The 115343-nt window shown below is 70.3% G+C and carries 103 protein-coding genes and 1 pseudogene (1 of these 104 cut by a window edge); 67 read left to right on the top strand and 37 right to left on the bottom strand.

The annotated features are described in order from the left end of the window. Positions 1-835, bottom strand: partial view of a tetratricopeptide repeat protein gene (locus tag AB0K21_RS04445; protein ID WP_343965318.1) — the start only. The gene continues 962 nt to the left of window position 1, outside the view; only the first 835 of its 1797 coding nucleotides appear in the window; its start codon is at positions 833-835; the stop codon falls past the left edge of the window. A 418-nt stretch (positions 836-1253) separates the two neighbouring features. Between AB0K21_RS04445 and AB0K21_RS04440 the strand changes: the two genes are divergently transcribed. The 4 genes from AB0K21_RS04440 (at position 1254) to AB0K21_RS04425 (ending at position 4356) form a co-directional block, all read left to right on the top strand. Further along, on the top strand, positions 1254-1949 hold the full coding sequence (locus AB0K21_RS04440) for a class I SAM-dependent methyltransferase (RefSeq protein WP_343965320.1): 696 nt from the start codon (positions 1254-1256) through the stop codon (positions 1947-1949). 12 nt (positions 1950-1961) lie between these two features. Next, positions 1962-2891 (top strand): Ppx/GppA phosphatase family protein, encoded by a 930-nt coding sequence (locus tag AB0K21_RS04435; protein WP_343965322.1) that lies wholly within the window; start codon positions 1962-1964, stop codon positions 2889-2891. A gap of 109 nt (positions 2892-3000) precedes the next feature. After that, complete coding sequence (locus AB0K21_RS04430) at positions 3001-3750, top strand: DUF1206 domain-containing protein (protein ID WP_343965325.1); 750 nt, start codon at positions 3001-3003, stop codon at positions 3748-3750. Positions 3751-3915: 165 nt separating this feature from the next. Further along, positions 3916-4356: an ATP-binding protein gene (locus tag AB0K21_RS04425; RefSeq protein WP_343965327.1), complete on the top strand. Its 441-nt coding sequence runs from the start codon at positions 3916-3918 to the stop codon at positions 4354-4356. A gap of 152 nt (positions 4357-4508) precedes the next feature. Here the strand turns inward: AB0K21_RS04425 and AB0K21_RS04420 are convergent, their stop codons facing one another. From AB0K21_RS04420 to AB0K21_RS04385, 8 genes are all read right to left on the bottom strand, one after another. Next, positions 4509-5699 (bottom strand): DegT/DnrJ/EryC1/StrS family aminotransferase, encoded by a 1191-nt coding sequence (locus AB0K21_RS04420; protein WP_343965329.1) that lies wholly within the window; start codon positions 5697-5699, stop codon positions 4509-4511. After that, positions 5696-6787, bottom strand: coding sequence for a GNAT family N-acetyltransferase (locus AB0K21_RS04415; protein WP_364147777.1), 1092 nt, complete (start codon positions 6785-6787; stop codon positions 5696-5698). The genes AB0K21_RS04420 and AB0K21_RS04415 overlap by 4 nt, the downstream gene beginning before the upstream one ends. 261 nt (positions 6788-7048) lie before the next feature. After that, a complete protein-coding gene (locus tag AB0K21_RS04410; protein WP_343965333.1) occupies positions 7049-8209 on the bottom strand; it encodes a DegT/DnrJ/EryC1/StrS family aminotransferase in 1161 nt (386 codons plus the stop codon). A 72-nt stretch (positions 8210-8281) separates the two neighbouring features. Then, on the bottom strand, positions 8282-9808 hold the full coding sequence (locus tag AB0K21_RS04405) for a hypothetical protein (protein ID WP_343965335.1): 1527 nt from the start codon (positions 9806-9808) through the stop codon (positions 8282-8284). Between the two features lie 263 nt (positions 9809-10071). Beyond that, entirely contained in the window at positions 10072-11373 is a 1302-nt protein-coding gene (locus AB0K21_RS04400) for a M20/M25/M40 family metallo-hydrolase (protein WP_343965338.1), read from the bottom strand. Positions 11374-11518: 145 nt separating this feature from the next. Then, positions 11519-11902, bottom strand: a complete 384-nt coding sequence (locus AB0K21_RS04395) for an Lsr2 family protein (protein ID WP_343965340.1) — start codon at positions 11900-11902, stop codon at positions 11519-11521. A gap of 1230 nt (positions 11903-13132) precedes the next feature. Next, entirely contained in the window at positions 13133-14239 is a 1107-nt protein-coding gene (locus AB0K21_RS04390; RefSeq protein WP_364147773.1) for a DUF5925 domain-containing protein, read from the bottom strand. Between the two features lie 60 nt (positions 14240-14299). Beyond that, entirely contained in the window at positions 14300-15184 is an 885-nt protein-coding gene (locus AB0K21_RS04385; protein WP_364147770.1) for a LysR family transcriptional regulator, read from the bottom strand. 69 nt (positions 15185-15253) lie between these two features. Between AB0K21_RS04385 and AB0K21_RS04380 the strand changes: the two genes are divergently transcribed. Together AB0K21_RS04380 and AB0K21_RS04375 are read left to right on the top strand one after the other, a co-directional pair. Next, a complete protein-coding gene (locus AB0K21_RS04380) occupies positions 15254-16201 on the top strand; it encodes a DMT family transporter (protein WP_364147768.1) in 948 nt (315 codons plus the stop codon). Positions 16202-16543: 342 nt separating this feature from the next. After that, positions 16544-18325 (top strand): peptidoglycan-binding protein, encoded by a 1782-nt coding sequence (locus tag AB0K21_RS04375; RefSeq protein ID WP_364147765.1) that lies wholly within the window; start codon positions 16544-16546, stop codon positions 18323-18325. On the opposite strand, the gene AB0K21_RS04370 is transcribed toward AB0K21_RS04375, so the two are convergent. Genes AB0K21_RS04370 through AB0K21_RS04355 form a run of 4 tightly spaced genes read right to left on the bottom strand, consistent with a single transcriptional unit; the run spans position 18318 to position 23799 of the window. Next, positions 18318-19319 (bottom strand): oligopeptide/dipeptide ABC transporter ATP-binding protein, encoded by a 1002-nt coding sequence (locus AB0K21_RS04370; protein ID WP_343965353.1) that lies wholly within the window; start codon positions 19317-19319, stop codon positions 18318-18320. The two genes, AB0K21_RS04375 and AB0K21_RS04370, sit on opposite strands and share 8 nt — an antisense overlap. Then, complete coding sequence (locus AB0K21_RS04365; RefSeq protein WP_364147762.1) at positions 19309-21231, bottom strand: dipeptide/oligopeptide/nickel ABC transporter permease/ATP-binding protein; 1923 nt, start codon at positions 21229-21231, stop codon at positions 19309-19311. Before AB0K21_RS04365 ends, AB0K21_RS04370 begins: the two co-directional genes overlap by 11 nt. Then, positions 21224-22159 carry an ABC transporter permease gene (locus AB0K21_RS04360; RefSeq protein WP_364147760.1) on the bottom strand — a complete coding sequence of 312 codons (936 nt, stop codon included), beginning with the start codon at positions 22157-22159 and terminating at the stop codon, positions 21224-21226. The genes AB0K21_RS04365 and AB0K21_RS04360 overlap by 8 nt, the downstream gene beginning before the upstream one ends. Further along, entirely contained in the window at positions 22156-23799 is a 1644-nt protein-coding gene (locus AB0K21_RS04355) for an ABC transporter substrate-binding protein (RefSeq protein ID WP_364147757.1), read from the bottom strand. Before AB0K21_RS04355 ends, AB0K21_RS04360 begins: the two co-directional genes overlap by 4 nt. Before the next feature lie 150 nt (positions 23800-23949). Between AB0K21_RS04355 and AB0K21_RS04350 the strand changes: the two genes are divergently transcribed. The 14 genes from AB0K21_RS04350 to AB0K21_RS04285 all read left to right on the top strand — a co-directional run bounded on the left by AB0K21_RS04350 (position 23950) and on the right by AB0K21_RS04285 (position 42864). Next, on the top strand, positions 23950-24675 hold the full coding sequence (locus tag AB0K21_RS04350) for a TetR family transcriptional regulator (RefSeq protein WP_364147754.1): 726 nt from the start codon (positions 23950-23952) through the stop codon (positions 24673-24675). A 10-nt stretch (positions 24676-24685) separates the two neighbouring features. Further along, a complete protein-coding gene (locus AB0K21_RS04345) occupies positions 24686-26425 on the top strand; it encodes a methylmalonyl-CoA mutase family protein (protein WP_343965364.1) in 1740 nt (579 codons plus the stop codon). Beyond that, positions 26422-28572, top strand: coding sequence for a methylmalonyl-CoA mutase (gene scpA / locus AB0K21_RS04340; RefSeq protein WP_343965367.1), 2151 nt, complete (start codon positions 26422-26424; stop codon positions 28570-28572). Before AB0K21_RS04345 ends, scpA begins: the two co-directional genes overlap by 4 nt. After that, positions 28556-29542 (top strand): methylmalonyl Co-A mutase-associated GTPase MeaB, encoded by a 987-nt coding sequence (gene meaB, locus AB0K21_RS04335; RefSeq protein ID WP_364147751.1) that lies wholly within the window; start codon positions 28556-28558, stop codon positions 29540-29542. The genes scpA and meaB overlap by 17 nt, the downstream gene beginning before the upstream one ends. 477 nt (positions 29543-30019) lie before the next feature. Continuing rightward, entirely contained in the window at positions 30020-31372 is a 1353-nt protein-coding gene (locus AB0K21_RS04330; protein WP_364147748.1) for a cytochrome P450, read from the top strand. Beyond that, positions 31369-32253, top strand: a complete 885-nt coding sequence (locus AB0K21_RS04325; protein WP_343965374.1) for a terpene synthase family protein — start codon at positions 31369-31371, stop codon at positions 32251-32253. Before AB0K21_RS04330 ends, AB0K21_RS04325 begins: the two co-directional genes overlap by 4 nt. Then, entirely contained in the window at positions 32250-33908 is a 1659-nt protein-coding gene (locus AB0K21_RS04320) for a prenyltransferase/squalene oxidase repeat-containing protein (RefSeq protein WP_364147744.1), read from the top strand. Before AB0K21_RS04325 ends, AB0K21_RS04320 begins: the two co-directional genes overlap by 4 nt. 207 nt (positions 33909-34115) lie before the next feature. Beyond that, complete coding sequence (locus tag AB0K21_RS04315; protein WP_364147741.1) at positions 34116-36668, top strand: nitrate- and nitrite sensing domain-containing protein; 2553 nt, start codon at positions 34116-34118, stop codon at positions 36666-36668. A 90-nt stretch (positions 36669-36758) separates the two neighbouring features. Next, a complete protein-coding gene (locus AB0K21_RS04310) occupies positions 36759-37190 on the top strand; it encodes a roadblock/LC7 domain-containing protein (protein ID WP_343965380.1) in 432 nt (143 codons plus the stop codon). Beyond that, on the top strand, positions 37187-37573 hold the full coding sequence (locus AB0K21_RS04305; protein WP_364147738.1) for a DUF742 domain-containing protein: 387 nt from the start codon (positions 37187-37189) through the stop codon (positions 37571-37573). The genes AB0K21_RS04310 and AB0K21_RS04305 overlap by 4 nt, the downstream gene beginning before the upstream one ends. Further along, entirely contained in the window at positions 37554-38195 is a 642-nt protein-coding gene (locus tag AB0K21_RS04300) for an ATP/GTP-binding protein (protein WP_343965386.1), read from the top strand. The genes AB0K21_RS04305 and AB0K21_RS04300 overlap by 20 nt, the downstream gene beginning before the upstream one ends. A gap of 219 nt (positions 38196-38414) precedes the next feature. Beyond that, positions 38415-40415: a CehA/McbA family metallohydrolase gene (locus AB0K21_RS04295; RefSeq protein WP_343965388.1), complete on the top strand. Its 2001-nt coding sequence runs from the start codon at positions 38415-38417 to the stop codon at positions 40413-40415. Between the two features lie 50 nt (positions 40416-40465). Beyond that, positions 40466-41266 carry a UDP-galactose-lipid carrier transferase gene (locus AB0K21_RS04290; protein WP_343965390.1) on the top strand — a complete coding sequence of 267 codons (801 nt, stop codon included), beginning with the start codon at positions 40466-40468 and terminating at the stop codon, positions 41264-41266. Between the two features lie 146 nt (positions 41267-41412). Continuing rightward, positions 41413-42864, top strand: coding sequence for a phosphatase PAP2 family protein (locus AB0K21_RS04285; protein ID WP_364147733.1), 1452 nt, complete (start codon positions 41413-41415; stop codon positions 42862-42864). A gap of 266 nt (positions 42865-43130) precedes the next feature. Here AB0K21_RS04285 and AB0K21_RS04280 read toward each other — a convergent pair whose 3' ends face one another. Further along, positions 43131-43562: a hypothetical protein gene (locus AB0K21_RS04280; protein ID WP_364147731.1), complete on the bottom strand. Its 432-nt coding sequence runs from the start codon at positions 43560-43562 to the stop codon at positions 43131-43133. Between the two features lie 631 nt (positions 43563-44193). On the opposite strand from AB0K21_RS04280, the gene AB0K21_RS04275 reads away from it, so the two are divergent. Beyond that, complete coding sequence (locus AB0K21_RS04275; RefSeq protein ID WP_343966688.1) at positions 44194-45171, top strand: hypothetical protein; 978 nt, start codon at positions 44194-44196, stop codon at positions 45169-45171. Positions 45172-45251: 80 nt separating this feature from the next. On the opposite strand, the gene AB0K21_RS04270 is transcribed toward AB0K21_RS04275, so the two are convergent. Then, entirely contained in the window at positions 45252-45545 is a 294-nt protein-coding gene (locus tag AB0K21_RS04270) for a zf-TFIIB domain-containing protein (protein ID WP_343966686.1), read from the bottom strand. Positions 45546-45590: 45 nt separating this feature from the next. Further along, complete coding sequence (locus tag AB0K21_RS04265) at positions 45591-46484, bottom strand: aminoglycoside phosphotransferase family protein (protein WP_364147726.1); 894 nt, start codon at positions 46482-46484, stop codon at positions 45591-45593. A 58-nt stretch (positions 46485-46542) separates the two neighbouring features. Here AB0K21_RS04265 and AB0K21_RS04260 point away from each other — a divergent pair, with 58 nt between their 5' ends. The 4 genes from AB0K21_RS04260 (at position 46543) to AB0K21_RS04245 (ending at position 49581) form a co-directional block, all read left to right on the top strand. Beyond that, positions 46543-47442 carry a TIGR03619 family F420-dependent LLM class oxidoreductase gene (locus tag AB0K21_RS04260; RefSeq protein WP_343966682.1) on the top strand — a complete coding sequence of 300 codons (900 nt, stop codon included), beginning with the start codon at positions 46543-46545 and terminating at the stop codon, positions 47440-47442. Between the two features lie 24 nt (positions 47443-47466). Next, complete coding sequence (locus AB0K21_RS04255; RefSeq protein WP_343966679.1) at positions 47467-47898, top strand: nuclear transport factor 2 family protein; 432 nt, start codon at positions 47467-47469, stop codon at positions 47896-47898. A gap of 188 nt (positions 47899-48086) precedes the next feature. Further along, a complete protein-coding gene (locus AB0K21_RS04250; protein ID WP_343966677.1) occupies positions 48087-48869 on the top strand; it encodes an HAD-IIA family hydrolase in 783 nt (260 codons plus the stop codon). Positions 48870-48948: 79 nt separating this feature from the next. After that, positions 48949-49581: a hypothetical protein gene (locus tag AB0K21_RS04245; protein WP_364147721.1), complete on the top strand. Its 633-nt coding sequence runs from the start codon at positions 48949-48951 to the stop codon at positions 49579-49581. Between the two features lie 94 nt (positions 49582-49675). Here the strand turns inward: AB0K21_RS04245 and AB0K21_RS04240 are convergent, their stop codons facing one another. Next, positions 49676-50119 (bottom strand): NUDIX domain-containing protein, encoded by a 444-nt coding sequence (locus AB0K21_RS04240; protein ID WP_343966673.1) that lies wholly within the window; start codon positions 50117-50119, stop codon positions 49676-49678. A 172-nt stretch (positions 50120-50291) separates the two neighbouring features. Between AB0K21_RS04240 and AB0K21_RS04235 the strand changes: the two genes are divergently transcribed. Further along, complete coding sequence (locus tag AB0K21_RS04235; RefSeq protein ID WP_364147718.1) at positions 50292-50786, top strand: NUDIX domain-containing protein; 495 nt, start codon at positions 50292-50294, stop codon at positions 50784-50786. Between the two features lie 89 nt (positions 50787-50875). Here AB0K21_RS04235 and arfB (AB0K21_RS04230) read toward each other — a convergent pair. From arfB (AB0K21_RS04230) to AB0K21_RS04220, 3 genes and pseudogenes are all read right to left on the bottom strand, one after another. Further along, positions 50876-51217 (bottom strand): annotated as a pseudogene (gene arfB / locus AB0K21_RS04230) (alternative ribosome rescue aminoacyl-tRNA hydrolase ArfB); the annotation flags it as partial. Positions 51218-51408: 191 nt separating this feature from the next. Then, entirely contained in the window at positions 51409-51801 is a 393-nt protein-coding gene (locus AB0K21_RS04225) for an ISAs1 family transposase (RefSeq protein ID WP_343966700.1), read from the bottom strand. Between the two features lie 213 nt (positions 51802-52014). Beyond that, complete coding sequence (locus tag AB0K21_RS04220) at positions 52015-53334, bottom strand: hypothetical protein (protein ID WP_343966671.1); 1320 nt, start codon at positions 53332-53334, stop codon at positions 52015-52017. Between the two features lie 313 nt (positions 53335-53647). Between AB0K21_RS04220 and AB0K21_RS04215 the strand changes: the two genes are divergently transcribed. The 9 genes from AB0K21_RS04215 (at position 53648) to AB0K21_RS04175 (ending at position 63926) form a co-directional block, all read left to right on the top strand. Next, entirely contained in the window at positions 53648-54733 is a 1086-nt protein-coding gene (locus AB0K21_RS04215) for a hypothetical protein (RefSeq protein WP_364147715.1), read from the top strand. Beyond that, positions 54730-55599 carry a hypothetical protein gene (locus AB0K21_RS04210; protein WP_343966662.1) on the top strand — a complete coding sequence of 290 codons (870 nt, stop codon included), beginning with the start codon at positions 54730-54732 and terminating at the stop codon, positions 55597-55599. The genes AB0K21_RS04215 and AB0K21_RS04210 overlap by 4 nt, the downstream gene beginning before the upstream one ends. Further along, positions 55596-56315, top strand: a complete 720-nt coding sequence (locus AB0K21_RS04205) for an HAD family hydrolase (protein WP_343966660.1) — start codon at positions 55596-55598, stop codon at positions 56313-56315. The genes AB0K21_RS04210 and AB0K21_RS04205 overlap by 4 nt, the downstream gene beginning before the upstream one ends. A gap of 193 nt (positions 56316-56508) precedes the next feature. Next, positions 56509-57216, top strand: a complete 708-nt coding sequence (locus tag AB0K21_RS04200) for a hypothetical protein (protein ID WP_364147711.1) — start codon at positions 56509-56511, stop codon at positions 57214-57216. Further along, positions 57213-58010, top strand: a complete 798-nt coding sequence (locus AB0K21_RS04195) for a hypothetical protein (protein WP_343966656.1) — start codon at positions 57213-57215, stop codon at positions 58008-58010. The genes AB0K21_RS04200 and AB0K21_RS04195 overlap by 4 nt, the downstream gene beginning before the upstream one ends. Positions 58011-58033: 23 nt before the next feature. After that, positions 58034-59209, top strand: coding sequence for a glycosyltransferase (locus AB0K21_RS04190; protein ID WP_364147708.1), 1176 nt, complete (start codon positions 58034-58036; stop codon positions 59207-59209). Then, on the top strand, positions 59194-60255 hold the full coding sequence (locus tag AB0K21_RS04185; protein WP_364147705.1) for a phosphotransferase: 1062 nt from the start codon (positions 59194-59196) through the stop codon (positions 60253-60255). Before AB0K21_RS04190 ends, AB0K21_RS04185 begins: the two co-directional genes overlap by 16 nt. Before the next feature lie 70 nt (positions 60256-60325). Then, positions 60326-63004: a Gfo/Idh/MocA family oxidoreductase gene (locus AB0K21_RS04180; protein ID WP_364148365.1), complete on the top strand. Its 2679-nt coding sequence runs from the start codon at positions 60326-60328 to the stop codon at positions 63002-63004. A gap of 187 nt (positions 63005-63191) precedes the next feature. Then, positions 63192-63926 carry a hypothetical protein gene (locus AB0K21_RS04175; protein WP_364147702.1) on the top strand — a complete coding sequence of 245 codons (735 nt, stop codon included), beginning with the start codon at positions 63192-63194 and terminating at the stop codon, positions 63924-63926. A gap of 135 nt (positions 63927-64061) precedes the next feature. Here AB0K21_RS04175 and arfB (AB0K21_RS04170) read toward each other — a convergent pair whose 3' ends face one another. Further along, positions 64062-64484: an alternative ribosome rescue aminoacyl-tRNA hydrolase ArfB gene (gene arfB / locus AB0K21_RS04170; RefSeq protein WP_343966645.1), complete on the bottom strand. Its 423-nt coding sequence runs from the start codon at positions 64482-64484 to the stop codon at positions 64062-64064. 294 nt (positions 64485-64778) lie between these two features. On the opposite strand from arfB (AB0K21_RS04170), the gene AB0K21_RS04165 reads away from it, so the two are divergent. The 6 genes from AB0K21_RS04165 to AB0K21_RS04140 all read left to right on the top strand — a co-directional run bounded on the left by AB0K21_RS04165 (position 64779) and on the right by AB0K21_RS04140 (position 71252). Next, positions 64779-66821, top strand: coding sequence for a cellulose binding domain-containing protein (locus AB0K21_RS04165; protein WP_364147699.1), 2043 nt, complete (start codon positions 64779-64781; stop codon positions 66819-66821). A 163-nt stretch (positions 66822-66984) separates the two neighbouring features. Then, positions 66985-67227, top strand: a complete 243-nt coding sequence (locus AB0K21_RS04160) for a hypothetical protein (protein WP_343966641.1) — start codon at positions 66985-66987, stop codon at positions 67225-67227. After that, positions 67224-67601: a hypothetical protein gene (locus AB0K21_RS04155; protein ID WP_343966639.1), complete on the top strand. Its 378-nt coding sequence runs from the start codon at positions 67224-67226 to the stop codon at positions 67599-67601. The genes AB0K21_RS04160 and AB0K21_RS04155 overlap by 4 nt, the downstream gene beginning before the upstream one ends. A 71-nt stretch (positions 67602-67672) precedes the next feature. Then, entirely contained in the window at positions 67673-68701 is a 1029-nt protein-coding gene (locus tag AB0K21_RS04150; RefSeq protein WP_343966637.1) for an ABC transporter ATP-binding protein, read from the top strand. Then, positions 68698-70443, top strand: coding sequence for an ABC transporter ATP-binding protein (locus AB0K21_RS04145; RefSeq protein WP_343966635.1), 1746 nt, complete (start codon positions 68698-68700; stop codon positions 70441-70443). The genes AB0K21_RS04150 and AB0K21_RS04145 overlap by 4 nt, the downstream gene beginning before the upstream one ends. 152 nt (positions 70444-70595) lie before the next feature. Further along, a complete protein-coding gene (locus AB0K21_RS04140; protein WP_343966633.1) occupies positions 70596-71252 on the top strand; it encodes a hypothetical protein in 657 nt (218 codons plus the stop codon). 99 nt (positions 71253-71351) lie between these two features. Here AB0K21_RS04140 and AB0K21_RS04135 read toward each other — a convergent pair whose 3' ends face one another. Beyond that, positions 71352-72350 carry a helix-turn-helix domain-containing protein gene (locus AB0K21_RS04135; RefSeq protein WP_343966631.1) on the bottom strand — a complete coding sequence of 333 codons (999 nt, stop codon included), beginning with the start codon at positions 72348-72350 and terminating at the stop codon, positions 71352-71354. 410 nt (positions 72351-72760) lie between these two features. Beyond that, positions 72761-75190 carry a carbohydrate-binding module family 20 domain-containing protein gene (locus AB0K21_RS04130; RefSeq protein ID WP_364147693.1) on the bottom strand — a complete coding sequence of 810 codons (2430 nt, stop codon included), beginning with the start codon at positions 75188-75190 and terminating at the stop codon, positions 72761-72763. 433 nt (positions 75191-75623) lie between these two features. Between AB0K21_RS04130 and AB0K21_RS04125 the strand changes: the two genes are divergently transcribed. From AB0K21_RS04125 to AB0K21_RS04115, 3 genes are all read left to right on the top strand, one after another. Continuing rightward, positions 75624-76457 carry a hypothetical protein gene (locus tag AB0K21_RS04125; protein WP_343966626.1) on the top strand — a complete coding sequence of 278 codons (834 nt, stop codon included), beginning with the start codon at positions 75624-75626 and terminating at the stop codon, positions 76455-76457. A gap of 154 nt (positions 76458-76611) precedes the next feature. Next, complete coding sequence (locus tag AB0K21_RS04120; RefSeq protein WP_343966623.1) at positions 76612-78168, top strand: alkaline phosphatase D family protein; 1557 nt, start codon at positions 76612-76614, stop codon at positions 78166-78168. Between the two features lie 43 nt (positions 78169-78211). Beyond that, entirely contained in the window at positions 78212-78730 is a 519-nt protein-coding gene (locus AB0K21_RS04115) for a hypothetical protein (protein WP_343966621.1), read from the top strand. 111 nt (positions 78731-78841) lie between these two features. Here AB0K21_RS04115 and AB0K21_RS04110 read toward each other — a convergent pair whose 3' ends face one another. Further along, positions 78842-80056 (bottom strand): ROK family transcriptional regulator, encoded by a 1215-nt coding sequence (locus AB0K21_RS04110; RefSeq protein ID WP_343966619.1) that lies wholly within the window; start codon positions 80054-80056, stop codon positions 78842-78844. 39 nt (positions 80057-80095) lie between these two features. Next, positions 80096-81517, bottom strand: a complete 1422-nt coding sequence (locus AB0K21_RS04105; protein ID WP_364147689.1) for an FG-GAP repeat protein — start codon at positions 81515-81517, stop codon at positions 80096-80098. 95 nt (positions 81518-81612) lie between these two features. On the opposite strand from AB0K21_RS04105, the gene AB0K21_RS04100 reads away from it, so the two are divergent. Continuing rightward, entirely contained in the window at positions 81613-82845 is a 1233-nt protein-coding gene (locus tag AB0K21_RS04100; RefSeq protein WP_364147687.1) for a cytochrome P450, read from the top strand. Between the two features lie 6 nt (positions 82846-82851). On the opposite strand, the gene AB0K21_RS04095 is transcribed toward AB0K21_RS04100, so the two are convergent. Continuing rightward, positions 82852-84279: an MFS transporter gene (locus tag AB0K21_RS04095; RefSeq protein ID WP_364147684.1), complete on the bottom strand. Its 1428-nt coding sequence runs from the start codon at positions 84277-84279 to the stop codon at positions 82852-82854. 115 nt (positions 84280-84394) lie between these two features. On the opposite strand from AB0K21_RS04095, the gene AB0K21_RS04090 reads away from it, so the two are divergent. The 5 genes from AB0K21_RS04090 to AB0K21_RS04070 are packed head-to-tail and all read left to right on the top strand — an operon-like array spanning position 84395 to position 89610. Next, positions 84395-85345, top strand: a complete 951-nt coding sequence (locus tag AB0K21_RS04090) for an STM4015 family protein (protein ID WP_343966615.1) — start codon at positions 84395-84397, stop codon at positions 85343-85345. Next, on the top strand, positions 85342-86457 hold the full coding sequence (locus tag AB0K21_RS04085; RefSeq protein WP_343966613.1) for an STM4014 family protein: 1116 nt from the start codon (positions 85342-85344) through the stop codon (positions 86455-86457). Before AB0K21_RS04090 ends, AB0K21_RS04085 begins: the two co-directional genes overlap by 4 nt. A gap of 32 nt (positions 86458-86489) precedes the next feature. Then, complete coding sequence (locus AB0K21_RS04080) at positions 86490-87296, top strand: STM4013/SEN3800 family hydrolase (protein ID WP_364148363.1); 807 nt, start codon at positions 86490-86492, stop codon at positions 87294-87296. 29 nt (positions 87297-87325) lie between these two features. After that, the gene (locus AB0K21_RS04075) at positions 87326-88699 is read left to right on the top strand and encodes an STM4012 family radical SAM protein (RefSeq protein ID WP_364148360.1); all 1374 of its coding nucleotides are present in this window, start codon (positions 87326-87328) and stop codon (positions 88697-88699) included. Positions 88700-88737: 38 nt separating this feature from the next. Continuing rightward, positions 88738-89610: an STM4011 family radical SAM protein gene (locus tag AB0K21_RS04070; RefSeq protein ID WP_343966692.1), complete on the top strand. Its 873-nt coding sequence runs from the start codon at positions 88738-88740 to the stop codon at positions 89608-89610. A 34-nt stretch (positions 89611-89644) separates the two neighbouring features. On the opposite strand, the gene AB0K21_RS04065 is transcribed toward AB0K21_RS04070, so the two are convergent. The 6 genes from AB0K21_RS04065 to AB0K21_RS04040 form a co-directional block, all read right to left on the bottom strand. After that, on the bottom strand, positions 89645-90826 hold the full coding sequence (locus AB0K21_RS04065; protein WP_343966611.1) for an acyltransferase: 1182 nt from the start codon (positions 90824-90826) through the stop codon (positions 89645-89647). Beyond that, entirely contained in the window at positions 90819-91559 is a 741-nt protein-coding gene (locus tag AB0K21_RS04060; RefSeq protein ID WP_364147679.1) for an alpha/beta hydrolase, read from the bottom strand. The genes AB0K21_RS04065 and AB0K21_RS04060 overlap by 8 nt, the downstream gene beginning before the upstream one ends. Positions 91560-91837: 278 nt before the next feature. Then, the gene (locus AB0K21_RS04055) at positions 91838-92494 is read right to left on the bottom strand and encodes a response regulator transcription factor (protein WP_364147677.1); all 657 of its coding nucleotides are present in this window, start codon (positions 92492-92494) and stop codon (positions 91838-91840) included. 49 nt (positions 92495-92543) lie between these two features. Next, the gene (locus AB0K21_RS04050) at positions 92544-93839 is read right to left on the bottom strand and encodes a histidine kinase (protein ID WP_364147674.1); all 1296 of its coding nucleotides are present in this window, start codon (positions 93837-93839) and stop codon (positions 92544-92546) included. A 107-nt stretch (positions 93840-93946) separates the two neighbouring features. Next, positions 93947-94543 carry a TetR/AcrR family transcriptional regulator gene (locus tag AB0K21_RS04045; RefSeq protein ID WP_343966601.1) on the bottom strand — a complete coding sequence of 199 codons (597 nt, stop codon included), beginning with the start codon at positions 94541-94543 and terminating at the stop codon, positions 93947-93949. Between the two features lie 61 nt (positions 94544-94604). Beyond that, positions 94605-95252 (bottom strand): helix-turn-helix domain-containing protein, encoded by a 648-nt coding sequence (locus tag AB0K21_RS04040; protein ID WP_343966600.1) that lies wholly within the window; start codon positions 95250-95252, stop codon positions 94605-94607. Positions 95253-95341: 89 nt separating this feature from the next. On the opposite strand from AB0K21_RS04040, the gene AB0K21_RS04035 reads away from it, so the two are divergent. After that, positions 95342-95716, top strand: coding sequence for a DoxX family protein (locus AB0K21_RS04035; protein WP_343966598.1), 375 nt, complete (start codon positions 95342-95344; stop codon positions 95714-95716). 110 nt (positions 95717-95826) lie between these two features. On the opposite strand, the gene AB0K21_RS04030 is transcribed toward AB0K21_RS04035, so the two are convergent. Further along, positions 95827-96480 carry a biliverdin-producing heme oxygenase gene (locus tag AB0K21_RS04030; RefSeq protein WP_343966596.1) on the bottom strand — a complete coding sequence of 218 codons (654 nt, stop codon included), beginning with the start codon at positions 96478-96480 and terminating at the stop codon, positions 95827-95829. A 501-nt stretch (positions 96481-96981) separates the two neighbouring features. On the opposite strand from AB0K21_RS04030, the gene lon reads away from it, so the two are divergent. The 9 genes from lon to AB0K21_RS03985 all read left to right on the top strand — a co-directional run bounded on the left by lon (position 96982) and on the right by AB0K21_RS03985 (position 106752). Then, the gene (gene lon / locus AB0K21_RS04025; RefSeq protein WP_343966594.1) at positions 96982-99351 is read left to right on the top strand and encodes an endopeptidase La; all 2370 of its coding nucleotides are present in this window, start codon (positions 96982-96984) and stop codon (positions 99349-99351) included. A gap of 178 nt (positions 99352-99529) precedes the next feature. Beyond that, entirely contained in the window at positions 99530-100672 is a 1143-nt protein-coding gene (locus tag AB0K21_RS04020) for a Fic family protein (protein WP_364147667.1), read from the top strand. 158 nt (positions 100673-100830) lie between these two features. Next, positions 100831-100998, top strand: a complete 168-nt coding sequence (locus AB0K21_RS04015; protein WP_343966589.1) for a DUF397 domain-containing protein — start codon at positions 100831-100833, stop codon at positions 100996-100998. A 409-nt stretch (positions 100999-101407) separates the two neighbouring features. After that, positions 101408-102370, top strand: coding sequence for an ATP-binding cassette domain-containing protein (locus tag AB0K21_RS04010; protein WP_343966587.1), 963 nt, complete (start codon positions 101408-101410; stop codon positions 102368-102370). Beyond that, positions 102367-103023 carry a methionine ABC transporter permease gene (locus tag AB0K21_RS04005; RefSeq protein WP_343966585.1) on the top strand — a complete coding sequence of 219 codons (657 nt, stop codon included), beginning with the start codon at positions 102367-102369 and terminating at the stop codon, positions 103021-103023. The genes AB0K21_RS04010 and AB0K21_RS04005 overlap by 4 nt, the downstream gene beginning before the upstream one ends. Before the next feature lie 171 nt (positions 103024-103194). Continuing rightward, positions 103195-104730, top strand: coding sequence for an acyl-CoA synthetase (locus AB0K21_RS04000; protein ID WP_364147662.1), 1536 nt, complete (start codon positions 103195-103197; stop codon positions 104728-104730). Between the two features lie 239 nt (positions 104731-104969). Beyond that, positions 104970-105311, top strand: a complete 342-nt coding sequence (locus AB0K21_RS03995) for a hypothetical protein (RefSeq protein WP_343966581.1) — start codon at positions 104970-104972, stop codon at positions 105309-105311. A 311-nt stretch (positions 105312-105622) separates the two neighbouring features. Next, positions 105623-105793 carry a hypothetical protein gene (locus tag AB0K21_RS03990; protein WP_343966579.1) on the top strand — a complete coding sequence of 57 codons (171 nt, stop codon included), beginning with the start codon at positions 105623-105625 and terminating at the stop codon, positions 105791-105793. Positions 105794-106350: 557 nt separating this feature from the next. Next, positions 106351-106752 carry a DUF732 domain-containing protein gene (locus tag AB0K21_RS03985; RefSeq protein WP_343966577.1) on the top strand — a complete coding sequence of 134 codons (402 nt, stop codon included), beginning with the start codon at positions 106351-106353 and terminating at the stop codon, positions 106750-106752. Here AB0K21_RS03985 and AB0K21_RS03980 read toward each other — a convergent pair. Beyond that, positions 106749-106925, bottom strand: coding sequence for a hypothetical protein (locus tag AB0K21_RS03980; protein WP_343966575.1), 177 nt, complete (start codon positions 106923-106925; stop codon positions 106749-106751). The genes AB0K21_RS03985 and AB0K21_RS03980 overlap by 4 nt on opposite strands. Positions 106926-106956: 31 nt before the next feature. Then, a complete protein-coding gene (locus AB0K21_RS03975) occupies positions 106957-107244 on the bottom strand; it encodes a hypothetical protein (RefSeq protein ID WP_343966573.1) in 288 nt (95 codons plus the stop codon). Positions 107245-107393: 149 nt separating this feature from the next. On the opposite strand from AB0K21_RS03975, the gene AB0K21_RS03970 reads away from it, so the two are divergent. The 6 genes from AB0K21_RS03970 (at position 107394) to AB0K21_RS03945 (ending at position 113427) form a co-directional block, all read left to right on the top strand. Continuing rightward, positions 107394-107564, top strand: a complete 171-nt coding sequence (locus AB0K21_RS03970) for a hypothetical protein (RefSeq protein ID WP_343966570.1) — start codon at positions 107394-107396, stop codon at positions 107562-107564. A gap of 350 nt (positions 107565-107914) precedes the next feature. Next, complete coding sequence (locus AB0K21_RS03965) at positions 107915-109264, top strand: trypsin-like peptidase domain-containing protein (RefSeq protein ID WP_364147656.1); 1350 nt, start codon at positions 107915-107917, stop codon at positions 109262-109264. A 216-nt stretch (positions 109265-109480) separates the two neighbouring features. Then, positions 109481-110059, top strand: a complete 579-nt coding sequence (locus tag AB0K21_RS03960; protein WP_343966565.1) for a hypothetical protein — start codon at positions 109481-109483, stop codon at positions 110057-110059. After that, positions 110026-110364 carry a prolyl oligopeptidase family serine peptidase gene (locus AB0K21_RS03955; protein ID WP_343966563.1) on the top strand — a complete coding sequence of 113 codons (339 nt, stop codon included), beginning with the start codon at positions 110026-110028 and terminating at the stop codon, positions 110362-110364. The genes AB0K21_RS03960 and AB0K21_RS03955 overlap by 34 nt, the downstream gene beginning before the upstream one ends. Then, entirely contained in the window at positions 110313-111638 is a 1326-nt protein-coding gene (locus AB0K21_RS03950; RefSeq protein ID WP_364147652.1) for a serine hydrolase domain-containing protein, read from the top strand. Before AB0K21_RS03955 ends, AB0K21_RS03950 begins: the two co-directional genes overlap by 52 nt. A gap of 205 nt (positions 111639-111843) precedes the next feature. Further along, entirely contained in the window at positions 111844-113427 is a 1584-nt protein-coding gene (locus AB0K21_RS03945; RefSeq protein WP_364147649.1) for a helix-turn-helix domain-containing protein, read from the top strand. A gap of 194 nt (positions 113428-113621) precedes the next feature. On the opposite strand, the gene AB0K21_RS03940 is transcribed toward AB0K21_RS03945, so the two are convergent. Next, entirely contained in the window at positions 113622-113822 is a 201-nt protein-coding gene (locus AB0K21_RS03940; protein ID WP_364147646.1) for a hypothetical protein, read from the bottom strand. Here AB0K21_RS03940 and AB0K21_RS03935 point away from each other — a divergent pair. Further along, entirely contained in the window at positions 113812-113994 is a 183-nt protein-coding gene (locus AB0K21_RS03935; protein WP_343966556.1) for a hypothetical protein, read from the top strand. The two genes, AB0K21_RS03940 and AB0K21_RS03935, sit on opposite strands and share 11 nt — an antisense overlap. A 44-nt stretch (positions 113995-114038) precedes the next feature. Here the strand turns inward: AB0K21_RS03935 and menC are convergent, their stop codons facing one another. Beyond that, positions 114039-115139, bottom strand: a complete 1101-nt coding sequence (menC, locus tag AB0K21_RS03930; RefSeq protein WP_364147643.1) for an o-succinylbenzoate synthase — start codon at positions 115137-115139, stop codon at positions 114039-114041. Positions 115140-115343 lie beyond the last annotated feature (204 nt).

Genomic DNA, 115343 nt, shown 5'->3' with positions numbered 1-115343 from the left:
GCCGGGCCTGGTCGTGGTGGCGTACCTTCAGCATTCCGGTGGCGTAGGCGACCGAGGCGTGCACGGCGGGGGAGACGCTCTCTCGCCTGGCCAGGTCGAACAGGTCCTCGGACTCGTCCTCCCTGCCCAGCGCGGCCAGCGCGGTCGCGGTGCTGTGCAGGAGCCGCCACCAGGTCCCGCTGTCGCCTTCGGGATCGGCGAGGCGCAGGGCGCGCCTGCCGAGATCCACCACGGCGTCATGGCAGCCCGTGTCCAGGCACCACTGCACCGCGAACAGGAACGCCTCCACCGCCTTCGACGTGTCGCCGCCGCGCTCGCGGTGGTAGGGGACCGCTCCAAGCCGCGCGCCGATCGTCCCCTCCCGCTCCAGCCTGTCGGCGAGGGCGCGGTGCTCCTCCTCACCGAGCGGATCCTCGACGGTGGTCCCCCGGCGGGTCACCACGGTCAGCGACTCCGCCGGGACACGGCGCCGCAGCACCGTCAGGAGTTCGAGGTCGGTGGGGTCGGCCCGGTCGACGTTCTCGACGACCAGCGTCCGCGGACCGGTTTCGGCCAGGTGCTCGCGGACGAACTCGGCCAGGCCGTTGGCCAGGCGCAGCGTGCGCCGCGGCGCGTGCACCAGGATCCGCTCCGCGCTGGGCAGGCTCGCGGCCACGGAGCGGCGCCGGTCGGGAACCAGGTCCTGCAGGTCGGGGGCCGCCGCGCGCAACTCGATGTCGTAGCGGGCGACAAGCTCGGGCCGGGCCGTGGGCACCAGGGCGGCGACGAGCGCGCCCCCCGCGGTGTAAGGACCGCGCAGGTGCCGGTCGGCGTCCACCACGAGCGGCGGCGACACGGGAAGAGACGGGTTTTCTGGCGGTTGGGCTCCCCGACTCACCGGACTCCTCTAAGTCGATTTAGATGATATTTGATGATATATGGCTATGGCGTGCTGGGGGCCGGCGCCCACTGCTGGACGCCGGTGCTGCGATTCCTCTCAGCCGACATGCTTGGCGCTTGCGGTACCACTGAGCGTGACGGTGCCAGGTTTGTGAACAATAACGTGCTTCATTACCGACCTCTCTCGCGAATAAGAGCAAATCGCAAGTATTCGCAATAATTGCCCATATTGACAAGATCTATTTCTTATAGTGGCCGCATCCGGACAGCCCTATGGACAGGTGGCGTGCGGTGGTGTCCGCGAACGCCGTCGCGGGCCCATGCCCGGCCCGGCCGCTGTGAGCGGCTCCTGCCGGGGATGGGACCCTGGTCCGATGGAACAGAGAAGCCGCTGGGCGGACATCGCGGGAGACGACGCCGGGGAGCGGTACGCGGCGAGGTTCGCCAGGCTGGCCGAGTCGGGGGCGGACACGCACGGCGAGGCACGGTTGTGCGCGGGGCTGCTGCCGCCGGGCGCGCGGGTGCTGGACGCCGGGTGCGGGACCGGGCGGGTGGCGATCCGGCTGGCGGAGCTGGGATACGACTGCGTGGGCGTCGACCTCGACGCGTCCATGCTGGAGGTCGCCCGGCGGGCCGCACCGGAGCTGCCCTGGATCCTGGCCGACCTCAGCGACCTCGGTGATCTCGCCGGCTCCGCGGAGTTCGCGGAGCCGGCGGAGCGGGCCGTGTCCGGCGAGCGGCGTGGGCGGGGCGAGCGCTTCGACATGGTTGTCGCCGCGGGCAACGTCATCCCCCTGCTGGCCCCCGGGACCGAGGCGCGGACCGTCGCCGGGCTCGCGGCACTGCTGCGGCCCGGCGGGTTGCTGGTGAGCGGGTTCGGGCTGGACGCAGCGCACCTTCCGCTCGCCTCCGCCACGGTCACCCTGGACGACTACGACGCCTGGTGCCGGGCCTCGGGGCTCGCCCCGCTGCGGCGCCTGGCGACTTGGGACGGCGCACCCTACGACGGTGGTGGATACGCGGTGAGCGTCCACGTACGAACCCCGGGCGAACGGGACTTCGAACGGTAGTAGCTTCATCCCATGCGACTGGGCGTTCTCGACATCGGTTCCAACACGGTTCATCTGCTGGTGATGGACGCACATCGGGGGGCCCGGCCGCTACCGGCGTACTCCCACAAGGAGGAACTGAGGCTCTCCGAGCACATGGACGAGGGCAACCGCCTGTCGGCGGAGGGCGCGACGCGGTTGCGGGAGTTCGTCGAGGAGGCGCTGCGGATCGCCGAGGACAAGGGGGTCGAGGACCTTATGGCCTTCGCGACCTCCGCGATCAGGGAGTCGGTGAACGGTGAGGAGGTCCTCGCCGGGATCAAGGCCGCCACGCAGGTCGACATCGAGGTGTTGTCCGGCCAGGACGAGGCGAGGTTGACGTTTCTGGCGGTGCGCCGCTGGTTCGGGTGGTCCTCCGGGCGGCTGCTCGTGCTGGACATCGGCGGCGGGTCGCTGGAGATCGCCTCGGGGATCGACGAGGAGCCCGACGTGGCGGTGTCGCTGCCGCTGGGGGCCGGCCGTCTCACCCGCGACCACTTCACCGCCGACCCGCCACCGACCGACGAGGTGCGGGCACTGCGCAGGCACGTGCGGGCCGAGATCGCCCGCGTGGTGGGCAAGGTGTCGCGGTACGGCCAGGCGGATCACGCGGTGGCGACGTCCAAGACGTTCAGGCAGCTCGCGAGGATCGCCGGCGCGGCACCCTCACACGAGGGGGTGAACGTACGCCGGGTGCTCGGGCACGCGGACCTGGTCGGCTGGACCGACCGGCTGGCCAGGATGAGCACGGGGGAGAGGGCCGAGCTGCCCGGGGTGTCGGAGGGGCGGGCGCCGCAACTGCCCGCCGGAGCCATCGTCGCCGACGCCACCATGGACCTGTTCGGAGTGGCCCAGCTGGAGGTGTGCCCGTGGGCGTTGCGCGAGGGCGTCATCCTGCGCAGGCTGGACGCAATGCCCGAGTAGTAAGGTTTATCCGGCCTTCCGCGGGTTAGTGCGCATAGCCATGAACAGCCCTCAGACTCAGGTGGCAGGTGCCGCTCACAGAGCGGCCAACAGTCAGACGCTGGACAGGTTGGCGCGGGTCGGTTTGGCCTGCAGGGGGGTCCTTTACGGGCTGATCGGTTTTCTCGCCCTGCAGATCGCCTTCGGCGGTGGCAGCGGTGGCAAGGAGGCCGACAAGACCGGGGCCATCGAGACGGTGGCGGAGCAGCCGTTCGGCATGGTGCTGCTCTGGCTCATGGTCGTCGGCTTCGCGGCCCTGGTCCTCTGGCAGCTGTCCGAGGCCGTCATCGGCCGGGGCCAGACCAAGGACCGGGTGGAGGCCGCGGCGCGCACGGTGGTCTACGGGTTGATCGTGGCCACGCTGCTCGGGGTCGTGCTGCGCGGAGACTCGGGAAGCTCGACGGACAGTCAGTCCAAGGACCTCACGGCCAAGCTGATGGAACTGCCCGGCGGGCAGTTCATCGTGGGCCTGGTCGGACTGGGCGTCATCGCCCTTGGGGCCTACTGGATCCACAAGGGCTGGAAGAAGAAGTTCCTCCAGGACCTGCGCACCGGCGAGATGCCGCCGAAGGCGCGTGACCTGGCCGAGAAACTCGGCATGGCCGGCTACCTCGCCCGCGGTGTGATCGCCGCGGTCGCCGGCGTCTTCGTCATCCAGGCCGCGATCACCTACGACCCCGACAAGGCCAAGGGCATCGACTCGACGCTGCGCTCGCTGGCCGACACCCCGGCCGGTCCGTGGCTGCTCGGGGTCGTCGCGATCGGCCTGCTGCTGTTCGCGGTCTACTGTTTCTTCGAGGCCCGCTGGCACCGGATGTGACGGGTGAAACCGCACGGTACGGCAGGTGCGGGCATGCAGCGGAAGGCCCGTCTGGCAAGCCCCACCTGTCTATCCGGTAAGTGATCGCATTCCTACTTTTCCGAGACATCTTCCCTTTCGAGCTCCGCGTCTTCCCAAAGGCAGGAACGGCATCGGAGGGGGCATATGGACTCGTCGGAGTACGACGGCAGCGAATGGGTTCTCCGCCTTGCGGGCTCCCCGGACCAGGTGGTCAGAGCCCGCCGCCTGGTCTCGATGACCCTGGGGCGAGACCATCCCCTCCATGACGACTGTGTCCTGCTGACCAGTGAGATCGCCACCAACGCGGTGATCCACTCCCGCTCCGGGGACGGCGGGGCGTTCACGGTCACCGTGGCCTACTCGGCGACCGGCGTGCGGGTCTGCGTCCAGGACGAGGGCTCCTCAGAGGCTCCCTGCCTCTGCCGCGCCTCGGCGGACGCGACGGGGGGCCGCGGCCTGCCCCTGCTGGAGGCGCTGGCCCACCGCTGGGGCCTGGTCAGGGAGGCGGGGGCCAACAAGGTCTGGTTCGAGCTGGTGCTCGAACTGGCCGGGATGCGCGCGGGCAGCCTGGCAGGCGCCAGGTGAGAGTTCGGGGCTCGGCCGGACGTCGAGGGGGCCGGTACCGGGCCGGGACGAGTCGGAGGCGCAGCCACCCTCGGCACCCTGCCGGCAGCCGTGCCGTGGAGACCCCAGGCGACATGGCGGGCCTCCTCCGAGAAAGGAGGCCCGCGACCTGCTCAGGCCGGCTGTTGCGAGGCCGTGAACGGGCGGGGGGCGGGGCGGACGTCGAGTTCGGTCAGCAGGCCGGCCATCCGGGCGGCGCGGAGCGGGTCGACGGGCAGGACATGGCCGGTCCACCAGCGGGCGATCTCCGAGGACGGCCCCTCGGGCACCAGTTCCAGGTAGTCGTCCAGCGGAGGGTCGTAGATGAAGCCGGGCACCACGCCCCGGCTCTCCAGCCGGGCGACCACCTCGTCGCGGTTCTCGACCAGCAGGGGCACCCGCAGCAGCGGCTGTGGCGCCGCGTCGCGGACGCCCTCGGCCGCCCAGGGCAGGGTACGCAGTAGTTCGACCCCGGCCACCCGCCGACCGCGCTCGCGGTCGATCACCCGGAAGCGGGAGCGCTGGTAGCGGCGGAGCAGCGGCCCCTGGCGCATCCGCCAGTCGTCGAGGTCGATCCGCAGCCAGTGGTCCAGGGCACGCAGGTCCACCGGATCGCCGGCGAGGGCCGCGCGCAGCTCCTTCTCGCGGGGCGGGCAGCGGTGCCCGGTCCACTGGACGAGGCCGAGCGCTTTGAGGGCGTGCCACATCGGCCGGACCAGCCCGGTGCGGTAGATCGTCTCGCGCAGCACGGGCCGCAGCGTGCCGAGCAACTGGGCGCGCGCCCCGCCGGGGAGCAGTGACTCGTCCCTGGCCCGGGCCAGCTCGGGCAGTGCGGCCGGGTCCCGCGCGGTGAGGAACCCGCCGGACATCGCCCGCCCGTGCTTGGCGAGGCTGAACACCCCGGCGGTGCCGAACGTGCCTGCGGCGCGGCCGCCCACCGTCGTCTGCATGGCGTGTGCCGCGTCGTCGAGGAGGATCACGCCGCGCCGGTCGCACTCGGCCCGCAGCTCGGTGACCCGGTCGGGCTGGCCGTACAGGTGCGTGGTGACGACACCGGCCAGGCCGTTCCAGTCGATGTTGGGGACGTCGATGTTGCCGTCACGCCAGGAGACCGGCGCCATCACCGGTTCCAGCCCGGCGGCCAGCACGACGAACAGCACGGTCTCGCAGTTCGTCGGTGAGATGAGCACCCTGTCGCCGCGTTCGAACCAGTGACGCAGCGCCAGGAGCAGACCGAACCTGGCGGAGGGCACGTGCAGGCACTCCTGGCCGATCCGGTCTCGCATGGCCGCCTCAAGCTCGCGGCTGCCGTTCTGACCGCTCACTGGGCCTTCCCTCGGGTGCGCAGCCGCCCGTACCGCTTCATGGCCCTGTCGGCGGCGCCGTACAGGGCCGGGCTGTCAAGGATGAAGCGCCGCACGCGGCGGACCGGTGCGGTGCGTAGCCAGTGCGCCGCCGCGCCGGCCGAACGGCGGCGCACGATGCCCTCGGTGACCGGGACGGTCCTGCTGCACAGTGCGTCCTTGTACTCCGAGCCGTTACTGATGCCGAGATCCAGCGAGCTGACACCGATCTTCGCGGCGGCCTCGACCATGTGCAGGTGCTGGATCAGGCCGGGGGAGTACTTGGCGTAGTCGGGGTCGTACGCGGGGAACCAGCCGATCATCATCGTGTCGGTGCGCAGCCCGAAGTGGCCCGCGACGGGTCTGCCGTCCGCGTACAGCATGGACAGCGGCCCGGCGAAGTCGGGGGTGTCGACGGCGTGCAGGCGCTCGGTCAGCTCCACGACCCATGACCTGGCGAAGCGGTCGGGGCGGCCCATCCGCTGGTACTGGGCCGATTTCCACTCCCGCAGCAGCCGGAACTGCTCCGTGTCGCGCACCGCGAACTCGGAGGTGATCTCGCCCACGTCGCGGCCCAGCTTCCGTTCCTTGTACAGGGTGCTCTTGACGAACTTCGGAGAGCGTTCGCGCAGTTCGTCGAGGAAGGCCGGGTAGCCGTCGGCGAAGTCGAGGACCACGGCATCCTGCCTGAGCGTCTCGAACGGCTGGAACCAGGGCTGCCGGTCGACCATGCAGCCGAACTCCCACACGCTCAGCCCGCACTCCTTGAGCAGGGTGTTGGAGTCGAATTCGGCACCGGGCACGTGGACCACGCCCTGGGAGAGCGAGACCCATCCGCCCAGGGCGGCGCCCACTCCGCCACCGTGCCGCTCGAAGGGGAAGAACCCGACGGGCCCGTCCGACTCGGTGATCACCGCCACCCGCGCCCCGGTGTTGACCTCACCCATCGCGATCGTGAAGTCCGGGCTGAGGAAGGGGTTGGCGAGGTGCGGGCTGGAGCGTTGCATCTCGCGCCAGGCCGCGACCTCGTCCGGGCCCAGCTCCGCGGGCCGGATGACGTTGACCCTCATGCGACCCCTCCCGTCGCGCCGGGGTGACCGGCGACCGTGCCTGCGGTGCGCGTCAACCTACCGTTCACGAGGAGGCGATCCTTTCTCGAAGCCCGGGTTGGGGAACCGAACGTCGTCCTCGGGGCGGAGCACGCGCGATCCGGCTGACCCGTGGACATGGGTGGCGTGCGTCACGGGGCGAGGGAACCGTCCCGGAACCGGGCGGCGCCCCCTGTTGCCGCCACCCGATGCAGTAAATCTACCTAAATATTACCTTACCTGCTAAGCGATATCGAAAATGGTCGGACTCGGCAGCACCGGGGAAACCTGGGGATGGGGCGGTGGGACGGCCGGGACGAGCCGTTCGACGACCGGCAGGGCGCGGTGGGCGTAGAGCGGATCGACCGGCAGCACGTGCCGGCCCCACCAGCGCGCGATCTCGGGCTCCGGCGAGGGGCTGGTGAACCCGGGCAGGTAGCTGTCGTACGGCGGGTCGTAGAGGTATCCGGTGGCGACCCCGTGTCGCTCCAGTTCGGCGATGGCCTCGTCCCGGCCCGAGACCAGCAGCGGGACCCGGAACAGCGGCTGATCCAGGTGCCGGTGGACGGCCGGCGCCACGGTGGGCAGCGCGGCCAGCGCCGAGACGCCGGCGATCCGCCGCGACCGCTGCCTGGGCAGCGTCCGCAGGCGCCTGGACTGGTACCAGCTTGAGAGGTGGCCGCGCCTGGCCCGGTAGTCGTGCAGGTCGGCCTGGACCCAGGAGTCGAACGCCGGTAGCTGCGGCGCGTACTCCAGCGCCCTGACCAGGTCCGCCGGACGCGGAGCGATCCGGTAGCCCTCGCGTTCCTCCTCCATGCCGAACGCGCGCATCGCCCTCAGCGCCGGGCGGACCATGTTCAGGCGCAGCGCGGTGTGCCGGCCCACCGAGGTCAGCACGCTGTGGACCTCCTTCCTGAAGGCACCCGGCTGCAGCAGCCGGTCACGGTCGCGCTCCAGGGTGCGCAGGTCCTCCAGGCGCTCGACCGCGATCACTCCACCGGAACCCGCTCCGGCGTGCTTGGACAGGCTGAACACGCCCGCCACCCCGAAGGTGCCCAGCGGCCTGCCGTGCACGCTCGTCTCCATCGCGTGCGCGACGTCCTCGATCAGGATCTTGCCCGTGAACGCCCTCACCCGGTCCGGCAGGCCGTACAGGTTGGTGGTCAGCACCGCGTCGACCGCGTCGAGGTCGACGGCGCCCGCGTCGATGTTGCCGTCGTCGGCGGAGAGCGGGGCGATGACCGGGCGCAGTCCGGCGGCGAGCACGAGAAAGAGGATCTCGTCGGCCGACAGCGGCGACATCAGCAACCGCTGGCCGGGGCTGCACCAGTGCCGCAGGGCCAGATACAGCCCCAGACGGTTGGAGGGCAGCGGAAGGCAGCGGCGGCCTGTCCGCTTCGCCACAATGTGCTCAGGAGTCACTGGAGACCGTCTATCACGTACGAGATCAAGACTGCAAACAGAGCCACGCCGTCCCTAACCTGCGACGACCTGGGACGCCCTGCCGTGGTTGATCACTCTGCGGATGTTCGGGAGGATCAGTAGCGCGACCAGGAGCTGGCTGCCGAGCATCGCGTAGCCCACCGCGGCGATCCCGAAGAGGGGGAACAGCAAGACGATCGAGGTGAGGACCAGCACCGCCATCCCGATCTGGACGAGTGCGAGCTTGCGGGCCTCGCTCTGCGCGCGCAGCATGCTGAGGCAGATCTCGATCACCGTCTGGGGGAGTACGGCGATCGCCATCAGGCGGAGCAGCGGTGTGCCCGCCTCGGCGAACCCGGGGCCGAACACGCTCAGGATCAGGGGCGCGCCGACCACGACCACCGCGATGACCGGTCCGACGATCAGGAAGGTGCGGCGCAGCGCGTTGCGCACGCTCTGCGCCAGCTGGGCGGCGTTGAAGGATCCCTCGACCGTCAGGGACACCGCCATGTTGGCCGCCAGCAGCCCGATCATGGAGCCCAGCGTGTGGGCTATCGAGAAGTAGCCGAACGTCGGCGCGTCGTCGAGCCAGCCCGCGATGATGACCGGGACCAGATAGAGGATCAGCAGGATGGAGAAAGCGCCGGGGAAGTCTCCGGCCAGGAAACGGCCCACCTCGCGCAGGCGCGGCGGGTTCGCGGCGCTCTCCTCGGTGTTCTTGACGTGCCTGGGGATGATGACGCCGAAGATGAACCAGCTGATCGGGATCAGCGCCATGGCCGTCGGCACGATCCACGAGACGAAGATCCCGCCGAAGAGGCCGCCCTCCGGCAGCGCGACCGCGAGCGCGGCGAGCATGCCCATCTTGACCAGGCCGAACGCCAGGCTGTTGACCGGCACCCAGACGGCCTTGCGCAGCCCGGCCAGGGTCACGTCCTGGAGAGTGAAGATCGTCCAGACGAGAACCGAGACGAGGAAGAACAGTCCGGGCCCGAACCCGGCGAGGTCGGCGTAGACCGCCCCCCACACCGGCAACGTCAGCAGGAACCCCAACGCCGCCACCAGGCCGGTGGCCCCGGCGATCGCGTAGCCGCGCAGGACGAACTCGGCGGTGCGGCGGCCGGCCACCGGGATGAACCTGGCCAGCGCGCCCGCGAAGGCGAGCCCGGTCAGAGAGGCGAACAGCCGCATCGCGCTGATCACGGCCTGGCCCTCACCGAACGCGGCGGCGGTGTACAGGTGCGTGGCGAGGAACCAGTAGCCGAGGCCCAGCACGGCGGTGATCCCGGTATTGATCATCAGTGCGTAGCCCTGTAGGAACAGGGGGTTTCTCAGATCCTTGCGCAGGCGGTCCATCAGCCCGGTCCTGCGCTCCTCGGTCACTGTCCGGCCCATCGCCTGGTCGCCTCCGTCGCGCGTCACCTCGTCATCATCGGGTGGAGCGCTTGCAGCGACCTTGCCGTCGGCTGCACGCAGGCCGGTGGCCGAGTCCGGTCGCGTCCCCGGCAGGTCCGGCAGGGCGCCCGGCGGGGGGGTGCCGCCCTCGTGCCAGGCGGGCAGCCCCGTGCCGTTCTCATTCACCGCGACGCTCCCGATCCGCACCACTCTCCGGAGCGGTGCAGGATGCCCGCCCGTCGCTCGCACGGGATGGTTCGGTGGCGTCCCCGAGGGGGGGCGGGATGGCGCCGCGCCAGCGTTCGCGTCCCGTCACCAGACCGGCCGGTCACCGAGGGGTATATGAGAATCGGCACGTGAGCCATGATGCCCCAGTTTCAGGCGGGCCGTGTCCGGCATGTATCCGGAAGTGCCCGGCAGGGCTCGATCGTGATGGGGAGCGCCCTGTTTTATCCGGGATCGGTGCTGTGGCCCGCTGAGGCGGCGGGAGAGGTGAGAAGACGATCGAGGACGCGGACGCCGAACTCCAGACCCTCGACGGGAACGCGCTCGTCCACGCCGTGGAACATGCCGAAGTAGTCGAGTTCCGGGGTGAGCATCAGCGGGGCGAAGCCGTAACCCCTGATACCGAGCCCCGCGAAGGACTTGGCGTCCGTGCCGCCGGACATCACGTACGGCACCGGCCGCGCCGCCGGGTCCTCGGCCACCAGGGCCGCGCCGAGCCGCTCGAAGAAGGGTGAGTCCATCGGGGCGGAGGGGGCGTCCTCCAGGTTGACGAACTCCCGCCTCACCCGGGGGCCGAGCAGGCGGTCGATCGTCTCCAGGAACTCCTCCCGGCCCCCCGGCAGGAACCGCCCGTCGACGTGGCCCACGGCGGTGCCGGGAACCACGTTGACCTTGTAGCCCGCCTGGAGCATCGTCGGGTTCGCCGAGTTCCGGATCTGCGCCCCGAACAGGGAGCCGACCCGGCCGAGCCGTTCGGCCTCCTCCTCCAGCCGGTCGAGGTCGATGCGCTCGCCGAGGATGTCCGACAGGCTCTCGATCAGCGTCGCCACCTCGGGCGTCAGCCGCACCGGCCAGCGGTGAGAGGCGATCCGGGACATGGCGTGGCAGAGTTCGGCCACCGCGTTGTCCGCCGGCGGGCGGGAGCCGTGGCCCGCGACGCCGGTCGCGGTGAGTCTCATCCAGGCGGTGCCGCGCTCGCCCACCGCGACCGGGTAGATCCGTGCTCCGGGAGCCTCGACGCTGTAACCGCCTGACTCGCTGATCGCCTCGGTGCAGCCGTCGAACAGTTCGCGGTGGTGTCGCACCGCGTATCGCGCGCCGTACTCGCCGGTGGCCTCCTCGTCGGCGAGGAACGCCAGCACCACGTCCCGCCCGGGCCGTACCCCGCGCCGCGCCCACTCGCGGACCAGGGTGAGCGTCATGGCCAGGGTGCCCTTCATGTCGACCGCGCCCCGGCCCCAGACGCAGCCGCCCAAGACCTCCCCGGAGAACGGATGAACCCGCCAGTCGGGGGCGTGGGCGGGGACCACGTCGAGATGACCGTGGATCAGCAGGGCGTCGGACGAGTCGCCGGGGATCCTGGCGACCACGCTGGTCCTGTGCCTGGCCGACTCGAACACCACAGGTTCGATGCCGGCCTCCGACAACAGGGTGGCGACGTGCTCGGCCGCCGGGCGTTCGCCGGAGCCGGGATTGGTGGTGTCGAATCTGATCAGGTCCGAGCAGATCTGTGTGACCTCACTCATCGAAGAACGCCCCCTGGAGATGATGGCCCGAATACAGGACCAAGAGTGCATACCCCTCCGGAGCATGAGGGGCACCTCGGGGTCGCTCCACGTACTCCCGGTCGGCTGTGACGCCGCTACCTCCAAGGGGCCGGGAGCCTGGCCACTACTGGCCGGACGTGGTCTGCGGGGTCTTCTTGGTCGCCGCCTTGGCCACACTGGGGTCGCCCGCCGCGAAGGCCTCGGCGACCTTTCCTCCGATGCGCCCGCGCTCACTCACCTCGATTCCGTGGGACTTCGCCCACGCCCGGATCTCGGCGCTCCGCTCGCGGTTGCCGCCGGAACCCTTCGCCCTGCCCTTGCGGCCCAGGGAGGTGCTCGCCTTGCGAGCGGCGGACTGGAAGGGCTTGAGGGCCTCGCGGAGTTTTGTGGCGTTCTTCGTGCTCAGGTCGATCTCGTAGGCGGTCCCGTCCAGGCCGAACGAGACGGTCTCGTCCGCCCGCTTCCCGGTGATGTCATCGGTGAACGTGACGACTTGCTGACGTGCCATTGTGTCACTCCTTAATCTTGGCGCCAGAGTGTGCGGCTGTGAACCCGGCCGACGATGGCTCCCGCGTCTCTTCCCCGGTAGTAAAACTCTAGCCCCTCCTTTCGCCGTCGCGCCGGGAAACCCTGTCCGCCGGAGATCCACTTGCTCGGGTTAATTACCCAAGGCCGAACTCCGGCGTCTCCACGTCATTGGGAAATGCTTCCCGCCGGCGAGGGATTAAAAACGGCGGCGGCGCCGGAAGCCCCTTGGTGTCCTGTATCCCGGGATCTGCCGGTTACCCCTGGCGGGTTTTCCGGATGGAGGTGTCCGAGCGCTTTGGAGTTTCGTGACCTCCGGGTGGGTTCCACCCCGGTCGCTGGGAAAAAATCGACTTCGGCCACTTGGGGGCGTTCCGGTCCATCGTTCCGCTGCCGTTCGTTTCGAGGGCTTCATCGTGTCGGCCGTGACGTCCTTCCGGGGTGCGGGCGCGCCCCCTGCCCCGTTTCCGCTGGTCGTGGCAGCTACTGGGATGAGACTCCGGCGGAGAGCGGCGAGCGGGCCGGGTCCGCCGGGAGGAGGACGGCGGCGGAGGAGTGCCGTGAGACCCGCTCCGGAGGTTCGTCGGACAATTCACACATGCCCGGTGTCTGTCACCGAACGTGTTGCGGGATTTCCGGAGGAAAAATGGCTTCCTCGCGCTCCGGAATGCGAGCCGCGTGTCCCCGGTTTTGTCGGCACGCCAGAGATCCGGGCGCGTTCGAAGGTGGTCACCGACACATGGTCGATCACATTGGGGTGTGGTCTCGACACTCTCGGGTGAGGCAAGGCGTGCTGTGCGGACCGTATGATTTCGGGCGTCTCGCATTGTGGGCGAGCGGGACCGCGGACCCCGTTTGCTCCTTGACCGCCATTGGCCCGTTCCGCCGTCCGGGCGGACCAACAAGCGGCGTTCCCCGAATTGTTCGGGTAACGGCCGGAGAGTGATACGGGCATTGCCCGCTCCCGCGGGCGTGTCGCCTGGCCTCGTCCCGTTCTGTTGCGCACGGAGGAAACCGCGCGCCGCCGAGCCTCGTACCGTCTCGCCCAGGACGGCGCCGTGCGCCGCCTGCCACGTCGTCCGGCTCCGGCTACCGGCCAGGGGCACGGTCTGACCCCAGGGCTCAACGGCCCGGAGATTCACAGTGCTCACCTGGCGGAGGCTCACCGAACCGAGTCCGCCTGACCAGGCGAACCACTCTCGGTTCACCCCCGTCAGAGATAGAGGCCGGTGTTCTCGGGAACGGCCGTGCGGCTGAACGCGCCGTCGCGGAGCGCGAAGAGCTCGGCGAGGGTCGCACCGGCGGGAGAGAGCCCCTCGGTGCCGCCGAGCCAGTGGGCGGCCTCGTCGTAGGGGAGAGAACCGATCTCGATCTGGGCGAGGCAGCGGCCCGGACGGGTGACGGCCGGGTGGAGACGGGCCAGATCCTCGTTGGTGGTGATGGCCACCAGGACGTCACGGCCCTGGCCGAGGAGCCCGTCGGTCAGGTTGAGCAGGCGTGACAGGCCCTGTCCCGTGGCCTCCTTGGCGCCGGACCTGATCAGTTCGTCGCAGTCCTCCAGCACCAGGAGCCGCCACCGCTTACCGTCGTCCTCGTCAAAGCCGACCGCGACCTCCATGAGGTAGCCGGGGGAGTGGAACAGCCGCTCCGGGTCGAGTACGCAGTCGACCTGGCACCACGACCGCCACTCGTGGGCGAGCGTGCGCAGCAGCGTGGTCTTGCCGGTGCCCGGCGGGCCGTGCAGCAGGACCAGCCTGCCGTGTGCGTCGGAGGCGGTGACGGACATCAGCCGCGACAGCCGCTCGCTGACCGACCTGGCGTAGTTGCCGGAGATCTCCGCCCAGGGGGAGGCGGTGATCGGCTTCTCCGAGCGGCGGCTGCCGTGGGGCCCCTGCCACCAGAAGCCCATCTCGACGTGGTCGCTCTCGGGGGCGGGCTCCTCGGCGTCCTTGATGATCTCGTCGATCACCGAGCGGGCCAGTTCCTCGTCGACCGCGGTCACGCTGACCGTGGCGGCGCTGTTGCGGTGGCGGACCACGCGCAGCGTCCAGCCCTCCCCGCGCAGCAGCCGCGAGTCACGGCCGTCCTTCTCCGTCGCCGCCCGGAGGAGCGTCCCGGAGGCGGGGGTGAGGGAGGCGTCGGGACGGACCCGCTCCAGGTTCGCGGTGCACGACCACGGCTGGACCCCGGTGGCGAACGGCGACAGCGCGAGGGCGTCGATCACGTCCACCGCGGAGTCGGCGTCGTCGAGCCAGATCTTCATCGGCAGCTCCACCGGACGGGGCTCCGGGGAGAAGTGGACCTCCTTGAGTACGGACATGGCGGTAATGATCCTCTTGGGGTGTCCGCCGGTCGACGGGTTTTCGCAAGGGGACCGGGCTCAGGGGGCCGCCGGCGGCGCGGGAGCCTCGGGGGCGGTGCGGAGCAGGGCGTCGACCAGGGGGCTCGGCGGGCGGGTCAGCGGACCGGTGAGGACGAGGGCGCGGGTCAGGGACGGCTTCAGCGGGATCATGACGAGCCCGGGGGTGAGGAGACCGCGGCCGAGGTCGGGAACCGTCGAGACGCCGATACCGGCGGCGATCATGCCGATGAGCGTGCCGAGTTCGCGCACATGCTGGGCCGGAGCGTAGGGGACGCCCGCCAGGGAACACAGGACGCGGGTCTGCGGCTCGCAGCCCCCCTTGGAGACGAGCAGCGGATCCTCCACCAACTCGGCCATCGTGATGTGTTCCTGGCCGGCCAGGGGGTGGTCGGCGCGGACCACCGCGTGGAAGGCGTCGCGGCCCACCACCACATGCGCGGGGGGAGGGGGCAGTGGATCGACGAGGATCGCGGCGTCGACGACTCCGGTCTCCAGCCAGGGGGACAGCTCGTCGTCGTCACCCTCGAAGACCTGCACCTCGACACCGGGGAGTTCCGCGCGCCACGTCCGCATGAGCCGGGGGAGCAGCCCGCAGCAGACCGTGGGCGGGGCGGCGACGCGGACAACCCCGGTGTGCTGCCCCAGGTGTGCGGAGACGGCCTCGTCGATGGCGGCCACCGAGGCGAGCGCCGCCTGGGCGTGCGGCAGGATCGTCGCCCCCAGGGCGGTGGGTCCCACGCCTCCGTGCCGCAGCACCAGCGGTGCGCCGAGAGCGCGCTCAAGTGCGGCGAGCGCGTGGGAGACCGCCGACTGGGACATGCCGAGCTCCTCGGCGGCCACGCCGAAGCCGCCGTTCGCGATCACGGCGGTGAAGACTCGGAGCTGCGCGACCGTGGCACTCATGAGGACATCTCATCACACTGGCGGGGAAACTCATTGGACACATGGTCCGGGCCTGATGAGACTGCTCCGGTGACCCGTGAAGGAACCTCCCCGGCATCTCCACAGGTGCGGACGGCCGCGAGCCGGTCCGTGCTCGCCCAATATCTCGCGCTGGCCCTGACCTGGGGGGCCAGCTTTCTGTTCATCAAGGTCGCTCTCACCGGCCTGTCCCCCGTCCAGACGGTGCTGGGCCGTCTCACGCTGGGAGCACTCACCCTCAATGCGATCATGCTGGTCACCCGCCGGAGATGGCCGAGGCAGGCGAGACTCTGGATGCACCTGGGAGTGGTCGCACTGCTGCTGTGCGTGGTGCCGTTCCTGCTGTTCGCCTGGGCCGGGCAGCACATCCCCTCGGGGCTCTCCAGTATCTACAACGCCACGACGCCGCTGATGACGATGTTCGTGACCCTGGCCGCGCTCCGCCAGGAGCGCCTGGGCGCGGCGGGGATGCTCGGCCTGCTGCTGGGCGCGGCCGGTGTCGTCGTCGTCCTGGCCCCGTGGAACCTGACCGGGGCCGCCGGCCCCGGGTGGGCGCAGGTGGCCTGCCTGGGGGCGACGTTCTGTTACGGCCTGGCCTTCGCCTACACGCGGCGCTTCGTGGTCTCCTACGGCTACGACGCCCCCACGGTCGCCGCCGCCCAGATCAGCGTGGCGGCCCTGGTCATGCTCGCGTTGAGCCCGCTGCTGGCAGGCGGTCCGGTGCGCCTGGACCCGCCCGTCGTGGCGAGCATGGCCGCCCTGGGCATTCTGGGTACCGGGCTCGCCTACATCTGGAACACCGCGGTCATCGCCCGATGGGGGGCGACGGCCGCCTCGACGGTGACGTACCTGACCCCGCTGGTGGGTGTCGTCCTCGGGGTGCTCGTCCTGGGCGAGGCGCTGACGTGGAATCAGCCGCTGGGCGCGGTGGTGGTCATCGTCGGCATCATGACCGGCCAGGGCGTGTTCAGCTCCTGGTCAGATCGCCGGTCTCGGTGACCAGGCCGCCGTCTTCCGGAAGGGCTGGGCTCTCCGTGCCCGTCTGATGCCGCAGCTCGCCGGTTTCTGACTGTCAATCCGTGGTTTCGACACCTCCGTGTGTGGAAGAGGTACGTCCGCACCGATGTCATGAGACGCGGTGTGACGGTCCAATGGCAGGTGGTATTTGGGTAAACCGCTCCGCGTGCCGGAAGGTAACCGATAGTGTCTGTTTGGCCATCCATCGAGTATTTCGCGTCGCCTCCCCCTCTGGAGACACCTGTGGCTGACATCGTGCCCCGTCGTGACTGGGGGGCTCGCCCTCCTCGTGGGTCGTACTCGCTTCTTTCCTCCACTAAGGGAGTGAAGGTCCACTACACCGGCGGGCACGTCGATCCGGCCATGATCGATGATCATAAAAAATGTGTGGCCTTGGTTAAGTCCATCCAAAACCATCACATGGATGGAAACGGGTGGATGGATATCGGCTATTGTGTCGATGAGCGGACGGAAATTCTCACTCGGGAGGGCTGGAAAACGTACCGGGAGCTCCGTGTGGGGGACATGGTGCTCACCTTGAATCATGAGACGGCGATGTCGGAATGGCAGCCGGCCCTTGAGGTGTGCGTATTCCCGGCGATGGAACGGGACATGGTGCGGATGGAGGGTTTTTCTCACTCCTCGTTAACGACGCCGCATCATCGCTGGCCTGTCGAGCGCTACCGGCGGCGTACCGGTACGGAACGTCAGAAAAGCAGTGATGGAAAATGGCTTCCCACCGGTAGGGCCCAACGGTCTATTACCGGCTACGAACGCCTGTGGGTGACTTCCGAAACCATCGGTTACTGGGACAGAATTCCGATTGCCGCCCCATGTGCCGATCTGCCGACCGAGGCGAAGTGGTCCGACGCGTTCGTCGAGGTGCTCGCCTGGTTCTGGACCGAGGGGCACATCAAACCGGGTCGTGGTGGTGCCAAGTCCACCAGTGTGGCCATCTATCAGTCGCTGAAGAATTCCGTGAATGTCGCGAGTATCAGATCGGCCCTCGGTGAGCTGTTCGGTCCTCCGGTCGACAAGTTCCCCCGCGGCGGGAGCGTCACTGACGGTGTCCCGCGTTGGCGTGAGGTCGTCAATCGGCATCTCGTAGAGTTTCATCTTTCGTCTGACGCCGGCGGTCACCTTCTGGAGATGGCGCCCGGTAGGGTTCCTGGGTTTGACTTCCTGCTCGCGTTGACCAAGGCCCAACTCGCTTTGTTCATCGAAACCTCTATGCTCGCTGACAACGCGGGAAAGGACAGGCTGGCGCAGAAGGACCGAGCAGCTGCGGAGGCATTTATGTTTGCGGTCCTGCTGTCAGGCAGGGCTGCGTCCTTTCGGCGTATACCACCGACCCGTAGCCGCAACACAGACATGTGGCTGGTCACCATTCGACAACAGCGAAACTTCGCTCCCCGAAGTGCGGCCACCAGGAAAACCGCCAGGTTCGAGATCGAGCGGCAGAAATACCATGGTGAGGTGTGGTGCCCGCGTACCGAGAACCAGAGTTGGCTTGCGCGTCGGGATGGTTCTGTCTACTTCACCGGGAACACCATGCTGGTCTGTCCGCACCGGAAGGTCTTCGAGGGCCGAGGCCCGAATCACGTGCCGGCCGCCAACGGCGCCGGTCTCAACAGCGGTCATTACGCGGTGCTCGGCCTGGTCGGCTCGTCGGGGCTCACCAAGCCGACCGACGGCATCCTGCACGGCATCCTCGACGCCATCGAATACCTCAGGGACAAGGGCGGGGCGGGCAAGGAGATCAAGGGCCATCGCGACGGCTACTCGACCAGCTGCCCCGGCGAGCCCCTGTACGCGTGGGTCAAGCGGGGTGCCCCCCGTCCCGGCGGAGGGACCACCAACCCGCCGGAACCGCACCCCTCCTTCCCCGGCCGCACCCTCAAGCAGCCGCCGATCATGAAGGGTGAGGACGTCCGCACCTGGCAGCGGCGGATGCGCGACCGAGGCTGGAACATCGACGTCGACGGTCTGTACGGCCCCGCCTCCAGTGATGTCTGCGCGAAGTTCCAGAAGGAGAAGGGGCTGCCCGTCACCGGCGCCGTCGACCGCGCCACCTGGGACGCGGCCTGGCAGGAACCCGTCAGCTGACCGGTGGCTCCTCCCGCCCGGGTGTCTGCGGATGGTGACAGGCCACCCACTGGTCGGGGCCGATCCGCCGCATGAGCGGTTCCTCCGCGGCGCACCTGGGCGCCGCCGCGGGGCAACGGGTCCGGAAGCGGCACCCGCTGGGCGGCGTCACCGGGGACGGGGGCTCCCCGCTGATCAGCCGGTCCGCCGGGGGCAGGGCCAGGCCGCTCCGGGGGACGGAGGCGAGCAGCGCCCGAGTGTAGGGGTGGGCGGGCCGCCTGACCAGGGTGTCGCCCGAGGCCAGCTCGCAGGTCTTGCCGAGGTACATCACCAGGACGCGGTCGCTGACGTTCTTGACCACCGCCAGGTCGTGGGCGATGAACACCAGCGTCAGCCCGTAGCGCTTCTTGAGCTCCTCCAGCAGGCTCAGGATCTGGGCCTGCACCGACACGTCCAGCGCGGAGACCGGCTCGTCGCAGATCACCACCTCCGGGTCTAGCACCAGCGCCCGCGCGATGGAGATCCGCTGGCACTGTCCCCCGGAGAACTCGTGCGGGCGCCGGTCCGAGGCGGTGGCCGGGTCCAGGCCCACCGCCTCCAGCATCTCGTCGACCCGCTCCTCCCCGGTCCCCCAGACGCGTGGCCCCTCCGCGACGATGTCGCGGACCCGCCGCCGGGGGTTGAGCGACGAGATCGGGTCCTGGAAGATCATTTGAAGTCGCCTGCGGGTCCTGCGCAGCGTCTCGCCGCGCAGGCCGGTGAGCTCCACGCCGTCCAGCCTGATCGAGCCGCCCAGCGGCGCGGGAAGCTGCATCAACGCCCGCGCGGCGGTGGACTTGCCGCAGCCCGACTCGCCCACGATGCCCAGCGTCTCCCCTCTGGCCACGTCGAAGCTCACTCCGGAGACCGCGTGCACGCGGCGGCCGTGGCCGGCAGGGAACTCCACGACCAGGTCCTCGACCCGGAGCAGCACCTCCTCGGGGGCACGGAGATGGGCGCTTCCGCTACCTGCCACGGGTGTCCACCCCTTCGATGTCGATTCCGCGGTCGAGCTCGCGCTCCCGGCCCACCAGCTCCGGATACCAGCAGGCGTACAGGTGGCCGGGGGTCTCCGCCTCGGCCAGTGGAGGTGCCTCGGTCCCGCACCGTTCCCGCGCGTACGGGCAGCGAGGGCTGAACGCGCAACCGGAGGGAGGGTTCGCCAGGTCCGGCGGGCGGCCGCCGAGGAGCCGGAGCGGCTGGTGGGCGGGGTCGGTGAGCCGCGGGACGGCCCGCAGCAGCGCCTCGGTGTACGGCATGCGGGTGCGCTCGAACAGCGCCTCCGCGGGCCCGCGCTCGACCACCCTGCCCGCGTACATGACGATGACCTCGTCGGCCCACTGCGCGACCACGGCCAGGTCGTGGCTGACCAGCACCGTGGCCATGTCGCGTTCCTGGCGCTGGCGGTGGATCAGCCGCAGCACCTGGTCCTGGATGGTGACGTCGAGCGCGGTGGTCGGCTCGTCGGCGAACAGCACGTCGGGGCCGCAGGACAGCGCCATCGCGATCGTCACCCGTTGCCGCATGCCGCCGGAGAGCTGGTGCGGGTAGCGGCGCAGTACCCGCGCGGGCTCGGGGATGCCGACCGAGGCGAGCAGTTCGGCGGCTGCGGCGCGCGCCTGCCTCCGCTTCATGCCCAGATGTACCCTGAGTGGTTCCATCACCTGGGTGCCCACGGTCCTGACCGGGTTGAGCGCCGTCATCGGGTCCTGGAAGACCGTCGCCAGCCGGGTGCCGAGCACCCCGCGCAACTCCTTCGGAGGCAGGGTGGTGAGGTCGCGTCCCTCCAGAAGGACCTCTCCGTCGCGCAGCACGCCCGCGCCGGGCAGCAGGCCGAGCACCGAGCGGATCAGCATGGTCTTGCCGGAGCCCGACTCGCCCACCACGGCGAGCGTGCGGCCACGTTCCAGGGTGAAGGAGACGCCGTCGACCGCCCTGACGACGCCGCGCCCGGTCACGAAGTGGGTGCGCAGGTCGCGGACCTGGAGCAGGGCGTCCCCTGCCCGGTCCTCCGCTGCGGTGGTGCGGCTCCCGGCGGCGGGCGCGAGAGCGGGGACGCGCCGCCCGGGTTCCAGACCGCTCTGCCGTACGTCGGTCAGTGCCCGGAGCCGGTCGCCGACGACGTTGAACGACAGTACGGTCAGGAACATGACGAAGGAGGGGGCGAGCACGACGAACGGGGCGTTGTCCATCACCGCGCGGCCCTCGTTGATCAGCCCTCCCCAGGTCGGGGTGGGGGCCTGGACCGACAGCCCGAGGAAGGCGAGGCTGCCCTCGGCCACCACGGCGATCGCCATGCCGATGAAGGCGTAGGAGGCGGCCGGTACGGCCACGTTGGGGGTGATCTCCCGCAGCAGGATCCGCCGATCCCGCGCGCCCAAGGCGCGGGCCGCGACCACGAACTCCCGGCCGGCGAACGACAGGGTGGCGCCGCGGATCAGCCGGGTCCAGGCGGGCACGCCCAGCACGCCCAGCACGATCAGCACGTTGGTCAGGCTCGCCCCGGCGAAGGCGACCACGGCCAGCGCGAACACCAGCGAGGGGAAGGCGAGCGCGATGTCGTTGAAGGCCATGATCACCGAGTCCGTCGCCCGCCCGCGGTAGCCGGCCAGGACGCCGAGCGGCGCGCCGACCAGCAGACCGAGCAGCACCGCCCCGACGCCGACGCCGAGCGAGACCCGCGCGCCGTGCACGACCCTGCTGAGCACGTCGCGGCCGAGGCCGTCGGTGCCGAACGGGTGCGCGAGGCTCGGTCCGGCCTGGGGCGGCCCCGCCAGGGTCTCGTCGTAGCGTGGCAGTGGCAGCAGGTCGGCGGCGAGGGCGGCGCCGAGCACCAGGGCGATCCAGGCGGCCGAGAGCCAGAACCCCCACCCCAGCCGCCTAGGCATGCCGGATCCTGGGGTCGACGGCCGCGTAGACCAGGTCGACGGCGAAGTTGACCAGCACGTAGCCGACCGAGATCAGCACGACGCCTCCCTGCACTGTCAGATAGTCGCGGGAGAAGATGGAGTCGACGATGAGCCGTCCGACGCCGGGCAGCCCGAAGAGCGTCTCGATGATCACTGTTCCGCCGATGAGCGCCCCGAGGTTGAGGCCGACGGCGGTGACCAGTGATATCGCGGACGGCCGCAGCGCGTGCCGCCACAGGATGCGCCGGGGCGACAGGCCCCGGGCGCGGGCCAGGGTGATGTAGTCCTCCTGGAGGGTGGCGATGAGATCGGTGCGCAGCAGCCGCGCGTAGACGGCCATCTGCCCGCAGCCGAGGGTGACGGCGGGCAGCAGCACCGAGGTCAGGTTCCAGCCCAGGTCGAGGGAGATCGGGGTCCAGCCGGTGGCGGGGAGTACCTGGAGCTTGACGGCGAAGACCAGGATCAGCACCACGCCCAGCACGAACACCGGTGTCGACAGCAGGCCGAAGCTCAGCGTGGTGAGCACCTGGTCCAGCGTCCGCCCCGCCCGGCGGGCCGCCGCGACCCCGACGGGCACGGCGAGGCCGAGCGCGATCAGCTGCGCGGCCACCAGCAGTTCCAGCGTGACGGGCAGCCGCTCGGCGAGAGCCTCGGCGACCGGGACGCTGGTGATGTAGGAGGTTCCCATGTCGCCGGTGAACAGGCCGCCGAGCCAGCCCAGATACCTGACCGTCAGCGGCTGGTCGAGGTCGAGTTCCGCGCGCAACTGCGCGCGGGCCTCCTCGCTCGCCGACAGGCCCAGGATCTGCGTGGTCGGATCGCCGGGGAGCAGGTTGAGCAGCACGTACGACAGGAAGGTGACGACGAGCAGCACGACCAGCAGGCGGACCAGCCGGAGCAGGATCACGGGTTGCCGATCCAGACCTGCGAGAACGGATGGGAGGGGATGGGCGCCCCGGTCAGCGGCACCCCCGCCTCGCCGTCGGGCAGGAGGTAGTCGCCGATGCCGCCGACCTTGGTCTTCGCGATCACCGCTCCGGTGTTGAGGTGGTCGACGAAGACGTACGGGACGAGTTCGCGCAGTCGCTGCTGGACCGTGGCGTAGGCGTCCTTGCGGACGTCGTCCTGGGGGTTGCTCCGGCCGCTGTCGAGGGCCTGGCTGAGCCTGGAGTCCTTGAGCCGGCTGAAGTTCAGCGAGATGCTCCCGACGGGCATGGCGTAGTTCTGGTGCATCCAGACGTACTCGCCGTCGGGGTCGGGAGCGGAGAACTGTGTCCACACGGTGGCCTGGAAGTCACCGGTCACGGCCCGGTTCACCAGGTCCGCCTGGTCGACCTGCTTGATCCGCGCCTCCACTCCCGCCTTGCGCCACATGTCCTGGGCCAGCTCGATGCCCTGCATGGTGTTGGGGTCGGGCGGTGTGATCACCTCGAAGGTGATCTCGCCCTTCTCCGCCTCGACCTCGCTGATCAGGGCCTTCGCCTTGGCCAGGTCGTAGGCGGGGTAGTCGCCGCCGGGGGCGTACCACCTGGAGTCCTTCGACCAGGGGCCGTCGGCCTCCTCGGTCAGCCCGCCGCGCAGCGTGGAGATGACCGCCTTGCGGTCGGTGGCGTAGGCCAGCGCCCGGCGCAGCCGGAGGTCGTCGAAGGGCGGCGCGGCGGTGTTCAGCATGAACATGTACTCGGGAACCGCCATACCGGTGGTCCGCCTGATCGTGTAGGCGTCCTTGAGCGCGCCGAACTTGGTGATGTCGTCGTCGCGGCTGGTGCCCATCGCGTCGATCCCGCCGGCCTCCAGCGTCTGCGCCCGGGTCTGGCTGTCGGGCAGGATGCGGAACTCGACCTCGTCGAGGTAGGGAAGCCCCTTGCGCCAGTAGCCGGGGTTCCTGGTCACGACCATGCGGCTGCCGGGCGTGTGCTCCTTGAAGAGGAAGGGCCCGGTTCCCACCGGCTTGCGGCTGGCCGCCTTGGGGTCGGCCAGCGCGGAGGGGGGAATCATCATGCCGATCTGGGTGGCGAGATGGTAGGGATAGGCCACCCACGGGCCCTTCAGCTTCACCTTCACGGTCATCGGGTCGATCAGCTCGAAGGAGTCGACCGGGGTGAGGGCCATGCTGGTCAGCGGGGACGCCTTCTGCGCGTCCAGGTTGGCCTTGACCGTCCGCCCGTCCAGCGGCTCCCCGGTGGAGAAGGTGATCCCCGGGCGTACCTTGATCGTCCACTCGTCGGCGTTGGTGTTGGGGGTCAGCGACCGGGCCAGGACGGGCTTCCAGTCGCCGTCGGCGTCCACGCCGACCAGGGTCTCGATGATCGTTCCGGCCATGCTGTAGCTCGTGGTCGCGAACTGGTCGGTCACCGGGTTGAAGCCCGCCGCGTCGGCGCTGAGGCCGTAGACCAGGCGCCCGCCCCGTACCGGAGAGGCGCCGGTCGCCGCCGGAGCCTTGTCCGAGGGCGCGGTGGGCCGCTCGCCGCTACAGGCGGCCAGCACCGGTGTCAGCGCCAGTGTCAGCGAGGCGAGCCACGCCGTGGAAAACGTCAGGCGTCTCACGTGTATCTCCTCCAGGTAGGCCCCCCGCGAGTGATTCACCGATAGTACTATCGGTGAAAAATCGCACAAGTCCCTGAGGGGAGTTGTTTGCACCGGGTACGAGCGGAAGTTCGCCGGTAGGCTTATCGGTGGACGGAAAGCGAGGCGGCAGTGACGAGCACACCCCTGAGCAGGAGCGAGGCCAAGGATCTGACCAGGCGCCGCCTCATCCGCGCCGCGTTCGCGATCCTCGACGAGGAGGGTGAGGTGGGGCTGACCACCGTCAAGGTCTCAAAAGCGGCGGGAATCGCCCAGTCCAGCTTCTACGTGCACTTCAAAGACAGACAGGAGTTGCTGCGGGCGCTCGGGGAGCAGGCGGGGGAGCGGCTGCGGGGGGCGATGCGCGAGGCGCGGCACCGGGCCCGCGAGGTCCCCGGCGACAGGGAGCGCCACCGCGAGGCCTTCCGGATACCGCTGGAGGCCATCTGCAGGCACCCCGCGCTCTTCCGCCTCGGCCTGCGCGCCCGGCACGACCCGTCGTCGCCGCTGCAGGAGTTCGCCGTCGAGACCGCCGCCGCCTACCGGGCACACCTGGTCGCGGACCTGGCCTCGTTCGGCTTCCCGACCGAGCGGGAGAGCGACAGGCGCCGCCTGGAGATGATCGCCGACGGGGTCGGCGCGCTGACCAACGCGATGGCGATCGGCCACATCGACGGGCGCTACCCCGACCTGGAGGAGGCGGTCGACGTGCTGGTCGCCTTCTCGTACGGCTATCTCAGACTGCTGCGTAAGGATTCTTCCGCATGGTCCGGGAATCCCCCTTCGGCTCCCTCCGACGCCCCTCCTGCTGAGGTTTGTCCAGAGCCCGGGGAGAGTTCGAAAAAAGGCAACCTTTAGTATCCGGTGCATGACGGTGTCGCCTGAGGAACCCCGACCGGCCGCCGAGTTCCCACCGACCACGCGTGAGCGATGGCGGGAGCTGGCGCTCGGGGTATTGCGCAAGTCCGGGGTCGAGACCGGCTCCCCGGAGGAGGCGTTGGCCTCCACCACCTACGACGGTGTGACGATCGCACCGCTCTACGACGCGTCCGATCTGCCCGGCGATCCCGGCCTTCCCGGATCCGCCCCCTACATCAGGGGCTCCGCCCCCGAGGGGGGCTGGGAGGTGCGCCAGCGCCACGAAGTGCCCGATTCCGCGGCGATCCTCACGGACCTGGAGAACGGCGTCACCTCACTGTGGCTCACCCTCGCCCCCGAGGACCTGCCGCGAGCCCTGGAGCGGGTCCACCTGGATCTGATCTCGGTCACGCTCGACGCGGGCAAGCGGACCCGCGAGGCGGCCGAGGTGCTCCTCGGACTGGCGGGCGAGAACGCCGGCACGCTGAAGGGGAACCTGGGAGCCGACGCGCTCGCCGACGCGGAGACCGCGATCGAGCTGGCCCGCCGCTGCGTTCGGGACCACCCCGGCCTCAGGGCCGTCACGGTGGACGCCACCGTTCATCACGACGCGGGAGGCGGTGACGCCGAGGAGCTCGGTTGCTCCCTCGCCGCCGGAGTCGCCGCGCTGCGTACCCTGACCGGTGCCGGCCTGACCGTGCCCGAGGCGTTCGGGCAACTGGAGTTCCGGTACGCGGCCACCGCCGACCAGTTCCTCACCATCGCCAAGCTCCGGGCCGCCCGCAGGCTCTGGGCGCGTGTCGCCGAGGTGTGCGGCGCCCCCGACGGGGGGCAGCGGCAGCACGCGGTGACCGGCTCGGCGATGATGACCGCCCGCGATCCGTGGGTGAACATGCTCCGCACCACGCTCGCCTGTTTCGCGGCCGGGACCGGCGGGGCCGACGCGGTGACCGTCCAGCCCTTCGACGCCCGCCTCGGCCTGCCGGACGCCTTCGCCCGCCGTATCGCGCGCAACACCCAGTCGCTGCTCGTCGAGGAGGCCGGTGTGGCCCGGGTGATCGACCCGGCCGGCGGCTCCTGGTACGTCGAGCGGCTCACCGAGGACCTGGCCGCGCGCGCCTGGGAGTGGTTCCAGGAGATCGAGCGCGCCGGGGGCGCCGGGACGGCCGAAGGCTCCGCGCTCGTCGCAGAACGGCTCGCCGCCACCTGGGAGCGGCGCTCGGCCGACATCGCCAGGCGCCTCGACCCGATCACCGGCGTCAGCGAGTTCCCCGACCTCGCCGAGCGGCCCCTGGTCAGGCAGGCCCGGCCCACCGGGAGTACCGGGGTGCACTACGCGCAGGAGTTCGAGTCGTTGCGCGACCTGGCCGACGCTCAGGCGAGCCGGCCGAAGGTCTTTCTGGCGACCATCGGCCCGGTGGCCGCGCACACCGCCAGGGCGTCGTTCGCGGCCAACCTGTTCCAGGCGGGCGGTATCGCCACCGTGGCCGGTGGCGCCGCGACGGACCCCGCGGAGATCGCCGCCGCGTTCTCCGCGGCCGGTACCGAGGTCGCGTGCCTGTGCTCCAGCGACCGGCTGTACGCCGAACACGCCGAGGCGGTGGCCGCCGCGCTGAGGGATGCGGGGGCGCGCAGGATCTGGCTGGCGGGAAAGGGCGGGTTCGAGGGCGTGGACGCCAATCTCTACACCGGATGTGACGCGCTCGGCGCGCTCCGGACGACCTTCGACGACCTGGGGGTGGCTCGATGATTCCCGACTTCTCCGAGATCGAACTCGGTGCGCGACCGGCGGTGCCCGGTCCCGCCGCGGGGGACGGATCTCGTGGCCCGGTCTGGGAGACGCCCGAGGGGATCGACGTCAAGCCGCTCTACACCGCCGCCGACACCGACGGTCTCGACTTCCTGGAGACCTATCCCGGCGCCGCGCCCTATCTGCGCGGTCCGTATCCGACCATGTACGTCAACCAGCCGTGGACCATCCGGCAGTACGCCGGCTTCTCCACCGCGGCCGAGTCCAACGCCTTCTACCGGCGTAACCTGGCGGCCGGGCAGAAGGGGCTGTCGGTCGCCTTCGACCTGGCGACCCACCGGGGCTACGACTCCGACCACCCGCGCGTCGCCGGGGACGTGGGCATGGCGGGCGTGGCCATCGACTCCATCTACGACATGCGGCAGCTGTTCGACGGGATCCCCCTCGACAGGATGAGCGTGTCGATGACCATGAACGGCGCGGTGCTTCCGGTGCTCGCGCTCTACGTCGTGGCCGCCGAGGAGCAGGGGGTGGCGCCCGAGCAGCTCGCCGGGACCATCCAGAACGACATCCTCAAGGAGTTCATGGTCCGCAACACCTACATCTACCCGCCGGGCCCCTCGATGCGGATCATCTCCGACATCTTCGCGTACACCAGCGAGAGGATGCCGAAGTTCAACTCGATCTCGATCTCCGGATACCACATCCAGGAGGCCGGGGCCACCTGTGACCTGGAGCTCGCCTACACTCTCGCCGACGGGGTGGAGTACCTGCGGGCGGGTGTCGAGGCGGGCATGGACATCGACAGGTTCGCGCCGCGCCTGTCGTTCTTCTGGTGCATCGGCATGAACTTCTTCATGGAGGTCGCCAAGCTGCGGGCCGCCCGGCTGCTCTGGTCGCGGCTGGTGTCCGGCTTCGGAGCCAAGAACCCCAAGTCGCTCTCGCTGCGGACCCACTCGCAGACCTCCGGCTGGTCGCTCACCGCCCAGGACGTCTACAACAACGTCGTCCGCACCTGTGTCGAGGCGATGGCCGCGACCCAGGGCCACACCCAGTCGCTGCACACCAACGCGCTGGACGAGGCACTGGCCCTGCCCAGCGACTTCTCCGCGCGGATCGCCCGCAACACCCAGCTGCTGCTCCAGCAGGAGTCGGGCACCTGCCGGGTGATCGACCCCTGGGGCGGTTCCTACTACGTCGAGCGGCTCACCCACGAGCTGGCGACCAGGGCATGGGCCCACATCGAGGAGGTGGAGGCCGCCGGGGGCATGGCGAAGGCCATCGACGCCGGGCTGCCCAAGCTCCGCATCGAGGAGGCCGCCGCCCGTACCCAGGCGCGCATCGACTCCGGGCGCCAGCCGGTCATCGGCGTCAACAAGTACCGGCCCGACGCCGACGAGCCCATCGAGGTGCTCAAGGTCGACAACACCTCCGTACGCGCCCAGCAGCTCGACAAGCTGCGCCGCCTGCGTGCCGAGCGAGACCCCGGGCGGGTGGAGGAGGCACTGACGGCACTCACCAAGGGGGCCGCGGGCGACGGGAACCTGCTCGCGCTGGCGATCGAGGCGGCCCGTGCCATGGCCACGGTCGGGGAGATCTCCGATGCCCTGGAGCGGGTGTTCGGGCGGCATGCGGCACAGATCCGTACGATCACCGGCGTGTATCGCGAGGAGGTGGGATCCGGCGTGGACGCGGTCCGCGAGGCGTGCGCCGAGTTCGAGCGGCTGGAGGGCCGCCGCCCCCGCATCCTGGTGGCGAAGATGGGCCAGGACGGTCACGACCGGGGCCAGAAGGTGATCGCCACGGCCTTCGCCGACCTCGGTTTCGACGTGGACGTCGGCCCGCTGTTCCAGACGCCCGAGGAGGTCGCCCGGCAGGCGGTCGAGGCGGACGTGCACGTGGTCGGCGTGAACTCGCTGGCCGCAGGCCACCTCACGCTCGTGCCCGCGCTCCGCGAGGCGCTGGCCGAGCTGGGCGCGGAGGACGTCATGATCGTGGTCGGCGGGGTCATCCCGCCGGGCGACTTCGACGAGCTGCGCGCCGCGGGCGCGAGCGCGATCTTCCCGCCCGGCACCGTCATCGCCGACGCGGCCAAGGGGCTGCTGGCGGACCTGCTCACCCGGCTGGGCCATGACGCGAACGCTTGACGACTACGTCCAGGGGGTGAAGGAGGGCTCCAGGGTGTGGATCGCGCGGGCGATCACACTGGTGGAGTCCTCCAGGGCCGACCACAGGGAACTGGCCCAGCGGCTGCTGGCCGAGCTGACCCCGCTGGCCGGCGCGGCGCGCAGGGTCGGCATCACCGGCGTGCCCGGTGTCGGCAAGTCCACGTTCGTCGACGCGCTCGGCACGCGGCTGACCGGGGAGGGCCACCGGGTGGCGGTGCTCGCCGTCGACCCGTCCTCGACCCGTACCGGCGGGAGCATCCTGGGTGACAAGACCAGGATGTCCCGCCTGGCGGTCGACCCGGCCGCCTTCATCCGCCCCTCGCCCACCTCGGGCACCCTGGGCGGGGTGGCCAGGGCGACCCGCGAGGCGATGGTCGTGGTGGAGGCGGCCGGGTACGACGTCGTCCTGGTGGAGACCGTCGGCGTCGGCCAGTCGGAGACCACCGTCGCCGACATGGTCGACACCTTCCTGCTGCTCACCCTGGCCAGGACGGGCGACCAGCTCCAGGGCATCAAGAAGGGCGTGCTGGAGCTGGCCGACGTGATCGCGATCAACAAGGCCGACGGCGCCGAGGGCAGCTCTCACGAACTGGACGCGCGCAAGGCCGCCAGGGAACTCGCCGGAGCGCTCCGCCTGCTGGGCGCGGAGCGGACGCCTCCGGTGCTCACCTGCAGCGGGATGACCGGTAACGGCCTGGAGGAGGTCTGGCACCAGGTCGTCAGGCACCGTGACGCGCTGGAGGCCTCGGGGGAGCTCGCCGAGCGCCGCCGTCGCCAGCAGGTCCGCTGGACCTGGGCGATGGTCACCGACCGGCTGCTCGCCCGGCTCCGCGAGCACCCCGAGGTCGTGGCGATCGTCACCGAGGTGGAACGCGAGGTCGCCGAGGGTGAGGTCACCCCCTCGCTGGCCGCCGACCGCATCCTCGCGGCCTTCGACAGGGGCGACTGACGACTCCGGGCACGGGCCTCAGATAACCCTGGGTGACCTCGGGCGATGGCGCCGACGAGAGACCGACCCGCCATTTAAGCGACCGCGTTAAGCGCAGGTTAACGGGGTCTGTGTCCGGAACTAGCAAGGTTTATATCGAATACGAGCTTGATCACTTCTGGTAGATCATGTGATACTTCGTGCGAAGATTTACCAATGCTGCGATGTGATGCACTTTAGTGCTTAAAGCAGGTAATGAGACAGGAGAGGAGACTCGGAGCGCCCCAGAACGATTGTCGGCTGGTCGATCCTGATTCGCCGGTTGACCAGTCGTTATGTGCGCGCCGAGTGAGAGTGGGACGAGTGGGATGTCCCGTTTCCGAACACCGCCGCGCTCACCCGCGCGGGCGGTTGTCTTATGCTGCGCGAATTCACATCACGGGAGGCGGGAGACGTTTGTCCATGGCCATCGACGTGCATGCCGGTCCCGGTCGCCGAGTGAGGTCCGTTTCGATACGCAGGGCTCTGCCGAAGCTGTACCGCGAACCGGCGGCCGCGCTCGCCGAGTTCGCCCGGGAGGCCGGAGGGGAGGTCGTCCGGCTGGAGCTGGGGCCGTTCCGCCCCTACCTGGTCACCCATCCCGACCACGTCCAGCAGGTGATGCGCGTCGAATGGACGAACTACCAGCGCCTGGGAATGTTCTGGCGCCCGCTGGAGCGGATCTTCGGGCACAGCATCATGAGCGACGGCGAGCACTGGCAGAACAGCCGGAAGGTCCTGCAGCCGCTGTTCACCACGCGGTACGTCGCCACGATCACCGAGGAGGTGGCCAGGCGCGTCGCCGGACGCGTCCGGGAGTGGGACGAGTACGCCGACTCCGGGCGTACCTTCGACGCGGCCACGGAGATGTCCAGGATCCTCAGCTACATCGTCAACCGGGTGCTGTTCGGGGACAAGCTGAACCGGGAGGACGGGGACCGCATCATCCCCGCCTTCGAACGGGCGTCCCACTCGCTCGTCTACCGGATTCTGATGCCGTTCATGCCGTACTACCTCCGGATACCCGGGGACCGGGTCTTCCTGAAGGCGGTCAAGAAGATCGACAATGTGGTCTTTCCCGTGGTCAGGAAGGCGATGGCCGCCCCCGACGACAATGTCGACATCATCTCCGTGCTCTGCCGGTCCGTCGACGAGAACGGCGACCGGCTCACCGAGAAGCAGATCCGTGACGCCCTGGTCAGCGTGTACGCGGCGTCGTCGGAGACCACCGCGATGGTCCTCACCTGGCTGTGGCTGCTGCTGGACGAGCACCCGGAGGTCAAGGCCAGGCTCCAGGCGGAGATCGACGAGGTGGTGGGCGAGGGACCGGCCCGCCCCGAGCACATCCCCCACCTCGTCTACACCCGCATGGTCCTCCAGGAGACCCTGCGCCTGTATCCGGCGGGCTGGATGCTCCCCCGCGTGGTCATGGAGGACGCGGAGGTCGGCGGCGTGCGGATCAAGGCCGGCTCGACGGTGCTGATCGCCCCGTACGCCACCCAGCGGCTTGCGGAGTTCTGGGAGCGCCCGGACGAGTTCGACCCCGAGCGGTTCGCGCCCGGCAGGTCCGAGAGCGAGGAGCGCAGGCACAAGTACGCCTACTTCCCCTTCGGCGGCGGACCGCACAAATGCCTGGGCGAGCCCCTGTTCTACATCGAGACGCCACTCGTGGTCGCGAGCATCCTCAGCCGGTTCCGGATGTCGGTGCGCACGCCTGTGCCGTTCGTCACGGGGTGGGCCGCCTCGCTGCGCCCCAAGTACAAGGTCGCGTTGGGCGTGTCCCGGCACGATCGGGCCGGGGACCCGCGATGACGGGGCGACCCGACCCCGGTGTCCGGCCGGAGGCGATGGAGGCCGGGGCGATCTGTGCCCGCGCCGGCCACTCCCAGCGGGAGATGCGCGAGTGGGCGGAGAGCTATCCCGGCCTGTTCTCCGCGAAGCCCTTCGACGCGGCCCTGTACAGCACCCTGTCGCTGGCCATGGCGTTCGGCGGGCCCTGGTTCACCCCCGAGCAGCTGCGGATGGCGAACAGGACCTCCCTGTGGGCGTTCGGCCTGGACTGGCTCGTCGACTACGTCGCCACCTCGCCGGCCGAGGTGGCGGACATCGCCCGGCGGTGCCTGGACGTGGCCGCCGGGGGGCCGCCGGTCCCCGGCGACGACCTCACCCGCATGCTCGCCGACATCCGCGACGAGCTCGCCTCCTCGCCCGCCTTCGGTGAGCTCGGGCCGATCTGGCGCGACGAGCTGGAACGCATGCTGGACGGGATGCTCGCGGAGTGGCGCTGGAAGAACGACAAGGTCACGCCGACCTTCGAGGAGTATCTCGACAACGCCGACAACCTCGGCTTCTCCTTCGTGTTCGCGGCCCACTGGATCCACGTCACGGACCAGGGCGCGGTCACGGACGTCGGTCCGCTGCGCGAGGCGGGCCGGGCCGTGCAACGGGTCATCCGCCTCCTCAACGACCTGGGCACCTACCAGCGGGACGTCGCCTGGGGAGACCTCAACGTCCTGCTGCTCGACGTCGGCCGCGCCGAGGTGGAGCGGCGGATCGCCGAGCTGGCGGCACGGAGCAGAAGGCTGGTCGCCCCGCTCCGGGAGGAACATCCGGAGCTGGCGGGCTACATGGAACGGCAGATGGACTTCTGTGCCGGTTTCTACCAGGTCGGCGACTACTGGGGGGCGTTGTGAGCGTCGACCGCCTGTTCGCCCCCGCGGTGCTCGGCGTCGCGTCGGCGATCGGCCGGGGAACCCTCGACGGGTACGACGCGGGGAGCGGCACGAAGAGCGGCACCGGGGTAGGCGACGGAATCGACACGGCCGCCGAGGCGCGCGAGCTGGTCGCCGGGCTGCTGGCCCGGCCCTGGGGGCAGGTGTCCGCCTCCCCGTACGAGACGGGGAGGCTGGTGAGCCTGGCCCCGTGGCTGGCCGGGCACACCGAGCGGATCGGGTTCCTGCTCGCCACCCAGCGGCCGGACGGCGGCTGGCAGTCGTCCGGCGACCACGCCCTGGTCCCCACCCTGAGCGCGGTCGAGGCACTGCTGGCCGAGATCGGGCGCGGCACCTCCGCCGATCCCGGCCCGCTCGTCAAGGCGGCCGGTCGAGGGCTGGAGGCCGTGCGGAACCACTCCCGCTCCGCCGCGTCCCCGCCGGACACCCCGGCGATCGAGCTCATCGTGTCCTCCCTGTTCTCCCTGATCGACGGCCACCTCGGCGGGGAGGGGCCGAAACCGCCCCCGGGCGTGAACGGTGCCAAGCTGGCCGCGGTCAGGGCGTGGCTGACGTCGGGCGCGGAGATCCCGCAGAAGCTGGTCCACGCCCTTGAGGTCGCGGGAGCGGAGACGACGGCGGCCTCCGGGATCCTGCCCACGCCGATGCCCGGCGGGATGGCGGCCGTCGGCGCCTCGCCCGCGGCGGGCGCCGCCTGGCTGGCCGCGTCGCCCGGGTCCAGGCCGGGCCAGGAAGCGGCGGTACGGCGCTATCTGGAGGCGGTGGTGGCCTCCACCGGCGGGCCGGTGCCCTGCGCCCTGCCCATCACCGTGTTCGAACGCGGCTGGACGCTGAGCTGGCTGCGGCGCGCGGGAATCCCGGTGGACGTGCCACCGGAGCTGGCCGCGAGCCTGCGGGACGGGCTCGGCCCCGAGGGGACCGCCACGGGGCCCGGCCTTCCCGAGGACGCCGACACCACCTCCGTCGCCCTGTACGCGCTGGCGTTGATCGGCGAGCCGCACGAGCCCGAGGGGTTGTGGCCGTTCGAGACGGAGACGCACTTCTGCACCTGGCGCGGGGAGGAGGGGATGTCCCCGACGACCAACGCGCACGTGCTCGACGCCTTCGGCGAGTACCTGCGCGGGTGCGGGGGAGAACCTCGCCACGAGGCCGTCGTGACCAAGGTGGCGGCGTGGTTGCGCGGCCGCCAGGGAGCGGACGGCAGCTGGACGGACCGCTGGCACGTCTCGCCGTACTACGCCACCGCCTGCTGCGCGATCGCGCTGCACGAGTTCGGCGGCGAGGAGTCGGCGGGCGCGGTGGGCGGGGCCGTGGAGTGGGTGTTCGGTACCCAGCGCGCCGACGGGTCGTGGGGCCGGTGGGAGGGCAGCGCGGAGGAGACCGCCTACGCGCTGCAGACCCTGCTGCTGACCGGCGCGGCGCGGGGGGAGGAGCGGTGGCGGGAGGCCGTGGAGCGCGGATACCGCCGCCTGGCGGCCATCCGGGACGGTGAGGCGCCGTCACTCTGGGTCGACAAGGATCTGTACCTGCCGGTGGCGATCGTCAGGGCGGCCGTTCTGGGCGCGCTTCACCTGGCACGGCGCGCACTCTCACTTCCTGGGGACGGCTCGTATTGAAAATTGACTGTGAATTCGAAACAGGACAGAAGGGTGCATCTACTCTGTCCCGCCTTGAGTGTGTTTAGTGACATTGCTAGGGTTCGGCGGGTGTGATGTGGGTTGTCCCGCTGATCCGTGCGATGTGGCGACCGTTTGAACTACTTGCGTCGACTGCCACAAGAAAATGCCGTCTATTTTTCTTTCTGCTTCCCGGGGTGTATAACCATGCGCTTGCGTAACGCGAGCTTGCGGACCAAGGTCACGGCACTTCTGGTGTCGCTCACCGCGCTCTGGGCGTTCACGGCATGGGTGACGGTGCGTGACGGACTGAACATGCTCGGCGTGGCGACCCTCAACACCGACGTGGCGGAGCCGGGCGAGCGGCTCATCGTCGAACTGCAGGCGGAACGACGGCTCACCGCGATCACGCTGGGCGCGGGCGGCATGGAACGTCGGCGGCGCGACGTGCTGGCCGCCCAGCGCGGGCGCACCGACGCCGCGGGCGCGAACTTCCGGGAACTCACCGCCAACAGCAGCGTGCAGCTGCTGGGAAGCTCGGCCCTGGGGCGTCGTATCGCCGAGACCCGCCGGCTGCTGGACGAGCTGGCCACCGTGCGCAAGGCGATCGACACGGGCCGGGGCGGCCGGACCTGGGCGGCCACGGAGTTCACCGACATCGTCGACTCCGTCTACCGCGTCTACGACTCGCTGGCCACGCTGGACGACGACGAACTCGCCAAGGACACCCGCACGCTCATCGGGATGAACCGGGCCCGGGACCTGCTGTCCCAGGGAGACGCCCTGGTGATGGGCGCCCTGACCGCGGGCCGGTTCGCCGACGGCGAGCAGGTCAGGTTCACGCAGATCGTCGGCACGCGGCGCTTCCTTCTCACCGAGGCGGTGGCCGAGCTGCCCGCGGCCGACCAGGAGGCCTATCGGCAGCTGGCCGCCGGTGAGCACTTCACCCGGCTGAGAGCCATGGAGGAGCAGCTGATCGGGGACGCGAGCGTGGTGTCGACCGGAGCGGTCGACATCACGCGGTGGAGCTCCGACGCCCAGGCCGCACAGACCAAGCTGACGGAGGCGGTGCTCACGGCCGGAAGCGGTGTGGTCGAGCGGTCGGGTCCGGTCGCCACCGGCGTCATAGTGCGGCTCGCACTGGCCGGCGGCCTGGGCCTCGTGGCCGTCATCGCCTCGGTCGTCCTGGCCATCACCACGGCCCGCGCGCTGGTCCAGCAACTGGAGAAGCTGCGGGCCGCCGCCTGGGAGCTCGCCAACGAGCGGCTGCCCTCCGTGGTCGAGCGGATCGGCCACGGGCAGGTGGTGGACGTCGCGGCCGAGGCGCCGCCCCTCAAGTTCGGCGACGACCAGATCGGCCAGGTCGGCCAGGCGTTCAACGCCGTGCAGCGGACCGCCATCAAGGTCGCCGCGGAGCAGGCCCAGCTCCGTCGCGACATCGCCGACATCCTGCGCAACCTCGCCCGCCGCACCCAGTCGCTCGTGCACCGCCAGCTGAGCGTGCTCGACGTGATGGAGCGGCGCGAGAACGACCCGCAGGAGCTGCGCGACCTGTTCCGGCTCGACCACCTGGCGACTCGGATGCGGCGCTACGCGGAGAACCTCCTCGTGCTCTCCGGCGCCGCGCCCGGCCGGGCCTGGCGCGACGCGGTCCCGATGATCGACGTGGTCCGCGGTTCGCTCGCCGAGATCGAGGACTACACCCGGGTCGACGTGATGCCCCTGGGAGAGGTGGCGCTGGACGGCCGGGCCGTGAGCGACGTGATCCATCTGATCGCCGAGCTCGTCGAGAACGCGGCGTCCTTCTCCCCGCCCTACACCACGGTCCAGGTCGGCGGCCAACTCGTGGCCCACGGCTACGCGCTGGAGATCGAGGACCGGGGGCTGGGCATGAGCGCCGCGGACATCGCGAGCGCCAACGAGCGGATCGCCAACCCCCCGGAGCTCAAGCTCTCCGGCAACGCCAGGCTGGGCCTGTACGTCGTCAGCCGCCTGGCCGAGCGGCACGACATCCGGGTGACCTTCAAGGCGTCCCCGTACGGCGGCACGACCGTCGTCGTCCTCATCCCGCAGGAGCTGATCAACGAGGAGGAGCCGGAACCCTCCGTCGGCGTCGGCGTGCCGCAGGCGCGCCCGGCGAGCAGCGGCGAGATGAACGGCACCACCTCCGCGGTCGCCGCGGTCCGCGGCCGGGCCGGCGATCCCCTGGGCATCGCGGGTGGCCCCGTGCGGACAGGCGCCGCCGAGGGAGAGCCCGTCGCCGAGCCCGTCTCGGGGGCCTGGCCCGAGACGTGGGAACCCGCCCCTCCCGGCCGCGTCGCCGACCCGGACCTTCCCGTGGATCTCGCCGATCCGGCGGCCCCCGGCCGCTTCGCCGATCCCGCGGCACCCAGGCGACTGCCCGACTCCGGAGCACCTGTGAGCCTGCCCGACCTCACGAACCCCGTTCCCCCCGCTCCCGGACGTTCGGGCGGCCCGGGGGCGGCACTGCCGCCCGTGCTGCCCCCGCCCGACAGCAGCCACACGCCGGGCGGCCTCCCGAGGCGTGTTCCCCAGACGCATCTCGCCGCCCCGCTGCAGGACGACGAGGTGGCCGCACCGGTGTCCCCGGACGACGACGGCGCCGACGAGCGCTCCCCGGAGATGATCCGCGCGGCCATGACGTCCTTTCAGCTGGGCACGCGCCGCGGCCGTGACGACGCGGCCCAGCTGACCAGGCAGGCAGGCGACCCCGTGGACGAGGGCGGGACCGCCGTGTGACCCCAGTATGTGAGCGCGTGCCGGGCCGGTGCCGACGAGGCGCCGAGAGCCGGCGACGGAACATCGGCAGGCAGAAGGAGAGGACAACGAGTGGTGCAGGGAACAGGATCTTTCACGGACCTGGCCTGGTTGCTGGACGACCTGGTCTCGCGGGTGGAGGAAGCTCAGCACGGAATCGTGTTCTCCACGGACGGCCTGCTGCTCGCCGCGTCGGCGGGATTCCCCCCCGCGGACGCCGAACATCTGGCCGCCGTCGGATCGGCGATCCAGAGCCTGGGCCGGGGGGTCAGCGACCGGGTCGGCGGGGGGCCGATGCGCCAGACCATCATCGAGATGCGGACGGCGTACCTGATCGTGACGGCCGCCGGGCAGGGAGCGTGCCTGGCGGTGCTCTGCGGCGCCGAGGCCGACGTCGGCCTGGTCGCCTACGAGATGGCCATGCTCGTCACCCGCGTCGGCCAGTACCTCACCTCGCCCACCCGGACTGTCGACTCCTCCTTCAGAGGCGACGGGACGCGATGAGTATCTTCGACGAGCAGCCCGAGGCCCAGTGGGTCGGCGACGAGGCGGGGCCGATCGTCAGGCCGTACGTCCTGACGCGGGGCAGGACCGAACCGACTCGCGGCAGGTTCGACCTCATCACCCTGGTGGTGACCATTCGGCAGGTCTCGTCGAGGGAGCCGGGCCTGGACCCGGAGTGCCTGGCCATCGTCCGGCTCTGCCGGCAGGCCCAGTCGGTCGCGGAGATCGCCGCCCACACGAACCTTCCGGCAGGCACGGTCCGTGTCCTGCTCAGTGACCTGCTCGACCAGGGATTCATCGCCATGCAAGAACCGCATTCGGAGACGGACATGCACGACGAGATGCTGTACAGGGCGGTGCTCGATGGACTCCGTGCGCTCTAACCGCGACGCCGGGCGCGTGAAGCTGCCCAAGGCGATCAAGATCCTGGTCGCCGGAGGGTTCGGCGCGGGCAAGACCACGCTGGTCGGCGCGGTCTCCGAGATCGAGCCGCTGCGCACCGAGGAGACCCTGAGCGACCGGGGTATCGGTGTCGACGACCTGTCGGGCGTGGAGACCAAGCAGACCACCACCGTCGCGATGGACTTCGGCCGCATCACCATCGGTGACGACTACCGCCTCTACCTGTTCGGCACGCCCGGGCAGGAGCGCTTCTGGTTCCTCTGGGACGAGCTGGCGCTGGGCGCGCTGGGCGCGGTGGTCCTCGCCGACACCCGCAGGCTGGCCGACTGCTTCCCCTCGCTCGACTACTTCGAGCGGCGCGAGACGCCCTTCATCGTCGCGGTCAACTGCTTCGATGGGGCTCGCCGCTACGAACTCGACGAGGTCAGGCTCGGGCTGACCCTCCACGAGGACATCCCGATCGTGCTGTGCGACGCCAGGCAGCGGGAGTCGGGCAAGGAGGTGCTCATCGCCCTCGTGGAACACGCGATGCGGATGCGGCTGGGCACGCCGGCCTCCTCGGGGAGCGCCGAACCCGCCGCGGAGCGGACCGGGACCCGCTGATTCCGGGGCGGACGGGATCCACCTGGACCGTCCGCCCCGTGGGCACGCCCGCCTCCGGGGCGGATCGTCACCGCCTCGGGAGCGCTTTTGTCCCTCCGGCAGGGATGAATTCCTCCCCCTGGAACGGGTGTACGCGATGCCCCGTGTCCGGCGTGTCACGATAGCGGCGATCACCGGGAGTCCTACCGCGCGGAGAGCCCTATGTGTGACGATCCGAACATGCCTCTCACCGTGGCGCGGGCGCTCGGAGAGTACCGGGCGCTGCTGGCCGAACACGGGGTCACCTGGGGCGAGGACCCCATCTACTACGTCAGATCGATGGCCACCGACGCCTACCTGATGGGCACGACGACCTTCTGGGAGGTCTGCTACGGCATGCTCGGCGCCCGTTACCCGGGGATGTCGTTCAAGGCGCTCAGGGAACGCTTCGACGAGCTGGACATGGACGAGGTGGTCCGCGGCGTCCTGGCGGGCAGGGTGCTCGAAAACCTCGCCGCGCTCCGTCTCGGCGAGGAGGGCGTCACGGTCGAGGCGCGGACGCGGGCCGTGCTGGACGGCATCCCGCTGCGCACGACGCTGCTGGTCGACTCCGCCAGGCCGGAGGCGGTCACCGTGCTGGTGGACGGGCGGGCACACGTGGTCGGCCCCGGCGGCGCCCGGCTCATCAAGATCACGAATCGGAGCGAGGTGGTCGCCGACGGCCTGCCGGTCGACCTGTCGTCACTGGCCCGCCGTGCCCCCGCGGCCCGCCTGCGGGTGCGCGCGGGCCTGGCGTGCAAGTGGAGCGTGTACGGCGAGCACGGGCAGGGCTGGTACCCCGAAGGTGCCCCCGAAAGACACGACTACCACGTGATGCCCTACTTCCACGGCGACGACCTGGTCCTGGACGTCCCGGCCGAGGCGCTGACGGTCCGGGTCACCAGAGGCATGGAGTACGGCTCCGCCGAGGTCACGCTCACCCCGGCGGCGGGGGAGGAGACCCTTGTCGAACTGACCCCCGAACGGCTCTACGACGCGGCGGCCCGCGGCTGGTACGGCGGGGACATGCACGTCCACCTCAACTGGGCGGGTGACATGGTCGGCACGCCCGAGCTCGCGGGGGCCATGCAGCACGGCGAGGACCTGCACGTCCTCAACCTGGTCGCGGGGAACGTCTCCTCCGAGCGGGTCTACGACTCAGAGGCGCTGGAGCACTGGGCGGGACGTGACCTGCCCTGGTCCGACGCCTCGCACCTGGCCAGGATCGGCGTGGAGTACCGCAACGACCTGCTCGGCCACCTCTACGCCTTCGGCGTCTCGGCTCCCCCCTCACGGTTCCACACGGGCTTCCTCGGCACCGCCGACTGGCCGCCCAACAGCGTCGCCTGCGAGGAGCTCCGCGGCCTCGGCGCGGTAACCGGCTACAGCCATCCCTTTCACACGCCGTTCGCCGACGCCGACGCACCGGACAAGGCACTGCTGTGGGGACGCAACTGCTCCTCCAGGGAGATCGTCGCCGACGCGGCCCTCGGCCTCGTCGACACCCTCGACGTGCTCAGCCAGACCTCGATCACCGCGACCGCCGTCGTCTACCGGCACCTGATCGGGGCGGGCAACCGCATCGCGGTCACCGCGGGCACCGATGCGATGGTCTCCTTCGCCCGGCGGGGAAACCAGTCCAACCCGCCCGGCTGGGCGCGCGTCTACGCCCGGGTGGACGGAGAGCTGACCGCCACGTCGTTCGCCGAGGCGATCAGGCGGGGACGCACCTTCGGCACCACCGGACCCTGGCTGGAGCTGTCGGCCGGCGGCCGCGGCCCCGGCGCCACTCTGGACCTGTCGCCGGGCGAGCGGATCACGATCACCGCCCGGTCGGTGGGTCCCGAGGTGGAGCGGCTGGAGATCCGCACAGCCGACGGCGTGCTGGCCGAGGGGCCGCCCGGCGAGCTGACCGCGGAACTGGTCGCCGGAGACCCCACCTACGTGGTCGCCCTCGCCACCGGCGGCCCGCACGAGCGGTCCTTCACCGACGAGGTGTACGCCCACACCAGCCCGGTCTACCTCGACGTGGACGGCCGGCACGTGGCCAGGGCCGAGGACGTCGCCTGGTGCCTGGAGTGGCTGGACGCCCTGGAGACACTCCTTCGCGAGGAGGGCGTCTTCGAGACGGCCGGGCAGCTCACCGACCATCTCGACCTGATCGGCCGGGCCAGGAAGGTCTACCGGGAACGCCTGACCTGACGGCGCGACCGGAGCCCGCGCGGGGGACGGGGCATGCGAGGCTTGTCAGCATGAATCGCCTGGCTGAGGTTGACCTGTCACGGAAGCTCACCAAGAACGAGGCCTCCGGGCGTCTCGACGCCGCTCTCGAACGCCTGCTCCACCTGCGGCTCACGCTCGGAGGTCAGATCGGCGAGCAGCGCATCGGTCCGCCGCTGTGCGTGGTCTTCGAGGGGTGGGACGCCTCGGGCAAGGGAGGCGCCATCAAGCGGCTGGTGCGCCCGCTGGACCCGCGCCACGTTCGCGTCGCGCAGTTCGCCGCGCCGACCTACGACGAGAAACGCCACCACTTCCTGTGGCGGTTCTGGCCGGTCCTGCCCGGCTGGGGCGGGATGACCGTGCTGGACCGCTCCTGGTACGGCCGGGTGCTGGTGGAGCGGGTCGAGGGCTTCGCCACCGAGGAGCAGTGGGACCGCGCGTACGGGGAGATCGTGGAGTTCGAGCGGACCCTCACGGCCGAGGGCATGATCCTGGTCAAGTTCTGGATGCACGTCTCCGAGGACGAGCAGCTACGGCGCTTTCAGGACCGGGCCGGTGACCCGCTGCGGGCATGGAAGCTCACGGACGAGGACTGGCGCAACCGCGAGAAGCGTCCGCTGTACGAGGCCGCGGTGGAGGACATGCTCGCTCGTACCGACCACCCGAAGGCGCCGTGGCACGTGGTCCCCGGCGACGACAAACGCCTGGCCCGCGTCACGGTGGTGGAGACCGTCTGCGCCGCGATCGAGGCCGAACTCGCCGCCCGGGGCTACGAACCGGTGATCCCCGCAGTGCCCGAAGCCGTGCCCGTGCCCGGGGCAGCGGGCGAGTAGCGGGACCGTGTCGTTAAAACCGTTCTGGCGAGAAGTATGGAAGCGGTGGGTGCGTGCCGAGCACCGCCTGTCGGGGTAGGCGGCAGAATCGAATGACTGTCCGTTCGTCTGTCGTCGTTCTTCGTCGTCGCGGGAGGGTGTGACGCATGCGGTTGAGCTCGCGGCTGAGCAGGCTGGACCGGAGGGTGTTCGCCATGGTGGCGAGCGCGAGGTTGCCCGGTCTTGAACGTGTCGTACCCGCGCTGTCACGCGCGGCGGACAACTCCCTGCTGTGGGCCGGGGTGGCCGGAGCGTTCGCGGTCAGCGGGCGCCGGCCGTTGCGCCGCGCCGCGACCAGAGGGCTGCTCGCGGTCAGCCTGGCCAGCCCGCTGGTCAACCTGGTCGGCAAGCAGGCCTTCCGCCGGAGCCGGCCGTCGGCGGAAGGACTCCCGCTCGCCCGGCTGATCAAGATGCCCACCTCGGCGTCGTTCCCCTCGGGCCACTCCGCCTCGGCCGCCGCCTTCGCCGCGGCCGTGGCCATGGAGGCGCCTCGCGCGGTCGCGGTCCCCGTCGCGCTTCTCGCGGCCGCCGTCTGCTTCTCCCGCGTCTACACCGGCGTGCACTATCCGGGCGACGTGCTCGCGGGAGCCGGGATCGGCGTGGCGGCGGGACTGGTCACCCGCCGCATCTGGCCCGACGCCGCAGAGGCGGGGCACGCCCGCGCCGCCCTCACGGCGCCCTCCGCGCTGCTCGACCCGGCAGGCGAGGGGACGGTCGCCGTGGTCGACGGCGCGGCCGACGCCGTGGCGGGAACGGCGGAGACGCTACGCGCGGCCCTGCCCCGGGCCGAGGTCGTCGAGGTGGCGCCGGGTGCCGACCTCGGGGCCGCCGTGCGGGAGGCGGCTTCGCGGGCCAAGGTGCTCGCGGTGGCCGGCGGGGACGCCGTGGTCAACCTCGCGGCACAGGAGGCGGCGGGTGCGGCGACCCCGCTGCTGGTCGTCCCCACGGGCGTCCGCGGCCGATTCGCCCGCGCACTCGGAGTCGAGACCGCGCAGGAGGCGGCCGAGGCGTACCGCAACGGTGACCTCGTGGCCGTCGACGTCGGTGAGGTCGCGGGCCGGACGTTCGTCAACTCCGTCAGTGTGGGCCTCTATCAGGCACTGGCGGAGAGCAGGGAGCGACGGCAGAGCCGGATCGGTACGTGGCCCGCGTTGTTCTGGGCCCTGGCCGAGGTACTCGGCCCCGGGGGCGCGCGGCCGGTGGATCTCATCGTGGACGGTGTGCCCAGACGTGTCTGGACGGTGTTCGTGGGCAACTGCCGTTACGAGGCACGCGGTGGTGCCCCCGCCAGGCGGCAGCGTCTGGAGGACGGTCTGCTGGACATCCGCGTGCTCGCCGCCGCCGACCGGCTGCCCCGGGTACGGGTGTTCCTCAGCCTGCTGGCCGCAAGGGTGAAGCTCTCACGCCACTACCAGCAGTGGCAGGCCGACACGCTGTGCCTTTCCGCCCCCTCGGGCCGGCTGTCGCTGGCGCGTGACGGTGAGACGTTCACGGTCACGGGCGAGGCGGAGTTCACCAAGCGCCCGCGTTCGCTCCTCGTGGTCCGGCCGTCCGGCTGAGATCCGGGTGACGTCTCGACCGTGATCGGGATCCCCGCCGTCGGCGGCGGGCGTCGGCGCCCAGGGCGGCCGGCGCGGAAGCCTCCGATCCGCCGACGCCCCCGCGGCCGGAACCGGCCCGGTCGTGGGGGCCGGTGTTTCCGCCCTCCCCCGCGGCTTGATCCGACGCGATGGAGGACTCCCCGGCCTTCGGGCCGGGGAGGTTCTCAGTGATTCATCGCTTGGCACGTACGGTGCCGGGTGCCTTTGGCGATGCTCTCCGTGGATCAGCCGCCACCGCCGCCGCCTCCGCCTCCGCCGCCTCCGCCACCACCACCGCCGCCTCCGCCGGTGTTGCCGCCGCCTCCGCCGCCGCCTCCGCCGCCACGGGGGCCGCCGCCTCCGCCGCCGCCTCCGCCTCCGCCGCCGATGACGTTGGTGTTGGTGTTGACGTTGCTGACATTGGCGCCGCCTCCGCCGCCTCCGCCGCCACCGCCACCGCCGCCACCGCCGCCACCGCCGCCACCGCCGCCTCCACCACCGCCGCCGCGCCTGGCGAAGCATCTCGCGGGATTGTTATGGAACCTGCAGGGTTTCTCAGCGGAGACGAGGGTGGTCGTGACGGCCTTCTGGGCCACGGTGCCCGCGCTGGCGGGCTGGGCCGACAGCGCTACGGGGGCGGCGAGGGTTGAGACGACCATCGCGCCAGCTGCGAGCATGTTCCTAAGGATGATCATGAGAGATCACTCCCTGCCGAATCGGTGGAACCCTGGGAGATACCCGGGTTGGTGAGACGCCTGACCGGTATCTGGGACGACACCCGTACGGCGTCTGGATCTGACTCACGCTAGGTGCGAAGTGCGAGAACGGTCATCTCAGGGAGGCAAAGGTAGCGGTTCAGTCTGATTGCTCTAGGGTTCCTGACAAGAATTAATCAAAGGCGTTTAATCACTCTGAGCTACGCCTCCGGTGACGAGGGTAGTTGTTTCCAAAGATCTCCTGATCCGGCGGCATGGTTTTCCGGGAACTCCTCACGGGGTGGGTGGCCTTCGGAGGTGAAAAACCTGGTTTAGGTAAGCACCCGGGCTTCCCGGAGTTTCTTCCGTGCATTCCGGCGGGAGCCGGGGCGAGGATGTTCACCCGTACTGGTCGGTATGAGGGGACATATCGACCTCCGGCTCTTCAGGTGGGGCGGGGGTAGATCATGTTGTCCCGTCCGTGGTGGCGGACATGACCTCGCGCCGCCATATCGGCCACCGCGAAGCACCCGAAACCGGTTCGGGATTCCATGACCTGCCGTTCCTTGGCGCGGTTTGACGGACAATGAGCGATACGGCAATAGTTTGGTGAGTGACTACCCCCCGTTTCCTCGCCTGTGCCGTGGCAACCCTGGTGGCCCTGACCGCCTGCACCGCCTCCTCGGATGAGAAGGTGTCCGGCCCGGCCACCGCGGGTGGTGTGGCAGGGGTGGGCCAGGGGGCCGGCGGCCAGGTCTCCGCGCCGCCCACCGGCTCACCCGCCCCCGTGACGCTGACGCCCGAGGAGTACCGGGCCGAGTTGGAGCAGGCGCGCGGCCCGGTGCGTGACGCGGTGAAGAAGCTGGCCGCGACCGGCGGGCTGAAGACCCTCGACAAGCGGCTGGAGCAGACCTCCGCCGCGGTGGACGGCGCGGTGACCCGACTGGCCGAGCTGGCCCCTCCTCCGGAGGTGAAGGTCCAGCACGACGACTACGTCGAGGCCCTGCGCACCCTGTCGACCGACTTCGGAGGCGCCCGCCAGGACGCCGAGGAACAGCGGTTCTGCACCGGACCCGCCGTGCTGACCGGCATGGACAGGGCGGGGAAGCTGTCCGACGTGGAGAAGGCGGCCGACGGGCTGAGCGGTTATCCGGCGAGCGTCATCTCGGTCAAGGCGCCCAAGCAGCGCACCCGCCGGCTGTCCAACGGCAGGTTCATCGCCTCCGAGGGCCGTCCGAGTCGCGCCTATCTCCAGCTGAGCAACGGCACCCGGCAGGACGCCGTCATCGTCCTGGTGCGCGGCAAGCGGAAGGCCGTCACCGTGTACGTCCGCAAGAAGTCGAATTTCAAGATCCAGGGGGTGCGGGACGGCAGCTACAAGGTCTACTACACCTTTGGCGAGGACTGGGACTCCAAGGCCCGTAGTTTCACCAGGTCGTGCCGGTTCGAGCAGTTCGGCAAGTCCGTACGGTTCCGCACCGTCTACACCGCGGCCCAGACCCGCTGGACCAACTGGAAGATCACCCTGCACTCCGTCACCGGAGGCAATGTGAAGCCGAAGCGGATCAAGCCGGGCGACTTCCCCAGCTGACACTCGCCCCGCCGGCCCCCACGGACGCGAAGACCGCGATCTCGTCGTGAGATCGCGGTCTCTGTGTTCCCCGGCTCAGATCAGGTCGAGAAGAGCATTCCCACCCAGCTGCGCTGGCGGTGGTGACCGTAGTGACCGTGGTGCGGTGCACCCCAGGCGGGAGCGCCGTAGCCGGGAGCGCCGTGCACGGGCGGCGGCGGCGGAGGAGGCGGCGGAGCAGCGTGGGACTGCTGTGACCACTGGCTCTCCATGCGGGTCAGCGTCTCGAGCTCGCCGTAGTCCAGGAAGATTCCGCGACAGCTCTCACACTGGTCGATGTGGACGCCGTTGCGCTCGTAGGTGCGCATGGCGCCCCGGCACTTGGGGCACTGCATCTGGCTGGTCTCCTTGTTCGGGCGTGATTACCGAGTAACCACAACCTACTGCGTGGGCACAGCATGGCAGGTGCTTCTGTGCCGGACAATTCTCAGGCACGCCTCGACGAGAATCTCCTCGACCTCGTCCAGCGGGCGCCCCGCCCGCCCGGCGGCGGACACCGCCGCCGCCGCGAGCTGTACGGTCATCGCCTGCGCCGGAATCTCCAGCCGCTCCCACGGGTCGCCGTCCGGCGAGACGGCGACCCCGCCCGCGGCGCGGTAGGCGTCCAGGAAACGGTGCCACACCTGCGGTTCCAGCAGCCCGGCCGCGAACCAGGCGGCGGGCCTGGACAGGTCCCACGCCTGGTCGCCGACGCCCAGGTCGTCGATGTCGATGAGGATCCACTCGTCCGGCGCGCGGACCATCTGGCCCATGTGCCAGTCGCCGTGGGTCAGGCCACCGGGGCCCGTGGAGGGGGAGGGCAGGCAGGTGAAGGCCCGGCGTACCGTCAGCTCGGCGGCGGAGCGGTCACCCAGGCGGGCGACGGTCGCGGCCACCCGGCCCGGCCCTCCCGCCTCCCTCAGCGGGGGCAGGGTCCGCGCGGGTACGGCGTGCAGCCGTGCCAGCAGCCGGGCGGCGGCCTCCCAGGGCGCCGCGTCGGGATCCTCGGGATCCACCGGAGTCCCGGCCGGCCAGACGGTGACCAGCCGATCCCCGGCGGTGATGACCTCCTCGGTCACCGGCTGGAGCATGATCTGGCGCAGCGCCGGGTGGGCGGCGGCCCGCATCCGCTCCACCAGCGGTTCCCGCTCCGCCCCCGGCGCGTGCGCCTTGACCACGACGGAGCCGGCCCGCATGATGATCACGTCTGGTCTGGTCGGCAGCACGGTGCCGGCCACACCGCCGTACTCGACGCCGATCCGGCGTAATGTGTCGATCAGGTCATCGCTGTCCACCGGGCAAGTGAACCACTCGATCCAGGATCTTGCCGGGCAGCCGCATAAAGTACGGGATATGAGGATCGGTTTTGCGGTGCCGGTGTCGGGATCATGGGCGACGCCGGGCAACATGACGCGGGTCGCCCGTAGGGCCGAGGAACTCGGTTACCACGAGGTGTGGACCTTTCAACGTCTGCTCTATCCGCAGGGCCACCAGATGGGCCCGATCTACCGCAGCGTGCACGACCCGGTGGTCACGCTCGCCTACCTGGCGGGGTTGACGAGCCGGATCAGGCTCGGGGTCGCGGTGCTCAACATCCCGTTCGCCTCGCCCGCGCTGCTGGCCAAGCAGCTGGCCAGCCTGCAGGCGGTCTCCGGCGGGCGGCTGGACGTGGGACTCGGGCTGGGCTGGCTGCCCGAGGAGTTCGCCGCCTCGGGGGCGTCGTTCGAGCGGCGCGGACGGCGCGGGGAGGAGTTCGTCCCGCTGCTGCGGCGCCTGTGGACCGAGGAGGTCGTGGAGCACAGCGGCGAGTTCTACCAGCTGCCGGCCGCGTACCAGGAGCCCAAGCCGCCCACCGTGCCGCCGATCCTGCTGGGCGGGTCGGCGGAGGTGGCGCTGAGGCGGGTCGGGCGGCTGGCGGACGGCTGGATCAGTTCGAGCCGCGAGGACCTCGACGAGATCGACAAGAAGATCTCCATCGTCAGGGAGGCGGCTCGTGACGCCGGGCGCGATCCGGAGGCGCTGCGCTTCGTCACCCGGGGCGTCACCCGCATCCGGCCCTCGGGGGCGGCCGGCCGAGAGCCGCTGACCGGCTCGTTCGAGGAGATCAGGCAGGACGTGGACAGGCTCGCGGCCAAGGGCGTCACCGACGTCTTCCACGACCTCAACTTCGATCCGGAGATCGGATCGCCCGACGCCGACCCCGAGGAGTCGATGCGCAGGGCGGAGTCGGCGCTGGAGGCACTCGCGCCCTGAGCAAGCGTTTGGTTCGATAGGGGCATGAGGGCACAGGAGATGGCGGACCGGCTGGAGATCGGCGAGTTGCTCGCCAGATACGCCTACGCGGTGGACACCGGGGACTGGGAACGGCTCGACCTGGTCTTCACCCCGGACGCGGTGATCGACTACACCTCGGCGGGCGGCATCAGGGGCAGCAGGGACGAGGCGCGGCGATGGCTCGCCGAGGTGCTGCCGACCTGGCCGGGACGCCAGCACCTGATCGGGGCGATGACCATCAGGTTCGACGGGGACGAGGCGGCGGTCACCGCCTCGTTCACCGACACGCTCGCGCCGTCCAGGGACATGATCGCCGCCGACGCCGCAGGGCTCGTCCGTGGCGGAGGCTGGTACCACCACCGCCTGGTCCGCACCATGTACGGCTGGCGGAGCAGAGAACTGATCGAGGAACAGACCTGGCGGACCGTGTGCTAGGCCACGGCCCCTGGGCCTTTCGCCCGCCGTTCCCCGCCACGGCAGACTCAGTGGACAGGGGCCGGAGCCGGAACGGGTAGGGGCCGTTCAACTGCGCGATGCTCCAATGTACGGGCCTGATGGCGCATTGTCGGCCTTGTCCTGCCATCCTGGTTCTCGTACATGTACGGCCGGAACAGGGGAGAACGGTGGACGAGCGCAAGCCGATCGAGTGCTGGCTGTCGGACATGGACGGGGTCCTCGTCCATGAAGGGCGTCCGGTCCCCGGTGCAGACGAGTTCATCCGCCGGCTGCGCGAGTCCGGCAAGCGGTTCCTGGTGTTGACCAACAACTCGATATACACCCCGCGCGATCTCGCCGTGCGGCTGCGCGCGGCCGGTCTGGAGGTCCCGCCGGAGTCGATCTGGACCTCCGCGCTGGCCACCGCCAGGTTCCTGGACGGCCAGCGTCCCGGGGGCTCGGCCTACGTGGTCGGGGAGGCGGGCCTGACCACGGCCCTGCACGAGATCGGCTACGTGCTGACCGACATCGCCCCCGACTACGTGGTCCTCGGCGAGACCCGCACCTACAGCTTCACCCAGATCACCCGGGCGATCCGGCTGATCGAGGGCGGCGCCCGGTTCATCGCCACCAACCCCGATCCGATCGGCCCGTCCAGCGAGGGATCGCTGCCCGCCTGCGGCGCGGTCGCCGCGATGATCACCAAGGCGACCGGGGTGGAGCCCTACTTCGTGGGCAAGCCCAACCCGATGATGATGCGCAGCGCGTTGCGGGCCATCGACGGCCACAGCGAGAGCACCGCCATGATCGGCGACCGGATGGACACCGACATCGTCTCCGGCATGGAGGCGGGGCTGCACACGATCCTGGTGCTCACCGGGGTCGTCAGCAGGAACCAGATCGACCGCTACCCGTTCCGCCCCTCCCGGGTGGTCGACTCGATCGCCGACCTGATCGAGCTGATCGACTAGAGCCTGTCCGCCGGGTGGGGCGTCCAGCGGCGCACATTCCTGCCGTGATCTGTCAGGTATGGATGCCATGCTGTCGCGCATGACACGTGTTTACCTGGAGATCGGCGCCAAGAAAGTCTTCGCCTGCTCGGCGGAGTGGCCGGGCTGGTGCCGGATCGGCAGATCCGAGGAGGAGGCGCTGGAGGCGCTGGTGACGTACGCGCCGCGCTACCGGGTCGTCGCGGAGCGGGCGGGGCTGCTCTTCGAACCGGCGGACCCGGTGGTGGTGGAGCGGGCCAGGGGCGGCACCACCACGGACTTCGGGGCCATCGAGGCGATCCCCTCGCTCGACGCCGAACCGGTCGGCGAGGCGGAGGCAGCCCGGGCCGTCGCGTTGGTCGAGGCGGCCTGGAAGCTCTTCGACGAGGCCGCCGCCGTCTCTCCGGAGGAGCTGCGCAAGGGGCCGCGCGGCGGTGGCAGGGACCGCGACAAGATGGTCTCCCACGTGGTCGAGGCCGAGCGCGCGTACGCCCGCAAGGTCGGCGTCCGCCACAAGCCACTGCGCGAGCCCGCGGACCTGGCGGCGATGCGCGCCGACCTCGCCGAGGTGCTGTCCCGGCCCTCCGACGGACGGCCACCGGTCCCCGGCGGCTGGCCGGTCCGCTACGCCGCCCGTCGCGTCGCCTGGCACGTCATCGACCACCTGTGGGAGATGGAGGACCGCCGGACCTGACCTTCGGCGGGCGCCGTCACCCGTTCCGGATTCCCCCCGAACGTTCGTGAGAAGCCCTCCGCCACGGCCCGATCCGCTCCGAGGACGGGAAGGATCAGGCGATCAGGCCGGGCAGCAGGGTGACGGTGTCCGTGAGGTAGGTGCCGAGCTCCGGGGGGACGAGGTTGATGGCGGAGATCTCGGCCGGGTCGAGCGGGAGCCGCACCACCTCGTACCGGCCACGGGCGGGGTCCTCGAACTCCGGGCCGCAGCGCAGCGCGAGATCCATCGAGACCAGGCGGCAGCCGTAGACGTGCTGGGTCTTGATCCCCTCGTCGCGCACGCATTCCAGGGTGGTCAGCGGGGTGACGCCGGAGACCACGGCGCCCAGCTCCTCCATGACCTCGCGGTGCAGGGTGTGCTCCAGCGAGGCGTCCTCGGGCTCGACATGGCCGCCGGGGACGGACCAGTAGAGCTCCTTACCGGGGACCGTACGCCGGAAGACCACCAGCCGGTCGTCGTCGAGGAGGACGGCGCGAACACTCGGCACCTCAGGCATGGGGTCCATTGTGTCACCGACCCGGCGACGCGATCCGCATCCGGGGTCCGGAACGGATGACCTCGCGAGCGTAGTCCCGCCGACTTCGAAGCCGCAGCAGCCTGAACAGCACACCACCATGATCGATTCCAAGGGGTCGTGTGGTTCACTGGCCGACGGATAGCCTGCCCGGATGTCTTCGTTGAACCTGCGTCACTCAGTCAGGGCGGTCGTTCTCGACAGGGACGACCGCATCCTGCTGTGTCGCCTGACCATTCCCGAGCCGGCCGGAACGGTCGTTTGGGCCGCTCCCGGCGGAGGCGTCGAGCGCGACGAGACCCCGCTTGCCGCACTGCGCCGCGAGCTGCGTGAAGAGATAGGGCTGGCGGTCGACTCCGACCCGCCGCATGTATGGCACCAGCGGGTCGTCGCACCCGGACATGCGGCAGGCTACGACGGCGTGGTCAACGACTACTTCCTGGTCCGCACCGCGTCGTTCCAGCCCCGAGGCGCGATGTCCGACGACGAACTCGCCACCGAGAACATCGACGGCTTCCGCTGGTGGCGGCTGCGAGACATCGCCGACTACCGCGGTGCCGAGCTGTTCTCGCCCCGCGACCTCGCCTCACCGTTGGCCGCGCTGATCGCCGGTGGGGTTCCGGGCAGGCCGGTGTCGCTCGGCCTGTGAACCTCACACTCCGGCCGCCGATGGCGAGAAAAGCGATGCGAACCTGCAGATTACCCGCGCGCGTGGGAGAAGGGAGTCCAGGACAGCCCCTAATGGTGGTCCCTGCGCAGGCGTTTGAGGTCGGAGCGTTGTTTCTTGGCGGTGATCCGCCGTTCGATCGCGCCCCTGCTCGGTTTGGTCGGGCGGCGCTTCTTGGGGGGCGGGGCGATCGCCTCGCGGAGCAGCTGGGCCAGGCGCATCTGGGCGGCCTCGCGGTTGCGCAGCTGGGAGCGGAACTCCGAGGCGGCGATAGTGATCACGCCGTTCACCAGGCGGGGGGCGAGGCGTTCGAGGGCCCGGGTCCTGAGGGCCTCTCCGAGCGCCTCGGTGGCGGCCAGGTCGAAGCTGAGCTCGACCCGGCTGTCGGTGGTGTTGACCCCCTGACCGCCGGGGCCTCTCGAGTGGCCCTGGCCTCAGCTGTCATTCTCGGGAGCATGTCTTTAGCGGCGGGGGCTCGAAGTGACCCGATCGGCGCTAGCCATGCGGAGGCAGGGCCGAAGCGTTCTCATGTTGTGAGACCGAGTAGCTGAAGACCGTCGGCAGGGTGGCTGCGGTAGTGGTCGGTCGCAGCGGCGATGTTGGTTCAGCCGATCAGGCGGGCCAGGCCGACGGCCAGGTTGCGCAGGCTCGCCATGATCCGGGGCGCGGCGCCGGTCCGGACACGGGAGGCGTCTTCGCGGTAGGTGACGTCGCGGATGTGGTGCAGGGCCTCGATGCTCCAGTGGCCGCGGATCAGTGCGGCGAGGTGGGTGTGGGTGATCCGGTCGGGCCGCAGGCTGGTGATCGCGTAGATCGTGACGATGGTGGTCTTGCCGGTCGTGCGGTCGGTGCGGCGGTGTTTGATCTGGATGGCCTGGGCGGCGTGGGGGAAGGGCAGATCGGGCCGGGCGGTGCAGATCTTCATGCGGCGGATCTCGCGGCGGCCGTGGGCTTGTTCGTCGGTGCGGTCGTTGAGGAAGGCCTGGCGCCAGGGCAGGGACTTGAGCCGGCCGCTGCGCCGGACAACATCGTGCCGTCATGAAGAGCGCATGCTGAATGAACACGGGTCCATGACACACAGGATGACCAGGGGCTGCGGCTGCTGCTGATCATCTGCCGAGGTATCGGGGCGGTGGTGATCCGGTGGCGGACGCAGATGGTGGTGTTGTCCTGGCGAAGATGTAGATCAGCCCGGCACGCCGTGGCGAGATCAGCGATTGGCCAGGGAGGAGATGAGCCGGTCGGCTCTGCCGACGGCGGGGTTGGTTCTGGCGGGAACCCAGGCAGACCGCAGCCGGGTGAGTTCGTTCTTGACTCTTCCAGATGTGAGCAGCGGAAGATCTTCCCGCAGTTCCAAAATGGTGGCGGCGGCTGTGTCGGGGCAGCGGCGTCGGACCTGCAGGCCGGCGAGCCGGGAGGCGATGAGCACACGGGAGCGGCGTTCTCCACCGTGGCGGGCACGAACGGAGTTGCTGAGGTGTCGTTCGGCAGCGGGGAGATCCGCGAGCTGGGCGAGGGCAGTCCCGGTCTGGTGCTCCAGGGAGGCGCGACGGTAGGCGCCTGTCCATTGGGCTTCGGGAACGGAGTCGGCGCGATCCAGATTCACTTCGGCCTGGCGTAACGCGTTGAGCGCGGCTCTGGTGTTGCCGTTGGCGGCATGTGCGTCGGCGCACATACCCGCCATCCACGCACGGGCACGGGCCGGGCATCCGCCGCTTAATGTTGAGGCTGCGGCCTCGGCGAGGTCGACGGCCCGGGTGGGGTGACCGAGTTCGACGGCTTGGGTTGCGAGTCCTCGCAGGGCGGTCGCCTTCGCGGTCGGATCGCCGGCTTCCTCGGCGAGTCGTATGGCCTGAATGTAGTAACGCTGGGCCAGCCCGGCGGCGTCTCCGGCATCGGAGGCCATGAAAGCGGCCAGATAAGTCATTTGGGATGCGGCCGTGAACAGTTCGGGGCGTGCTCGGCCGGTGGTGCCGTGCAACAGCGGTGCGACCTCGTGGATGAGGTAGGCCAGCACTGCGGCACGCGCGTGCCCGCCGCCGAACAGGTCGTCGGCGGTGGAGAACTGGCCGCACATCGTGCGGATCCGCTCCACGTCGGAGGCGCCTGCTCGGCGTGGTTCGCCGGAGCGGGCGGTGATGATGTGCGGTTCGGTCGGCAAGTTCAGCGCAGCGAGCGAATAAAGGCCGGTGGTGAGCAATGATCGCCGGTTGAGCATGTCGTCCTTCCCTAGACGAGCCACCCAGGTCACAGGGTCGCCGCCCCAAGGTTCTTCGGATACCGCTTCGATGTGCGGCCATCCGAGGTCAGGCGCGGTGAGGTCGTGGCCGAGCAGCCGCGTGAATGTCTCGACGATGATGGGAATCGTCCCCGCCATCGGGACTGTCCCCGAAAGCCAGTGTGCGATCGCGGCCGCGTCGTAGTACATAGCCCGGCCGTTTTCCGCCCCGACGGCATTGATTGTTTCAGCGACCTTCGCGTATGGCTTTCCGGCGGCCGCAATTGCCTCCTGCAGTGCGATGTTGCTCACCGGATGACGGCGTTGTCTCGGCATGTCCATCCCCTCGCGCTACTTCTCAACACGCATCGAGGTTCCAAAACCATCCAATATCCAAAGCCCTACCCGGGCGAACGGTTACGCCCTTCACTGGGATCGGAACGTAATCGACTGAGCGCGAAGTGTAACGCGAGGTGGCGGGTGGTGGCCATCCTTCGTCGCTTCGCGCCCGCCAGGGAAGGAGTTTTCCGTGGTAGACCCCCAGGTCAGTGCAGTTGCCTTCACGCCCGAGACCGGTAAGCATCCCACTGGAGGTTTCCCGGGGGCGCCCTGGCTGCCAGGAGCCGTGGCCGCAGCCCCAGAGCGGGCGGTGGATCTGCTGTTGGCCCCGTGGCGGCTGCGTGTTGTCGGCGACCCCAACCTGGTGGCGGGCGTGACCACGGTTATGGTGCCGCCGTGCGCGGTGGATGTTGCCAGCCCAGGGGTGGACTGGACGATCCTTGTCGAACGCGATGAGCACGACCAACTGCAGGGCGACGTCGACGCGCTGTTCGCCGATCGGCCCGTGCTGGCCTCCCCGCATGGCGGCCCCCGCCTGGCTGTGGTCGGCACGGGGGACGGTCTGCTGCGCCTGCTGGGCCGTTACCGGCCCGGTAGCGCCGCGGCACTGCTGGAGGTCGACCGGGCCCGGCGTACCACCCGCGTCGTCGTCCCTGACGAGGGTACGGCCCGGCGCTGGCCCGACTGGCTGGCCCGGCTGTTCTTCTCCTCGCGGATGTTCGATGGCGGATGGCGGATGCTGCATGCCTCCGCGGTGACCCTGAACGGGGTGGTGGTGCTGTTCGTGGCGGGTAGCCGTGGCGGCAAGTCCACGCTGGCATACCGCGCCTGCGATGAGCTGGGCGCTCAGTTCATGGCTGACGACCTGGTGATGGTCGGGCCGGATGGGATCGTCGCCGGATGGCCGACCCAGGTCGGCATCCCCACGGAGCTGGCCGCACCCGCCGGTGGGGTGGAGCAGCGGCGGATGGTGGCCGGGACATGGCGACGGCGAGTGCTGTTCACTCCCGGCGAGCACCGGGCTGTCGTTGACTGGGCGCCACCGGCGCGGCTGGGCGCGGTGGTGCACGTGGTTCCCGAGCCCGTCGAGGGAAAGGGCCGGCCAATGCGCGCCATCCGGCTGGAGCAGGCCGAGGCGGAGGCGGTGCTGGCGTGGGCGGCAGATGTTCCAGGGCAACGGCTGTACTCCAGCGACCTGTTCGGGCTGACCGACGGTCCGACCCCGGGCAGGGCCGGCGGACCTGCGCAGGAATGGAGGGCAGTGCCGACCGAGGCATCCGTCGTTCGGCTGATGGTTCCTCACCTGCGGGATCTGCCGCATGCCCCGGTGTGGGAGTCGCTGGCCACGCTGCTGGAGGTGACGGTCCAGTGAGGACGGAAACCACCGCTCGCCGTGTGGTGATCGTGTCCAGTGCCGGTCGCTCTCTGGCCGTTGCCGCCAGTGACAACGTCATCGCGGCGTGGCCGCATATCGCGCCACACGTACCCGGTGCCTCCATCGAGCTGCTGCACCCCGGCGATCGCCCAGTGGTCCAGGGGGTGGCGGTCCCGGACACCCCGCCAGACGCCCGCCGGGTGATCAACGCACACCTGCATGTGGTCCACTTGGCCGCCGCAACCGTGTGCGTGCATGCGGTTGCGGCGGCCAGGTCCGGTCAGGGGGCGGTGCTGTTGCTCGGCGGCCACGGCGCGGGCAAGACCTTGGCAGGACTGGCGCTCGCGGCTCGCGGCTGGCGGTGGCTGGCTGGTGACGTGACCCTGGTCGACGTCACCGCCGACAGCGGGCCCGCCGTGCGAGGCGGCACCAGCGCCATCCTCGGACGACGAGGCGCGGTGCGTCGCTGGTTTCCTGATCTGGACCTGCCCGAGATTGGTCCAGACATCGTCGACCTGCGTCGAAGCGACACGGTGACCGCTGGACCGGGGCGAGTACCGGTCAGGGCTGCGGTGCTCGTATCCATGAACGCAGACCCTTTCGCGGTAGGTGGCGTGCTGGAAAGAGTGGACCGGCATACGGCGGCCACGGCGTGGCTGCGTACCAGCGGGCACCTGCTCGACCGGCTCCTCGACGCTGGAGAGGAGCCGCTGCGGATGCTGGAGGACGAGCACGCCCAGCGGCAGCGGATCGGGTACGCGCACGCCTTGACCAGCTCGGTCGGCTTCTACGCCGTGCGCGGTACCCCGCACGACATCGCCTCTCGCATCGAGCAGCTGTTCGAGGATCGGTGGTCAGCATGAGGAAGACGAAGCCGGTGAAAGTGACCGCGCTGGCAGTGGACTTCGGCGGTACCGTCGCCTGTCCAGGACCCAGCCCGGACGCCGCGACCGTGGCCTGGATCCTGCGCGAGCTGAGCGGTCCAGTGATCCCCGACGGGTTCGCCACTGCCTTTGAGGAAGTGGTACGCCGGGCGCGCATCGCTGACCAGCCGCGCCACGAGCAGACGTCGTTCGCCGAGCTGCTGCGTCTGGCCGCCTTGGAGAGCGGGGTACGGCTGGACGACCCGGTGGCTCTCGCGCAGTCGGTGTTTACCACCCTCCCGGACGCCGACATCGATCCGATGGCTGCTCACACGCTGCGAAACCTGTACGAGGCGGGCCTGGTGTGCTTGCTGGCCTGCGACACCCAGCGTCCTGAGAGCGTGCGCCGCGCCACTCTGCGACGAGCCCGCATCGAAGACTGCTTCGAGGTGCTGGTGCTGTCGAGCACACTCGGTGTCCGCAAGCCGCACCCGTGGTTCTACGCCGCCGTGATTGAGGCTGCCGGTTGCCCGCCGCAGGAGATTCTGTTCGTCGGCGACACCCAGGCCAAGGACGCCGTCGGCCCGCTCGCCCATGGGATGCGCGCGGTCCTGATCAGCCCGGATGGGCGCCCATCCGGGCTGGACCCACGCATTGGTGTGATCGCTCACCTGAGCGAGTTGCCCGCTTACCTGGAGAGTCTCCATGCCCACTGATCTCACCCACCCCGCACGGTGCCGGTGCGCGAGTCCTCGGATCCGTCTCACCGACGGTCGAGCTCATCTGCTGCCTGCCACCGCTGTTCCGGATGGGATGATCCCGGCTCGGTTCAGCGTGCTCAGTCCAGGCACCGAACGCCGTCACCTCCGTGCCACCTGCGGGTCCGTCGGCTCCCGCGACGCTGGATACATGACGTTCGGCGGTGACCTGTCGAGCGGGTGGGTGCTGGCGGCCGTGCCGCATGGTGCCGCGTTCGACACCTCCGCCGACGGTGTGCTCACGACGCCGCCCGGCACTCGCCCACAGGCTGCCGCGCTGGCGAGGTTCCAGCAACTGGCGGTGCTCGGTCTGGACCGGCTACCCGACCGGACCGACCTGGACGACGTCGTGCTGGTCGGCTCCAGGCCGGTCGCGCTCGGCTGCGCCCTGGAGTTGTGTCGTCGGGGTGCCACTCGGATTCGGGTGCTGACCTCCCGGCCAGACGCCCCGATCGGCCGCGTGCCCAGGGTGGAGTGCGTCGCCGCCGTCGAGCAGCACAGCGCAGGCATGGTCGTGGATGCTGCCGGGATACCGCACCGCGCTGCGGGCCTGCTTGCGAAGGGCGGCATCCTGGGCCTGCTCGGCACCCCTGACCCGATGTCGCAGTTGCCGACGCTCGGCCTGCACCGAGCCGGGTGGACGGTCGTCGGCATGCACGAGCTCACCGGGGGCCTTGCCTGTTACCGGGACGCGTACACCACGGCGGTGGCCTGGCTGATGTGGCATCTGGACCCGCACCTGGTCGACGGCTGGTGCCGGATCGTGCCCGGCGAGGCCGCACCCGCCGTGTACGCCACTCTCGACGGCACCGGGCGCCCCGCCGCACCCGTTGTGATCTTCTCGTGGGAGCAATCATGAACGCCACGCCGATCGGGCTGTATAGCATCTCGGTTCGCGGCCTGAACGTCCCCAATCTGCTGACCTGGGCCGTCCGCACCAAGATCCCGTTCCTGCACCTGCGCGGCGGCACCCGCGGCATTGACCTGGCCGCCCAGCCGACGGCGATGATACGGCGGTGGCGGAAGGCCGCCGAGGCAACGGTGCCGATCACCGGGGTCACCGCCGATGTCGACCTGGCTGATCTGCTCACCGGTGACGTTTCCGCCCGCACCCGGGCAGCTCGCGACCTGGTCGAGCTCGCCGAATCAGCGGTCATGCTCGGTGCGGGCTGGGTGCGGCTACCGGCCCGCACCCCACTGACCGCACCCGTACTGGCAGGAGGAGCGGACCTGTCAGTCCTGGCCTACAGCCCGATACGGCTGCTGGTGGAGCCGCACCATCCCGGATGGTTGGCCCCGGACGCGTTCCGGCCACTGATCGACCTGGTGGAATCCTGCCCTTCGGTGAGGCTGCTGGCCGACACCGCGCAGCTCGCCGCCGCGCTCCCCGCTGACACCCGGTTCCCCGCATGGCTGGGGCCGGTCCTCGATCACGCAGAGGTACTACATCTGTCCGATCCGGGAACCGGACTGGACGCGCCAGGGCACGCCGTTATCGCGGCCATGGCCGCCGACCGCATCCGGTCCGGGCAGTGTTTGGAGGTCGCCGTGGAGTGGACCGGCCCAGACCGGAGTCCAGCCGAATGCCTGATCCGCTACCGGGCTGCCATCGCCTGGTGGGCGCGGCTGACCGCAGCCCTGGAGCCACAGTGAGCAGCTCACCGATTGGAGGGTGGGTGGCAGTCACCGACTATCCGGCCTGGCCGAGCCCGTACTTCGCCGAGTTACACCGGAACGCCCCGCCTGGCCTCCCACTCGGGTTCGTCTCCACCCTCGACGCCCTGCCCGAACACCCTGCTCAGCCCGGAGTGATCAACCTGCACCGGCTCAAGCGCCTGTGCCGGGATCCAGACGGGCAGCGGACCCTCACTGCGGCCAAGGCTCTGCTTGAGCAATTGCAGGCACTGCGTGACGGCGGGTGGCGCATCGTGTGGACGGTCCACAACCTGCTGCCCATCGACGGTGGGGCGCCACGGGAGGCCGACTGGTGCGCCGCGCTCGGTGTCCTTGGCATCGCGGACGCGGTGCTCACCCACACCCGCTCTGACGCGCTGCACCTGGCCCGGCTCACCAAGGCGCCGATCGTCGTGGCCGGGTGGGCAGGGCTGAGCGTCCCTAAGAGCGTCCCCCCGGCATCGGAGCCGGTACGTGCCCTGGTCCGCCGGCTACGCGACGCCCCATTCTCGGTGCTGGTCGTGGGAAACCTGGTCCCCTATAAGGGGCTGCCCGCTGTCGTGAAGGCGTTCACCGCGCATACTCGGAGGGCGCACCTGCTCATCACCGGGCCGTGTCGCGACGACGCCTTGGCCGCTGACCTCGCAGCCGTAGTGGTCACGAGCGGAGGCCGCGTCCACGTTCATCCGGAGCGGATACCGCCTGAACATGTGCATCGCCTGTATCAAGCTGCCGATGCCGCGCTGTGCCCCTACCGGGTCGATGGATCATGGGAGGTCTTCACCCGCGTCCTGTACCCCGGCTCGGTGAGCACCGCACTGGCGTTCTGCACCCCTGTCGTCGCCCCGGACCTGCCCGCCATCGCCGAGATGACGGCGAACTCCCCAGCGTGGCTCTACCCACCGGGTGAAGGTCCTGGCCGAGTCCTGGCCGCCGCCGAGAACGCAAGTCGCCAAGCCGGGCCCCGTGCTCGGCGGTCACCAGGTGATGGCACCGCCGGGTGGCGGCTCGTTACCGCGACCTATCAGCGGATTTTCGAGCAACTCATCGGCCCGAACGACCCCTTCAGCGGGCCGGACTCGGACACCGTGACTAATCTCCCCGATCCGCGTCACCGTATTTCGCGGCCGCTTGTCCCGCCACCCCATAAGGAGACCTCATCGTGCTCAATTCCATGAACGGTAACCCGGAGTCCGAGCGGGGCGACCACGTCGCCGCCGCCCTAGCCGGTGCCTACGGGCTGGCAGCGCGCACCATCACGCAGCTGCCCATCGGACAGGGCACCATCAATTTTCGTGTCGTGTGCGACGACGACCAAGAGGTGTTCGTTAAGAACTACCCCGGCGGCACCGATCTGTTCGCCGAGCGAGAAGCCATCGCGCTGTCGGCCCGGGCGTTGGAAGCGGGTATCCCCGGCGCGCAGGTGTTGCTCAACCAGGCAGGCGACGTCATCGACAGCAGCAGGCCGCTGTCGGTGTCGGTGTGGGAATGGGCATCTGGCCAGGTCGTCACGCGCCTGTCGTCCGCCCAGCTCGCCGCCGCCGGCACCGCCCTGGGCCGTATCCATACCCTGTTCGCCGACTATCCCGTCCCGGCCGCGCCCGCCGTGGAACATTGGCGCGGCATGGATATCGACGACCTCGCGGCGACAATCGACCAGCTTCTCGACATCATCGCCGACCGTGTCCGTGCCGGGATCGGGGACAGGTTCGATGCCGAGGCACAACGCACCCTTCTGGAACGCCGCGACATGCTCGCTCGCATTCCGGAACTCCTCGCCGACCTTCCCGGGGAGCTGACCATGCAGGTCCTGCACGGTGACTACTCCCCGGTAAACCTCCTGTTCACCGGGGAGACGCTGTCGGCGGTGCTGGACTTCCGGCCGCCCGACCCGTTCCTACTCGCCTACGACCTGGGCCGCATGGCCTTCTATCCCAACATCGTCACTGGGGAAGACAACTGGCTGGACGCCGCCGCGACCTTCGTAAGTGCCTACCGACAGGCACACCTGGGCGTGCCGGGCGTGGACGTGCGCGCCTGCGGCCGGGTCGCACTGCTGCAGTTGCTGAAAAGCCTGTACGGGGTCAAACAGCACTACCTCAAGCCCGGCCTGTTCCAGGACGATCTGGATGACTTCTGGTTACTGCGCCACCAGGCGGCGAACACTCTGCTGTCCGAGCTAGCCGCGATAGACGCGCTCCTGGCCGAACTGGTCGGCACCTGATCGATACTCGCCACCCACATTGGCGACGCGAATCTGAATTTCCACGACACCAAGGGAGATCCCCGTGACCATGGACACCGTGCCCACGCCCGTTACCCGAGCGACCTGGGACATCCTCCGTGGGCCGATCCCGCCCGAAGCCTTACTCCTCGGCGTGGCCGGGCTCGCCGAACGCCATGGCCTGCGCGTTCATCAGACAGGTCCGGACAGCATGCTCCTGGCCGGCACTGACGACACCCCTCACGTCGCCATGCGCTGGCACCCCTACATCCCGGACCGGCCCAACACGCTCAGCCACGTCCTGCCCGCCCAGGAGTCGGTCGAGATCCTTCTCGACGTGCATCCAGGCGGGCAGGAGGCCGCCGCAGATCTACGGGTGTGGCTGCGGGCCCGGCTACGTTGTTACGACCCGGCCGAGCTGGAACAGATCATCGCGAGCATGCCGCTGCTCGCCCGCTACGCCACCCCTGCCCCGCACCTCGGCGGCTGGGCCGTGATCTTCCGCGATCATTTCGTGGAGAACACCCTCGCCTTCCTCATGGCGGTCCAACAAGCCGGCGTGCCTCCCGAGTGGATCTATGCGCTGGCCAAAGGCGACCGCACCTACAACCGCGACCGCGTCCACGCCACGCTCCTGGCCCAGGGATGCCGCAGCGGCCTGCTTGACAACACCGCGATCAACGCGCCCAACAGCCATGCCGACGACCTCGCCCAAGCTTTCGCCGACGTGGACGCGTTCATCGATGCCGCCCACGCTGCCAGTCGGAAGGTGCTCGTCATCGACGATGGCGGCCTGCTCGCTCACGGGTACGGCCGCGCCGACTCACCCCACCGAGTGGACGCGGCGCTGGAGTTGACCGTTTCCGGCCTCAAGCGCATCACCGCGGCCGGGCCGCTCGGCATCCCGGTTCTCAATCTGGCCCGCTCAGCGCTGAAGACGAACCTCGGCTACCCGGAGATCGCTGACTCGTGCCTGCGGCGGCTGCGAGCACTGCTGCCCGCGATGAAAGTCATCGGTCGTACGGTCCTCGTCCTCGGCTATGGCACCCTCGGCTCCCGGCTGGCGGCTGCATTGCGGGCCCAAGGCTGCCAGGTTCACATCGTCGATCCCGACCCGCTCGCCCTCATCGCCGCCGCCGAGGCCGGTCACCCCACCTACCGCACCGCCGTGGACGCATTGCACGCGGTGCGGCCTTTCCTGCTGATTGGCACAACCGGCGAAGACGCGCTAACAGCGGAAGCGGTGGGCGCCCTGCCCGATGGTGTGGTCCTCGCCCCTTACGCCACAAAAGACTTCGCAGTCCTAGCGATTGACCCCGCCCTCGCCGAGTCGGCGACGGAGATTCCTGGGATTGGCCGACGCTACCGGTTGCGGGACGGCGCCCAGGTGACGGTCCTCGGCGACGGCCGCTCTCTCAACCTGTTCGAAGCCGATGCCATCCCCAACCAGGGCTACGATGCCTACCGGGCCGGGACACTCCTCGCCGCGAAAGCCCTCTGCGCCCGCGTCGGCACCATCCCGGCCGGAGTGCACACTGACCTCGTTGACGACATCATCACCTCCTCGGGGCTGTACGACGCCTACTACGACACCTACCTGACCATCGGCGCACCCGCCCAGCTCGCCCCGATCGGATCCGAGCCACTGGCGGGAATGACGGCGTGTGTGATCGGCTACGGCGCCGCCGGACGCCTGCACGCCCAGTTCCTCACCGACGCCGGCGCCCAACTGATGATTCTGGACCCCAAACACCAGGACCTGCCGAAGGGGTGCCGCACCTTCTGTCACGGCGTCGACGAACTCCCGCGGCCGGTCGCAGCCGACGTCGATCTGTGGTCGGTGTGCTGCCCCACCGCAGACCACCTGCCGGTGCTGCGCTCGATCCTTACTCACGACCCGGGCGCGCGGGTCCTGCTGGAGAAACCCGCCTGTCAGAGCCATGAGATCGACGCGCTCATCCGCCTGCTCGACGAGCACCCGACCGCTCGTGTCATGGTCATCGACCAGTACCGGCATGCTCGCGCGCTCGGTGTCGTCGCTGACCTCATCAAGGCGTACGAGCCCGGCGCCTCGCTGCGCCACATCGGGATCACCTTTACCAAGGACCGAAGCGCCGACATTGCCGACGGTCGGTTCGTTGACCGCTCTTACGGAGTGCTCGGTTACGAGTGGCTACATATGCTCGCCGTGCTTCGCCGCCTTTTGCCCGCTGACGACTTAGCCGCCTATCTGGCCACGGATCCACGGCAGGCGACGCTGCGCGCTATCTACGATCCCAGGCTATTCGTGTCGACCCTTACCGAGCACACCACGCTCCGCGTCGGCGACGCCTTGGTTCCTGTGGAGCTGCATTCCAGCATCACCGGCTCCGCAGTCGTTCTGGGCCGTACCCCCGATGGTGTGACGGGCGGGTGGCGGCGTGGAGTCCGTCTCGCTGACGACCGGCACCGGTACCTCACCGTCCACGTCGGACGCATCCGCATCAGTGTTCACCTCGACCCGGTCACCACGGCTGACGGATGGCAGCTGGATCGCAACCACCATCGCGTCGTCGCCGAACGTGACGACGAAGTTCTACACGACCAGGTCATCAAGGACTCCCCGCTGCGGACGGCCATCCGCGAGGCCGCCGATGCGCTTACCAGTCTCCGTCCGCTGCCACCGCTGGACCTGGGGCCGTTGCGGCGCATCACCGCGCTGGCCGAGCACCTGCGCGTCTGGTGGCCCGAACACTCCCTGAAACCGTAGCCATGCCTTTATGCCTAGCTTTTATTGGTAAAAGGGTTTTCACGGAAATCGGCGCATGTTTCCCGATGGACAGATGATATTGGTATCTCTCATAGTGGGCGATTCTAGGTGCAGCCCTTCGTGGTGAGAGGAAAGTATGACTGGACAAGAGCAGGAATCCAGTAGCCGGGCGACCGGATCGGATGATTTGGCCGCGATGGTCGCGCATCTTTCGGAGAGGTGGCCGAAGTGGGAGCGCGAGGGTATAGGCCCTGACCGGGAATCGATCATCTCGGCGGCGGCTGTGGGTCTGGTGCTCGATGTGTGGCGGAATTCTCCGCTGGAGGACATGCATGCCGGTGGAGGGATGCGCGGGAAGGGGCCGGATGACCCGGAGATGTTCGCCGAGAGCACCGCCCTGCACCGCCAGGCCGTGGCGGCACTGAGATCCGGTGACCGGTTCGCACTCCTGGAGTTCGAAGACCATGTGCTGGACCGCCACCGCCCTTGGGCGGGAGGCGGTCGTACGCTTCAAGAGATGGGCTACGGGTATCTCGGTGCCTTCAGCAAGCACGTCAAGGGGCGCACCAATGCGCTCATGGGGTTGGAGGGGAACTTCGGCCGCCAGGCCCTGCTCGCGTACCTAATCGTCAAGGCGCTGTTCTCCGGCACTCACCATAAGGGCATGCCGGCGTGGCCTGCGATCGTGGCCACGGTCTGCGCGATGATCGAGGACAGTAGCCATGAGGCGTGGCGGGACGGTGAGCGGTGCCGGCGGGCGATGGACGCCCGGCCGAGTGAACTACCCGTTGTCGCGGACCTTCGCCGCACTTTGCTTGAAGCTCCGGAAACCCTGCCGATGCCGGTGCTCGAGTGGCTGTGCACCTGGAGGCTCGGCCCGATGCTCGTGGCGATCAGCCATACGAGTCGGTCGCGGAGATGAGACAACGCGCCGGCTTGGAGAAGTGAGCGGGGCGCTGCTTGTAACGGCAGCTACGGTGTGACCGCGCCGAACTCGATGGAAGTCGTGGTAAGCCCTGCCTGCATCGAACCGGACCGCTTCAGCGTGCCTACTCGGTCAGTGGTGGTCCCTGCGCAGGCGTTTGAGGTCGGAGCGTTGTTTCTTGGCGGTGATCCGCCGTTCGATCGCGCCCCTGCTCGGTTTGGTCGGGCGGCGCTTCTTGGGGGGCGGGGCGATCGCCTCGCGGAGCAGCTGGGCCAGGCGCATCTGGGCGGCCTCGCGGTTGCGCAGCTGGGAGCGGAACTCCGAGGCGGCGATAGTGATCACGCCGTTCACCAGGCGGGGGGCGAGGCGTTCGAGGGCCCGGGTCCTGAGGGCCTCTCCGAGCGCCTCGGTGGCGGCCAGGTCGAAGCTGAGCTCGACCCGGCTGTCGGTGGTGTTGACCCCCTGACCGCCGGGGCCCGAGGAACGGGAGAAGCGCCAGCTGAGCTCGGCCTCGGGGACCGAGACCGAACCGCTGACCTGGAGCGGACCGGGCATGGCGATGACTTCCTTCTCACGGGGGTGTGCTTCCAGCGTACCGAGGAGTCACAAGCGTGGATCAACCGGTTTTATGCCCCGTTTCTCCGTGGTCGATGATCGCCCGTCCCTCGGCGCCGCTCCCGGATCGGAGAAACCGCAGGTCGCGCGGGGTCGGTGAGCGCCATGACAGCCGTACCGACTGAAACTTTCACCGGCGGTTGACGCGCGTGGCGCCAGCCCACAAGATCATGGTGCCTCCCTGGTCAGGAGGGGGCGTCGATTGAATATCGCTACCCATGACGAGGTGTGCCGATGCCCAAAGTCCCGTTACGGATCGCGTCCGCCGTCCTGCTGACGCTGGCCGCCCTGAACGTTCCCACCGCGTACGCCGCCGACGATGTCACCCCGGTCACGGTGACCGTCAACGCACGTGCCGCACTCGCCGCCGTCCCCGAAACCGGTATCGGTACCAACCATGCGATCTGGGACAGCCAGCTGGGCACCGACGAGACCGCCGACCTGCTCAAGGGCGCGGGTGTGAAGCTGCTGCGCTATCCCGGCGGCTCCTACTCCGACATCTACCACTGGGCCGACCACACCGCTCCCGGCGGCTACGTGGCTCCCAACACCGACTTCGACACCTTCATGCGCGGTGTGCGGCGCACCGGGGCGCAGGCGATGGTGACCGCCAACTACGGCACCGGCACCGCCGCCGAGGCCGCCGCCTGGGTCCGCTACGCCAACGTCACCAAGTCCTACGGCGTCAAGTACTGGGAGATCGGCAACGAGAACTACGGCAACGGCCACTACGGCGACCCCTGGGAGGCCGACGACCACGCCGACAAGAGCCCGGCCGAGTACGCCCGCCACGTCGTCGCGTACGCCGACGCGATGAAGGCGGTCGACCCGGGCATCAAGATCGGTGCGGTTCTGACCACGCCCGCCAACTGGCCCGACGGGCTGGTCGGCGGCGGCGACGAAGGAACCTGGAACAAGGTGGTCCTGTCGATCGCCGGACCGAAGATCGACTTTGTGATCCTGCACTGGTACCCCGGCGGCTTCGACAAGGCCGGCCAGGTCCCCGACATGATCCATCTCACCCGCCGGCAGATCGCCGAGTACGCGGGCCCCGGGTCGGAGCGGATCGGCATCTCGATGACCGAGTTCAACACCGGGAGCAACAGCAACGGCACGAACACCCAGCCCGGTGCGCTCGCCGCCGCCGACGCCTACGCGACGCTTCTCGCGAACGGCGTGTTCACCGTCGACTGGTGGAACACCCGCAACGGCATCGGCAAGGTCACGGAGGTCGAGGGACATACCGACTACGGCGATTTCGGCCTGCTGTCGAGCGGGACGTGCACCTCCGACGGCAGCGTGTGCGAGCCGGCGCTGAACACGCCCTTCGCGCCCTACTACGCGCTGCGGATGATGAGCGTGTTCGCCCGGCCAGGCGATCGGTTCGTCGGGGCCGCCAGCGACCAGGCGAAGGTCAGCGCGCATGCCGTCCGCCGCCCCAACGGCGATCTGGCGGTCCTGTTGATCAACACCTCGTCCGACACGTCGCTCCCCGTCACGATCGACTACTCCGGTTTCAACCCGGCCTCCGGGGCGCCGGCCGTGCTGACCCACACCAACGGCGCCACCGACATCGCCGGCTCGACCTCGGGGAGCGCGACCAGCCGGACGCTGCCGCCGCTGTCGCTGACCACGATCGTGGTGCGTCCCGCCTCGGCCCAGACCGGGTTGCCGGGTGCGCCGGGGCAGCCGACGGTCTCGAACGTGACGGACAGGACCGCCGTGATCTCCTGGCCCGCCGCCTCCGCCGGGACGCGTCCGGTCGTGAAGTACGAGGTCCACCGCCACAACGGAGCCGTCGGCGAGCAGCTCGGTGAGACCGCGGGCAACTCCTTCACCGTCGGCAACCTCAAGCAGGGCACGCGCTACACGGTCAACGTGATCGCGCGGGACAGCGGCGGCGGTGTCTCGCCGGCCTCGCCGCCTCTCACCTTCACGACCGGCACGCCCGCCTCCAGTTCCTGCGCGGTCCGGCTGACCGACCAGTCGGACTGGGGCAGCGGCTACGTCGGCGCCATCGACATCGTCAACAACGGCGCGCCGATCAACGGCTGGACTCTGAACTTCGACTGGCCCAGGACGTGGCAGAGCCTGGGCAGCGGCTGGAGCGCGGTCTGGACGCAGAACGGCTCGAACGTCAAGGTCGTCAACGAGCCCGGCAACGGCTCGCTGCCCACCGGCGCGTCGACCACGATCGGCTTCGTCGGCAACTACAGCGGCCCGAACGTCCTTCCCACCGTCTTCACCCTCAACGGAACCGTCTGCACGACGCGGTGACGCGCTCCCTGGCATGAGAGACTTCGTTGTCTCGTTCGGTGCGCCTCTTCGCGTTGATCGTTTTCTGGTTCAGGACGATCGCGACGACTGTGAGAGGGCCTCGACACGATGCAACTTCCTACTCCACTAGGAGCCTGCCTCCTAGTGGAGTATTCTCACAGGCGTGACCGAAGTTCCTCCACCACACATGCGCCAGCTCGCCGAGGTAGCAGCGATTGTGGCCGCCGTAGGCGCCACAGCTGATTGGCTGTACCACCTCAAGGGCGACATGTGCGCGCTGCGTGTGATCAAGGATGGCATCATCTCGGTTCCCGTCATGATCCCTGCCGACCCGGATCGTGACCCGGAGCTCTTCCGTGAAGCCCTCAAGCGCCTAGAGGCGGTCACAGAAAGGATGAGCCGATGAGCAAGACGATCACCTATGTCGTCACCTTTGAGAACGAGCGATGGGTCTCGCGCTGCCCCACCGGGGAGGTGGAAGGAGTCGGTGTGGCCCGCTCCTTGTCGCAGTTGGAGCGTGACTTGGCGGAGATTCACACCTGGGCCTGGCCTGAGAACACCCCTGGCGTGGAGTTCGTCTTCGATCTGCCCGAGGACGTGGCCGCGGTGGTGGCCGAATACAGCCGTGAGAAGGAGTTGGCCGAAGCTCACACCAAGCGCGTCGCGGAACTGGCCGTCAAGGCTGCAAAGGTGCTCACGAGCCACTGGTCGGAGCCGGACGCGGCACGTGTCATGGGCCTGTCCAAGCAGCGCGTCCACCAGTTAAAGGTCGGCGCCTGACGGTTATCGAACCCCTCTGTGTCACGATTAATCAGGACATAGAGGGGTGGCGTGAGCCGCTCGCACGCCGCGTGAACGGCCGCCGGCGGGTCAGCCGTCAGGCGCGGATCGCCGGCATCCGCGGCGCGGACTCCCACGGTGCGATGCTCGGCCTGACGACCCTGCTGAGCATGGCGTTCCTGGCCCTGGTCGCGTTCCTCGCGGGGGACCTCGCGCTGGCCGGCGAGATCACCGTCGGTGAGCTCGTGATGGTGGTCGGCCTGTCCCAGTACCTCGCCGAACCGATCGAGGTGGTCGGCGGCATCGGCGCCCAGGTGGCCCAGGCCCACGCCTCCGCTGGACGCGTCGCCGGTTACCTCGCCGGCCCGCCCCTGGTCGAGACCGGGGCCCGGACCCTTCCCGCCACCGGCGCCGTGCTGCGCCTGGAAAGCCTGACCGGTCGGCACCTGTCGGATCTGAGCGTCCTCTCCCGGCCCGGCGAGCTGCTGGGCCTGGCGATCGAGGACCCCGCGTGCGCGGGCGAGCTGATGGACGCCTTCGCCACCGGTTCGGCCTCGATCACACTGGACGGCGTCCCGCTCGACGAGCTCTCGATCCCGGCCCGGCGCGCGCACCTGGTGGCCGGTCCCCACCACGTCGACCTGTTCGAGGGAACCCTCCGCAGCAACATCGACCCGGCCCTCGCGCTCGACGACGACGAGCTCCACGCGACCCTGTCCGCCTCCGCCGCCGCCGACGTCGCCGCTCTCGACCCCGCGGGCACGGACCGGCCGGTCACCTCCGACGGGGCCGCCTACTCGGGCGGGCAGCGCCAGCGCATCGCGCTCGCCCGTGCTCTGGCCTCCCGGGCACCGATCCTGGTGCTGCACGATCCCACCACCGCGGTGGACGCCGTCACCGAACACCGGATCGCCGCCGGTATCCGCGGCCTGCGGCACCGGCCCGGGTCCCGGCTGACCACTTGGCTGGTGACCTGCTCACCCGCGCTCCTGGCACAGTGCGACCGGGTCCTGCTGGTCCGCGACGGCAAAGTGACGGCCGAGGGCGCCCACCGCGACCTGGCCACGGAACCGGACTACCGTGAGCTGGTGCTGCGATGACCCACGAACTGCTCCCCATCGCGTCCTGGCGCGACACCTTCCGGATCGCCCTGCGGCTGGTGTCCCGGCACCGACGGCCGCTGGCCGCCGCCACGGTCTCGTTCGTCCTGGTCGGCCTGTGTGCCCTGGTGCCGCCGTGGATGCTCGGCCGGATCGTCGACGCCGTCGTCGCCGGCGAGGCGTCGATCACGCCGTACGCCGCGGCCATCGCCGTGGCCGCGGTGCTGGGCGCCCTCTTCACCACGGCCTCGATCGCGTTCCTGGCCCGCGCGGGCGAGCCGGCGCTCGCCGAGCTCCGCGAGGAGGTCCTGGACACGGCCCTGCACCTCGACGCCCAGCGGCTTGAGGTCGCCGGGGCCGGTGACCTGATCTCCAGGGTCGGCGACGACGCCCGCGCCGTGGCGGACTCCCTGGGCGAGATCGTGCCCCTGCTGGTGAACTCGGTGGTCCTGGTCGGATTCACCTCGGTGGGCCTGTTCGCCCTGGACTGGCGGCTTGGGCTCGCAGGACTTGTCGCGGCGCCCTTCTACGTGCTGGGCCTGCGCTGGTACCTGCCCCGTTCGGGTCCGCTCTACCGCGAGGAACGCATCGCCCGGGGCGAGCTGACCGAAGCGCTCGTCGGCGGCCTGCACGGTGCGGCGACCCTGCGGGCCTTCGGCCACGAGGGCCGTCAGCTCAAGATCATCGATGATCGTTCGGCGCGGGCCAAGGACCTGAGCCTCACGGTGTTCCGGCTGCTGACCCGTTTCTTCGGCAGGTCCAACCGGGCCGAGCTCATCGGGCTCGGCTCGGTTCTCACCACCGGATTCCTGCTGGTGCGCGCGGACGCCGCATCTGTCGGTGCGGTCACCGCGGCCGCGCTCTACTTCCACCGGCTGTTCAACCCGATCGGCGCGCTGCTGCTCATCTTCGACTCGCTGCAGTCGACCGGCGCCGCCCTCGCCCGCCTCGTGGGCGTCACCCGACTCCCGCGTCCCGCTCAGCGGGAAAGCGCTCCCGCTGAGCCAGGCCCGCTGGCGCTCGACTCCGTCAGCCACTCCTACACACCCGGGCGCCCGGTGCTGGCCCCGACCTCGCTCACCATCGCCCCCGGCGAACGGATCGCCGTGGTCGGCGCCACCGGCGCGGGCAAGACCACACTCGGAGCGATCGCCCGTGGTGTCCTGACACCGACAGGCGGCTCGGTCTCGCTGGCCGGCCGTCCCTACGAGAGCATGCACCCCAGGGCGATCCGCACCCGGGTCGCCCTGGTCAGCCAGGACGTCCACGTCTTCGCGGGCACCCTGCGAGACGCCCTCACCCTGGCCGCCCCGGACCTGGACGACCGGCGACTGCTCGAAGCGCTACGGGCCGTGGGCGCCGACGGCTGGGCGGCGGCACTCCCCGGTGGTCTCGACACCCGGATCGGCGACGGAGGGCAGCCGCTCGCCCCCAACCAGGCACAACAGATCGCGCTGGCCAGGGTTCTGCTCGCCGACCCCTGGTTCGTCGTCCTCGACGAGGCGACCGCGGAAGCCGGCTCCGCCGGCGCCCGCGACCTGGAGAAAGCCGCGCTCGCGGCGACAGACGGCCGAGGCTCCCTCGTCATCGCCCACCGGCTCACCCAGGCCGAGACGGCTGACCGGATACTGGTTCTGCACGAAGGCACCGTGGTGGAGCAGGGAACCCACACCGAACTGCTCGCCCACGGCGGGCCGTACACCGAACTCTGGCAGGCCTGGTCGGGCGAAGCCGACCGCTAGACACGGCGCGGCCAGGCGGCGACCTTCTCGCAGGCTCATCCGCCTCGGCGTGCCAAGCCTCGAAGACCACGCCGGCTGGTTGAGCGTCCTTATCGGGGGTCGGCTCGTTGGCGCAGAGGTGACCTGCCGCTTCGAGGGCGGGGCGGCCGGCCATGCCGGGCGGCAGCGGTGCCTGGGGCACGCAGGCCACCGCGCCGATCATGAAGTCGGCCAGGATCGGCAACGGTAGCGACACGGCCCAGCCGTCGGCCGACGGGGCGGCCTGCGCCCATCGCCAATACATCCTGCGCTCTGCGCTAACGACATGGGGAATCCGGCGTCGCAAAATTGCCTGCGCGTCACCTTATGAACAACTGTCACGCACGGCATTTCACGCGGAGATCAAGATCATGAGTCTCAGAAAAACGACGATCGGCGCGGTCATCGCGGCCGCGTTCGGCACCGCGGTGATCTTCACCGCCACCACCGCCTCGGCTTCCCGTCAGACGACCGAAACGCCCGCCACGGTCTGCGGCCCGGGTTACCAGGTCGAGCGCCGGGCCTCGTTCACCGGTGGTGTCGCTTACCTGCTCTACAACTCCAGCAAGCAGAACGCCTGCGCGGTGACGTTCAAGACCAAGGACGTGGGCACACGTACCTTGGTCTGGTCGGCGGTGGACGTAAAGGGAGCGGGAGTGGTGAAGAACGAGGAGATCACGCCCCTGCATACCGTGCCCGTTTACCATGCGGCCCCGACCAATTCCTGGGTGAAGTTCTCCGGCGGCACCAAAACCGCCGACTCCGGCGGCGGGTACGAGCAGATCAAGTAACAGCTTCGTCCCCGGACGCTCGGCGTCCGGGGACGCCCGTGGGGCGACACGCTTGACCGCGTACCGGGGGCATGGTCGAGGAAGCCGGCGAAGGCCGGCTCACGCATCCCGCGACCGGGTAGAACGCCTCACCCCGTCCTCGTCTTCGGCGATGATCTGCCGGCGACGGTCTCGCGGGCTCATGCCGTAGGCGGCGCGGTAGGCGCGGCTGAACTCGGCTGCGGTCCTGAACCCCCACCGGACGCCGATCTCGCCGATCGGCCGGCTCCGCAGCCGCGGGTGGGTGAGGTCGGCGTGGCAGCGTTCCAGTCTGCGCCGGCGGATCGTGGCGCTCACGGTCTCCGGCTGTCGCTGAAACAGCACGTGCAGGGTCCGCACGGAGATGTGGTGGTGCGCGGCGATGGCCGAGGGCCCCAGGTCGGGGTCGCCGAGATGGTGGTCGATGAAGGCGTCGATGCGCGCGGCCAGCGCCCGGTGACGGCTCTCGGCCGGCAGGGCGTGGTCGGCGCCGAGGCGGCCGGCGAGGAATGCCGCGGCCAGGTCGAGCCCGATCGTGCCCAGCCGGGGCAACTCCGCCGGGTCGCAGTCGGCGGCGTGCTCGCGCAGGCCGGTGAGGTAGCGGGCCAGCATCGCCCCGGTACCGGTCCGGGCGGGGAGCTTGTGCGCCAGCAGGCGCCCCACATGGCTCCGGGGCAGGGGCAGTGCGTCCCGCGGTATGAACAGGAACGTCACCTGGGTGAGCCGGCCGACGTCGAGGAAGTCGGTGGCGAAGGGGTAGGAGGTGTCGAACAGCGCGATGTCGCCGGCCTCCAGGCAGGAGACGTTGCGGCGCTGCTCCAGCCGTACCGGACTGCCGTGGACCAGGAATAGCTGGTAGCTCTCGGGGTCGTGCCGCCTGACGTGGGTCGGCGTGCGCCGGCCCGTCATCGGCGACACCGTGAACTCGGACACCCGCGCGCCCGCCAGGTCGACGGAGTGCGCCCTGCCGTGGAAGTCGTCGGCGTGTTCGGTGGAAAGCGACGTGGGCACGATCTCGTGCCCGGACATGTGCGCCCACCACTCCAGGCGATCCTTCCTCGGCACGAGGTCGGTGGACACGGAGACCACAGGGCTCTGTTCGACCGTACGGTGGATCCAGGAGGTTCCGTACGAGTGATCGCACACTGCCTCTACGCTCTCGGCCACTGTCCAAGGGTCCACAACCCTGGTCCCGGCCGCAAGACCAACGGCGTCCCGACCGCCTGCGCTCCCGCCGTTCCGGCCGGCCTCCTGCTCCGCCCCTCGCGCAGGCCGACGCCTCACCTGCCGGCAAAGACCGCCCTAACCGCCTGACAAAGCACTACTGGCGTCCGAACGGCATCGAGCATGTGGTCAGCGAACGCCTCGATCACCGCTTGCCCCGGCTGTGCCCATAGGTGAACAGGCCGACAGGTCATGGGTGATCCGTGCTGTCAACGCCGGCGGCGGCCGGACCTTAAAGGTCCGGCCGCCGCCGGTCTGACCGGAGACTACTTCCAGGTGTCGTTGCTGGTGTGGGTTCCGCTCGCGGGGGTGGTGAGGGTCCGGTTGGCACCGGACTCCCAGGTGACGGTGCCGTCGGGGTTCTTCTTGATGTACTTGTACTCGACGGCGGTGCTGGGAGGCAGGTTGACCGCTACCCGCCAGATCGGGTAGTCGGCCGAGGACAGGGCGATCGCCTGGCCGGGGTTCCAGCCGCCGAGTGCGGGGATATTGCCGACGACGAAGACGTTCTGGCCGTAGTAGGTGGTGACGTTGGCGTTGAAGGACGTGGCGACCTGGGAGGTGACGGTGTCGCCGCGGAAGGTCTCGGCGACGGTGTGGGTTCCGCTCGCCGGGGTGGTGAAGGTGCGGTCGGCACCCGACTCCCAGGTCACGGCACCCGCGGCGGTCTTCTTGATGAACTTGTACTCCACCGCGGTGGACTTGGGCAGGTCGATCACGGCGCTGAACACGTTGCCGCCCTGGGCGGGCAGCTTGACCGCGTCGGCCGGGGCCCAGGAGCCGAGGGCGGCGAGGTTGCCGACCACGTAGAGGTCCTGGCCGCTCGCCGGGGTGGCGCTGACGGTGAACGTGGTGGCGATCTCGTCGGTGGCCGACGGCGGGATGTAGGTGTCGGTGCAGGCGTGGGTGCCGCTCGCGGGAGTGGTGAAGGTCCGGTTCGCGCTCTCCTGCTCCACCACGGTCGAGCCGTTCTTGATCAGGTACTTGTAGGAGATCGCGGTCGAGGCCGGGAGCTGGACCTCGGCGGTGTGGCCGCCGCCGTTCGCGGTGAGCGCGACGGAGCCGGCGGGGTCGCCGCCGCCGAGCGCCGGGGTGTTGCCGACGACGTGCAGGGTCTGGCCGGCGGACAGGGAGGCCGTCACGGTGAACGTGGTGGCGACCTTGACGGTGCTGGTGGTGGCCTTGGCGTTGACGTGGACGGCGACCGCGTTGTTGGCGGGGATCGTGACGGTGGCCTTGCCGCCGGAGACGGTGACCGTGGTGCCGCTGCAGCCGGATCCGGTGGGTGCGCCGGAGATGACGTCGCAGTACTCGCCGTCGGCCAGGCCGGTGGTGAACTCGGCGGTGGCGGCGCTGCCGGAGTCGTTGATGCCGATCCAGGCGCGGTCGCCGCGGCGGAAGCCGATGACGTTGCCGTTGACGGCCTTGAAGTCCGAGACGGACTTGACGGACTTGGCGGCGTTGGCCCAGCCGACCATGCCCTTGATGCCGGTGGACTGGGTCAGGCAGTTCCAGTTGCTTCCGCAGGAGGTGTCGGTCACGTATCCGCTGCCGTTGGCCGGCGGGGACTGGTTGCGGTTGGACCAGGTGAAGCTGTCGTAGACCGAGGGCTTGCCGTGCGGGTAGGCCAGCACGAAGTAGTTGGCGAGGGTGTAGTCGCTGCCGTTCTTGTAGGACAGCACGACGCCGTCTCGCTCCAGGTCGTGGTTGGTGACCATGGCGAAGACATTGGCGCTGGGGGCGTCGAGGTTCCAGTTGCCGATGCCGGCGAGGTTGGAGATCGATCCCTGGAAGTTGGCCCTGATGCCCTTGGCGTAGGCGAAGTCCAGGACGTCGCCGTTGCCGATGAACGCCCGTGCCTTGAGGTTGTCGTTGCCGGCGCCGTCGAAGATCTCTTGGGCGACGTACGGGCGCTTGTTCTCGGCGACGGTGTTGTTCACCTTGCTGAGGATCGCGGCGAAGTCCTCCTTCTTGATGTGCTTGACCGCATCGACGCGGAATCCGTCGACGCCGAGCCCGACAAGGTCGTTCAGGTAGGCCGCGATCTTGTTGCGGACGGATTCCTTCTCGGTGTACAGGTCCGACAGCGACAACAGCTCGCAGCTGGTCACCTGGGACTCGTTGTTCCAGTCGTTGATGCCGCCGCCGGTCGGGCAGTTGTCGCCCGGGCGGTGGAAGTCGCCGTTGCCGTACGGGACGGCCGGGTAGCTGTAGCCGGTGAAGGACGTTCCGGCGTAGCCGGTCACGCCGCCGGGGTTGTTCGTCCCCGCCATGTGGTTGACGACCGCGTCCACGTAGACGCGTACGCCCGCGTTGTGGCAGGCCGTCACCATCGAGGCGAACTGGGCCCGGTCACCGAACCGGGAGTCGAGCTTGTAGGAGACCGGCTGGTACACCTCGTACCACGGATGTACCCCGTCACTGCTGTTGGGAAGGCTGACCGACTCCTGCGGCGGCGCGACCTGGACCGCGCCGTACCCGGCAGGTCCGAGATGGTTCGTGCACGCCGCGGAGACGGACTTCCAGTTCCATTCCCACAGGTTGGCCGTCACCTCGCTGTCGTTCAACGTGACGGCGGCGTTCGCGGGAGGCACGGCGACCACGGCGGTCACCGGGGTGACGCCGCACATGGCGACCGCGGCGGCGAGGAGGACATGACGGATTCTGCTGCGCAGGCGTGACCTAGATCGTTCCATGGGGGGATGGACCTACTTCCGAGGACGAAGGTGCGCTTTGAGGCGGAGGACGGCCGTCCGTGTAGCAGAACAATCTTTGATCCCTGCAAGGATTTCAATAGCTTTCAGCAAGATTTATGAAACTTGCCGGTAACAGAGCCGTCGCTTACATTCCAGCGTCACCGGTGACCCGAGCACGGTGTCGGCAAACCGGGACGCCGTCGCCACCGGTCTCCGGCGGGTGACGCCGGGGCGTGGTGCTCTTCCAGGGTTCGGCGGAACAGGGCGGGCGGGACCCGAAGCGACGACCTACGGACCACAGGTCCGGTGACGGCTTTCGGCGGTGCCGCCACGGTCTTGTGGTGCGGGGCCCGGTTCCGCCACAGTTGCTCGCGGGGGCGTATGTCACCGACACCCGGGAGAACCGGGCGTCCAACACAGGAGGCGGGGGCGGATGGACACGATCGTCGGGGTGCACGGTATCGGTAAGTACCGTTACTACCGCGACGCGGGTAACTCGGTCGGCGGCGCGGCCGCCGCGATGCGCGACAAGTGGGACCGCTACCTGCACAAGGGCCTGACCGGCGGCAAGCCGTACGCCAAGGAGCGCTACATCACCGAGATCGCCTACTACGCCCACCTGCTGGGTGAGAGCAAGGACGACTCTCCACGCGCGGTGCGGAGCATGAACGTCGGCGCCCAGGAGGTCTTCGTCGCCTGGGCCAAGCAACTCGACTCGGTGGGGGAGGGGCTGACCGGCGCCCTGCACCGGATGACCGGCTGGCTGCTGGACCGGCTGCAGAGCAACGCCGTCGACTTCGCCAACTTCTTCTGTCCCGAGGTCGCCGCCTACATGGCGGCCGGGAGCGAGGCGCGCGAGAAGTCGAGGGCGGCCGTGGCCGAGGTGATCAGACGGAACCGGCCCAAGGTGGTGATCGCGCACTCGCTGGGCAGCGTGGTGACCTACGAGACGCTCTGGGCCAACCCCGACCTGGAGGTCGACCTGCTGATCACCCTGGGCAGCCCGCTGGGCATGCGCAATGTGATCTTCGAGCGCCTGATGCCCGCACCGGTCAACGGCTGGGGCGAGCGGCCCCGCAAGGTCAGGCGGTGGGTGAACATCGCCGACAAGGACGACATCGCGGCGATCCCGCCGGGGCTGCGGACCTGCTTCACCGGCGTCGACCAGGAGGCGCTGGTCAACCTCGACTGGCTTGACTTCCACACCGCGGAGAAATACCTGGGCTGCGGCGCCCTCAACTCCCACCTCAAGCCCTACCTGGGATGAGCCGACCGCCGCGGCCACCATGGGGAGCCCGGCCTTCGCCTCGATGTCCCCCGCTCGACCATCGCGGGTAGCGCACTCGCCTGTGCGACGGCTGTTCATCCGGCCTTGATGCGCAGGTCATGGCGGGGAAAGCTGGAGCGGCTGCACTGGGGGTGTGGAGCAGAAGCTGTCACGCAGAGTGTTTCTTTCCGCCGCCGCCGGTGCGGGCGGCCTGTTGCTCACCGGGGCTGGGCACGGCCCGGCCCGGACCCTCGCTCGCGACCCGTTCACGCTCGGCATCGCCTCCGGAGACCCGTCGGCGGACGGCGTCGTGCTGTGGACCAGGCTCGCCCTCGACCCGCTCGGCCCGGACGGCCGGGGCGGGATGCCGACCAGGGACGTGGACGTCGAATGGCAGCTCGCCACCGACGAGCGGTTCGCCAGGGTGGTCCGCGCGGGTACCGAGACCGCGCGCCGGCAGCGGGCGCACAGTGTCCACGTCGAGGTGGATCACCTGGAGCCCGGCCGGGAGTACTTCTACCGCTTCCGGGCCGAGGGCCACCTGTCGCCGACCGGCCGCACCCGCACCGCCCCGTCCGCCGTGTCCACTGTGTCTTCATCGTCCCCGCTGACCTTCGCCGTCGCCGCCTGCGCCCACTACGAGCACGGTTTCTACACGGCATACCGGAGGCTGGCCGAGCAGGATCCCGAGCTGGTCGTCCACCTGGGCGACTACATGTACGAGTACGCGCCACGGGGGTACACGGCCCTCGCCGGGAGCGTGCGGCAGCACACCTCGGGCACCTGCGCCACGCTGGCCGACTACCGGACGCGGCACGCGCAGTACAAGAGCGACGCCGACCTGCAGGCGGCGCACGCGGTCGCGCCGTGGCTGGTGGCCTTCGACGACCACGAGATCGAGAACAACTGGGCGGGAGAGGTCTCCAGTTCCGGGGACCCGGCGTTCGCCCGGCGCAGGGCCAACGCCTTCCAGGCATACTACGAGAACATGCCGTTGCGCCGGGCGAGCGTGCCCGGCGGGGCGTCGATGCGGGTCCACCGCCGGGTGGACTGGGGGCCGCTGGCCCGCTTCCACCTGCTCGACACCCGGCAGTTCCGCGACGACCAGGCCTGTGAGGACGGGCTCAGGTCCGGTTGCGACGACAGGCTGGCCACCGGCCGCACCCTGCTCGGCGCGGACCAGCGGAACTGGCTGCTCGACGGCCTCGCGAGCTCCGGCGCCCGCTGGAACCTGGTCGGCCAGCAGATCCTGATGGCCCAGCGGGACTCCAAGGTCGGGCCGGGCACCGAGGTCAACATGGACTCCTGGGACGGCTACGCCGCCGAGCGCACCCGCCTGCTGACCGGATTCCGGGACTCGGGCGCGGCCAATCCGGTGGTGCTGACCGGAGACGCGCACATGCACCACGCGGCGGACCTGAGGCTCGACTTCGACGACCCGGACTCGCCCCGGGTCGCGGTGGAGCTCGTCACCTCCTCGATCGCCAGCGACGGCGACGGCTATCGCGACGAGAGCCGGATCGCCGCGACGATCGCCGAGAACCCGCACATCTCCTACCTCGACCAGCGGCGCGGCTACATCGTCTGCCGGGTCACGGCACAGGAGTTGCACGCCGATTTCCGCACGCTCGACCACATCAGCAGGCGCGGCGCTCCGGCGAAGACCGGCGCCCGGTTCACCATTCCGGCAGGACAGACGGCACTGACCTAAAGCGCCAGAGGAATTTCTGCAAAGTTGTTGGATGATGCCGCTTATGAGTCCCCTCACCACGAGGCTCAGCGCCGCGGCTCTCGCCGTGGCGCTGTGCGGCACCCTCCTCGTCCAGAGTCCCGCCCCAGCCGCCGGATCCGCCCTATCCGCCGTGGCGACCACCGCGGCGCCCAACGACTTCAGGTACGTGATCTCCTTCCCCAAGCACGTCCGCCGGGGCGGATCCCTCGTCTACACGATCAAGGTCCGCAACGCCAAGGCCAAGGGCCAGCACTACGTGGCGCTCGTCGGAGACTTCTCCACCCGGTTCCGCAAGATCAAGGTGATCTCCAAGCCGCGCAGCGTCAAGTGCTCCGTCAAGCGCCGTGACCTGTCGTGCTGGGTCACCTCCCTGGACAGGGGCGACTCGACGACGGTACAGGTCCGCGCCTGGGCGGGCTCGCGCCGGGGCACCGCCACGGCCAAATTCGGGGCGATCGTCACCACCGACGGGAAGGCCGACATCCGTAAGCTCCACAAGGAGATTCGCTACACCATCAAGACCAGAACGCGTATCCGTTAGCCTCCCGGTGGACCGGGGGCGTGCGGCCGGGCTCTCCGGCCTCCCGGCCCCGGGACCCGTCACCTGGAACCGGCGCCGGCGCCGCCACCCGCCTTCCGCCGGAGCGAACGGTCAGATCCCGGCGCGCTTCCGGGGACGGGTGGGAGTGCCGTTCGGCTTTGACGTCGTGCCGGTCTGCAGGAAGTTCTCGATCACCAGGGTGGCCGCGCCCAGTGCGACGGAGTCGACGCCGAGGCGGCCCAGGCCGATGGAGACCGTCTTGTACGGCTGCGCCAGGCAGTTGTCCGCGGCGACCTTCCTGATCCTCGGCAGCAGGTGCTCGCCGAGCAGCACGCCGGCCCAGCCGCCGATGATGATCCGCTCGGGGTTGAACAGGTTGATCAGGTTGGCCAGGCCGACGCCCAGGTAGGTGACGGTCTCGTCGATGACGGGGGAGTCGCCGGCCACCAGTTCGGCCAGCGCGGCCTGCTCGTCGACGCTCTCCGTCCAGACCCCGGCACGTTCCAGAATGCCCCTGGCCCCCACGTACGCCTCCAGACAGCCCGCTCCGCCGCAGCGGCACCGGTGCCCGCCGACCATGATCTTCGTGTGGCCCCATTCGCCGGCGCTGCTGTTGGCCCCCAGGTACGTGGTCCCGTCGGTGATGATGCTCGCCCCGACCCCCGAGCCGATCAGCACCACCACGGCGTGCCTGGCCCTGCGCCCGACGCCGAACCACAGCTCGGCCTGCCCCATCGACTTGGCGCCGTTGTCCACGAAGAGCGGCAGGTCGGTGCCCGCCCGCAGGAGCCTGCCGAGGGGGACCGCGTCCCACCCGAAGGTCGGGGCGTGGATCAGGGCGTCGGGCCCCGTCTCGACGACGCCGGGAACGCCCACCCCCACGCCGAGCACCCGCTCGGCGGGCACGCCGCTCTCGTTCAGGACCACCTCGATGCCCTCGATGATGTGGCGGACGACCAGATCGACGTCGTGCCGGGTCGGGCGGAGCGCGTACTCCGCCCTGGCCTGCCGGTTCATGTCCAGGTCGAAGAGTTCGACGTGCACGTGCGTCTCGCCGACGTCGACGCCGATGGCGTAGCCGTGGGTGGTGTTGACCCGTAGCAGCACGCGCGGCCTGCCTCCGTCGGAGTCGGCCAGGCCCGCCTCGACGATGGTCCCGCTCGCCAGCAGGTCTCCCGTCACGTTGCTCACGGTGGCCGGGCTGAGCCCGATGGTCTCGCTGAGCTCCTGGCGGCTGGCGGGTCCCTCGAAGTAGAGGGCGCGCAGCACTATCGCCCGGTTGCCTCGGCGTAGGTCGCGGACGGTCCTGTGCTGTGCGTCGAACATGACCATCATCTTAGGTAGCGCGTCGAAGAAAACGGTCGTCTACCGGGGCGAGGACGAGTTCGTGAGGGCGTAACCGAACAGGGTGTCCTTGGCGGCGGTGGCCAGTGTCCTCGCCGTCGACGGGCGGATACCGGGGTAGGGGCCTTTCCGCACGGTCCCGCGCAGCAGGGTGAGCCTGCCGTCGCGCGGGGCGGCGACGACCAGACCGCGGCCCGCGACCGTGGCCAGGGCCCCGCCGAAGTCGCCGCCCTCGCCGGTGATCAGCAGGTTGCCGCTCCTGGTGAGCCCGCCGGAGCGGGTACCCGCGAGCACCTGGACGGCGTTCTCGCCCGGCACCCCGATCGCCAGCTCGTCGTCGCCGTCGCCGTTGAGGTCTCCGGCGGCGAGGGCGGCGCCGAAGCGGTCGAAGTAGCGCGGTTCCCCCTTCAGGGAGCGCTGCGACCAGGCTTCCGAGACCGTCGTGCGCAGCCCGGCGCGGGAGCCGTAGACGACGTGCACCGTGCCGTCGCCGTAGTCCATCGCCCGCTGGTTCTCGGTCAGGCCCTCGCCCGGTACGCCGATCGCCAGGTCGGCGTGGCCGTCGGCGTCGAAGTCCCCGGCCCCCAGCGCCTCACCGAAGAAGTCCCAGGCCTCGGCGCGGCCGCTGATCCCCGGGCTGTCCTGGGTGAGCAGGGTCGCCTTCCGCCGCCGGACGTCGAGCACGGTGACCGAGCCCTGGCCGTTCCTCAGGACCGTGTCCGCGGGCGCGCCCACGGCGACCTCGGCCCGTCCGTCGCCGTCGAAGTCGCCGGTGGCGAGCACCGCGCCGAACTGGTCGGTCTCCTTCTCGGGCTGTCCCACCCAGCCGGTCCTCTGTGTGATCGTGTACGGCTCGCGTCCGCCGAACCCGTACACCCCGACCGCGCCGCCGCCCAGCCCCGGGGCGCCGATCACCAGCTCGTCGTCCCCGTCTCCGTCCAGGTCCCCCGCCGTGAGCGCGGCCCCGAACCGGCCGGAGTCGCGCTCGCGGCCCAGATCCCCGGCGTCGATCACCCTGCCGGGCCGCAGGCCGCCCGGCGAGCCGTGGAACAACAGCACCACTCCGTCGCCGTCGGCTCCCGGCCGGGACCGGTTCTTCTCGGAGACGCCCACGGCCAGGTCGGCGCAGCGGTCGCCGTCGAAGTCGCCGGTCGCCAGCGCCGAGCCGAACGCGTCCCCGGTCTCGCTCTCGCCGGGCACGCCGGGCTCGTCCTGGGTCAGCCTGTGGGGGGTGCGCAGGTCGTACAGGACGGTGACCGCCCCCGCGCGGGCGTGGCCGCCGGAGCGGGTGTGGGGCGCGGCGACCGCGAGATCGGCCCGTCCGTCGCCGTCGAAGTCGGAGGGTACACCGGAGCAGGCGCTCGCGCCGGAGACGGCCGAGGAGGGGGAGGTGGAGACCAGAAGGGAGGTGAGGGCGATGGAGACGAGAAACACGGCTCTCATAACCGCGATGATTTCCGATAATTCGGACACGCGACCCACAAGGATATGAAATTCACGTGGCCGGTACGGGTAAAGAACGTGCCAGGATTGGAAGCATGGAAATCGACCTGGCCGACCTGGGATTCTGGCGGCGGCCGCTCAAGGAGCGGCATGAGGCGTTCGCGCGGCTTCGGGATCTCGACCGGCCGGTGTTCTTCGAGGAGAAGCGGGTGCCGCTGCTCCGCTCGGGCAGGGGTTTCTACGCGCTGGTCAGGCACGCCGACGTGGTGGAGGCCAGCCGCAACGCCAAGGTGTTCTCCAGCGAGCCCGGCGTGACCAGCCCCGAGCCGCCCGGCTGGGTCAAGCACGTGTTCGGCGAGTCCATGGTCAACATGGACGACCCCCGGCACGCCCGGCTCCGCCGCATCGTCTCCCGCGCGTTCAGCCCGAAGATGCTGAGCAACCTGCAGGGCGACATCGACGCCGCGTGCGCGCGGATCGTCGACGACGTGACGGCCTCGGGGCCCGGCGGCGACTTCGTCACCCAGGTGGCCGCCCGGCTGCCCATCCACGTCATCTGCGACATGATGGGCATCCCCGACGAGGTGCGGGCCAGGGTCCACCAGCACGTCGACATCTCCACCGCCTACTCCGGCGTGCGGCCCAGCCTGGCGCACACGGTCAGGATGGCCGCCCAGAACACGCTCGCGCTGCTCGCCCTGCAGCGCCTGGTGATCAACCTGGGCAGGGAACGCTCGGGGACACCGGGCAGCGACCTCGTCTCCGCGCTGGTCACCGCCAACGTCGACGGTGAGAGGCTGACCGACAGGGAGCTGGGATCGTTCTTCACGCTCCTGCTCGTGGCGGGCAACGAGACAGCCCGCAACACCATGGCGCACGGTATCAAGCTGCTGACCGACAACCCCGAGCAGCGGCGCCTGCTGACAGACGACTTCGACGCCCACATCGGCGGCGCCATCGAGGAGATGGTCCGCTACGTCTCACCCATCATGCAGTTCCGCCGGACCGTCACCGAGGACTACGACCTGCGCGGCCTGCAGTTGAAGGCGGGCGACAAGGTGGTGCTCTTCTACGGCTCGGCCAACCGCGACGAGACGGTGTTCCCGGACGCCGACCGGTTCGACATCACCCGGGACACCAAGCCCCACGTGGGCTTCGGCGGTCCGGGACCGCACTTCTGCCTGGGAGCCAACCTCGCCAGGCAGGAGATCAGGGCGATGTTCCGCGAGCTGCTCACCCGGCTGCCCGAGATCCGCTCGGTCGGCGAGCCGGAACTGCTGGTGTCCAACTTCGACAACAGTGTCCGCAGCCAGGCGTTCACCTTCTGAGGACGGTCACCTGCCCGGCTGGGGAGCCGTCACCGGGCAGCCGGTCTTCGGCTCCGAGCGGATCAGCACGTTCTCCCGGACGGTGAGGAAGGTGAGCAACGCCGCCAGGCCCATCATCGACGCGCTGACCAGCATGGTCGTGTGGAATCCGGCGGTGAAGATCGTGGGGGAGTCGAAGGCGTCACCGGTCAGCCCGGTCAGCGGAGGGATCGCGGCCACCGCGAGCAGCCCGCCGGTCCTGGCGACGGCGTTGTTCACCCCGCTCGCCACCCCCGCGTGCCGCTCGTCGGCGGTGGCGAGCACCGTCGCGGTGAGCGGCGCGACCGCCGCCGACAGGCCCAGGCCGAACAGGGTCGTCACGGGCAGCACGTCCACCACGTACGACGAGCCGGGGCCGATCCGCGACATCAGCAGCAAAGCCCCCGCGCAGACCAGGATGCCGGCCGTCATCGGCAGCCGGGGCCCGACGCGCCTGGCCAGCTCGCCCGCGCGCGACGACAGCAGCAGCATCAGGATCGTCACCGGGATCATCGCGGACCCGGCCAGCAGCGGGGAGAAGCCCGACGACACCTGCAACTGGACCACCAGGAGGAAGAACACCACGCCCATCGCGGCGTACATGACGAACGTGACGATGTTGACGGCGGTGAACACCCTGGAGGCGAAGACCTCGACCGGGACCAGCGCCCTGGGCGAGCGCCTGATCTCCAGCCAGACGAACGCGGCGCCCAGCAGCACGCCCACCACGATCGGGACGACCTCCAGGCCGATCAGGCCGTAGGTGATCCCGGCCAGTGCCAGCGCCGCCAGCGCCGCGCCGAGCACGTCGAACCGGCCGGCGGCCTCGGTGTTCCTGCTCTCCGGGACGTGCCGCAGGGCGACCAGCACGACGAGTGCGGCCAGCGGCAGGTTGATCAGGAACACCCAGCGCCAGCCGGCCGTCTCCACCAGCCACCCGCCGAGCAGCGGGCCGATGGCCGAGGCCACCCCGCCCAGCCCCGACCACGCCCCGATCGCCCTGGGGCGGTCCTCACGGCCGAAGGAGGACTGGATGATGGCCAGGGCGCCGGGGGTCAGCAGCGCCCCGCCGATGCCCTGCAGCGCGCGGGCCGCGACCAGCGTCTGCACGTTGGGCGCCAGGCCGCACAGGGCGGAGGCAAGGGCGAACCAGACGACGCCGATCAGGAAGATCCTGCGCCTGCCGTACCGGTCGCCGAGCGAGCCGCCCAGCAGGATCAGGCCCGCCAGGGTGAGGGTGTAGGCGTTGACGGTCCACTGCAGACCGGCCATGTCGGCGCCGAGATCGGCGCCGAGCGCGGGCAGTGCCACATTGACCACCGTGCCGTCCAGCAGGGCGATGCCGGAACCGAGCACCGTGGTGAGCAGAACCCAGCGCCCCGCCGCGGAATTGAGACGGATGTGACCGTTGTCCATGCGGTCCATCATCGCCGAGCTTTCACATCTGTCTGACCTGCGCACATGATTCTTGAAGTGTCGTGCACCTCTGATAGGACAGGTTCTGTCGTGTCACGCCTGACGGGAGTCTCCGATGGACTACAGCGAGTTCAACGACGATGTCGACGGTCTCTACCGTGGGGAGTACGCGGGCCTGCCCATCGTGAGCCTGCGCCCGCCGGGGGCGCCCATGCCCGCGGCGGGGGAGGCGGCGTGGCGACTCTCGGTCCGCGTCCACGACGCCAAGGAGACCTTCGAGGAGCACTTCGCGCGCTTCGTCGAGACCGTCGACACCACCGAGGTCAGGGCGATCATCGTCGGTGGCTGGGGTGAGGCCTACGAGGTCGACGCCTCGGGCCCCATCCGGCTGCTGGCCGAGCACGCGGCGCGCCTTCCCAAGCTGCGCTCGCTCTTCTTCGGCGCGATGCCGTCGGAGGAGTGCGAGATCTCCTGGATCGTGCAGAGCGACGTCACCCCGCTGCTGGAGGCGTTCCCGCTGCTGGAGCGGCTGGAGGTGCGCGGCGGCACCGAGCTGAAGCTGCGGCCCGTCCGGCATGACAACCTCAAAATCCTCCGGTTCGAGACCGGCGGCCTGCCTCCGGCCGTGGCCAGAGCGGTCGGTGGGAGCGATTTTCCCGCGCTCGAATACCTGGAGCTCTGGCTCGGGTCGGAGAACTACGGCGGAGACACCACCGTGGCCGACCTGGAGGCCATCCTGTCCGGCGAGCGGCTGCCCGCGCTCAGGCATCTCGGTCTGCAGGACAGCGAGATCCAGGACGAGATCGCCGCGGCCGTCGCCTCGGCCCCGGTGCTGGCCCGGCTGGAGTCGCTCGCGCTGTCGATGGGCACGCTCACCGACGCGGGCGCCGAGGCGCTGCTGGAGAGCGGGTCGCCGGCCCACCTCAGGCGGCTGGACCTGCACCACCACTTCCTGAGCGACGCCATGGTCGAGCGCCTCAGGACGGCGTTCTCCGGCGTCGAGCTCGACCTCTCCGAACAGGAGAAGCCCGACGACGACTGGTATTACGTCGCGGTCTCCGAATGACCGCGCTCGCCGTCGTCGGCACGCCGGGGGAGCGGCGGGTGACCATGTTCGCCGACGCCTGCGTCCGGCAGGGGTTGCGCGAGCCCGCGGTGCTGCCGTGGACGTCCGTGCTGCGCGGCGCGGAGATCCGGATCGAGCCGGAGACGCTCGTCCGGATCGACTCGCCCGGGGAGGACGCGGAGACGGACGAACTGCTGCGCGGAGCCGGCGAGCCGTCCCGGGTCGGCGGCGGAGCCCGCTGGCACGCCGCGTTCGTCGCCGGGGCGGCGCGGGTCCGCGAGGCCGTCGCCCGGACTCCGGGGGCCGTGCTGCTCGCCGACGTCGAGGACGTCTCGGTGATGTTCGACAAGCGGCGCTGCCACGCCAGGCTGTCGGAGGCCGGGGTGCCGGTGCCGCCCGCGCTGCCCGGACCGATCCGCGGCTATGCCGAGCTGCGCGAGCGGATGGGCGAGGCCCGCTGGGGGCGGGTGTTCGTCAAACCGGCCCATGGCTCGTCGGCCTCGGGGATCGTCGCCCTGCACGCGTCGGGCGACCGGGTCAGGGCGGTGACCTCGGCGGAGCTGACCGGTGGGGGGCTGCGCAACTCCCTGCGGGTCAGGTGCTACGAGAACGAGTCCGACCTGGTGGCGATCGTCGAGGCGCTGGCCGGAGACGGGCTGCACGTCGAGCGATGGTTTCCCAAGGCGAGCCTCGGCGGGCGCGCGATCGACCTGAGGGTGGTCGTCGTGGACGGCAGGCCCACTCACGCGGTCGTCCGTGCGAGCCGGGGGCCCATGACGAACCTGCACCTCGGCGGTCTGCGCGGCGACCTCGGCGAGGTCAGGGCCGGACTCGGCCCCGAGGGATGGGAGCGGGTTCTGGAGGTCTGCGCGCGGGCGGCGGCCTGCTTCCCCGGCAGCCTGGCCGTCGGGGTCGACCTGATGGTCGGGGCCGACTGGCACGATCTCGCGGTGGCCGAGGTCAACGCGTTCGGCGACCTGCTGCCTCGGCTGGAGGGCCTGCCCGGTAGTGGCGCGGAGGGCCTCGACACCTACGGCGCCCAGGTCCGCGCGATCCTCGCCCGGCACTCGCCGCAGGGGGCGGGGAGAACCGCGACCCGGGCGGTCCGGTGACCCCGGGGGCGAAGGAGGGGCCGGTGCGCGACATGAACGAGATCGTGGGCAGCCACGACCTGCTGCTGGTGACACTCGACACGCTCAGGTACGACGTGGCGGAGGAACTGCTGGCCGCGGGGCGGCTGCCCACGCTGGCGCGGGCGCTGCCCGGCGGACGCTGGGAGCGCAGGCACAGCCCGGGGAGCTTCACCTACGCGGCGCACGCGGCGATCCTCGCCGGTTTCCTGCCGACCCCCGCCAGGCCTGGGCCGCATCCCCGCCCGTTCGCCGCCGCGTTCCCCGGGAGCGAGACCACGGCCCCGAACACCTGGGTGTTCGACGCGCCCGATCTGCCCGGCGGGCTGGCCAGGGCGGGCTACCACACGGTCTGCGTCGGCGGGGTGGGGTTCTTCAACAAGCTGACCCCGCTCGGGTCCGCGCTGCCGGCGATGTTCGCCGAGAGCCACTGGGAGCCGGGATTCGGGGTGACCTCGCCGGACTCGTTCGAGGCGCAGATCGCGTGCGCCGAGCGGGTGGTCGCGCGGGTGGACGGCCCGGTGTTCCTGTTCGTCAACGTCTCGGCCCTGCACCAGCCGAACTGGTTCCACCTGCCGGGCGCCACTCGCGAGCACGGTGACAGCAGGCGGAGCCACGCCGCGGCGCTCGAGCACGTCGACCGGCACATCGGCAGGCTTTTCTCGCTGATGAGCGAACGGCGGCCGGGGTTCGCGATCGTCTGTTCCGATCACGGCACCGCCTACGGTGAAGATGGATATGTCGGGCACCGGATCGGTCACGAGGTCGTCTGGACCGTGCCCTACGGTGAGTTCACGATGCGGCGGGGGGAGTGGCGTTGACTCCGAGTTCTGGCCGGACACCGGAGGTGGTGGACGGCGGGCCGGGCGCACCCGCGCCGCCGCCGGACGCCACCTCACCCGATGCGGGGCCGTACCAGGGTTACGTCTACGCCTATCCGCACAAGACCGCCTACCGGCCGCTCGATCCGCGTCCGCCACTGGCGGAGGTGTGGGCCGGGGAGCCCGTCGACCGCCTCTTCCTCTACCTGCACATCCCGTTCTGCGAGATGCGCTGCGGATTCTGCAACCTGTTCACCCGCACCGGCGCTCCCGCCGAGCTGGTCGACGCCTATCTCGGTGCGCTGGAACGCCAGGCGGGTGCCGTACGCGAGGCCCTGAACGCTCCCCGCTTCGTGGCGGCGGCCATCGGCGGCGGCACGCCGACCTACCTCGACGCCGCCGAGCTCACCCGGATGTTCGACCTCACCGAGCGGGTCATGGGCGCCGACCTGCGGGCGGTCCCGATGGCGGTGGAGACCTCCCCGGCCACCGCGACGGCCGACCGGCTCGCGGTCCTGGCCGAACGGGGGACGACCCGGATCTCGATCGGCGTGCAGAGCTTCGTCGACGCCGAGGCCCGCGCGGCGGCCAGGTCGCAGAGGAGGCAGGAGGTGGAGACGGCGCTCAGCCGGATCCGCGAGGCCGGGTTCGAGACGCTCAACCTGGACCTGATCTACGGCATCGACGGGCAGACGGAGGCGTCCTGGCGTTACTCGCTGGACGCCGCGCTCGCCTGGAAGCCCGAGGAGATCTACCTCTACCCCCTGTACGTCCGCCCGCTCACCGGTCTCGGCCGCCGTGCCCGCGACTGGGACGACCACCGGCTCACCCTCTACCGCCAGGGCCGCGACCATCTGCTCGCCGCCGGGTACGAGCAGATCTCGATGCGGATGTTCCGGCTGCCGGGGCGGTCGAGCCCCGCCGAGTACAGCTGCCAGAGCGACGGCATGGTCGGCCTCGGCTGCGGTGCCCGCTCCTACACCTCTCATCTGCACTACTCCCACGAGTACGCGGTCGGCGCCGGCCAGGTGCGCGCGATCATCGACGACTACGTGCGCCTGGCTCCCGGGGAGTTCGCGGTCGCCAACGTGGGCTTCCGGCTGGACGAGGAGGAGCGGCGCCGCCGCCACCTCATCCAGTCGCTGCTCCAGGCCGACGGGCTCGACCACGCGGCCTACCGGGCCCGCTTCGGAGCCGGGGTCGAGGCCCATTTCGGCGAGGAGCTGGAGCGCCTGACGGCCGGGGGCCTGCTGGAGCGTGACGCGCCGCCGCCGGGCGGCGAAGGGGCGCGGCCCGGACGGCTCCGGCTCACCGCCGAGGGGCTGGCCCGCTCCGACGCGATCGGCCCCGCGCTGTTCTCCGGCAGGGTCCGCGCGCTGATGGCCCGGTACGAGGGACGGTGACAGGCTTGGCCGGCTCATCCGCCGCCGGAACCCGGCGCCTGCCGCTGCTGCCGGGCGGGCCCGATGACCGGGGTCGCGGTCACCTGACGATCCTCTACCGGGGACCGCTGGCGAGTTGCGACTACGACTGCCCCTACTGCCCGTTCGCCAAGCGGCGCGACAACCCGGAGCAGCTGAGGCGGGACCGGGCGGCACTGGAACGGTTCACCGCCTGGGTGGCGGGACGGGACCATCCGGTCTCGGTGCTGTTCACCCCGTGGGGCGAGGGCCTCGTCCGGTCGTGGTACCGCCGGGCGATGGTCGAGCTGAGCCACCTCCCGCATGTGCGGCGGGTCGCCATCCAGACCAACCTCAGCCACCGGTCCGGCTGGCTGGCCGAGGCCGACCTGGACACGCTCGCCCTCTGGGCGACCTACCACCCCGGCCAGGTCACCCACGAGCGCTTTCTCACCCGCTGCCGCGACCTGGTCGCGCGCGGGGTCCGCTTCAGCGTCGGCGTCGTCGGGCTGCCCGAACACCTCGGCCACGCCCGCCGCATCCGGGCCGACCTGCCCGCGGAGGTCTACGTCTGGGTGAACGCGGCGGAGGGCGCCGCCTACACCGACGACGAGGCCGCCGACTGGACGGCGATCGATCCGCTCTTCCGGTACAGCCGGACACCGCACCGGAGCGCCGGGCTGCCCTGCCGCACCGGCGACAGCGTGATCTCCGTCGACGGCGACGGCACCGTGCGGCGCTGCCACTTCGTCCCGGCCGTGCTAGGAAACCTCTACGAGGGCACGTTCAGGCCGAAGGCCACGGCGTGCCCGGCGGCGATCTGCGACTGCCACATCGGCTACGTGCACCTGGAGACGACCGGCCTCTACGACGTCTTCGCCGGGGGAGTCCTGGAACGCATCCCCGCCCGCTGAGGTCGGGTGACGAACGGCCGGGCATGACATGGTGTCAGAGACAACGGCGGCGACGGCGGCGCAGGAGCCGCGCCGCCTCGGCGAGCAGCTGACGCCCCCTGTCCTCAAGCCGCCTCCGGATGACTCCCGGCAGCCAGGCGAGCGCGAGAACCGCCGCGAACACCGGAAACCAGGCCAGCCGGTGCAGCAGCCAGACCGGCTCGTCCGGCACGGCCAGCAGGCCGGGAACGTCGCCGAGGCGCAGGGCGGCGACGGCGATCACGGCCGGTGCGGTCTGGTGCCACAGGAAGAGCGTCATCGCCGACAGGTTGGCCAGCGCGACCGCCGCCCACAGCCGGGGACGCCGCATCAGCCGGGCCAGCGGAGCGCGGGCCAGCAGCGCCGCCCCCACCTGGGCGAGCCCGAAGCAGACCGCCGCCAGGGTGGGCGGCGCCAGGTTGGAGACCGCGGCCCCGGTCACCCCCACCATGCTCGCCGGATACCCGAACCCGGCGACCAGCAGCACCGCCCCGGCCGCCCCGCCGGCCAGCAGACCCACCGCCACCCGGCGCGAGCCGAGCAGGCCGCGCGCCCAGGCGATCCCCAGCGCGTACGGCACCAGCCAGCCGGCCACCAGGTTCGCCCATCCCGGCCAGGCGGGACCGCCGAGCCGGAACCTGGCCAGGTCCACCCCGAGCACCACCGCGAACGCCACGGCGGCCGTGACAGCCGGATGCGGCCGCAGCAGCAGGGGAGTGGCCGCGGTCAGCGCGGCGAAGACGGCCAGGAACCACAGCGGCCCCACCGCCGGGAGCACCATCGACCTGATCAGCCCCACCGGCGCCCCGCGTAGCGCCATCCCCGTCGCGATTCCCGTCCAGATCAGGGCGAGCGGCACCACCGGCCCCAGCAGCCTCCCCATCCTGGCCCGCAGCCACGCCCCCGCTGGAGCGCCTTCCGGCCTGAGGGCCGCCGAGCGGAGGCCACGCGCCGCCGCGTAGCCGCCGACGAAGAAGAACACCGCCAGGGTCTGGAACACCCAGGACAGCGGTGTCAGCGCCGGCAGGTGGCTGAGCGGGCTGGCCAGGTACACCGCCCCCGCCGGGCCCGGCGCCCACGCGGTCACCAGCCAGTGCCCCAGCACCACACCCAGGATCGCCAGCGCCCGCAGCGCGTCCACCCCCCTGTCCCGGCCCGCCGGGGTGGCCGCCTCGATCCCGGCCGTGAGACTAGCCACCGGAAACCTCGCCGCCCCGGCCGAGGGCGATCAGGGTCAGGTTGCGCAGTGACTCGGTGCCCGGTTTGAGATAGTCGCTGTGCCCGGCGGCCTCGGTCCCGAACGGGCGGGCGCCGAAGGCCGGGGCGGCGGGATCGGGGCCGAAGCCGAACGGGCCGATCCGGAGCTTGGGCACCTCGCGCATCCAGTCGAGAGGGCCGCTGCCCACCCAAAGACGGGTACCGCCCAACTCGGCAGCCGAGGAGACGCCCAGTCCCGGGCTGCCGAAGACGGCCGTGTCGGCGACGCCGGAGGCGGGTAAGGCCCCGGCGCACACCACCGAGCCGTAGCTGTGGCACAGCAGGCTGACCCGCTTGCCCCCCAGAACTCCGGTGACGTAGCGCCGCAACTCCACCGCGCCCCGCTCGGCGGCCCCGCCGGTCGTCACGCGAAGGCTGAGCGTCGCCGGGCTGTCGTAGCCGAGCCAGGCGACCACCGCCAGCCTCGCCCCCGGATCCAGCGCCCGGGCCTCGGCCAGCACCGCCCGCGCCCCTCCTCCCGGTGTGCTGTACCGCTTGGCCCTGCCGCCGTCGAAGGTGGCGGCCGTGGTGTCGGCCCCGGGGACGATGACCGCGACGTACTCGGCCGCGGCGAGATCACCGTAGACCCGGACCACCCGGTCGCCCACGGGCGGCGGGACCGTCACGTAGGCGAGCGCCGTGGCGACGGCCACGACGAGCGTACGGCGGAACATACGAGCCTCCTGTCCGATCTGCGGGATCGAACAGGACGTTAGGAACCGCGGTTCGTCGATCGCATCACCCCGGGGAGTCGTCTTCGCGATCACTCTCGGGGGTGAGGCGGGCTCACCCGGCGAACGAGGCCGGCGCCACCGGAACCCTCAGAGCGGAGACGAGGACCCGGCCAGGAGCGCCGGCCAGAGCGCGGATGTTCCGCGACCGTTCGCTGTCCAGGGCCGTGCCCGGCGGGCGGGGCGAAGGATGACTCCGGCAGCCTTGAGACGCCGCGGACTCATTCGCCTGGGCGGACCAGGCCCGTCTCGTAGGCGTGCACGATCGCCTGGGCGCGGTCGCGCAGGTTCAGCTTCGCGAGGATCCGGCCCACGTGGGTCTTGACGGTCTGCTCCGACAGGATCAGGTCCGCGGCGATCTCCTGGTTGGACCTGCCCCGCGCGATGAGTGCGAGCACCTCGGTCTCGCGCTCGGTGATGTCGTCCAGGCGCCCGCGCGGGCGGCGCGGGCCGACGCGGGCGAACTCCGCGATCAGCCGCCGGGTCACCGAGGGCGCCAGCAGCGCCTCCCCGGCCGCCAGCACCCGTACCGCCTCGGCGAGCTGCTGCGCCGAGGCGTCCTTGAGCAGGAACCCGCCGGCCCCGGCCCGCAGCGCCTCGTAGACGTAGTCGTCGAGGTCGAACGTGGTCAGGATCAGGATCCTCGGGACGGGACCGGTGGACTCCATGATCTCCCGCGTCGCCGCGAGACCGTCCATGACCGGCATCCGTACGTCCATCAGCACGACGTCGGGCCGCAGCTCGGCCGTCCTGGCCACAGCCTCGCGCCCGTCGGCGGCCTCGCCCACGACCTCGATGTCCGGCTGCGAGCTCAGGAAGACGGTGAAGCCGGTCCGTACCATGCCCTGGTCGTCGGCTATGAGCACCCGGATCGTCATCGAATCTCCTTGAGCGTGGAGACCCCGGGCTCCGGCCCAGGGGAGGAGGTCAAGCGTCCTCCGTGATCGGAAGTATGGCGGTGACCGCGAAGCCCGTCCCGACCGGCCCGGCCCACAGGCTTCCGCCGAGTACGGACACCCGTTCCCGCATCCCGATCAGACCGTGCCCCATGTGCCCGCCTTCCCCGGTGGAACGGCGCCCGGCGTCGTTCGTCACCTGGACGTGCAACTCGGCGCCGTAACGGGCGATCCTCATCGAGACGGCCGAACCGGGGGCGTGCCGCATGGCGTTGCTGAGCGACTCCTGGGCGATCCGGTAGGCGGACAGGCTCACCGCCGTGGGCAGCCCCGTCAGGTCACCGCCCAGTTTGAGCGTCACGATGAGCCCCGCGGAGCGCGCGGTGTCGACGAGTTCCTCCAATCGGCCGAGTCCCGGCTGCGGTGCGATGTCCGCGTGTCCGTCACCCTCTCTCAGCACGCCCAGTACGCGGCGCATCTCGGTCATGGCCGCCAGCGACAGCGCGCGGATCTCCCTGAGTCCTTCCTCCAAATGCTCCGCGTCCCCGGCCGCCCGCAGCGGAACGGCCTCCGCCTGGATGGCGATCACCGACATGTGGTGGGCGACGACGTCGTGCAGTTCCCTGGCGATTCTGGCCCTCTCCTCCAGCACGGCCTGTCCGGCCAGTGCCTGCCGGCTGCGCCGCTCCTCCTGGGCCAGCAGGCCGACGGCCAGCCGCCGGGCACGCACGTTGTGGCCGAACAGGACGGTCACCGTGACGATGCCGGTGACGACGGCCAGCGAGCCGGGGTGGATCACCCAGGCGACGAGGACCGAGACGATCCACACGCCCACGGTGATGTGCCGCTCCGAGCGGACCGCGACCGCGTAGACCACGAGTACGTACATGACCGCGGCAGCCGTGCTGTACGGGGGGTCGGACAACTGCCGTGAGACGACCGTACCCAGGGGAATCAGGAGGATCGCCATCCGCCATGCGGCCAGCGGCCACCGGCCACGGAACGCGAGCGGCAGGGAGAAGGCCAGGGCCGCGAATGTGAGCTCCCCGCCGAGCGGGAGGTGCGCCCGGATCGCCTCGTCCCTGAGTAGGGAGAGGCCGGCGTCGAACAGCGTGAAGGTCAGCGCCAGGTCGGCCAGCAGGACCAGGTCGATGGTCCGGAACGGCAGCAGCCCCAGCGCCCTCGGCATGCGGGGGCGGAGGCGGCGTGACCGGAGGCGGCCGGCAGGGTCGGCCGCCCCGGTCACCAGCGCCTCGACGAGGGGGTGGGCCAGTCGCGCGGCGGCCTCCCGTACCGGCCGTATGCGCCGTGCGGGGGTGGGGGTCACCCGGATCAGCGTAGGCGGCGCGGCCGTGGTCCGCGTCCCACCAGGGAGTGATCTCCCATGTCCCTCCTGCGGGTGGCGGGATACGGCCGAGGTGTCCGCCAGTGGGCTCAGACCGTGCCCAGGCCGCGCAGCACGAAGCCGGAGACCGTCTCCGCGGCCTCCTCGGGCGTCACCGCGCCGCTGAGCAGCGGGACCCGCTCGGCGCCGATGACGGCGAGGATGAAGCGGGCGGCGACCTCCACGTCGGGGGCGTGGAAGTCGCCCGAGGCCACGCCGCTGTCGATGATGCCGGTCAGGATGCGCTGCATCGGCTCGACATGGTCGGCCAGGCGCTGGTAGGCGTCGGGGCCCAGCGCCGCGGACAGGTCGGCGGGGCCGGGATGGGGGTGGGCGAGCAGCCCGTCGAGCTGGAGCCTGACGAAGACCCGCAGCCGCTCGGCGGGCAGGGCCCGCTCGGGCAGTTCCCGCTCGTAGCTGTCGATGAAGTAGTGCGTCACCCGCTCGGTGAAGGCCAGCAGCAGCGCAGCCTTGTCGGGGAAGTAGTTGTACAGCACAGTGCGGGTGATCTCGGCCTCGCTCGCCACATCGGTCATGGAGATGGCGTCGATGCCCTGCTCCCGGGAGAGACGCGAGACCGCCCGCAGGATGCGGTCCTGTGTCTGGGCGCGGTGCTCGCCGATGGTCGCGGCCGAAATCCGGGGCATGGTCCCATGGTCGCACAGTGCCGTCGCCTGCCGGCAGGTCGTTCCGTGTCCGGCCGCGAGGTCAGCGCTGGGGGCGGGCCGAGCTCATGGCGGCATGCAGGTCCGCGGTGCTGGGAGCCGGGGGGAGCGGAGGGCCGAGGCGGTCGGTGCGACAGGCGCCGAGGATCAGGGCGATCAGCCGCCGCCACGCCTGCGGGGCGGCGCCGCGGGTGGAGCCGAGCACCCCGGCGTTGGCCATCATGATCAGCATCAGGTCCTGGCCGGTGAAGTCGGGGCGCAGCGTCCCGGCGCGGCGGGCCCGCTCGATCACCCGCTCGACCGCCGCCATCGCCCGTGCCCTCGGCGCCTCCAGGGCGGCTCCGGGAAAGCAGACGGTGAACCCCTCGGTCACCCCCTGGTCGGCGGCCTGCATCCCGCAGATGTGTTCGACCAGCTCGGCGAACGCCTCCCAGGGGTCGTCGGTGCGCTCCGCCGCCTCGGCGGCCTCCACGAAATCGGCCATGTGGTCGGCCAGGATCGCCTCGATGAGCGCCTCGCGGTCGGGGAAGCGCCGGTAGAGCGTGGCGATGTTCACCTCGGCCCGGCGGGCGATCTCCTCCAGGGGGACGTCGAGCCCGCGCTCGCGGAACGCGACGCGCGCCGCCGTCATGATCCGCTCCCGGTTGATCTCGGCGTCCCTGCGCAATCCCCGCCGTTTGCACGCGTCCATGAGCCGATTCTATAAAGTGAAGGCTTCCTTGCGGTTATGCTACGGTGCGACAGACGAAGGCGTGCCTTCACTTATTTTCGGAGTGCCTCATGAACGTTGCCCTCTGGGGCGCGCAGATTCTGCTCGCCGTGATGTTCCTCATCGCGGGTCTCACCAAGGCCACCCAGCCGCGCGAGAACCTGATCGCCAGACTGGGGGGATGGGTGGAGGACTTCTCCGCCGGCCAGATCAAGGGCATCGGCATACTCGAGGTGCTGGCCGGGATCGGGCTGGTCCTGCCCGCTTTCACCGGCATCCTGCCCGTGCTGACCCCCCTCGCCGCCGCCGGCCTGGTGATCACGATGATCGGTGCCATCGTCGTGCACGTCCGGCGCAAGGAGTACTCGGCGCTCGTGATGAACCTGCTGCTCCTCGCGCTGGCCGCCTTCGTGGCCTGGGGCCGTTTCGGGCCGTACGCCTTCTGAGCGTCGTACGTCTTCGAGGGCCTTTGTCGGGACCGTGCGGTTCACCAAGACCGGCTCCGGTACGGAGAGTCCGTGCCGGAGCGTTCACTCGTACTGTGGGGCGACCGGGTTCAGGCGGCGGCCTCGGACCGGGCCACCCGGCCGAGTTCGCCCAGGACCTCGGTGTTGAGCTGGTAGGCGAGCCTGGTCTCGCGGATCAGACGCTGCTTCTCGGCCTCGTCCAGAGGCAGTGCGTCCAGCCGTGCCCGGTACTCGTTCTTGAAGCGGGGCAGGCTGCCGATCCCGTCGAACAGGTAGAAGTCGATACCCCCGCCCGGCTGGTAGCCGTAGATCTTCTGCAGCTCCATCCGGATGAACTGCCCGCCGGACAGGTCGCCCATGTAGCGGGTGTAGTGATGGGCGATGTAGCCGGCCGGCCAGGTGGCCACCTGGTTGATGCGGGCGACCAGGGTCAGGGTCGGCTTGGAGGGCTCGATCCTGGACCGCCAGCCGGACCCGTAGATCGTCTCCAGGTCGCGGACCAGTGCCTCCTCCCGATAGAGCTCGGGAAAGACGAAGGGGGCCGCGACGGGGTCCTCGGTGAGCGACCGTGCGGCACCGTCCAGGGCCACGTAGGCGAAATAGTGCTGGGCGACCATCTCGCCGTACGCCTCGGGGGTGAGGTGGCCCGCCATCAGGGCCTTGAGATAGCTCTCGTCCTCGGCGGATTCGTGGTCGCCCCAGGTGGCGTTCCTGAGGACTTCGGAGAACGGCGGCTCACTCATGATCACTCCGCGGCGAGGAAACTTTTCATGACACAGTGTCACAAAAATCGCGCCACCCCGTCAAGTCGATGACGACACTCTGTCATTAAACCGGCCGCCCTCGCGTCAGGTGCGGGCGGGACGCGCGAAGTGGGGTTCTCGGTCAGGCGCGAGCGGGCGGAGTGCGCCGCAGGGGGCCTCGGCCGATGCTCCCGCCGCCAATCTACCCTTAGGTTAGCCTCGGCTAACTTTTGTCGCGCCGTCGAAACCGCGGCCGGTCTCCCGCGGCACCGGCCTGACCTGTCCGATTCGCCGGACGCTCTGGCGGTGCGCGCCCGGCTTCCCGGGCGACGTGATGTTCCCGCGCCGTCCGGGGCGCACTCCGGGTGTCCCTAGGCCGTGCGAGGGGGCCGATGACTCCGATTACACGATTACGATCGCTCACAGCGAACAGGCTCAACCCCGGGAACATTCTCAGGCTCCCATTAATTGAGTGGGTATAACTCAACCTTTGGAGTTCACATGAGTGAGAGCTTGATCCTCCCGGTCCTGCCGCTCGACGACGAGGTCGTGCTGCCGGGCATGGTGGTCCCGCTTGACCTGTCGGAGACCGAGGTCCGGGCCGCGATCGACGCGGCGCAGGCTCTCGCTGACAACAAGCCCGAAGTCCTTCTCGTTCCCCGGATCGACGGAAGATACGGCTCGGTGGGCGTGCGGGCGATCGTCGAGCAGGTGGGCAGGCTGCCCGGCGGCGAGCCCGCCGCCGTGCTGCGCGGCGTCGACCGGGTCCGGGTGGGCACCGGCACGACCGGTCCGGGCGCGGCCCTGTGGGTGCAGGCCACCCGCGTTCCCGTCGTCGCGGCGGACGAGCGCGCCCACGAGCTGGCGAAGGCGTACAAGGCGCTGGCCACCACGATCCTGCAGAAGCGGGGCGCCTGGCAGGTCGTCGACGCGGTCAACCAGATGGACGACCCCTCGATCCTGGCCGACAACTCCGGCTACGCCCCCTGGCTGAGCACCTCGCGTAAGGCGGAGATCCTGGAGACCGCCGACCCGGCGGACCGGTTGGAGAAGCTGGTCGAGTGGTCGCGCGAGCACCTGGCCGAGATCGACGTGGCCGAGACGATCCGCAAGGACGTCCAGGAGGGCATGGAGAAGCAGCAGCGCGAGTTCCTGCTCCGCCAGCAGCTCGCGGCGGTCCGCAAGGAGCTCGCCGAGCTGAACGGCGACACCTCCGCCTCCGAGGAGGAGGACTACCGCTCCCGCGTCGAGGCCGCCGACCTGCCGGAAAAGGTGCGCCAGGCCGCGCTCAAGGAGGTCGACAAGCTGGAGCGGACCTCCGACCAGTCTCCCGAGACCGGCTGGATCCGCACCTGGCTCGACACCGTCCTCGACATCCCGTGGAACGAGCGGACCGAGGACCTGTACGACATCGCCGCGGCCCGCGCCGTCCTCGACGCCGACCACACCGGTCTCGACGACGTCAAGGACCGCATCATCGAATACCTCGCCGTCCGCGGGCGCAGGGCGGAGAAGGGGCTCGGCGTGGTCGGCGGCCGTCGCAGCGGCGCCGTGCTCGCGCTGGCCGGCCCCCCCGGGGTCGGCAAGACCTCCCTCGGCGAGTCCGTCGCCCGCGCGATGGGCCGCAAGTTCGTCCGCGTCGCCCTCGGCGGGGTCAGGGACGAGGCCGAGATCCGCGGCCACCGGCGCACCTACGTCGGTGCCCAGTCGGGCCGGATCGTCAGGGCCATCCGCGAGGCCGGCTCGATGAACCCGGTCGTGCTGCTCGACGAGGTCGACAAGGTCGGCTCCGACTACCGGGGCGACCCGACTGCGGCGCTGCTCGAGGTGCTCGACCCCGCGCAGAACCACACCTTCCGCGACCACTACCTGGAGGTGGAGCTCGACCTCAGCGACGTGCTCTTCCTGGCGACCGCCAACGTGCTGGAGGCCATCCCCGGCCCGCTGCTGGACCGTATGGAGATCGTGACGCTCGACGGCTACACCGAGGACGAGAAGGTCGCCATCGCCCGGGACCACCTGCTCCCGCGCCAGCTCGACAAGGCCGGCCTCACCGCCGAGGACGTCACCCTCGACGAGGACGCGCTGCGCAGGCTCGCGAGCGAGTACACCAGGGAGGCCGGGGTCCGGTCCCTGGAGCGCTCGATCGCCAGGATCCTGCGCAAGGTGACGGCCAACGTCGCGCTCGGCGAGGGCGAGCTGCCCGTGGTGGTGGGGGACCTGGTCCCCTATCTGGGCCGCCCGCGCAACGTGCCGGAGTCCTCGCTTCCCGAGTCCAGCCAGCGTACGGCGGTGCCCGGGGTGGCGACCGGCCTGGCGGTCACCGGAGCGGGCGGTGACGTGCTCTACGTGGAGGCGTCCCTGGCCGACCCCGAGACCGGAGAGGTCGGCCTGACCCTGACCGGCCAGCTCGGTGACGTGATGAAGGAGTCGGCCAGGATCGCGCTCTCCTACCTGCGCTCGCGGGGTGCGGAGCTGGAGCTGCCCGTCGCCTCCCTTAAGGACCGCTCGGTGCACGTCCACTTCCCGGCCGGCGCCGTCCCCAAGGACGGCCCGTCCGCGGGCGTCACCCTGATCACGGCCCTGGCCTCGCTGCTGTCGGGCCGTCAGGTCCGCGCCGACGTGGCGATGACCGGTGAGGTCTCCCTCACCGGGCGGGTGCTCCCGATCGGCGGGGTCAAGCAGAAGCTGCTGGCCGCCCACCGGGCGGGCATCACGACGGTGCTGATCCCGGCGCGCAACGAGCCCGACCTGGACGACGTCCCGCAGGCCGTCCGCGACGAGCTCACCATCCACGCGGTGAGCGACGTGCGCGAGGTTCTGGACATCGCGCTCACCCCGGCCAAGGTGGCCGAACACGCCGCCGCCTGACCCGTGCGGCCCGCAGCACGGCCCGCCCCCTCACCGGAAGGGGCGGGCCGTCCGGCTGCCCGGTGGATGCCGGATCGTCAAACTCCGGCAATCCGCGCGTCGCGGGACGAAACAAGCTCATCGCATATAAATGGACGAATCATAAAGTTGATTGACCGAATGATTCGGTCATGGTGACATGGGATCCATGCTGTACGGAACGCCTCCCCTGGAGGCCATCGACGAAGCGGTCCTCGGCGAGATCGAGGAGATGCGCCGCGACCTGAAGTACCGCCTCGCGGAGACCCACCGCTGGGACGGTCAGCTCAGACGCCAGCTCCAGGCGCGGGCCATCCAGGGGTCCAACTCGATCGAGGGCTACCGGGCCAGCGTCGAGGACATCGAGTCCATCATGGCCGGTGAGGAGCCCCTGGAGACCTCCGGCGCGGTCGCCAGGGAGATCTCCGGCTACCAGCAGGCACTGACCTACATCCAGGCGCTCTCCCGCGCCCCGGTGTTCGCGTTCGACGCCGGTCTGCTGCACGCGCTCAACTTCATGATGATCGGCCATCACCATGACAAGACGCCGGGCACGGTGCGGCCCGGCGGCATCTACGTCCGCAACTCCACCACCGGGGAGGTCGTCTACGAGGGGCCGGACGCCGAGCGGGTGCCGGAGCTGATGGCCGAGCTGGTCGCCTGGCTCAACGAGGGCGACCTGAAGGCGCCGAGCTACGTGCGGGCCGCGATGGCCCACTTCAACCTGGTGAGCATCCACCCCTGGCGGGACGGCAACGGCCGCATGTCGCGGGCGCTCCAGACGCTGGTGCTCGGCAGGGACCGGATCACCACCCCGGAGTTCTCCTCCATCGAGGAGTGGCTCGGCGGCGCCGAGAACACCGTCGACTACTACCGGGTTCTGTCGGCGGGAGGAAGGCGGAACTGGAATCCGCACGGGGACACGCTGCACTGGGTGCGCTTCTGCCTGCGCGCCCACCACCTGCAGGCCCAGCAGGTCCGGCGCAGGCTCGCCGAGGCGGGGGAGGTGTGGATGCTGCTGGAGGAGCGGGTCGACGCCGACGGGCTCAACACCCGTACCGTCTCGGCGCTCTACGAGGTGTTCGTCAACCGGCGGCTGCGCCGGAGCAGGTACCAGTCGGACGAGTCGCTCAGTCAGGGGCAGGCGGCCAGGGACCTGCGCGACCTGGCGGCCAAGGGCTGGCTCACGTCGTACGGGGAGACCAAGGGGCGCTTCTACGCGCCCGGGGCGAGAATGCGGGCGATCAAGGAGGACTTCGCCCGGCGGATCGTCCCGCTGCGGGATCCGTACCGACACGACTAGCGCTTCGTTGCCGTGCCCATAACCCGCCGATCGCGTCGGCGGTCACTCCGGACCGACTTGACGCACCCCGCCCATCGGATGTCTTGAAGTGGGCCGGTGAAACGACGTCGACGGCGGCGAGGCTCGGCGACGGGGCACCTGCTCCACTTCGGTCGGCCATGTCCAACCGGATCAACAGGCTTCAGGTGGATCACCCTGACGAGGAGTTGCTCGTCCTGGTCCGTGACTCCAAGGACCCCGAGGGGCCGGTGCTGTCCTTCGCCCCGTCCGAGTGGGATGCCTTTCTCGGGATGATCAAGGGTGGGGAGTTCGCCGATCTGAGCTGACCGCCATGACGGTACGGGGTCCTCCGTTTCCGCGGAGGGCGTACGGCCCGGCTGAGACTTGACCGGAGCCGATTTTCGAGGACCGCTCCGAGGGCACCCGTGCGGCCGGGCTCCGGGCTCCCGGGCGGAGAGGCGCCGGTCGATTCCGGCGTGCGAACGAGGGGGGAGCGGGCCGCCGGATGACTCCGGGCACGGGTGTTCGTAAGGGCCGATCGGTTTAACATAACATGTCGGGAATGACGGTAAATAAGGGTTGCGTTGGGCCAGGGGTGTACCGGGGCCGGAGACCATGATCTGCCCGGTGGGCCATCTCCTCCCGCGCCGTCCGGGCCACCTGCCCTCCTTCCGGGGTGCCCGTCGGCTCCCTCCCCGGAAGCCTGCCGAGATCCGTTCCATATGAGGTACAGCAGTGATTGACGTGTCGGACCTGCGAAAGGTCTATCGAGATCGAGGGCGCGAGGTGGTCGCCGTCGACGGCGTGGACCTCCACGTCCGCGAGGGTGAGATATACGGCGTACTCGGGCAGAGCGGCGCCGGCAAGAGCACCCTGCTGCGCTGCGTGAACCTCCTGGAGCGGCCCACCTCCGGCACCGTCTCGGTGGCGGGCCAGGAGCTGACGAGCCTGGCCGAGCGGGACCTGCGCAGGGCGAGGCAGCGGATCGGGATGATCCACCAGCATTTCGCGCTGCTCTCCTCCCGCACCGTCGCGGGCAACGTCGCCTTCCCGCTCGAGGTCATGGGGATGGCCAAGGCCGAGCGCGCCAGGCGGACCGCCGAGTTGCTGGAGCTGGTCGGGCTGGCCGACAAGGCCGGGGCGTACCCCGCGCAGCTGTCGGGAGGACAGAAGCAGCGGGTCGGCATCGCCCGCGCGCTGGCCGGCAGCCCCCCGGTCCTGCTGTCGGACGAGGCCACCTCGGCACTCGACCCGGGCACCACGCAGTCGATTCTGGCCCTGCTCAAGAGCCTCAACCGTGAGCTCGGCCTGACCATCCTGCTGATCACCCACGAGATGCACGTCGTCAAGTCGATCTGCGACTCGGTCGCGGTCATGCGCGACGGCCTGGTCGAGGAGTCCGGGACCATCCCCGAGCTGATCTCCAGGCCCGGCTCCCGGCTCGCCGCGGAGCTGTTCCCCCTCCCCGAGCCGGAGCCGGGCAATGTCACGATCACCTTCACCGGTCAGGCCGGCGAGCCGGTGGTGTCACAGGTGGTCCGCAAGTTCGATGTGGACGTCAACATCCTCGGCGGGGCACTGGAGGAGGTGGCGGGCGTCTCGACCGGACGGCTGCGCCTGCTCGTCACCGGTGACGAGCGCGCCGCCGCGCTCAGCTACCTGGCCGAACGCGGCCTGCTGGTCGAGGAGGCCCGATGACCTGGGACGAGATGTTCCCGATGCTGCTGGAGTCGACGGGCCAGACCGTCGAGATGGTGCTGTGGTCGACACTGTTCACGGTGCTGCTCGGGCTCCCGCTCGGGGTGGCGCTGGTCGCCACCGACAGGGGCGGGCTGTTCCCCTCCGCGGTGCTCAACCGGGTGCTGGGGCTGGTCGTCAACCTCGGCCGCTCGCTGCCCTTCATCATCCTGATGATCGCGGTGATCCCGTTCACCAGGCTGATCGTCGGCACGACCATCGGCACCATCGCCGCGGTGGTCCCGCTGACGCTCGGCGCGGCGCCGTTCTTCGCCCGCCTGGTGGAGACCGCGCTGCGCGAGGTCGGCAGGGACAAGGTGCAGGCGGCGCAGGCCATGGGAGCCGGCCGCGCGACCATCGTCGGCAAGGTGCTGCTGCCCGAGGCGATGCCCGGCCTGATCGCGGGGCTCACGGTGACCGTGGTCGCGCTGATCTCGTACTCGGCGATGGCCGGGGCGATCGGCGGGGGCGGGCTCGGAGACCTGGCCATCCGCTACGGCTACCAGCGCTTCGAGACCACCCTCATGATCGTCACCGTTGTCGTGCTGGTCGCCGTCGTGCAGCTGGTGCAGAGCCTGGGTGACACCGTCGCCCGCCGTCTCGCGCGCGACTGACCGGCCGGGCCGATGGCCTTCCGCCGCGCGGCCACGCCGGGGTGAGCCGGGAGCCTTTCCAGGGCCGCGAAAGACCGTCGTCCACCGGGCCGCGACCTCGTCCGCGAGGTCGCGGCCCTGCCGTGTTCGGGTACTTCTCACCAAACCTGAAACCGAGTAATGTTCTGCTTCATGCACCCGGGAGCCATCGCAGCAGTTTCGCCGGACAAACCCGCCGTGATCATGGCGGGCTCCGGGAGGGTCGTCACCTACCGAGAGCTGGACGAGGAATCCAACCGCCTTGCGCACCTCTTCCGTGCCGCAGGGCTGAGGCCGGGTGATCACATCGCCTTCATGCTGGAGAACCATCCGCTCTTCCTGGTGGTCGCCTGGGCCGCGCACCGCTCGGGCCTGTACTACACGGCCATCAGCTCGCGTCTGAAGACCGACGAGCTCGCCTACATCGTCGACAACTGCGGCGCCCGGGTCTTCATCTCCTCGGCCGCCCTCGCGGACGTGGCGGTCTCCATCACCGATCTCACCCCCGGGGTCGGGCTCAGGCTCATGCTGGACGGTGTCGCCCCTGGCTTCGAGTCCTACGAGAAGGCCGTCGCGGCCCACCCCGCCACGCCCGTCGAGGACGAGTGCCAGGGGATGGACATGCTCTACTCCTCGGGCACCACCGGGCGGCCCAAGGGTGTCAAGCCCCTGCTCTCCAAGGCGCCGCTGGATCAGCCGGGGCCGCTGCTGCAGCTCATCCAGTTCCTGTTCGCCCCCTCGGCAGACAGCGTCTACCTCTCCCCGGCTCCGCTCTACCACGCCGCCCCGCTGCGCTACTGCCTGAGCTTCCAGCGGATGGGCGCCACGATCGTCGTCATGGAGAGGTTCGACCCGGAGCGGGCGCTCGCGCTCATCGAGAAGTACTCCGTCACCCATTCGCAGTGGGTGCCGACCATGTTCATCAAGATGCTCAAGCTGCCCGAGGAGACCCGCGCGCGCTACGACCTGTCGTCGCTGGCCTGCGCGATCCACGCCGCCGCCCCCTGCCCCGTCCCGGTCAAGGAACGGATGATCGACTGGTGGGGGCCGATCATCCACGAGTACTACGCGGGCACCGAGGGCAACGGCTTCCTGTACGTCGGCTCGCAGGACTGGCTGGCACACAAGGGAACGGTCGGCCGCCCGCTGCTCGGCGTCACCCACATCTGCGACGAGGAGGGCAACGAGCTGCCGCCGCGCGAGCACGGCACCGTCTACTTCTCGGACGGCCCCCAGTTCGTCTACCACGGCGACGAGGCCAAGACGGAGGCGTCCCGCGACCCGCTGGGACGGGGCTGGACCACCCTCGGCGACATCGGCTACCTCGACGAGGAGGGTTTCCTCTACCTCACCGACCGCCGCTCCTACATGATCATTTCTGGCGGGGTCAACATCTATCCGCAGGAGGCCGAGAACGTCCTGTCCGTCCATCCCATGGTGGCGGACGTGGCGGTCTTCGGCGTTCCGGACGAGGAGATGGGCGAGCAGGTCAAGGCGGTCGTCCAGCCGGCCTCCATGGACCTGGCGGGCCCGGAGCTGGAAGCCGAGCTGATCGAGTACTGCCGTTCCCAGCTGGCGCCCTACAAGTGTCCCAAGTCCGTCGACTTCCGCGAGGAACTGCCCAGGCACCCCACCGGGAAGCTCTACAAGCGCCTCCTGCGCGACGAGTACTGGCCCGCCGGCTCCTGACCCGCCCGGCCGCGACGACGACATCGTCGCCACGCCTCTCTCCAGCCGGTCGCCGCACCACGAGAAGGTTCGCTGAAAGGCGTATTACCGCCTATTGCATAGGAAGGTTTCCTATTTAATACTGTGATCGACGCAGCGTATCCCTATCGCGCAGAACTCCACCTCGCTCGGCGCTGCACCTCGTCACGCTCAGCCCCCCTCTCCGTGTCGCACGCCTTCCTGGATCCCGGAGGTCCTTCATGCCTCGTCGTGTCGTCGCGCTCGCCACCGCCGCGCTCGCCTGCCTCGGCGCACTTGCCGTCTCCACCGTCCCCGCGCAGGCCGCCCGTTCCGCGGCCGTTCTCGAAATCGTGTACAGCCCGCTCTCGCTCGGTGAGTACTGCGCGGCTAACGTCAACTCCTCGTCCATTGTCGGCTTCTACAACGGCAGCCTGGGCTGCTACCGCTGGAACGGCACTCAGACCACCTACGTGGGCAGCGGGAGCCCTTCCGCCGCGTGCGCCTACTTCCACCCCACCTACGCCTACATTGGCCACGCTCAGGGCGGCAGCCAGGCGTTGATCTGCAAGTACTCGGTCTGACCCACCCCCGCACCCCTCCTCGCGGCGTCGCCCGCACGGATACGGCGAGGCGACGCCGGTGGAGGGTGCGCGTGTCTCGCTGCGCGCAGATCGTGTGCGGCTACTTCTCGGGCGGCCCGGTCCCCGATGGGTGACAGATGCTCATCGCCCCCCTCGACCGTCCAAGCCCCGCAAGAGTGGCCGAGAAAGATCTTCGAGCTGCCATCCAGGGGCTGAGCATGGCTGATAGCTGCTCGTTGAAGTCCGGCGCAGCGGGGTCCAGCTCGGCGGCTACCTGCTGAAAAGGGATGCCGGCAAGGAGCGCCTGGCCGTTGACACCGAGGGTCGCTGCAGCGGCGAAGGCGTGCATGGACACGGTGGCGGTGCGCTCGCTGATCCTGCGCCGGGCATTCTCGGAGCGCTGGTCCTGGATCTCCTTCTGCGCCCACTGGGGGAGCCGGGAGATGTCGCGAGAACCGTCGCCCTGTGCCGGCGACTGGTAGCCGGGTGGCGGGCCGGGGACCGGCGGCCTGGGCGGGGCAGTGTCCAGGCGGGCGCGGGGGGCGCTGCTGGGGGCTGCTGCCCCTGAGGGTCGGCGGGGGCGCGCCTTGTGCGGGCGGCTGCTGGCCGGGGTCGGTCGGGGCCGGTCCGGGCTGAGGTGCTGGGGCCGGCGGGGTGGGCATGGTCATGCGGACCCTCCTGGGGAGCGCGCGATAGTGGAAGGTCGGCACCTGGCCGACTGAGGAGTTTTGGACCGCTCCGGGCGGCCCTTTTCGGGCATCTATCCCAGGTGATTCGGGTGGATCATCAGATGTGGGGCGTATGGTGCGCGGTTATGCACCCTCCGCAGCAGCCCCAGCAATAGCCGGGGCAGTCTGGCCAGCCGACGCAGCAGTGGCCAGGCCAGCCCCCGCAACAGCCGTACGGTCCGCCGACTCAGCAGTACACGCAGCCCGGACCGCCGCCCGGCTGGCAGCCGCCCCCAGGCCCGTACCGGCCGGAGCTGCCCCCATTCCCGCCCCCGCCTCCGCAGAAGAGCGGGAAAGGGAAGGCGGTCGCCGTGCTCGTCGGTGCGCTGGTCGTGCTCGCCCTGCTCGGTGGCCTGGTCAAGCTCACAGGTGGCGGCGAGGACCAGGCGGCCACGGCCAAGCCATCGGCCGGCGCGGAGCCGACCGAGGAGAGCGCGGAGAAGGTCAAGCCGAGTCCGACCTCAACGGCGTTGAGGCGCACTGACCGTGAAGTAATGTTCCTGTTTACTGTGAAACAGCGGGTGAAGGATGCGGACGACGCGGAGCTGGTGAAGCTGGGCTGGTCGATCTGCAAGGCGTTGGACGACGGCGGCAGCCTCGCCCAGGTCGCAACGAGCGGTGTCGAGGCGTTCGGGCTGGAGACGTCGGCGTACGTGGCGGGTGCGGCCATCGTCAGCCTGTGCCCCCGGCACAAGGCGAAGATCCCCAGCTAGACGCGCAGCTCGAAGCCCTCGAAGAAGTCGGGATCGAGCACGTCGGTGGCCTGCACGCCTGCCTCGTACAGGTCATGCAGGATCGTCCACACGGCCGCCTGCGCGCGCACCCCGTCAGGCCCGGTGGCCTCGTGGGGGAGGAATCCGGCGGCCTCGCGGTCGTCGGTCCACACAAGACCGAGCAGTTGGCCGCCCTGGCGGAGTTCAGCCCGACTCGGCCTTCTCCTTCGCCTCCTGGGCGAGGCGGTCGGCCTCGGCCTGCTCGGCTGCTTCCCGGGCGGCCGCGGACTTGGTCTTGGCCAGGCGCTGCTGGACGGCCCCGGCGGCCGCGCGCAGGCGCCTGATCGCGTCCAGCTTGACCTCGGCGGTGGGCGCGTCGAGGCCCTTCCGGAGTTCGTCGGCGATGACCGTGACCAGCGAGGATTCGACTTCGCGGTAGAGGTCGGCGACGGTGCCGGCGATCTGGTCGAGGAGGTCCTGATCCACCGCCACGAGGCCCCCTCGCAATGACGCACACGCGCGAAAGCTGGTCGTAGCCCAAGGTCAAAAACCCGACGAACTACGGCATGACCGTGACTTATGCTCCTCATGCCGCGGCGAACCGTCGGCCATCCCTAGCAGTAAGACGGACGGAACGCACGGTGAACCAGCCAGACATCGCCACCACAGTGGACATCGCCATCGCGAATGCTGCCCGCCTGCTCTACAACGCGGAGACGATCACAGATCTGGCGCTGATGGAGCGGCTTGAGCGTCTTGCCGACTCGTGGGTCTCCATTGCGGAGTTCTTGCACGAACGGGACAAGGCGTAAGCGGGGGTAACCATGGTGGTGCTCCACCGGGGTGGACCTCCTCGGCCGGTCGAGGGCGTGCAGTTGGACGACGTTGTTTTCGGACATGGGGGAAGCTCCTTGCCGAGGATCAGGCATCCGAAGAGGAGGCCGATTATTGGCTCAATCACCTACGTCCAAGCCCCGCAAGAGTGGCCGAGAAAGATTTTCGAGCTGCCATCCAGGGGCTGAGCATGGCTGATAAAGCCGTTGTCAGGAGATCCCGATCACCAGGATCAACCTCTTAAGCTGCGCTTACACGCCGTCGGGCATCGTTTGTGTCAACCGGTGAGCACCGGCTTCCACCCCGTCGAACCGGGGGGATGTTGGACGTGGGGGAAGACATGGACCCGAACAGGAACGAGCAGCAGGACACACCGACCGAGGCGACCCCCGGGAACGACGGCTGGACCCAGTTCGGCAAGGTGCCGCCGCGCGCCGGCGCCTATCGTGCCGGTGAGGAGACCGGACCGCAGCCGACGCTGATCCACCCGGTGCCGGAGCAACTCGCCGCGGAGGCTCCGGAGAAGGCCGGAGGACCGGCGGTGGTCCCCGCTCAGCGCGGCAGGCTCACCGCCGGGCAGAAGATCGGCGCCGGTCTCGCGCTGGCGGCCATGGCCGTCGGGGGTGGGGTCGCGGGGGCCTTCGTCGCGACGAGCCTCAACGGTTCCGCCACCGTGGCCTCGTCGTCCAGCCCGATCGTCAGCCCGGTCGGCAACGTGACGACGGTCGCCGACATCGCCCAGGTGGTCCAGCCCTCCGTGGTGTCCATCGAGATCAGGACCGCCGCGGGCGGGGGCGAGGGGTCCGGGGTGGTGCTGTCGGCCGACGGCCTGATCCTGACCAACAACCACGTGGTGGCGGCCGGCGGCCAGGGGGGCCAGGACAGCCAGGTGACCGTCAAGTTCAGCGACGGCAGGACCGCCACCGCCAAGATCATCGGCACCGACCCGGCCACCGACCTCGCGGTCATCAAGGCGGAGGGCGTCTCCGACCTCACCAAGGCCTCGATCGGCGACAGCGACCGGCTCAAGGTGGGCGACTCCGTGCTCGCCATCGGCAGCCCGCTCGGCCTGTCGGGGTCGGTCACCGCCGGGATCGTCAGCGCGCTGAACCGCACGCTCACCGTCGGCGGAGACCAGGGACAGGGGCAGCTCCCGCCCGGCTGGGGCAGGCCGCAGCAGAGCGCCCAGAGCCCCACCACCATCGGTGGCGCCATCCAGACCGACGCGGCGATCAACCCCGGCAACTCGGGCGGCGCGCTGGTCAACGCCGCCGGCCAGGTGGTGGGTATCAACACCGCCATCGCCACCAACGGCGGGGAGGGCAGCATCGGTGTCGGCTTCGCCATTCCCATCAACACCGCCAACCACGTCGCCGAGCAGCTCATCAAGAGCGGCAAGGTGTCCCACGCCCTCCTGGGCGTGAGCGTGACCGACGCCACCGGGGACGCGGGCGGCGCCCTGGTCGGCCAGGTCACCGAGGGCAGCCCCGCGGCCAAGGCGGGCATCAGGCAGGGCGACCTGATCACCAAGATCAACGACACGCCCGTGGACGGGGCGGCCACCGTGGTCGGGGCCGTCCGCGGCTTCAAGCCCGGCCAGCAGGTGACCGTCGCCTACGTCAGGGACGGGCAGCCCCAGACCGTCACGGTGACCCTCGCCGAGAAGACCGGCGAGTAGGGGTCGCCGACGAATGTGCCGCCGGGTCGCCACGGCTCCGGCGGCACATCCGTCTCAGCGGTCCCCGCGCGGCTCCGGAGCCCCCCTGGACGCGTCTCTCGACGGGCCGGGAGGCAGTTGCTCCCGCGAGGCGAACTGGAGAACGACACAACGGATCGGGTCCGGTTCGTCGTGGAGACCGAAGAAGCGTCGCCCGGGTGGGCCTAACGTTCGGACATGCCTCGCCTCTCCCTCAGCGATCTGTATCACCTCGCGATACCGGCGGATCCCAGGCTGCACCCCGGAGGAGGCGCCACGGCCTACGTGATCACCATCGCCGATCGGGAATCCGACGAGAACCGGTCCGAACTCCGGCTGGCCGCGCCCGGTGTCGAGCCGCGCCGTCTGACGGGCGGCCCCCGCGACTCCTCCCCACGCTGGTCGCCGGACGGAGGCTCGCCGGCCTTTCTGCGCCCGGTGGAGGGAAGACCGCAGCTTCACCTGCTGCCGATGGACGGCGGAGAGCCCCGCGTCCTCACCGCTGCGGGACCGGGGGGCCCGGCGGTCTGGTCCCCCGACGGCACCAGGATCGCCTACGGCGCGCCCTGTGGCGACCCCGACCGGAACGCCCCGGTCGTGACCGACAGCCTGGAGTACAAGGCCGGCGGCGTGGGCCTGCTGCGCGGCCTCACCACGCACCTGTTCGTGGTGGACGTGGCGACGGGTGAGACCAGGCGGCTCACCACGGGCGACTTCCACGCGGGTGAGCCGTCCTGGTCAGCATGGCCGGCACCTCCGACGCGGGACACCTCCTGAAGACGTACGAGTGCCGCGGCGACCTCGCGGCCCAGTCCCCGATGAGCCACGTGGCCCAGGTGACCACGCCCACCCTGATCCTGCACGGCGAGGACGGCGACCGATGCCCCGTCGGCCAGGCCGAGCAGTGGTTCGCCGCGCTGCGCGAGCGGAACGTGCCGGTACGGCTGGTTCGCTATCCGGGCGGCTCTCACCTTTTCCTCCTCAACGGCCGTCCGTCCCACCGGATGGACTACAACGAAAGGATCGTCCAATGGCTGGAGCAGTGGATCCCGGTCGCCGGCACGCCCGTCTCGCCGAGCTGATCACCGAGTACGAGGTTCCCGGCGCGAGCCTGGCCTTCCTGCACGAGGGGGAGGTGCACGAGTTCGCCGCGGGCGTGCTCAACGTGGAGACCGGGGTGGAGACGACCACCGACTCGCTCTTCCAGATCGGCTCGGTCACCAAGGTCTGGACCGCCACCCAGATCATGCTCCTCGTCGAGCGGGGCGAGCTGACGCTGGACACCCCGGTCGCCGAGGTCCTGCCGGAGTTCCGGGTGGCCGATCCGGAGGTGACCAAGGCCGTCACCGTCAGGCACCTGCTCTCGCACACCTCCGGCATCGACGGGGACCTGTTTCTCGACACCGGCCGTGGTGACGACTGCATCGAGAGGTACGTCGAGGCCTGCGCGGGCCTCGCGCAGAACCATCCCCTCGGTGTCACCCAGTCGTACTGCAACTCGGGCTTCATCGTCGCCGGGCGTATCGTCGAGCGCCTCACCGGCAAGGGGTGGGACACCGCGCTGCGCGAGCAGATCGTCGAGCCGCTCGGCCTGACCCACACCTGGACCCTGCCGGAGGACGTGCTGCGTTTCCGCGGCGCCATGGGGCACCTCGACGGGGCCCCCGCCCCCGCCTGGGGCCTGATGCGCTCCTGCGGCCCGGCGGGGCTGATCTGCGCACGTCCCGCCGACGTCGTCGCCTTCGCCCGCGCCCATCTGGGCACCGGGCTGCTCGCCGATCCCCGGGCGATGTGGGAGCCGCAGGTGGACATCCCCAACCCGCACACCCTCGGGAAGCAGTGGGGACTGGGCTGGATCCTGGACGAGTGGCAGGGGCGCCGGATCATCTCCCACGGCGGCAACACCATCGGTCAGGCGGCCATGCTCTGGGTGGTCCCCGACACCGAGACGGTGGTGTGCGTGCTGGCCAACGGCGGCCACACCGCCGCGTTCCAGCACGCCCTGGCCACCGAGCTCTTCGACGAGCTGATCGGCCTGGCCATGCCGCCCGTGCTGGGACCCCCGGCCGAGCCGTTCGAGACCGACGTCGAGCGGTACGCCGGCGTGTACGAGCGGACGGGCAGCCGGATGACGCTGACGGTCCGCGACGGCGGGCTCTCGCTGTACGGCGAGGCCACCGGAGCCCTCGCCGGGCTGCGGCCGCCCATGGAGTTCGATCTGGTGCCGGTGGACGACGTCACCTTCGTCGGCCGCCCGGAAGGAGAGCCGCAGTGGTTGTCGGCCGTGTTCTACGAACTCGCCGACGGCTCGCGGTACATGCACCTGGGCGTGCGCGCCACCCCCAGGGTCGCCTGAGGAGCCGGCGTGCTTGGGAACCTGCGGCAGCGTTTCGACGAGGCGGCGCGGCGGCAGGGCGCTGCCCCGTGCGTGAGGGGTTCGACGTCCGCGCTTTTCCCGCGTCTCCGGTCGCCCAGGCCGGCGGGGTGATCGGCCGGGCGGCCCGTATGGCTATCGATGATCTAAGAGAATAATGTCGCTTTATGTCCGTTATCGTGAGCGGATGACCAATCGGCCACGGGCAAGCCTGCAGCGGATCCTGGAGGATCTGGGCAGCACCGTGCTGGACGTGGCCGCCTCCCCCGGGGAGCTCGACGCCGAGGTCACGGGCGTGCACATCTACGACCCCCTCGACGAGCTGCTGCTCCCCGAGGGGGGCCTGCTGCTCGCGGTCGGGGTCGACCGCGCCGAGCAGATCTGCGCCCTGCTCGACGCGGCGGGCCCGGCGGCGGGCGTCGTCGTCAAGCAACCGGTGGACGTCGACGAGCTCGTCCGCGCGAAGGTCCGCCAGACCGGAGTGGCGGTGCTGGGTCTCACCCGCGCCGCCTCGTGGGCCCAGGTGGCCGCGCTGCTGCGCTCCCTGCTGGCCGAGGGCGACCTCGCCGAACCCGGGGAGACCCCGCCGGACGACCTGTTCGCGCTGGCCAACGCGGTGTGCGCGCTGCTGGACGCGCCGGTCACCATCGAGGACCGGTCGTCGCGGGTGCTGGCGTACTCCGGGCGGCAGGACGAAGCCGATCCCGGCAGGGTGGAGACCGTGCTCGGCCGCCAGGTGCCGGAACGGTACCGGCGGATGCTGGAGGAGCGCGGATTCTTCCGCCGGCTCTACCAGAGCCGCGAGCCGATCTACATAGAGCTGGACGACGACAGCATCAACCGGGCGGCGGTGGCCGTCCGGTCCGGCGACGAGATCCTCGGCTCCATCTGGGCCGCCGTGCGGGAGCCGCTGAGCGACCAGCGGCAGCGCGCCCTGGCCGACGCAGCCAAGATCGTCGCGTTGCAGCTGCTCAGGCAGCGGGCCGGGGCGGACACCAGGCGGCGGCTCCGCGCCGACCTGCTCTCCACCGTGCTGGCGGGCGGCAGGGACGCGGCGGAGGCCGCCGGGCGGCTCGGCGTCGCCAGCGGACGGCTGTGCGTGCTCGCGGCCCAGCTCAGCGGCGGATCCCACGCCGACGCCGCGCACCGGGAGAGCGACCGGCAGCGATTCTGCGACGCGCTCGCCCTGCACGTCGGAGCCATCCATCCCAAGGCCGCCGCCGCGTTGGTCGGCTCGGTGGCCTACGCCGTACTGCCCCTGCATGCCGGCGGTGACGAGGAGGCACGGGCCGTGCGGGTCGCCGAGAGCTTCCTCGCCCGGGTCGGTTCCCGGCACGCGGCCAACATCGGCGTGGGGCGCCTGGCGGGCAACCTGGCCGAGGTGGCCAGGTCCCGGGCCGACGCCGACCGGGCGCTGCGGGTGCTGCGCGCCCGCAAGGCGTCCGGCGCGGTCGCCGGCTACACCGGGGTGCACTTCGAGGCGCTGCTGCTGCAGTTGTCGGACCTGGTCGAGGCCGAGGAACAGGTTCCCACCGGGCCCTACGAACGGCTCGTCAGGCACGACGCCGAGCACGGCAGCGAGCTGGTCGCCACCCTGCGGGCCTACCTGGACGCGTTCGGCGACGTCAACGCCGCCTCGGCAAGGGTGCACGTGCACGCCAACACCTTCCGCTACCGGTTGAAGCGGCTCATCGAGATCAGCGGCCTGGATCTGGCCGATCCCGACGCGCGACTGACCGTGATGCTCCAGATGCGGCTTTTCGGACAGTAGCGCGATGAATTACGGGCTTTTCGTGGCGGAGGACGAAGCAGGATCGCCAGGAAAAGGGAACTGTGCGGCATCACCCCACCTCCCTGAAGTCCCGATGAGAAAAGCAGGAGCGGCGGCCGTGCTCGGCGCCCTCAGCCTGTTCGCGGCCGCGTGTGGCGGTACGGCGGACTCTCCGTCAGGCGGAGGCGGAGCGGCTACTGGCGCTGGTGTCGCTGCCCGTCTCGCTGGCCGGGCGCTACCCGCGTGAGCTGCCCGGTGGCCGGCGCCAGCGGGTGGCGGTCGCCCGGGCACTGGGCGCGCGCCCCGAGCCGCCGGCCGCCGGCGAGATCACCTCGGCCCTGGAGGTCTCCGTCCAGGGCTCGGTGCTCAACCTGGTCCGCTCGGATGCTGTTCATCTCGCACAACCTCGCCGTGGTCCGGTACGTCTCCGATGTCGTCGCGGTGATGTACCGGGGCGGGCTGGTGGAGATGGGGGCGACCGAAGAGGTGGTGGGGTCGCCCCGGGACGACTACCCCCGCTCCCTGCTTGAGGCGGTGCCCCGCCTCAGCCGCGCCCGTACGACGTGACGCCGGGAAGGGCGGCCCCTTCCCGGCGAGGCGGAAGGCGCCCGCTAGACAGTGATCCATTCGGTGGAGACGGTGACCTCGTCCAGGATGTCGTGGACGGGGTCGACGCCGATGCCGGGGCCGGTGGGGACCTCCAGATGGCCTTCGTGCAGCTCGAAGGGGGCGGTGATGTCGGTGGCGTAGTAGCGGCGGGAGGCGGAGGTGTCGCCGGGCAGGGTGAAGCCGGGCAGGGCGGCCAGGGCGAGGTTGGCCGCGCGGCCGATGCCGGTCTCCAACATGCCGCCGCACCACAGGGCGACGCCGTGGGCGCGGGCCAGGTCGTGGATGCGGCGGGCTTCGAGGTAGCCGCCGATCCGGCCGGGTTTGACGTTGATGATCGAGCAGGCGCCCAGGGTGATGGCGGCGGCGGCGTGTTCGGCTGATTCGATGGACTCGTCCAGGCAGACGGGGGTGGTCAGCCGGGTGGCGAGCCGGGCGTGCTGGACCATGTCGTCGCCTGCGAGGGGCTGTTCGATGAGCAGCAGGCCGAAGTCGTCGAGTCTGGCCAGGTGGGGGGCGTCGGCGAGGGTGTAGGCGGCGTTGGCGTCGACCTGGAGCAGGAGGTCGTCGCCGAAGCGTTCGCGGACGGCGCGGACGGGGGCGAGGTCCCAGCCGGGTTCGATCTTCAGCTTGATCCGGACATAGCCCTCGTCGAGGTAGCCGGTGACGGTGTCGAGGAGCTGGGGGATGGAGTTCATGATGCCGACCGACACTCCGCAGGGCACGCGGTCGGTGCCGGCGCCGAGGAAGGTGGCCAGGGACTGGCCGTCGGTGCGGAGCTGAGCGTCCAGGACGGCGGTCTCCAGGGCGGCCTTGGCCATGCGGTGGCCTTTGAAAGGGTGCAGGGCGCGGCCGACGGTGTGGGCGTCGATGTGCGCGGGCAGGGCGGGGACGAGGAAGCGGCGCAGCACCTCGGCGGCGCCGTCGACGTACTCGGAGCAGTAGCGCGGCTGGGACATGGCGACGCATTCGCCCCAGCCCTCGGCGTCGGGGGTGACGACGCGCAGGAGCAGTATGTCGCGTTCGGCCTCGGTGCCGAACGAGGTACGGAAAGGGGCGACCAGCGGCATCCTGATCCGCCGCAGTTCGATTCCAGTGATCTTCATGATGGCGTGCGGCCTTGGCCGCGTCTCCCTCCGATAGCGCCGTCGGTCAGACGGCCCGTTACAGGATGTCGCGCGGCTCGCGCCGCGTCCTTCTCCGCGCGCCCGGCCGCCCGGCCGCCCGGCCCCCCCCCCCCCCCGCCGGGCCGGGGGCCCCCCCCCCCCCGGGGGGGCCCCCCGCGGGGGCGCGAAATCGGCTGAACCCAC

The sequence above is a fragment of the Streptosporangium sp. NPDC049248 genome, assembly GCF_040678965.1.
Classification (GTDB): Bacteria; Actinomycetota; Actinomycetes; order Streptosporangiales; family Streptosporangiaceae; genus Streptosporangium; species Streptosporangium fukuiense.
Note: the sequence above shows the minus strand (reverse complement) of the source record. Positions and strands in the feature narration are given on the sequence as shown.

Excerpts from the sequence above, each read along its gene's own strand:
- arfB (WP_343966645.1), bottom strand. The coding sequence starts at position 64,484 with ATGCCCGGTCCGCTCCAGGTCAGCGGTTCGGTCTCGGTCCCCGAGGCC.
- AB0K21_RS04325 (WP_343965374.1), top strand. The coding sequence starts at position 31,369 with ATGACGGGGCGACCCGACCCCGGTGTCCGGCCGGAGGCGATGGAGGCC.
- lon (WP_343966594.1), top strand. The coding sequence starts at position 96,982 with ATGAGTGAGAGCTTGATCCTCCCGGTCCTGCCGCTCGACGACGAGGTC.
- AB0K21_RS04255 (WP_343966679.1), top strand. The coding sequence starts at position 47,467 with ATGAGGGCACAGGAGATGGCGGACCGGCTGGAGATCGGCGAGTTGCTC.
- AB0K21_RS04125 (WP_343966626.1), top strand. The coding sequence starts at position 75,624 with ATGGACACGATCGTCGGGGTGCACGGTATCGGTAAGTACCGTTACTAC.
- AB0K21_RS04155 (WP_343966639.1), top strand. The coding sequence starts at position 67,224 with ATGAGCAAGACGATCACCTATGTCGTCACCTTTGAGAACGAGCGATGG.
- AB0K21_RS04195 (WP_343966656.1), top strand. The coding sequence starts at position 57,213 with ATGAACGCCACGCCGATCGGGCTGTATAGCATCTCGGTTCGCGGCCTG.
- AB0K21_RS04100 (WP_364147687.1), top strand. The coding sequence starts at position 81,613 with ATGGAAATCGACCTGGCCGACCTGGGATTCTGGCGGCGGCCGCTCAAG.
- menC (WP_364147643.1), bottom strand. The coding sequence starts at position 115,139 with ATGAAGATCACTGGAATCGAACTGCGGCGGATCAGGATGCCGCTGGTC.
- AB0K21_RS04090 (WP_343966615.1), top strand. The coding sequence starts at position 84,395 with ATGGACTACAGCGAGTTCAACGACGATGTCGACGGTCTCTACCGTGGG.
- AB0K21_RS04435 (WP_343965322.1), top strand. The coding sequence starts at position 1,962 with ATGCGACTGGGCGTTCTCGACATCGGTTCCAACACGGTTCATCTGCTG.
- AB0K21_RS04280 (WP_364147731.1), bottom strand. The coding sequence starts at position 43,562 with ATGCTCGCAGCTGGCGCGATGGTCGTCTCAACCCTCGCCGCCCCCGTA.
- AB0K21_RS04030 (WP_343966596.1), bottom strand. The coding sequence starts at position 96,480 with ATGAGTGAGCCGCCGTTCTCCGAAGTCCTCAGGAACGCCACCTGGGGC.
- AB0K21_RS04415 (WP_364147777.1), bottom strand. The coding sequence starts at position 6,787 with ATGAGGGTCAACGTCATCCGGCCCGCGGAGCTGGGCCCGGACGAGGTC.
- AB0K21_RS04005 (WP_343966585.1), top strand. The coding sequence starts at position 102,367 with ATGACCTGGGACGAGATGTTCCCGATGCTGCTGGAGTCGACGGGCCAG.
- AB0K21_RS04315 (WP_364147741.1), top strand. The coding sequence starts at position 34,116 with ATGCGCTTGCGTAACGCGAGCTTGCGGACCAAGGTCACGGCACTTCTG.
- scpA (WP_343965367.1), top strand. The coding sequence starts at position 26,422 with ATGATTCCCGACTTCTCCGAGATCGAACTCGGTGCGCGACCGGCGGTG.
- AB0K21_RS04285 (WP_364147733.1), top strand. The coding sequence starts at position 41,413 with ATGCGGTTGAGCTCGCGGCTGAGCAGGCTGGACCGGAGGGTGTTCGCC.
- AB0K21_RS03995 (WP_343966581.1), top strand. The coding sequence starts at position 104,970 with ATGCCTCGTCGTGTCGTCGCGCTCGCCACCGCCGCGCTCGCCTGCCTC.
- AB0K21_RS04300 (WP_343965386.1), top strand. The coding sequence starts at position 37,554 with ATGGACTCCGTGCGCTCTAACCGCGACGCCGGGCGCGTGAAGCTGCCC.
- AB0K21_RS04240 (WP_343966673.1), bottom strand. The coding sequence starts at position 50,119 with ATGCCTGAGGTGCCGAGTGTTCGCGCCGTCCTCCTCGACGACGACCGG.
- AB0K21_RS03945 (WP_364147649.1), top strand. The coding sequence starts at position 111,844 with ATGACCAATCGGCCACGGGCAAGCCTGCAGCGGATCCTGGAGGATCTG.
- AB0K21_RS03935 (WP_343966556.1), top strand. The coding sequence starts at position 113,812 with ATGCTGTTCATCTCGCACAACCTCGCCGTGGTCCGGTACGTCTCCGAT.
- AB0K21_RS04130 (WP_364147693.1), bottom strand. The coding sequence starts at position 75,190 with ATGGAACGATCTAGGTCACGCCTGCGCAGCAGAATCCGTCATGTCCTC.
- AB0K21_RS04040 (WP_343966600.1), bottom strand. The coding sequence starts at position 95,252 with ATGGACGCGTGCAAACGGCGGGGATTGCGCAGGGACGCCGAGATCAAC.
- AB0K21_RS04085 (WP_343966613.1), top strand. The coding sequence starts at position 85,342 with ATGACCGCGCTCGCCGTCGTCGGCACGCCGGGGGAGCGGCGGGTGACC.
- AB0K21_RS04140 (WP_343966633.1), top strand. The coding sequence starts at position 70,596 with ATGCCGGGCGGCAGCGGTGCCTGGGGCACGCAGGCCACCGCGCCGATC.
- AB0K21_RS04000 (WP_364147662.1), top strand. The coding sequence starts at position 103,195 with ATGCACCCGGGAGCCATCGCAGCAGTTTCGCCGGACAAACCCGCCGTG.
- AB0K21_RS04115 (WP_343966621.1), top strand. The coding sequence starts at position 78,212 with ATGAGTCCCCTCACCACGAGGCTCAGCGCCGCGGCTCTCGCCGTGGCG.
- AB0K21_RS04145 (WP_343966635.1), top strand. The coding sequence starts at position 68,698 with ATGACCCACGAACTGCTCCCCATCGCGTCCTGGCGCGACACCTTCCGG.
- AB0K21_RS04080 (WP_364148363.1), top strand. The coding sequence starts at position 86,490 with ATGAACGAGATCGTGGGCAGCCACGACCTGCTGCTGGTGACACTCGAC.
- AB0K21_RS04055 (WP_364147677.1), bottom strand. The coding sequence starts at position 92,494 with ATGACGATCCGGGTGCTCATAGCCGACGACCAGGGCATGGTACGGACC.
- AB0K21_RS04345 (WP_343965364.1), top strand. The coding sequence starts at position 24,686 with ATGACGGTGTCGCCTGAGGAACCCCGACCGGCCGCCGAGTTCCCACCG.
- AB0K21_RS04105 (WP_364147689.1), bottom strand. The coding sequence starts at position 81,517 with ATGAGAGCCGTGTTTCTCGTCTCCATCGCCCTCACCTCCCTTCTGGTC.
- AB0K21_RS03955 (WP_343966563.1), top strand. The coding sequence starts at position 110,026 with ATGGCCGGCACCTCCGACGCGGGACACCTCCTGAAGACGTACGAGTGC.
- AB0K21_RS04395 (WP_343965340.1), bottom strand. The coding sequence starts at position 11,902 with ATGGCACGTCAGCAAGTCGTCACGTTCACCGATGACATCACCGGGAAG.
- AB0K21_RS04205 (WP_343966660.1), top strand. The coding sequence starts at position 55,596 with ATGAGGAAGACGAAGCCGGTGAAAGTGACCGCGCTGGCAGTGGACTTC.
- AB0K21_RS04015 (WP_343966589.1), top strand. The coding sequence starts at position 100,831 with ATGTCCAACCGGATCAACAGGCTTCAGGTGGATCACCCTGACGAGGAG.
- AB0K21_RS04060 (WP_364147679.1), bottom strand. The coding sequence starts at position 91,559 with ATGTTCCGCCGTACGCTCGTCGTGGCCGTCGCCACGGCGCTCGCCTAC.
- AB0K21_RS04110 (WP_343966619.1), bottom strand. The coding sequence starts at position 80,056 with ATGTTCGACGCACAGCACAGGACCGTCCGCGACCTACGCCGAGGCAAC.
- AB0K21_RS04270 (WP_343966686.1), bottom strand. The coding sequence starts at position 45,545 with ATGCAGTGCCCCAAGTGCCGGGGCGCCATGCGCACCTACGAGCGCAAC.
- AB0K21_RS04400 (WP_343965338.1), bottom strand. The coding sequence starts at position 11,373 with ATGAGTGAGGTCACACAGATCTGCTCGGACCTGATCAGATTCGACACC.
- AB0K21_RS04245 (WP_364147721.1), top strand. The coding sequence starts at position 48,949 with ATGACACGTGTTTACCTGGAGATCGGCGCCAAGAAAGTCTTCGCCTGC.
- AB0K21_RS04235 (WP_364147718.1), top strand. The coding sequence starts at position 50,292 with ATGTCTTCGTTGAACCTGCGTCACTCAGTCAGGGCGGTCGTTCTCGAC.
- AB0K21_RS04365 (WP_364147762.1), bottom strand. The coding sequence starts at position 21,231 with ATGCCTAGGCGGCTGGGGTGGGGGTTCTGGCTCTCGGCCGCCTGGATC.
- AB0K21_RS04045 (WP_343966601.1), bottom strand. The coding sequence starts at position 94,543 with ATGCCCCGGATTTCGGCCGCGACCATCGGCGAGCACCGCGCCCAGACA.
- AB0K21_RS03960 (WP_343966565.1), top strand. The coding sequence starts at position 109,481 with ATGCCTCGCCTCTCCCTCAGCGATCTGTATCACCTCGCGATACCGGCG.
- AB0K21_RS04180 (WP_364148365.1), top strand. The coding sequence starts at position 60,326 with ATGGACACCGTGCCCACGCCCGTTACCCGAGCGACCTGGGACATCCTC.
- AB0K21_RS04295 (WP_343965388.1), top strand. The coding sequence starts at position 38,415 with ATGCCTCTCACCGTGGCGCGGGCGCTCGGAGAGTACCGGGCGCTGCTG.
- AB0K21_RS04425 (WP_343965327.1), top strand. The coding sequence starts at position 3,916 with ATGGACTCGTCGGAGTACGACGGCAGCGAATGGGTTCTCCGCCTTGCG.
- AB0K21_RS04260 (WP_343966682.1), top strand. The coding sequence starts at position 46,543 with ATGAGGATCGGTTTTGCGGTGCCGGTGTCGGGATCATGGGCGACGCCG.
- AB0K21_RS04165 (WP_364147699.1), top strand. The coding sequence starts at position 64,779 with ATGCCCAAAGTCCCGTTACGGATCGCGTCCGCCGTCCTGCTGACGCTG.
- AB0K21_RS04095 (WP_364147684.1), bottom strand. The coding sequence starts at position 84,279 with ATGGACAACGGTCACATCCGTCTCAATTCCGCGGCGGGGCGCTGGGTT.
- AB0K21_RS04305 (WP_364147738.1), top strand. The coding sequence starts at position 37,187 with ATGAGTATCTTCGACGAGCAGCCCGAGGCCCAGTGGGTCGGCGACGAG.
- AB0K21_RS04200 (WP_364147711.1), top strand. The coding sequence starts at position 56,509 with ATGACGTTCGGCGGTGACCTGTCGAGCGGGTGGGTGCTGGCGGCCGTG.
- AB0K21_RS04385 (WP_364147770.1), bottom strand. The coding sequence starts at position 15,184 with ATGAGTGCCACGGTCGCGCAGCTCCGAGTCTTCACCGCCGTGATCGCG.
- AB0K21_RS03950 (WP_364147652.1), top strand. The coding sequence starts at position 110,313 with ATGGCTGGAGCAGTGGATCCCGGTCGCCGGCACGCCCGTCTCGCCGAG.
- AB0K21_RS04035 (WP_343966598.1), top strand. The coding sequence starts at position 95,342 with ATGAACGTTGCCCTCTGGGGCGCGCAGATTCTGCTCGCCGTGATGTTC.
- AB0K21_RS03940 (WP_364147646.1), bottom strand. The coding sequence starts at position 113,822 with ATGAACAGCATCCGAGCGGACCAGGTTGAGCACCGAGCCCTGGACGGA.
- meaB (WP_364147751.1), top strand. The coding sequence starts at position 28,556 with ATGACGCGAACGCTTGACGACTACGTCCAGGGGGTGAAGGAGGGCTCC.
- AB0K21_RS04020 (WP_364147667.1), top strand. The coding sequence starts at position 99,530 with ATGGGATCCATGCTGTACGGAACGCCTCCCCTGGAGGCCATCGACGAA.
- AB0K21_RS04390 (WP_364147773.1), bottom strand. The coding sequence starts at position 14,239 with ATGTCCGTACTCAAGGAGGTCCACTTCTCCCCGGAGCCCCGTCCGGTG.
- AB0K21_RS04290 (WP_343965390.1), top strand. The coding sequence starts at position 40,466 with ATGAATCGCCTGGCTGAGGTTGACCTGTCACGGAAGCTCACCAAGAAC.
- AB0K21_RS04440 (WP_343965320.1), top strand. The coding sequence starts at position 1,254 with ATGGAACAGAGAAGCCGCTGGGCGGACATCGCGGGAGACGACGCCGGG.